The organism is Marinobacter salarius (assembly GCF_032922745.1).
GTDB lineage: Bacteria > Pseudomonadota > Gammaproteobacteria > Pseudomonadales > Oleiphilaceae > Marinobacter.
The window spans coordinates 3,155,058-3,270,400 of the sequence record NZ_CP136693.1; the positions used below are offsets into that span (position 1 = coordinate 3,155,058).

The 115,343-nt window shown below is 54.6% G+C and carries 102 protein-coding genes and 1 pseudogene (1 of these 103 only partly in view); 43 read left to right on the forward strand and 60 right to left on the reverse strand.

What is annotated here, in order from left to right:
• On the reverse strand, positions 1 to 439 hold the start of the coding sequence (locus tag R1T46_RS14575) for a class I poly(R)-hydroxyalkanoic acid synthase (protein ID WP_317305918.1). 1,460 nt of this gene lie to the left of the window's left edge; only the first 439 of its 1,899 coding nucleotides appear in the window; its start codon is at positions 437 to 439; its stop codon lies beyond the left edge, outside the window.
• A 16-nt stretch (positions 440 to 455) separates the two neighbouring features.
• Positions 456 to 1,673 (reverse strand): polyhydroxyalkanoate depolymerase, encoded by a 1,218-nt coding sequence (locus R1T46_RS14580; RefSeq protein ID WP_317305919.1) that lies wholly within the window; start codon positions 1,671 to 1,673, stop codon positions 456 to 458.
• A gap of 261 nt (positions 1,674 to 1,934) precedes the next feature.
• Here R1T46_RS14580 and fabG point away from each other — a divergent pair, with 261 nt between their 5' ends.
• Complete coding sequence (gene fabG / locus R1T46_RS14585; RefSeq protein ID WP_317305920.1) at positions 1,935 to 2,678, forward strand: 3-oxoacyl-[acyl-carrier-protein] reductase; 744 nt, start codon at positions 1,935 to 1,937, stop codon at positions 2,676 to 2,678.
• A gap of 39 nt (positions 2,679 to 2,717) precedes the next feature.
• Here fabG and R1T46_RS14590 read toward each other — a convergent pair whose 3' ends face one another.
• Entirely contained in the window at positions 2,718 to 3,623 is a 906-nt protein-coding gene (locus R1T46_RS14590) for a LysR family transcriptional regulator (RefSeq protein WP_317305921.1), read from the reverse strand.
• Between the two features lie 119 nt (positions 3,624 to 3,742).
• Between R1T46_RS14590 and R1T46_RS14595 the strand changes: the two genes are divergently transcribed.
• The 3 genes from R1T46_RS14595 to R1T46_RS14605 are packed head-to-tail and all read left to right on the forward strand — an operon-like array spanning position 3,743 to position 6,527.
• Positions 3,743 to 4,729, forward strand: a complete 987-nt coding sequence (locus tag R1T46_RS14595) for a zinc-dependent alcohol dehydrogenase family protein (RefSeq protein ID WP_317305922.1) — start codon at positions 3,743 to 3,745, stop codon at positions 4,727 to 4,729.
• Between the two features lie 2 nt (positions 4,730 to 4,731).
• The gene (locus R1T46_RS14600) at positions 4,732 to 5,703 is read left to right on the forward strand and encodes an LLM class oxidoreductase (RefSeq protein WP_317305923.1); all 972 of its coding nucleotides are present in this window, start codon (positions 4,732 to 4,734) and stop codon (positions 5,701 to 5,703) included.
• Between the two features lie 11 nt (positions 5,704 to 5,714).
• Positions 5,715 to 6,527: an SDR family NAD(P)-dependent oxidoreductase gene (locus R1T46_RS14605; RefSeq protein WP_317305924.1), complete on the forward strand. Its 813-nt coding sequence runs from the start codon at positions 5,715 to 5,717 to the stop codon at positions 6,525 to 6,527.
• Positions 6,528 to 6,577: 50 nt separating this feature from the next.
• On the opposite strand, the gene R1T46_RS14610 is transcribed toward R1T46_RS14605, so the two are convergent.
• Entirely contained in the window at positions 6,578 to 7,687 is a 1,110-nt protein-coding gene (locus R1T46_RS14610) for an alcohol dehydrogenase family protein (RefSeq protein WP_317305925.1), read from the reverse strand.
• Positions 7,688 to 7,846: 159 nt separating this feature from the next.
• Between R1T46_RS14610 and R1T46_RS14615 the strand changes: the two genes are divergently transcribed.
• Positions 7,847 to 8,728 carry a LysR family transcriptional regulator gene (locus R1T46_RS14615; protein ID WP_317305926.1) on the forward strand — a complete coding sequence of 294 codons (882 nt, stop codon included), beginning with the start codon at positions 7,847 to 7,849 and terminating at the stop codon, positions 8,726 to 8,728.
• Between the two features lie 29 nt (positions 8,729 to 8,757).
• Here R1T46_RS14615 and R1T46_RS14620 read toward each other — a convergent pair whose 3' ends face one another.
• Together R1T46_RS14620 and R1T46_RS14625 are read right to left on the reverse strand one after the other, a co-directional pair.
• Entirely contained in the window at positions 8,758 to 9,585 is an 828-nt protein-coding gene (locus R1T46_RS14620) for a DUF4437 domain-containing protein (RefSeq protein ID WP_317305927.1), read from the reverse strand.
• Positions 9,586 to 9,729: 144 nt separating this feature from the next.
• Positions 9,730 to 10,614 carry a LysR family transcriptional regulator gene (locus R1T46_RS14625; protein WP_317305928.1) on the reverse strand — a complete coding sequence of 295 codons (885 nt, stop codon included), beginning with the start codon at positions 10,612 to 10,614 and terminating at the stop codon, positions 9,730 to 9,732.
• Between the two features lie 107 nt (positions 10,615 to 10,721).
• Between R1T46_RS14625 and R1T46_RS14630 the strand changes: the two genes are divergently transcribed.
• Positions 10,722 to 11,894, forward strand: a complete 1,173-nt coding sequence (locus R1T46_RS14630; RefSeq protein ID WP_317305929.1) for an MFS transporter — start codon at positions 10,722 to 10,724, stop codon at positions 11,892 to 11,894.
• Positions 11,895 to 12,062: 168 nt separating this feature from the next.
• The gene (locus R1T46_RS14635) at positions 12,063 to 13,061 is read left to right on the forward strand and encodes a CmcJ/NvfI family oxidoreductase (protein ID WP_317305930.1); all 999 of its coding nucleotides are present in this window, start codon (positions 12,063 to 12,065) and stop codon (positions 13,059 to 13,061) included.
• A 64-nt stretch (positions 13,062 to 13,125) separates the two neighbouring features.
• Here R1T46_RS14635 and R1T46_RS14640 read toward each other — a convergent pair whose 3' ends face one another.
• The 3 genes from R1T46_RS14640 to R1T46_RS14650 form a co-directional block, all read right to left on the reverse strand.
• Positions 13,126 to 14,322, reverse strand: coding sequence for a YbfB/YjiJ family MFS transporter (locus tag R1T46_RS14640; RefSeq protein ID WP_317305931.1), 1,197 nt, complete (start codon positions 14,320 to 14,322; stop codon positions 13,126 to 13,128).
• Positions 14,323 to 14,329: 7 nt separating this feature from the next.
• Entirely contained in the window at positions 14,330 to 14,545 is a 216-nt protein-coding gene (locus R1T46_RS14645; RefSeq protein WP_407070125.1) for an SDR family NAD(P)-dependent oxidoreductase, read from the reverse strand.
• Positions 14,546 to 14,671: 126 nt separating this feature from the next.
• Positions 14,672 to 15,112, reverse strand: a complete 441-nt coding sequence (locus R1T46_RS14650; RefSeq protein WP_407070126.1) for a LysR substrate-binding domain-containing protein — start codon at positions 15,110 to 15,112, stop codon at positions 14,672 to 14,674.
• Positions 15,113 to 15,192: 80 nt separating this feature from the next.
• Between R1T46_RS14650 and R1T46_RS14655 the strand changes: the two genes are divergently transcribed.
• Entirely contained in the window at positions 15,193 to 15,660 is a 468-nt protein-coding gene (locus R1T46_RS14655; protein ID WP_317308316.1) for a lactoylglutathione lyase family protein, read from the forward strand.
• Between the two features lie 59 nt (positions 15,661 to 15,719).
• Here the strand turns inward: R1T46_RS14655 and R1T46_RS14660 are convergent, their stop codons facing one another.
• The 5 genes from R1T46_RS14660 to R1T46_RS14680 all read right to left on the reverse strand — a co-directional run bounded on the left by R1T46_RS14660 (position 15,720) and on the right by R1T46_RS14680 (position 21,366).
• Complete coding sequence (locus R1T46_RS14660) at positions 15,720 to 16,709, reverse strand: XdhC family protein (RefSeq protein ID WP_317308317.1); 990 nt, start codon at positions 16,707 to 16,709, stop codon at positions 15,720 to 15,722.
• Positions 16,710 to 16,711: 2 nt separating this feature from the next.
• Positions 16,712 to 19,045 carry a xanthine dehydrogenase family protein molybdopterin-binding subunit gene (locus R1T46_RS14665; protein ID WP_317305932.1) on the reverse strand — a complete coding sequence of 778 codons (2,334 nt, stop codon included), beginning with the start codon at positions 19,043 to 19,045 and terminating at the stop codon, positions 16,712 to 16,714.
• Positions 19,042 to 19,503, reverse strand: coding sequence for a (2Fe-2S)-binding protein (locus R1T46_RS14670; protein WP_317305933.1), 462 nt, complete (start codon positions 19,501 to 19,503; stop codon positions 19,042 to 19,044). Before R1T46_RS14670 ends, R1T46_RS14665 begins: the two co-directional genes overlap by 4 nt.
• 52 nt (positions 19,504 to 19,555) lie before the next feature.
• Positions 19,556 to 20,347, reverse strand: a complete 792-nt coding sequence (locus R1T46_RS14675) for a substrate-binding periplasmic protein (RefSeq protein WP_127401240.1) — start codon at positions 20,345 to 20,347, stop codon at positions 19,556 to 19,558.
• A gap of 107 nt (positions 20,348 to 20,454) precedes the next feature.
• Complete coding sequence (locus R1T46_RS14680) at positions 20,455 to 21,366, reverse strand: LysR family transcriptional regulator (RefSeq protein ID WP_127402383.1); 912 nt, start codon at positions 21,364 to 21,366, stop codon at positions 20,455 to 20,457.
• 139 nt (positions 21,367 to 21,505) lie between these two features.
• Between R1T46_RS14680 and R1T46_RS14685 the strand changes: the two genes are divergently transcribed.
• The 4 genes from R1T46_RS14685 to R1T46_RS14700 all read left to right on the forward strand — a co-directional run bounded on the left by R1T46_RS14685 (position 21,506) and on the right by R1T46_RS14700 (position 24,318).
• Positions 21,506 to 22,279 (forward strand): SDR family oxidoreductase, encoded by a 774-nt coding sequence (locus R1T46_RS14685; RefSeq protein ID WP_126812751.1) that lies wholly within the window; start codon positions 21,506 to 21,508, stop codon positions 22,277 to 22,279.
• 97 nt (positions 22,280 to 22,376) lie between these two features.
• Positions 22,377 to 22,628, forward strand: a complete 252-nt coding sequence (locus R1T46_RS14690) for a hypothetical protein (protein ID WP_126812753.1) — start codon at positions 22,377 to 22,379, stop codon at positions 22,626 to 22,628.
• A gap of 9 nt (positions 22,629 to 22,637) precedes the next feature.
• A complete protein-coding gene (locus R1T46_RS14695) occupies positions 22,638 to 22,868 on the forward strand; it encodes a hypothetical protein (protein WP_164732125.1) in 231 nt (76 codons plus the stop codon).
• Between the two features lie 142 nt (positions 22,869 to 23,010).
• On the forward strand, positions 23,011 to 24,318 hold the full coding sequence (locus R1T46_RS14700) for a carboxylate--amine ligase (protein ID WP_317305935.1): 1,308 nt from the start codon (positions 23,011 to 23,013) through the stop codon (positions 24,316 to 24,318).
• A gap of 83 nt (positions 24,319 to 24,401) precedes the next feature.
• Here the strand turns inward: R1T46_RS14700 and R1T46_RS14705 are convergent, their stop codons facing one another.
• Positions 24,402 to 25,850, reverse strand: coding sequence for a malate:quinone oxidoreductase (locus tag R1T46_RS14705; RefSeq protein WP_317305936.1), 1,449 nt, complete (start codon positions 25,848 to 25,850; stop codon positions 24,402 to 24,404).
• Positions 25,851 to 26,075: 225 nt separating this feature from the next.
• Here R1T46_RS14705 and R1T46_RS14710 point away from each other — a divergent pair, with 225 nt between their 5' ends.
• The 7 genes from R1T46_RS14710 (at position 26,076) to R1T46_RS14740 (ending at position 33,221) form a co-directional block, all read left to right on the forward strand.
• Positions 26,076 to 27,338, forward strand: coding sequence for an MFS transporter (locus tag R1T46_RS14710; protein ID WP_317305937.1), 1,263 nt, complete (start codon positions 26,076 to 26,078; stop codon positions 27,336 to 27,338).
• 291 nt (positions 27,339 to 27,629) lie between these two features.
• Entirely contained in the window at positions 27,630 to 28,595 is a 966-nt protein-coding gene (locus R1T46_RS14715) for an ABC transporter substrate-binding protein (protein ID WP_075194829.1), read from the forward strand.
• 83 nt (positions 28,596 to 28,678) lie between these two features.
• Positions 28,679 to 29,491 carry an MCP four helix bundle domain-containing protein gene (locus R1T46_RS14720; protein ID WP_317305939.1) on the forward strand — a complete coding sequence of 271 codons (813 nt, stop codon included), beginning with the start codon at positions 28,679 to 28,681 and terminating at the stop codon, positions 29,489 to 29,491.
• Between the two features lie 481 nt (positions 29,492 to 29,972).
• Positions 29,973 to 30,683: a methyl-accepting chemotaxis protein gene (locus R1T46_RS14725; RefSeq protein WP_265091752.1), complete on the forward strand. Its 711-nt coding sequence runs from the start codon at positions 29,973 to 29,975 to the stop codon at positions 30,681 to 30,683.
• A 110-nt stretch (positions 30,684 to 30,793) separates the two neighbouring features.
• Complete coding sequence (locus tag R1T46_RS14730) at positions 30,794 to 31,714, forward strand: peptidoglycan-binding domain-containing protein (protein WP_317305940.1); 921 nt, start codon at positions 30,794 to 30,796, stop codon at positions 31,712 to 31,714.
• 92 nt (positions 31,715 to 31,806) lie between these two features.
• The gene (locus R1T46_RS14735) at positions 31,807 to 33,021 is read left to right on the forward strand and encodes an MFS transporter (protein ID WP_317305941.1); all 1,215 of its coding nucleotides are present in this window, start codon (positions 31,807 to 31,809) and stop codon (positions 33,019 to 33,021) included.
• A gap of 32 nt (positions 33,022 to 33,053) precedes the next feature.
• Positions 33,054 to 33,221, forward strand: a complete 168-nt coding sequence (locus R1T46_RS14740; RefSeq protein WP_317305942.1) for a LysR substrate-binding domain-containing protein — start codon at positions 33,054 to 33,056, stop codon at positions 33,219 to 33,221.
• Between the two features lie 322 nt (positions 33,222 to 33,543).
• Here R1T46_RS14740 and R1T46_RS14745 read toward each other — a convergent pair whose 3' ends face one another.
• Positions 33,544 to 33,798 (reverse strand): YdcH family protein, encoded by a 255-nt coding sequence (locus tag R1T46_RS14745; RefSeq protein WP_036207155.1) that lies wholly within the window; start codon positions 33,796 to 33,798, stop codon positions 33,544 to 33,546.
• A 91-nt stretch (positions 33,799 to 33,889) separates the two neighbouring features.
• A complete protein-coding gene (locus R1T46_RS14750; RefSeq protein WP_317305943.1) occupies positions 33,890 to 34,672 on the reverse strand; it encodes a hypothetical protein in 783 nt (260 codons plus the stop codon).
• A gap of 186 nt (positions 34,673 to 34,858) precedes the next feature.
• Here R1T46_RS14750 and R1T46_RS14755 point away from each other — a divergent pair, with 186 nt between their 5' ends.
• The 4 genes from R1T46_RS14755 to R1T46_RS14770 all read left to right on the forward strand — a co-directional run bounded on the left by R1T46_RS14755 (position 34,859) and on the right by R1T46_RS14770 (position 39,157).
• Positions 34,859 to 35,827, forward strand: a complete 969-nt coding sequence (locus tag R1T46_RS14755) for a beta-ketoacyl-ACP synthase III (protein WP_317305944.1) — start codon at positions 34,859 to 34,861, stop codon at positions 35,825 to 35,827.
• Between the two features lie 78 nt (positions 35,828 to 35,905).
• Complete coding sequence (locus R1T46_RS14760) at positions 35,906 to 37,387, forward strand: NAD(P)/FAD-dependent oxidoreductase (protein WP_317305945.1); 1,482 nt, start codon at positions 35,906 to 35,908, stop codon at positions 37,385 to 37,387.
• Between the two features lie 88 nt (positions 37,388 to 37,475).
• Positions 37,476 to 38,156, forward strand: coding sequence for a FadR/GntR family transcriptional regulator (locus tag R1T46_RS14765; RefSeq protein ID WP_317305946.1), 681 nt, complete (start codon positions 37,476 to 37,478; stop codon positions 38,154 to 38,156).
• The gene (locus R1T46_RS14770) at positions 38,153 to 39,157 is read left to right on the forward strand and encodes a bile acid:sodium symporter family protein (RefSeq protein ID WP_317305947.1); all 1,005 of its coding nucleotides are present in this window, start codon (positions 38,153 to 38,155) and stop codon (positions 39,155 to 39,157) included. Before R1T46_RS14765 ends, R1T46_RS14770 begins: the two co-directional genes overlap by 4 nt.
• Here R1T46_RS14770 and R1T46_RS14775 read toward each other — a convergent pair.
• Positions 39,128 to 39,796: a J domain-containing protein gene (locus tag R1T46_RS14775; RefSeq protein ID WP_286749064.1), complete on the reverse strand. Its 669-nt coding sequence runs from the start codon at positions 39,794 to 39,796 to the stop codon at positions 39,128 to 39,130. The two genes, R1T46_RS14770 and R1T46_RS14775, sit on opposite strands and share 30 nt — an antisense overlap.
• A gap of 129 nt (positions 39,797 to 39,925) precedes the next feature.
• Between R1T46_RS14775 and R1T46_RS14780 the strand changes: the two genes are divergently transcribed.
• From R1T46_RS14780 to R1T46_RS14790, 3 genes are read left to right on the forward strand one after another with little or no spacing between them, the layout of a single operon-like run.
• The gene (locus R1T46_RS14780) at positions 39,926 to 42,121 is read left to right on the forward strand and encodes a TonB-dependent receptor plug domain-containing protein (RefSeq protein WP_317305948.1); all 2,196 of its coding nucleotides are present in this window, start codon (positions 39,926 to 39,928) and stop codon (positions 42,119 to 42,121) included.
• Positions 42,122 to 42,156: 35 nt separating this feature from the next.
• Positions 42,157 to 43,143 (forward strand): ABC transporter substrate-binding protein, encoded by a 987-nt coding sequence (locus tag R1T46_RS14785; protein WP_317305949.1) that lies wholly within the window; start codon positions 42,157 to 42,159, stop codon positions 43,141 to 43,143.
• Complete coding sequence (locus R1T46_RS14790; protein WP_317305950.1) at positions 43,136 to 45,079, forward strand: ATP-binding protein; 1,944 nt, start codon at positions 43,136 to 43,138, stop codon at positions 45,077 to 45,079. Before R1T46_RS14785 ends, R1T46_RS14790 begins: the two co-directional genes overlap by 8 nt.
• 27 nt (positions 45,080 to 45,106) lie before the next feature.
• On the opposite strand, the gene gorA is transcribed toward R1T46_RS14790, so the two are convergent.
• The 11 genes from gorA to gspE all read right to left on the reverse strand — a co-directional run bounded on the left by gorA (position 45,107) and on the right by gspE (position 55,023).
• A complete protein-coding gene (gene gorA / locus R1T46_RS14795) occupies positions 45,107 to 46,468 on the reverse strand; it encodes a glutathione-disulfide reductase (protein ID WP_317305951.1) in 1,362 nt (453 codons plus the stop codon).
• 33 nt (positions 46,469 to 46,501) lie between these two features.
• Positions 46,502 to 47,167, reverse strand: coding sequence for a GNAT family N-acetyltransferase (locus R1T46_RS14800; RefSeq protein WP_317305952.1), 666 nt, complete (start codon positions 47,165 to 47,167; stop codon positions 46,502 to 46,504).
• Positions 47,168 to 47,190: 23 nt separating this feature from the next.
• Positions 47,191 to 47,721 (reverse strand): type II secretion system protein M, encoded by a 531-nt coding sequence (locus R1T46_RS14805; RefSeq protein ID WP_317305953.1) that lies wholly within the window; start codon positions 47,719 to 47,721, stop codon positions 47,191 to 47,193.
• A gap of 4 nt (positions 47,722 to 47,725) precedes the next feature.
• Complete coding sequence (gene gspL / locus R1T46_RS14810; RefSeq protein WP_317305954.1) at positions 47,726 to 49,030, reverse strand: type II secretion system protein GspL; 1,305 nt, start codon at positions 49,028 to 49,030, stop codon at positions 47,726 to 47,728.
• A gap of 77 nt (positions 49,031 to 49,107) precedes the next feature.
• A complete protein-coding gene (gene gspK / locus R1T46_RS14815; RefSeq protein WP_317305955.1) occupies positions 49,108 to 50,121 on the reverse strand; it encodes a type II secretion system minor pseudopilin GspK in 1,014 nt (337 codons plus the stop codon).
• Positions 50,114 to 50,890 carry a type II secretion system minor pseudopilin GspJ gene (gspJ, locus tag R1T46_RS14820; RefSeq protein ID WP_317305956.1) on the reverse strand — a complete coding sequence of 259 codons (777 nt, stop codon included), beginning with the start codon at positions 50,888 to 50,890 and terminating at the stop codon, positions 50,114 to 50,116. The genes gspK and gspJ overlap by 8 nt, the downstream gene beginning before the upstream one ends.
• Positions 50,890 to 51,264, reverse strand: a complete 375-nt coding sequence (gspI, locus tag R1T46_RS14825; protein WP_317305957.1) for a type II secretion system minor pseudopilin GspI — start codon at positions 51,262 to 51,264, stop codon at positions 50,890 to 50,892. Before gspI ends, gspJ begins: the two co-directional genes overlap by 1 nt.
• Positions 51,261 to 51,815, reverse strand: coding sequence for a type II secretion system minor pseudopilin GspH (gene gspH, locus R1T46_RS14830; protein WP_317305958.1), 555 nt, complete (start codon positions 51,813 to 51,815; stop codon positions 51,261 to 51,263). The genes gspI and gspH overlap by 4 nt, the downstream gene beginning before the upstream one ends.
• Complete coding sequence (gene gspG / locus R1T46_RS14835; RefSeq protein ID WP_228301494.1) at positions 51,797 to 52,234, reverse strand: type II secretion system major pseudopilin GspG; 438 nt, start codon at positions 52,232 to 52,234, stop codon at positions 51,797 to 51,799. Before gspG ends, gspH begins: the two co-directional genes overlap by 19 nt.
• 64 nt (positions 52,235 to 52,298) lie before the next feature.
• Complete coding sequence (gene gspF, locus R1T46_RS14840) at positions 52,299 to 53,510, reverse strand: type II secretion system inner membrane protein GspF (RefSeq protein WP_213480095.1); 1,212 nt, start codon at positions 53,508 to 53,510, stop codon at positions 52,299 to 52,301.
• A 4-nt stretch (positions 53,511 to 53,514) separates the two neighbouring features.
• Positions 53,515 to 55,023, reverse strand: a complete 1,509-nt coding sequence (gene gspE / locus R1T46_RS14845; protein ID WP_213480096.1) for a type II secretion system ATPase GspE — start codon at positions 55,021 to 55,023, stop codon at positions 53,515 to 53,517.
• A gap of 194 nt (positions 55,024 to 55,217) precedes the next feature.
• Between gspE and R1T46_RS14850 the strand changes: the two genes are divergently transcribed.
• From R1T46_RS14850 to R1T46_RS14880, 7 genes are all read left to right on the forward strand, one after another.
• On the forward strand, positions 55,218 to 55,880 hold the full coding sequence (locus tag R1T46_RS14850; protein WP_317305959.1) for a type II secretion system protein N: 663 nt from the start codon (positions 55,218 to 55,220) through the stop codon (positions 55,878 to 55,880).
• 8 nt (positions 55,881 to 55,888) lie between these two features.
• A complete protein-coding gene (locus R1T46_RS14855; protein ID WP_213480098.1) occupies positions 55,889 to 56,551 on the forward strand; it encodes a transglutaminase-like cysteine peptidase in 663 nt (220 codons plus the stop codon).
• Positions 56,552 to 56,678: 127 nt separating this feature from the next.
• A complete protein-coding gene (locus R1T46_RS14860; protein WP_213480099.1) occupies positions 56,679 to 58,274 on the forward strand; it encodes an FAD-binding oxidoreductase in 1,596 nt (531 codons plus the stop codon).
• On the forward strand, positions 58,274 to 59,902 hold the full coding sequence (locus tag R1T46_RS14865; protein ID WP_317305960.1) for a glycerol-3-phosphate dehydrogenase/oxidase: 1,629 nt from the start codon (positions 58,274 to 58,276) through the stop codon (positions 59,900 to 59,902). Before R1T46_RS14860 ends, R1T46_RS14865 begins: the two co-directional genes overlap by 1 nt.
• Positions 59,899 to 61,461 (forward strand): FGGY-family carbohydrate kinase, encoded by a 1,563-nt coding sequence (locus tag R1T46_RS14870; RefSeq protein ID WP_317305962.1) that lies wholly within the window; start codon positions 59,899 to 59,901, stop codon positions 61,459 to 61,461. The genes R1T46_RS14865 and R1T46_RS14870 overlap by 4 nt, the downstream gene beginning before the upstream one ends.
• Before the next feature lie 106 nt (positions 61,462 to 61,567).
• Positions 61,568 to 62,410, forward strand: coding sequence for a cytochrome c oxidase assembly protein (locus R1T46_RS14875; RefSeq protein WP_075194809.1), 843 nt, complete (start codon positions 61,568 to 61,570; stop codon positions 62,408 to 62,410).
• Positions 62,407 to 63,024, forward strand: a complete 618-nt coding sequence (locus tag R1T46_RS14880; RefSeq protein ID WP_075194808.1) for an SCO family protein — start codon at positions 62,407 to 62,409, stop codon at positions 63,022 to 63,024. The genes R1T46_RS14875 and R1T46_RS14880 overlap by 4 nt, the downstream gene beginning before the upstream one ends.
• Positions 63,025 to 63,036: 12 nt before the next feature.
• Here R1T46_RS14880 and R1T46_RS14885 read toward each other — a convergent pair whose 3' ends face one another.
• The 14 genes from R1T46_RS14885 to R1T46_RS14950 all read right to left on the reverse strand — a co-directional run bounded on the left by R1T46_RS14885 (position 63,037) and on the right by R1T46_RS14950 (position 76,322).
• Entirely contained in the window at positions 63,037 to 64,260 is a 1,224-nt protein-coding gene (locus tag R1T46_RS14885; protein ID WP_286810123.1) for a CaiB/BaiF CoA transferase family protein, read from the reverse strand.
• Between the two features lie 23 nt (positions 64,261 to 64,283).
• Entirely contained in the window at positions 64,284 to 65,747 is a 1,464-nt protein-coding gene (locus R1T46_RS14890; RefSeq protein WP_317308318.1) for an NAD-dependent succinate-semialdehyde dehydrogenase, read from the reverse strand.
• Between the two features lie 28 nt (positions 65,748 to 65,775).
• Positions 65,776 to 66,468 carry a TetR/AcrR family transcriptional regulator gene (locus R1T46_RS14895; RefSeq protein ID WP_085680776.1) on the reverse strand — a complete coding sequence of 231 codons (693 nt, stop codon included), beginning with the start codon at positions 66,466 to 66,468 and terminating at the stop codon, positions 65,776 to 65,778.
• A 45-nt stretch (positions 66,469 to 66,513) separates the two neighbouring features.
• Positions 66,514 to 67,053, reverse strand: coding sequence for an ABC transporter ATP-binding protein (locus tag R1T46_RS14900; protein ID WP_317308319.1), 540 nt, complete (start codon positions 67,051 to 67,053; stop codon positions 66,514 to 66,516).
• A complete protein-coding gene (locus R1T46_RS14905; protein ID WP_317305964.1) occupies positions 67,034 to 67,219 on the reverse strand; it encodes an ATP-binding cassette domain-containing protein in 186 nt (61 codons plus the stop codon). The genes R1T46_RS14900 and R1T46_RS14905 overlap by 20 nt, the downstream gene beginning before the upstream one ends.
• The gene (locus R1T46_RS14910) at positions 67,216 to 67,998 is read right to left on the reverse strand and encodes an ABC transporter ATP-binding protein (protein WP_317305965.1); all 783 of its coding nucleotides are present in this window, start codon (positions 67,996 to 67,998) and stop codon (positions 67,216 to 67,218) included. Before R1T46_RS14910 ends, R1T46_RS14905 begins: the two co-directional genes overlap by 4 nt.
• Complete coding sequence (locus R1T46_RS14915) at positions 67,995 to 68,942, reverse strand: branched-chain amino acid ABC transporter permease (protein WP_127401180.1); 948 nt, start codon at positions 68,940 to 68,942, stop codon at positions 67,995 to 67,997. The genes R1T46_RS14910 and R1T46_RS14915 overlap by 4 nt, the downstream gene beginning before the upstream one ends.
• Positions 68,939 to 69,808 carry a branched-chain amino acid ABC transporter permease gene (locus R1T46_RS14920; protein ID WP_041334926.1) on the reverse strand — a complete coding sequence of 290 codons (870 nt, stop codon included), beginning with the start codon at positions 69,806 to 69,808 and terminating at the stop codon, positions 68,939 to 68,941. The genes R1T46_RS14915 and R1T46_RS14920 overlap by 4 nt, the downstream gene beginning before the upstream one ends.
• A 77-nt stretch (positions 69,809 to 69,885) precedes the next feature.
• The gene (locus R1T46_RS14925) at positions 69,886 to 71,109 is read right to left on the reverse strand and encodes an ABC transporter substrate-binding protein (protein WP_286810125.1); all 1,224 of its coding nucleotides are present in this window, start codon (positions 71,107 to 71,109) and stop codon (positions 69,886 to 69,888) included.
• A 133-nt stretch (positions 71,110 to 71,242) separates the two neighbouring features.
• Complete coding sequence (locus R1T46_RS14930) at positions 71,243 to 72,853, reverse strand: long-chain-fatty-acid--CoA ligase (protein ID WP_286810126.1); 1,611 nt, start codon at positions 72,851 to 72,853, stop codon at positions 71,243 to 71,245.
• 69 nt (positions 72,854 to 72,922) lie between these two features.
• Entirely contained in the window at positions 72,923 to 73,285 is a 363-nt protein-coding gene (locus tag R1T46_RS14935; RefSeq protein ID WP_317305966.1) for a DUF6285 domain-containing protein, read from the reverse strand.
• On the reverse strand, positions 73,269 to 74,306 hold the full coding sequence (locus R1T46_RS14940; RefSeq protein WP_317305967.1) for a phosphotransferase family protein: 1,038 nt from the start codon (positions 74,304 to 74,306) through the stop codon (positions 73,269 to 73,271). Before R1T46_RS14940 ends, R1T46_RS14935 begins: the two co-directional genes overlap by 17 nt.
• A complete protein-coding gene (locus R1T46_RS14945; RefSeq protein ID WP_317305968.1) occupies positions 74,306 to 75,511 on the reverse strand; it encodes an acyl-CoA dehydrogenase family protein in 1,206 nt (401 codons plus the stop codon). Before R1T46_RS14945 ends, R1T46_RS14940 begins: the two co-directional genes overlap by 1 nt.
• A gap of 10 nt (positions 75,512 to 75,521) precedes the next feature.
• The gene (locus R1T46_RS14950) at positions 75,522 to 76,322 is read right to left on the reverse strand and encodes an SDR family NAD(P)-dependent oxidoreductase (RefSeq protein ID WP_317305969.1); all 801 of its coding nucleotides are present in this window, start codon (positions 76,320 to 76,322) and stop codon (positions 75,522 to 75,524) included.
• A gap of 243 nt (positions 76,323 to 76,565) precedes the next feature.
• Between R1T46_RS14950 and R1T46_RS14955 the strand changes: the two genes are divergently transcribed.
• Positions 76,566 to 77,384: an SDR family NAD(P)-dependent oxidoreductase gene (locus R1T46_RS14955; protein ID WP_317305970.1), complete on the forward strand. Its 819-nt coding sequence runs from the start codon at positions 76,566 to 76,568 to the stop codon at positions 77,382 to 77,384.
• Positions 77,385 to 77,446: 62 nt separating this feature from the next.
• Here the strand turns inward: R1T46_RS14955 and R1T46_RS14960 are convergent, their stop codons facing one another.
• From R1T46_RS14960 to R1T46_RS14970, 3 genes are all read right to left on the reverse strand, one after another.
• Positions 77,447 to 81,295 carry a DUF3427 domain-containing protein gene (locus R1T46_RS14960; protein ID WP_317305971.1) on the reverse strand — a complete coding sequence of 1,283 codons (3,849 nt, stop codon included), beginning with the start codon at positions 81,293 to 81,295 and terminating at the stop codon, positions 77,447 to 77,449.
• A 140-nt stretch (positions 81,296 to 81,435) separates the two neighbouring features.
• Complete coding sequence (locus tag R1T46_RS14965) at positions 81,436 to 83,820, reverse strand: DNA/RNA helicase domain-containing protein (protein WP_317305973.1); 2,385 nt, start codon at positions 83,818 to 83,820, stop codon at positions 81,436 to 81,438.
• A gap of 9 nt (positions 83,821 to 83,829) precedes the next feature.
• Positions 83,830 to 84,177: a nucleotide pyrophosphohydrolase gene (locus R1T46_RS14970; protein ID WP_199480749.1), complete on the reverse strand. Its 348-nt coding sequence runs from the start codon at positions 84,175 to 84,177 to the stop codon at positions 83,830 to 83,832.
• A 293-nt stretch (positions 84,178 to 84,470) separates the two neighbouring features.
• Between R1T46_RS14970 and tnpA the strand changes: the two genes are divergently transcribed.
• The 3 genes from tnpA to tnpC are packed head-to-tail and all read left to right on the forward strand — an operon-like array spanning position 84,471 to position 86,806.
• Positions 84,471 to 84,779: an IS66 family insertion sequence element accessory protein TnpA gene (gene tnpA, locus R1T46_RS14975; RefSeq protein WP_317305974.1), complete on the forward strand. Its 309-nt coding sequence runs from the start codon at positions 84,471 to 84,473 to the stop codon at positions 84,777 to 84,779.
• Positions 84,779 to 85,147 (forward strand): IS66 family insertion sequence element accessory protein TnpB, encoded by a 369-nt coding sequence (gene tnpB / locus R1T46_RS14980; RefSeq protein ID WP_114435616.1) that lies wholly within the window; start codon positions 84,779 to 84,781, stop codon positions 85,145 to 85,147. Before tnpA ends, tnpB begins: the two co-directional genes overlap by 1 nt.
• Before the next feature lie 57 nt (positions 85,148 to 85,204).
• Complete coding sequence (gene tnpC / locus R1T46_RS14985) at positions 85,205 to 86,806, forward strand: IS66 family transposase (RefSeq protein ID WP_106762036.1); 1,602 nt, start codon at positions 85,205 to 85,207, stop codon at positions 86,804 to 86,806.
• Between the two features lie 27 nt (positions 86,807 to 86,833).
• On the opposite strand, the pseudogene R1T46_RS14990 reads toward tnpC, so the two are convergent.
• From R1T46_RS14990 to R1T46_RS15020, 7 genes and pseudogenes are all read right to left on the reverse strand, one after another.
• A pseudogene (locus R1T46_RS14990) lies at positions 86,834 to 86,974 on the reverse strand (transposase); the annotation flags it as partial.
• An 82-nt stretch (positions 86,975 to 87,056) separates the two neighbouring features.
• A complete protein-coding gene (locus R1T46_RS14995) occupies positions 87,057 to 87,806 on the reverse strand; it encodes a hypothetical protein (protein ID WP_317305975.1) in 750 nt (249 codons plus the stop codon).
• Entirely contained in the window at positions 87,806 to 89,797 is a 1,992-nt protein-coding gene (gene pglZ, locus R1T46_RS15000) for a BREX-3 system phosphatase PglZ (protein ID WP_317305976.1), read from the reverse strand. The genes R1T46_RS14995 and pglZ overlap by 1 nt, the downstream gene beginning before the upstream one ends.
• Positions 89,790 to 92,702, reverse strand: coding sequence for a DEAD/DEAH box helicase (locus R1T46_RS15005; protein ID WP_317305977.1), 2,913 nt, complete (start codon positions 92,700 to 92,702; stop codon positions 89,790 to 89,792). Before R1T46_RS15005 ends, pglZ begins: the two co-directional genes overlap by 8 nt.
• Positions 92,699 to 93,769: a hypothetical protein gene (locus R1T46_RS15010; protein ID WP_317305979.1), complete on the reverse strand. Its 1,071-nt coding sequence runs from the start codon at positions 93,767 to 93,769 to the stop codon at positions 92,699 to 92,701. The genes R1T46_RS15005 and R1T46_RS15010 overlap by 4 nt, the downstream gene beginning before the upstream one ends.
• A 1-nt stretch (position 93,770) precedes the next feature.
• Positions 93,771 to 95,672 carry a DUF3696 domain-containing protein gene (locus tag R1T46_RS15015; protein WP_317305980.1) on the reverse strand — a complete coding sequence of 634 codons (1,902 nt, stop codon included), beginning with the start codon at positions 95,670 to 95,672 and terminating at the stop codon, positions 93,771 to 93,773.
• A 3-nt stretch (positions 95,673 to 95,675) separates the two neighbouring features.
• Positions 95,676 to 97,394, reverse strand: coding sequence for a DNA methyltransferase (locus R1T46_RS15020; protein ID WP_317305981.1), 1,719 nt, complete (start codon positions 97,392 to 97,394; stop codon positions 95,676 to 95,678).
• Between R1T46_RS15020 and R1T46_RS15025 the strand changes: the two genes are divergently transcribed.
• Entirely contained in the window at positions 97,393 to 98,337 is a 945-nt protein-coding gene (locus tag R1T46_RS15025) for an IS5 family transposase (protein ID WP_041657592.1), read from the forward strand. The two genes, R1T46_RS15020 and R1T46_RS15025, sit on opposite strands and share 2 nt — an antisense overlap.
• Before the next feature lie 118 nt (positions 98,338 to 98,455).
• Here R1T46_RS15025 and R1T46_RS15030 read toward each other — a convergent pair whose 3' ends face one another.
• From R1T46_RS15030 to R1T46_RS15060, 7 genes are all read right to left on the reverse strand, one after another.
• Positions 98,456 to 99,592 (reverse strand): DNA methyltransferase, encoded by a 1,137-nt coding sequence (locus R1T46_RS15030; protein WP_317305982.1) that lies wholly within the window; start codon positions 99,590 to 99,592, stop codon positions 98,456 to 98,458.
• Between the two features lie 12 nt (positions 99,593 to 99,604).
• Positions 99,605 to 100,876 carry a hypothetical protein gene (locus R1T46_RS15035; RefSeq protein WP_317305983.1) on the reverse strand — a complete coding sequence of 424 codons (1,272 nt, stop codon included), beginning with the start codon at positions 100,874 to 100,876 and terminating at the stop codon, positions 99,605 to 99,607.
• A 70-nt stretch (positions 100,877 to 100,946) separates the two neighbouring features.
• Positions 100,947 to 102,109, reverse strand: a protein-coding gene (locus R1T46_RS15040; protein WP_156105448.1) for an IS3 family transposase whose coding sequence is annotated in 2 segments (ribosomal slippage) — positions 100,947 to 101,854 and positions 101,854 to 102,109 — 1,164 coding nt in all. Because the reading frame shifts where the segments join, the coding sequence is not laid out codon by codon here.
• 51 nt (positions 102,110 to 102,160) lie between these two features.
• Positions 102,161 to 102,736, reverse strand: a complete 576-nt coding sequence (locus tag R1T46_RS15045; RefSeq protein WP_317305985.1) for an ATP-binding protein — start codon at positions 102,734 to 102,736, stop codon at positions 102,161 to 102,163.
• A gap of 207 nt (positions 102,737 to 102,943) precedes the next feature.
• Positions 102,944 to 106,678, reverse strand: a complete 3,735-nt coding sequence (locus tag R1T46_RS15050) for a DUF6079 family protein (protein WP_317305986.1) — start codon at positions 106,676 to 106,678, stop codon at positions 102,944 to 102,946.
• Positions 106,675 to 107,190: a BREX-3 system P-loop-containing protein BrxF gene (brxF, locus tag R1T46_RS15055; RefSeq protein ID WP_317305987.1), complete on the reverse strand. Its 516-nt coding sequence runs from the start codon at positions 107,188 to 107,190 to the stop codon at positions 106,675 to 106,677. Before brxF ends, R1T46_RS15050 begins: the two co-directional genes overlap by 4 nt.
• A gap of 9 nt (positions 107,191 to 107,199) precedes the next feature.
• Positions 107,200 to 107,412, reverse strand: a complete 213-nt coding sequence (locus tag R1T46_RS15060; RefSeq protein ID WP_317305988.1) for a helix-turn-helix domain-containing protein — start codon at positions 107,410 to 107,412, stop codon at positions 107,200 to 107,202.
• 393 nt (positions 107,413 to 107,805) lie between these two features.
• Between R1T46_RS15060 and R1T46_RS15065 the strand changes: the two genes are divergently transcribed.
• The 5 genes from R1T46_RS15065 to istB all read left to right on the forward strand — a co-directional run bounded on the left by R1T46_RS15065 (position 107,806) and on the right by istB (position 114,922).
• Positions 107,806 to 109,248 carry a hypothetical protein gene (locus R1T46_RS15065; protein ID WP_317305989.1) on the forward strand — a complete coding sequence of 481 codons (1,443 nt, stop codon included), beginning with the start codon at positions 107,806 to 107,808 and terminating at the stop codon, positions 109,246 to 109,248.
• A 1,114-nt stretch (positions 109,249 to 110,362) separates the two neighbouring features.
• A complete protein-coding gene (locus R1T46_RS15070) occupies positions 110,363 to 111,442 on the forward strand; it encodes a hypothetical protein (RefSeq protein ID WP_317305990.1) in 1,080 nt (359 codons plus the stop codon).
• 79 nt (positions 111,443 to 111,521) lie between these two features.
• Positions 111,522 to 112,457: a hypothetical protein gene (locus R1T46_RS15075; RefSeq protein ID WP_317305991.1), complete on the forward strand. Its 936-nt coding sequence runs from the start codon at positions 111,522 to 111,524 to the stop codon at positions 112,455 to 112,457.
• Positions 112,458 to 112,612: 155 nt separating this feature from the next.
• Entirely contained in the window at positions 112,613 to 114,154 is a 1,542-nt protein-coding gene (istA, locus tag R1T46_RS15080; protein WP_317305993.1) for an IS21 family transposase, read from the forward strand.
• 12 nt (positions 114,155 to 114,166) lie between these two features.
• Entirely contained in the window at positions 114,167 to 114,922 is a 756-nt protein-coding gene (istB, locus tag R1T46_RS15085) for an IS21-like element ISSpu5 family helper ATPase IstB (protein WP_317305994.1), read from the forward strand.
• The last annotated feature ends 421 nt before the right edge of the window (positions 114,923 to 115,343 follow it).

Genomic DNA, 115,343 nt, shown 5'->3' on the forward strand with positions numbered 1-115,343 from the left:
CCCGGACATCGTCAATGGTATCCATGATCCATTGCTCGGAAATCAGGTATGCCTGTTGGAGATAGCTGAAGTAAATGCGGTCGCTCCAGGCAATATCCTTGAAGCGGCCGTCCCCTCTTTCAGGTGCTGTCACCCGCATGGGCTCGCGGCTGATCAGGCTCATCAATCCACCACCACTCAGAATGGCGGCGTTCTGTATCAGACGCATCTGGGCGCTAATGAAGGTATCCGGCTGGGTAACAAACTTTCCGGTGAAGCGAAAAAAAGGTTTCGCAATGCTTTTGAGGCTGGCCGGATTGGGTCGGCCGCCTTTCAACCGCCTTAGCACCGAACGTTTAATCAGGCGTGTGCCATGCCTGCCTGCACTGACCAGCGATTCACGTACAATGTTCGTCTCTTTGTCGTCACCGGCTACTGAACTGACAGGCTTTCCAGACATGTTTCTTCTCCCTCATTCAGGCACTGCGGATGAACTTCTGCAGCTTCGGAGCGATTTCCTCGCGCCAACGGCGACCGTTAAAGGTGCCGTAGTGGCCAACTCCGGGTTGTAGATGGTGCAACCGACGGTTGTCCGGAATATTGGTGCAGAGTTTGTGAGCGGCGCGTGTCTGGCCCGGGCTGGAGATGTCGTCTTTCTCGCCCTCAATGGTCATCAACGCCGTTTTTACGATAGCGCCGGGGTCTACTAGACGGCCACGATGCCTGAAGCAGCCCCGTGCCAGATGAAACTCCTGGAACACCTTTTCAATCGTGTCCAGGTAGTAGGCATCAGGCAGGTCCATCACCGCCAGATATTCGTCGTAAAACTCTCTGTGGCGGGTGACTTTTTCTGATTCATCATCACGGATGGACCTGAACAGTCCCCGGTAGGCATCCAGGTGGCGATCGAAGTTCATATTGATGAACCCCGTCAATTGCAGGAAGCCGGGGTAAACCTTGCGCATGGCACCCGGCTGGGGTGCAGGTACCCGATGAATCAGGTGGCGTTTAAACCAGGAGAGCTTATGTTTCTTGGCGAGATTGCAGGGCTCTGTTGGATCAACGCGTCCGTCCACGGGACCGCTCATAAGGGCCAGAGAACGCGGCACCGACGGATGATCATCCTGGGCCATCAGAGCGGTGGCTGCCAGCACCGGCACGACCGGCTGGCAGACCGCCAGAACGTGTGTGTTCGGGCCGATATGATTGATGAAATCAACCACGTAGTCGATGTAATCGTCCAGCCCGAAGTTGCCTTCTGAAATCGGCACCATGCTGGCATCGCGCCAATCTGTAATGTAAACATCGTGGCCCGGCAGCATGGTTTCTACGGTGCCCTTCAGAAGCGATGCAAAGTGGCCTGACAGTGGCGCTACGATAAGCAACTTGGGGTCATCCGGACGATGAGCATTACGTTGGAAATGCTTCAACTGACAAAAGGGCTTGCGCTTGACGATGGTTTCGTTGACCAGAACCGTCTCGCCGTCACAAACGGTTGTATCCAGGTTGAAGGACGGCTTGGGGTAACGCCTGGTAAGATCGTCAAACACCTTGAGGGCCGAGGCAATGCTGCGGGTCCCTGGAAGCCTGGACCAAGGGTTCAGGTGGTGACGCAGGATATTGCTTTGACTGCCAGCCAGCCTGCCTAGCGGGGTCAGCGCGAGCCGCCCGATTTCGTGAGTGTAATACATCATGATGCGGTTCAGCCTGGGTAAGTTCGGTTGGTCTGTCTCTCTTCCGGCTCAATCTTACGCTTATTTATTGATCAGCGCGATTCATCCTATCAACCCACTCTGCAACTTCGCAAGCTCAAAAGCGAGCCATGTGTAAAGGAAGCAGTTCACATCCACGGCTTATTTCTTGTCGCCTTAAAAAAGCCCTGCTAGCTTAAATTCAGCGTCTGTAAAAAATTGTCACACCGTAAGTCCTGCAACAAAAACCACAGGGACAGAACCATGCAAGATCTTAAAGGAAAGGTGGCCATTGTCACTGGAGCCTCTCGAGGCATCGGCCGTCACATCGCACTTCAGTTGGCCCAGCGCGGTGCCGACGTCGCTATTAACTACCGCTCACGTCGCTCTGACGCAGATGAAGTGGTCAAGGAAATGGAAACGGCCGGCGTGCGGGCGCTGGCCATACAAGCTGATCTCTCCGGCATGCCAGCGGCACGAAGCCTTATACAGCAGGTTTACGAGCAATGGGGGCGTATTGACATTCTGGTAAACAACGCAGGTATCACCCGTGACAAATCCATGAAAAAACTCACCGACGACGACTGGAACGACGTCCTCGACACCAACCTCGGAAGTGTCTACGCAACCTGCTCTGAGGTGCTGAAGATCATGATGGACCAAAAATTCGGTCGTATTGTGAATATTACTTCGTTCGTCGGCCAGGCCGGCAACTTCGGGCAGGCCAACTATGCGGCCAGTAAGGGCGGGATCATTGCATTCACCAAAACACTGGCTCTGGAAATGGCCAAGTACAACATTACGGTGAATTCCATTGCCCCCGGCTTCACCGAGACCGAAATGCTGGCCCAAGTGCCCGAAAATATTCGCGAGCAGATCATTGCACGTGTGCCGATGGGTCGCTTTGGGCAGCCCGAGGAAATCGCCCGTGCAGTGGTGTTCCTTGCTGCGGAAGGAGACTACATCACCGGCCAGCAGATCAATGTAAACGGTGGGGTTTACATGTAGCACCGACACCCGCTACCAGATCGATAAGTTGAATAGGGCTCACTCAAGCCATGGCGGCCTCTGCCCTATTCTCTCTACCAGAAAATCAATGAACACCCGGACCTTTGCGGTTAAGACATTGGATTTCGGGTACACCAGCCAAAGCGCCGGCTCAGCGTCCATCCGGTAGTCTTGAAGAACCTGCACCAATGTCCCTGCTGAAAGTTCCTGGTGGACGCTCCATAGCGCATGCAAAGCAACCCCTGCTCCTTGCTTGGTCGCAATCTTGTAACTCAAGCCGTCGTCAATGATCAGTCTGTTTTGCGAGCTGCGAAGGTTCAACTGTTCGTTTTCTCCTTCGGGACCGGTCAATGCAATCGCGCTCTGGGATTTAAAGGCGACCAACTGATGAGAATGTAGATCGTCCGGGTGTTTCGGCGTTCCCCATTTCGCGAGGTACTCGGGTGAGGCGCAGAATATGCGTCGATCATCAGCAAGTTTCCGCGCTTTCAGATTGCTGTCCGGCAACACGGCATCCCTCAGCGCCAGGTCGAAACTGCCCTGAATGAGGTCCAGCTCCATATCGGACAATCGCAAGTCCAGATTGATACCCGGATACATCTCCAGAAACGCTGGCACCAAAGGCACGATGTACTGTTGGGCGAAGGTGCTGGATGCGGTGAATCGCAGAGTGCCAGACACATGCTCATTGCCAAACCCCATCGCGGCCATCGCAGCGTTCTCTTGTGCCAGAATTTCCCTGGCAAAAGGCAGGAACTCCGCGCCCTCAGTGGACAGCGCCACCTTACGGGTTGAGCGGCGCAGCAAGTCTGCTCCAACGGCCCTCTCAAGCTTGGCCAACCTGGAACTGGCAACAGCTGGCGGCATCCCCAGTTCCCGTCCGGCGGCACTGATGTTGAGTTTTTCAGCAGCCAGAACAAACAGCTTTATTCCTTCGGTGTCCACGATTTTATATCCATTTTACGAATTCTGAAAACCATTATTGGTCATTTATTCGGTTTTCGCGAACCTTTAATCTGTTCTTAGTCGCTTGGACAAATCACCTGCAAAACTGGAGTCACACAATGAAAGCAATGGTTCTTAATCAATACGGCCCTGAGGCAGCGTTTGAGCAGGCCGACATGCCTGCACCTTCGGCACTATCGGGCCAGGTGATCGTCCGCGTTGCAGCAACAAGCATCAACACCGTCGACACCATGATTCGCCAGATGGGCAAGGATCTCCCGCTGTCCCCCGACCTGCCAGCAGTGCTCGGTATGGACTTCGCCGGAACTATTGAAGCCGTGGGTGAAGGCGTCACCGGTTTTGCGCCTGGTGACGAAGTTTACGGATGTGCTGGCGGCCTTGCCGATCTTCAAGGTGCACTTGCTGAGTTGATGCCGGCCGACGCACGGCTGATTGCCCATAAGCCCAAGAGCCTGTCGATGCGCGAAGCAGCCGCACTGCCGCTGGTTGGTATCACTGCATTAGAGGGCCTGCAGAGAGCCAGCGTGAAGGTCGGTCAAAAAGTGTTGGTTCACGGCGGAACCGGCGGCGTTGGCCATGTTGCTGTTCAGCTGGCAAAGCACTTTGGTGCCTCCGTTTATTCAACGGCCTCCGGTGAACAGGCTTTCCGCATCATCAAAGGCTACGGCGCTACCCCGATTGACTACAAGACTGAAACCGTCGCCGACTATGTTGAGGCCCATACAGCCGGTGCCGGGTTCGATGTGGTTTTCGATACGGTTGGCGGCGAAAATATGACCAACAGCTTTGAAGCGGCTGCCCTGAATGGCCAAGTGAGTACCACTGTCGCCATGGTTGAACTGGATCTGACCACCGCTCACTTCAAAGGGCTGTCGATTCACGTGGTGTTTATGCTGATTCCCATGCTGCACAACCATCATCGGGAAGCGCACGGCAACATTCTCGCGCAATTGGCGCAGATCGTGGATCAGGGTGGCGTCAAACCGCTTCTGGATGAGCAGAGCTTCAACCTTTCTGAGGTTGGCCAGGCCCATGACCGTCTGACCAGTGGCCAGGCTATTGGTAAGGTTGTCGTGGAGGTCTAACAATGCCCGCACTGAACGAGAGCACAAAGACATTTGCCCCTATCAATCGTGGCTACAATCAGGCGTTTCAGCCGAATCGGTTGAGTGTTGGCGTCATTGTGCCCCTGGAGAATTATGCCAGCGGGCCCGTGCCCACTATGGAACATCATCTTGAACGTGTTCGGTTGGCCGAAAACGCCGGTTTTTCTGCAGTCTGGTTGCGAGATGTCCCGTTTAATGTGCCCTCGTTCGGCGATGCCGGACAAGTCTATGATCCGTTTGTTTACCTCGGTTTTCTAGCGGGGCAAACCGAACGTATCGCCCTGGGTGTCGCCAGTCTGATCTTACCGCTTCGGCACCCTGCTCACGTTGCAAAAGCCGCAGCAAGCGTCGATCAATTGTCGGGTGGTCGTTTGATACTCGGAATCGCATCCGGTGATCGACCCGATGAATACCCCGCCCTCAACGAAAACTACGAAAACCGGGGCGAGCGGTTTCGGGACAGTTTCGAATATATCCGTAGTATGGCCTCAGATGCGCCTGCATTTGAAAACCGTTATGGTCAAACAAACGGTGAGATGGACCTGCTACCGAAGCCAAAAGCAGGAAAGATTCCGATGCTGATTACCGGAGGCAGCCAACAGGCCCCTCATTGGGGCGCTCGCCATAGTGATGGGTTGATTACTTATCCGAGGAACATCGACGATCAGGCAAACACTGTCAGGTCCTGGCGCAACGGCATTCCTGGTGAAACAGGGTATTCAAAGCCCGTGATGCAATCCCTTTATATCGACCTTCTGGCAGAGCCCAATGCACCGCCGCAGCCGATTCATCTGGGCTTCAGTTCGGGCATCAGGTTTCTGAAGAGTTACCTGAAATCGTTGGAAGAGATCGGTGTAAACCATGTCGCGTTGAATCTGCGATTTAATCAGACAGATATTGAAGAGGCGCTCCTGTACCTCGCAGAAGATCTGCTCCCTGAATTCCCGGCATAAGGACACAAAATATGACCAAGAAAATTCTGATCACCGGCGCCACTGATGGCATCGGGCTGGAAACCGCGAAGCGCCTCTATTCCGAGGGTCACACATTGCTGTTGCATGGAAGGAACGCAGAGAAGCTGGCGGCGACAGAGCAAATGTTGGCAAACGGTACGGGCGCTGGACGGATCTACACCTATAAAGCGGATCTGTCGCGTCTGGCTGAAGCTGATTCATTGGCAGACGAGATCACCAGAGAACATGACCAGTTGGACGTCATCATCAATAACGCTGGTGTCATGCGCGTACCTGAAACCATCACCCAGGACGGGCTGGATGTCCGGTTTGCCGTGAATACGGTTGCCCCCTATTTGCTGACAAAGCGCCTTTTGCCACTCCTGGGGACTGCCTCACGGGTGGTTAACCTGTCTTCAGCCGCACAGGCCCCAGTGGAACTCAACGCCCTTCGGGGTAAGAAACGCCTTCTGGAAGATATGTCGGCTTATGCCCAAAGCAAGCTGGCACTGACCATGTGGAATAATGCGATGGCAAGCTCTCGCACTGACGAGGGCGTGGTTTTCGTCTCAGTAAATCCTGGTTCCCTGTTGGCATCAAAGATGGTTAAAGAGGGCTTCGGGATTGCAGGAAAAAGTTTGTCCATCGGCGCCGATGTGCTTGTCCGTGCGGCGCTCTCAGAAGAATTTACCAACGCTTCAGGCCAATACTTCGATAACGACAAAGGCGGGTTTGGCCCCCCTCATTCGGACGCCTTGAATGACCAGAAATGCAAAGCGATCGTGATGGTTATCGAAGAACTTGTTGCCAAGAAAATGGCGTAACGGAAACATACCGGCAACGCCACCCGGTTGCCGGACTAACTACCGCGCGGTCAACGGATCTGGCTACCAATTGCAATGGTTAATTTGCCCGAAAAACGCTTGCCCATAAAGTCCTCTTGGGCCTGGACCAGGTCCCGCAATTGGTAGGTTTTAGCCACCACAGGCCGGATTTCGTTTCGTTCGATGTATCCGATGAGATTCTCAAATACCTGCTTAGGCTGCCAGGTAGAGCCGTAGAAGCTTAGGTCTTTCAAGTACAGAGTTCGTACGTCCAGTTCCACAATGGGACCTGCAATGGCGCCTGACGCCACGTAACGACCGCCACGGCTCAGCACCTCCAGCAACTCCGGCCACTGAGGGCCCGCCACCAAGTCCGCTACGATGTGGACGCTGTCTTTTTCCAGCACTTCAAGCAGGGACTGACCCCTGGCAATGACCTGATCAGCGCCAAGCTGACGCACCTCGTCGAACTTGGATTCACCACACACCGCGATTACTTCGGCGCCCCGGCGCTTGGCAAGTTGAATCGCCGCTGATCCAACGCCACCAGAAGCGCCGGTGATCAAAATCCGTTCCCCGGCCCCCAGGCATACCCTGTCCAACATGCCTTCGGCGGTTGAATAGGCGCAGGGAAATGAAGCCAGTTCAGCGTCGCTCAGGGTACTGTTGATTGCGAACACTTCGCTTGAACGCGCTACGGCGTACTCGGCGTAGCCACCGTTGATCTCGGATCCGAACGTGATGAGGTTGTAAGAAGACGGGTCGCCAGGCGCCTGTTGCATAGGGCGAACCAACACGCGTTCCCCCATCCGCGCGGGGTCAACGCCCTCACCCACCGCTATGATGTTTCCACACACATCAGCACCCTGAATACGTGGAAAACTGAGGGGTGTACCTGACCAGCCACCATCTTCGTCGTTTGCCGTCTCAAACCCTGCAGCGGCGCCCTGATCCGTACCCGTTGTTACGCCTTTGGAATACCAGCCTGTCCGGGTGTTGATGTCGGTATTGTTGATCGCACTCGCTCCGACATGAATCAGTACCTCACCAGCGAGGGGCTGAGGCACTTCCAGATTTTCCCGGTACTCAAGTTTGTCCAGGCCACCGTGCCCGGTCAGAACAACGCCTGCCATTGTCTTGGGGATATGGATGTGACTCATAGTGTCTCCTCTGCTTCAGTGCTAGCCGACTGATTCGATCAATTTAACGTCAACCTCGACGCCTATGGTGAAATCATAGGTCTCCGGAATGATTCACTCAAACGAATATTATTGATACGATAATTCAGATTTGTTGATAAACGCCCAAAGGCCGCCCAAATGAAGCCTATTCTGGATCTGGAGTTGTTGAATACCTTTGCAGTGGTGGTGGAGGCAGGCGGTTTTAAAGAGGCGTCGAGCCGCCTGTACCGCTCCCAGGCCGCTGTCAGTATGCAGATTAAACGATTGGAAGAGCAGATCGGCCATCGGCTTCTTGAGCGCAGTAATCAGGGTATCAAGCTCACGGAACCCGGGAAGAAGTTGCTGGGCTACATCGACAGGCTGCTACGCCTCAATAACGAAACGCTCAGCGCGCTTAGCCTGGAGCCGCTCCGGGGTCCTGTACATTTCGGGATACCCACGGATTATGCCCAGACATTCTTGCAGAAGTTTATCCCGCGCATTCGGGACGCCTTTCCCGAGCTGGAGCCCCGAATTACCTGCGGTCGAAGCCGCAGGTTGCGGGAGTTGGTCACCGCTGGTGATCTCGACGTGGCTATCGTTACCGGGGAATCCCAGTTCGCACCGGAGAAAAGTCTGTGGTCGGAAGCGCTTTGCTGGTATGCCTCGGTTGGGCTACCCATCAATACAGAGGAGGCATTGCCCGTCGCATTGCTGGAAAGTGATTGCGCGCTACGTGATTTCGCCGCCACGGATTTGAGGCAGTCCGGTCTGGACTACCATACGTTGATGACCAGTACCGACATGGCCAATCTTTATTCGGCGGTTGAATCGGGATTGGCCATCGCGCTGTTACCAGAGTCGTCGGTTATATCGTCCAGAGTGCGCCCGGTCCAACTGGACCAGCTACCCGGGCAACGGGTTCTGACGATGAATATCATCAATGCTGGCACTTTGAACCCCGGTTTTCTGGAGCCGTTGCAAGGATGCCTGCTTGGCGCCGCCCGAGCCACTCACGATCAGTCAAACGCCAGAGCGTGACGATGTAACCCACGATCACGGTAATTTCTCTACTTTACGGTGTACCGGCTGTTCGTGCGGATATAAAGGGTCGCTGCCCTATCGCTGTCGTTTGCTATTCGGTGCGTGAAGCGCCCTGTCGATTCGATATAGCTTCCAGCCTCGAGGTGCTTTTCAGTATCCAGACCCTTTGCCTGGTAGGTAACCTCGCCACCGATCACAACCGCGCGAAATTCGCTGGCATTCGTACTGATGTCTCCCTCAAAGCCGGACGCAATCTTGATCATTGAGCCGCCCACATCGGCATCACTATCCCATACGAACGTGGCTTCCACGTTGTCCGCTTCAATATTGTGTAGCTCACTGTTATTGAGCCAGACAATATTGGTTTCATGCAGGTTGAGCGGGCGTTCGCCGTTATCAAATTTCTCGTCGGAAGGCTTAACCAGATAGGGACCGGAGTCTATCTCCAGGTAAATCAGATTGGTGTCGCCATTTGCCGCGGTTGTATGATCTTCGCCGGCTGGCTGTGTCCAGAAAGACCCGGGCGGCATCCACATTTTTTGTGCATCTGGGTCGTCGTTATGCATCAGCCCTTCGATGACAACGCCGCGATACGTAATATTGTGAATATGGGGAGGAGACTCAAAACCCTGCTTGAACCGAACAAGCATTCCGGTGGCGCTGTCGGTCGTGCGATCTCCCCATAGGTCTGCCGCACCAGGGCTCAGTACGCCGCGAAGAGGATTAAGATACCCCCACTCAACGTCATCAGCCGGCACAACTTTCACGAGAGAACCGCTGTTTTCGGTGTCGGCATTCGCCACCGTCGCGGTACCGGCAACCATCAGTGCACAAAACAGCCTGCTGGAAAACATTTGATAGCTCCACTTTAAATATGATGAGAGCTACAAGCCTAGTCGCCGCGATATCGGATAAAAACGGGCAGTTTCCGATTTTAGTTTTCGTAAAAACGAAGTAATTCCCAGGGAACTTTCGTCATTAAGGGGAGCGTAACGTCGTTACAGGCTTTTCCAACGTGCACTGAAGAAGTCCAGAAACACCTGAATGCGCGCAGACAGTGTTGTGTTCCTGTAGTACACGGCGTTGACCAACTCCCTTGGATTGGGGCGCACCAGTTGATCCCCCATCAGTTCCACCAAGTCGCCTCGTTCAAGGTCCTTGTCGATCATGAACCGTGAAAGATACGCCAGACCGTTTCCGCCAAGGCAGAGTTGGCGTACGGCTTCCCCACTGCTGGCTCGTACCGTCGGTCTGATTCGTATCCCTTCGCCAAAATGCCAGACATTCAAAGCTTCCGGTGCGGTGAAGCCGATGGTGTCGTGGCCCGCGAGAGATTCCGGCGAGTCGCAGCCACCACGCCGATTCAGGTAGTCCGGCGAAGCCACCACTGACAGCGGAGACCGACCCAATGCCTTGGCATGGAGCGTCGAGTCTTCCAGGCTTCCGATTCGGATAGCCACATCAATCCGTCGTTCCAGCAGGTCGACAATCTGATCACTTGCCGTCAATTCCAGTTCAATGTGCGGATAGGCGGCTCGAAACTCCCGGACATGAGGCACGATCTGATGCAACAGGAATGGGTTTGCGGCGTCCACCCGTAGGCGGCCCGCCGGCCTTTGTTTACGTATGGCCAATTGCTCTTCGGCCTCTTCCAGCGAAGCCAGGCCATCTCTCACCTTCGCTACAAACAGTCGCCCTTCCTCGGTCAGCCCCACTTTGCGGGTGGTTCGGTTCAGCAGCGTTGTGTTCAAGCTCTGTTCGAGGCGTGAGACCGCTCGCGACACCCGGGTCACGGATACGTCAAGTTGTTCTGCCGCGCTACTAAAGCTTCCGCTGTCCACCACTGACAGCAGGAAGTGAAGATCGTCCGATCGACTTTTCATTTCATTTTCCGCAAAAGTATTTTTTAAAAACCACTGTTTATCGCAAAAGTATGCGGCCGCAAACTAGGCATCGTCAATTCATTCCCGCTCACTGCTAAGGAGCCGCTATGCCCGTTGCACTTTTCGCACTCACTTTGAGTGCCTTTGCGATTGGGACCACCGAGTTTGTCATTGTCGGACTGGTTCCCACCATTGCCCAGGATCTGGGCGTTACCCTCCCGTCTGCTGGCCTTCTGGTCAGTTTGTACGCGCTAGGTGTTGCTATAGGTGCACCGGTACTCACCGCCCTGACCGGCCGTTGGAATCGTAAGTTGGTGCTGCTTTCGCTGATGGGGCTGTTCATCATCGGTAACATCCTGGCCTGGATGGCGCCGAATTACAGCTCACTGATTACCGCCCGAATTCTCACCGGCCTTGCACACGGCGTGTTCTTCTCAATCGGTTCGACCATCGCCACCAGCCTGGTACCGAAAGAAAAAGAGGCCAGTGCAATTGCCATCATGTTCACCGGGCTTACCGTTGCCCTGGTAACGGGCGTTCCCCTGGGAACCTTTATCGGACAGACGTTCGGGTGGCGAGCCACCTTCCTGACCGTCGCCGTACTGGGGGCCATCGCGTTGATCGGCAGTGCCTTTTTGGTGCCCAGGAACCTGGAGCAGTCAAAGCCGGCAACCCTGCGTCAGCAGCTTGAGGTCATCACTCACCCGAGACTGCTGCTGGTGTACGCGATGACCGCTATTGGGTACGGCGGTACGTTCACGGCATTCACCTACCTGACCCCGATCCTCGAAGACGTCACCGGTTTTGCCTCCGGCATGGTCAGCCTTCTGCTGCTCGTCTACGGTGTGTCTGTGGCCGCTGGCAATATCTGGGGTGGTAAATTGGCCGATCGTTTCGGGCCAACCTCAGCGCTGTACATCGTTTTTGGCGGCCTGGCGGCCATCCTGTTCGTTCTGACCTTCAGCGCTTACAATCCGGTTGCAGCCGTGATCACCCTTCTGGTTTGGGGTGCGTTTGCCTTCGGCAATGTGCCAGGCTTGCAGGTGTATGTGGTCCAACTGGCTGAACGTTACACTCCGCATTCCGTGGATGTCGCTTCCGGCCTGAACATCGCGGCCTTCAACATTGGGATTGCCGTCGGCGCCTGGCTCGGAGGCCATGTGGTGGCCGACATGGGGCTGATGAACACGCCCTGGATTGGCGGCGTGATTGTTCTCAGTGCGCTGCTTCTGACCCGCATTTCCGCCACCCTGGATAACCACGAAACGGCTACCGCCTGATCTCTGAATGGCCTCCCGACAGGGAGGCCCAATATCCACTTTCAGTCTACGATGTCATTATCACGTATATGAATAGCAGGCATATGGTTTCAGAGTTTCAATTCTGGCTTTGCCCCGTGCAAGATGTTTCCGCAGACACTCGTTATTTAGTTGAGAGAGGCACCATCGATGAGCACACCGAAAGCGAATACGCATAACCGCGACCACAGCCTGGGCTTTTTCAATTATCTGGATAAATCCACCGAGTCATCACTCTACCGAAATGGCAAGGTGTTGATACGCAGGGATACGGGCGGAAACGACAGCGAAATGCAGGGAGTCGTGCACGACAAGCAAGAAAAGAAGGTTCACAACGGTCGCGTTTTTTCAGGCAATCAGCGTCTTAGCCTTGCCACCAACGGATTCGAGTTGCTGCCCCGGCCACTCGCACAACCTGGTCTGGATTTTCTGGATCAGCAACAGGTCGTCCAATACTACTACCCGGAATGCGCAAAAATCATAGAGGAAGCGACCGGTGGCCGTGCATTTGCCTTCGACCACAATGTCCGCTCGGTGCTCGGAAAACAAAGCGGAAAACAGATATCAGGCGGACAGCAAGTGCAGGAGCCTTTGCACCTGGTGCATGGCGATTATACGCTAACCAGTGCCCCCCAGCGCTTGCGCGACCTGGCGAACCCTCCCGGCAGCAATGACACTCTGCGCAGTGTTCTTGACGACAGCGAGTCATTGATCTCCAATGAAACGGTCGAGCGTGCGCTCGCAGAAGTTGGCCGTTTTGCGATTATCAACTTGTGGCGAAATATATCCAGTGAGCCGGTGGCCACACATCCCCTGGCACTGTGCGATAGCCAGACAGTCAACCCGGAAGACCTGGTCGTGTTTGAAATTCACTACCAGGACCGTCTCGGGGAAAACTATTTTGCAAAACACGCCGAGCGCCATCACTGGTACTACTTCCCGGAAATGACGGGGGACGAAGCGCTACTGATTAAACAATGGGATTCGGCGGGACCGCTGGCGAGATCTGCCGGCGAGCAGGCTGATGCGAGTGATCCGCGATCGCCCTCCACGTTCAGCTTCCATAGCGCGTTCGAAGATCCTGCCACACCTTACGGTGCGCCGGATCGCCAAAGCATCGAAGTGCGCTGCATCGTCATCTACGACTAAATTACCAATGAAACGGGGCAGATAATGACATTGCCATTTGCGCATCTACCACTTGGGCAAGATCTCATTGGTTGACGAATCCGGGGGTCGGCTTTTCGCTAACCTCCCTCGTCTTGGCTATTAGCATTAGTGCGCTACCCACTATCATCGCGGCCGCCGCCGCGTAGAGTCCAACCGAGTAATCTCCGTTATATTCCCGGAGCAGACCGGTAATCATTGGAGCTACAATCTGGGCAATTCCATAAGCGATCGTCATTTTTCCCATGAATCTGGCAGGCTGGGAGGGGTAGAAGCGACCGGCCATGGTCAGCACAAGACAGACAATGCCGACAAAGGTACCTCCGAAAAGAATCGCACCTAACATCGTTAACAGGATGCTGGGTTCAATGACTGGCAACAAAATACCCACAGCCTGGAGCAGGCTTGCAGTAATCAAAGCATTCAGATTCCCAATTCTTCGCGCAATCAGGTCCCAGAGAATGGCACTGGGCGCTGCCGCAAGCCCCATTACCATGAACGCCCAGACACCCTTCCCCTCCAGCCCGGGCAACTCATCTACAATCGCTACAATAAACGTGGCACTCACAACAAAGCCGACACCGGCACAAAAATATGCAGCGGTAAGAAGCCCCATGAACGCTTTACCCGGCGGGGAGTCCTTCATGGATCTACCACTGGTGTTGACTGTCGCCGATTCGGGCCGTGGTAACCATGCCCAGGCCGGAACAAGCATCGCACCTCCGATCACGGTAAGCACCAGCCATTGCTGGCGCCAATCAAGCCAAGTGTTCATCAACTCAACTGCAACCGCACACACAACCATTCCCAGCCCAACGCCACTGAACTGAATGCCCAACTCGCTACGGTGGTTGTGACGGATCAGCCAGTTCAGTACCAACCCGGAACCAATCAACATGCCGGCGGCACAACTCAGCCCCGCCAGAAAGCGCAGGATTGACCAGAGCCACAGGTTCTCAGTCAGTCCCATACCGGCTGTCGTTATGACCGCAACCACCAACCCAATGCGATAGAGGCGGTCCTTTAATTCCAGATCACTGATCACAGACGCAACGACCGCACCCACGAGGTATCCGAGATAGTTAATCGCTGCAAGCCAACCTCCGTCCGCCGCTCCCAAGTCGGTATGTTCCTGCATGGCCGGCAGCAAAGGCGTATACGCAAAACGGGCGATGCCCATGACCAAAATCAGGTTGAGCACCCCTGCGGTTAAAACCTTGCAGCGTTGAATGGGGTCGTTCATAGATACCTCAGGAGTGGCGTTTGTAATTGATACGGGCGTCGGAATGAATTGCCGTTGCCGTGGACCCGATGTCGCTGATTTCACGACCGAGCTTTTCCAGATCTCCCCGGCGACGGGTCACCACGAGATGGAATCCTTCCCTGGCGAATCGGCGTGCGATCGCCGACCCTAAATGATCACCAGCCCCAACCACCAACGCGATGGGTTTGTCGGTCGTGCCCATGTTCCGTCCCCTTATTCCGTTGTGATGCTGGTAAAAGCGTATCCCACCTAATAGCGTAGTTAAAATCGATTATATGTATGCCAATCACAACCAATGGTTACGTCTTTTGGCTTTCTTGGTTGTCTGTCACCGATCTCCCAATTGTTGCTTCAGATATTCCATGGCATAGCGAGCGCGTGCAGACAGGGGCCATTCCGCCCGGGAAATCATCCAGAGCGAATCCACCACGTCCCTTTCAAGCGTCATAACCTTGATTTCGCTGTGTTGGGCAAAGGCCTGTCTCGCGTATTGCGGTAGTACGGTAAAGCCCATGCCCCTGGCTACGGGCTCGAGAATTAAGCCTACCTGATTGACAAAACCGCGCACCGGAATATTTCGGATTCCAGGCTCCCCCGGAAAGCAGCGGCTCAACAGGCGCGTTGCCATGGCCCGGCCATCAGGGTGGTCGAGACTGAGCTCACCTTTTGTTTTATCGCCTTCCGACATTCGCAGGCGTAAGCGCATATCGGCCTGTTCCATCTCATCACAATACGCCAGGAGTGCGTGGCCGGCCGGTGTTAACTCCATCCGTCGAGGTTGCCGTATCAGCAGGGTCCCCAACTGTTTTTCAAGATGTCTTACATGCTGACCCACGCAGTTTTTCCCATATCGGGATTTCGGTGACCGACCTTGATGCCGCTGTGAAGTTCTATACAGAAGTAATGGGTTGGTATCTGATCATGCCGCAAACCACTATCGAGGAAGATGACAGCCCTATTGGGGTCATGTGTACTGATGTTTTTGGTGCAGGCTGGAGCTTTTTCCGGATTGCTCACCTTTCCACTGGCGACCGAATCGGTGTGGAAATCTTTGAATTCAACAACGCAGAAAAGCCGGAAGACAACTTCGAGTACTGGAAAACCGGCGTCTTTCACTTTTGTGTCCAGGACCCGGACGTGGAAGGCCTTGCGGAGAAAATCGTTGCGGCAGGCGGTAAACAGCGCATGCCAGTTCGTGAATACTTCCCCGGCGAAAAACCATACCGCATGGTTTACATGGAAGATCCGTTCGGAAACATTCTCGAGATCTACAGCCACAGTTACGAGCTGACCTACTCCGCAGGTGCTTACGAGTAATCCGGTATTCGGTGGGCAATGACCCACCGACCTTTCAACCTAGTTGAGAGAAGGGGCGTTCACAGTTCAACACGTGGCCGCCCTCGCCTCACACGCACCATGTCCGCAACGATGGCCAGTGCAATTTCAGAAGGGGTTTTACTGCCGAGGTTGAGTCCGATGGGCATGTGGATCCGCTCAACGTCTTCCTTTGACAGGCCACCAGTCCGACGAAGTCGTTCGGATCGGGCCTGGGAAGTACGAACAGAGCCCATCACACCAATGTAGCTTGCCGAGGTTTTGACAGCAGCCATCATGGCCAGATCATCAATGCGGGGGTCATGGGTTGCGGCGACGATCGCCGTGGAGGGCGTGCAAGCACCAGGCGAAGCGATATACAGCGACGGCAGTTGGGGCACAAACTCAACACCCGGCGGCAGGCTCATGCCATTGGTGACTTCCTCCCGTGGGTCACACAGCACCACCTCATAACCAAGGCTTAAGGCGAACTGTGCACAGGCCTCTGATACCGTTGAATAGCCGGCAAGAATCAACTTGGCGACGGGGCCAATACGAACCGTCACCGTCTCTTCGGTTTCATTTTGCAACACCCGCGGCCCCGTGGGTTCAGCGTCGGACAGCCACCACACTGCATCCGTCAATCTGATATGTCGTGCGATTTCATTTTGGCCGGACAGGGCCTGCTGAATCCGCTCAAGGTAATCCCGGGTCTTTGTGGTGGCAACCATACGTTCTACCAGGACGTCGAGAATGCCCCCGCACGGCAAGCGAATACGGGGGCTCTCCGGGCTGTTGCCCGGGTCGCCATAACGGACAATAACGGCTGGTTGCTCGTACTCTCCGGCGGCAACGCGCTCGAGGAAGTCTTCCTCGACGCAACCACCCGAGAGCGAGCCCACATGATGTCCATCCGAAGTGGCAACCATCAGTGAGCCCGGCTCCCTGGGCGATGATCCGAAGGTGGACAACACCGTGCACAACCAGATCGTCCGGCCACTCCCCAGCCATTCGATCGCCTGCTCCACTACCCGAGCATCCAGACTTTGCATGGTCATGCACTCAACTGATCACCAACAGGAAGACGCCGGATGCGTTTCCCCGTGGCTGCGTAGATGGCGTTGCACAGTGCCGGCGCGACCGGCGGCAATCCCGGCTCGCCAACACCGCCCATGGCGTCATCGGGATTATCAATCAGGTGCACCCGGACCACTTTCGGCGCGTTTGGCATTCGCGGCAACAGGTATCTGTCGAAGTTACTTTGTTGAGCGACACCATCCTGGAACGTCACCTCATTTTGCAGGGCAATGCCGATTCCCATCACGCAGGAACCCTCCATCTGTGACCGGATACGCTCCGGGTTGGCCTGCGGCCCGCAATCAAAGGCAATGTCGGCGCGGTGAATGGTCACTTGCCCGCCGTCATCCACTTCCACGTCAAAGACGACGGCGGTGTAGGAAACAAAGCTGTGGTGGAAGGCAAGCCCAAGGCCACGCCCCTTTGCTCTTTCCTTTCCCCAGCCCGCTTCTTCGGTGGCACGCTCAATAACCCGGCGCATGCGGCCCACATCAATTGGGTACATCTCAGGATCTTCACCGTAGTTCCAGCCGTCGCCCACCGTGAGATTGTGAACCTCACGCCCTGGCCCCAACAGGTCCAGCACGTAATCGCGATGATCCTTGCCGGCCGCTACTGACATTTCGTGGGCAAAGCTCTGGATGGCCCACGCATGCGGTAGGTTGTACACCGAGCGGAACCACCCAATGCGGACATGGGCCGGTGCCGGCGGGTTCTCCAAACGAATAGCGGGAATGCTGAATGGCATGGTGTTAAACCCCATGCCCAGCTCGAAGCTCCCCTTGTGTTTTGGATCCGGGGCGAACAGCGATGCAATGCTGGGAGACAGGGTACGGTGGCGCCAACTGGTCGCTCTGCCATCGGCATCGAGGCCCGCTTCCAGGTGGTCCACAGAAACCGCGTGGAAGTAGGCATGCTGAATGTCGTCCTCACGGGACCACTGCAACTTGATGGGCTGCCCTTCAAATGCCTTGGCCACTTGAGCGGCCTCAATCACGAAGTCGGGCTTCGATTTACGGCCAAAACCGCCACCCAGCAAGGTTTGATGAACGGTCACCTTTTCCAGGTCCAGCTCCAGAACCCCGGCTATACCTTCTCGTGTCGCCCTGGGGTGCTGCACTGGCGCCCAGGCCTCGGCTTTGTCCGCGTTTACTCGAACCACGGCTACGGGGGGCTCCATGGGAGCCTGAGCCATATGGGGCATGTAATAGGTGGCTGACACCCGCTTATCGGCCTCTTTCAAAGCGGCCTCAACATCACCGGACTGGCGTACCACCTTCCCTGGTGACTGTGCTGCTTTTTCCAGAGCTTCCCGGTAAACATCCGATGTGTAACCGGCGTTGTCACCGGCCGGGGTATTGTCCCACTCAATCTTCAGGGCTCTGCGGCCTTCCATCGCGGCCCAGGTGTTGGTGGCTACTACCGCAACACCTCCGAGCGGGTTAAATGCCGCGGGCTGGCCAGTGCCATCAATGCGTACAGTTTTCTTTACCCCTGCGACCTTTAGGGTCTCGCTATCATCGACGCTCTTCACTGTCGCGCCGTAGACCGGTGGCCTGGCCACCACCGCATAGAGGGTGTTTTCCAGATCCACATCAGCGCCAAAAATCGCCTTGCCGGTGACAATGTCTTCACCATCGATTGCCTTTGGATACGCGGATTTCAGCTCGCCATTAATCAGGCCGGATTCCTTCCCAATGAAACGCAGTTCGCGATCGGATTTAAGAACCAATCCGTCGCGGCCAGGAACGTCCAGCTCCCGTGCGGCTTCTGCAAGCTGGCCAAAGCCAAGTTCCCGTCCAGTGGAAGGATGAACAACCTTGTGAATATCCGCCCTTACTTCGTCAACCGATACACCCCATTGATTGGCCGCAGCCTGCTCGAGCATCAGCCTGGCAGCAGCGGCCGCACGGCGCATGGGGGTGTACCAGTGACGCATGCTGCGGGAACCATCGGTGTTCTGGTTGCCGAATTTATCCTGATCGCCGTCTGCCTGTTCCGCTCGAACCTGATTCCAGTCAGCGCCCAGTTCGTCGGCGGCTACCATGACCAGGCTGGTGCGAATCCCCTGCCCCATTTCGGCACGGTTGTTGATAATCGTAACCAGACCGTCCGCGTTAATGTGTATGAATACATTCGGGTTGTCGACCCAACCGCCCGGCATGGCGCCGGCACCGAACTGCGCCTGTTCATTGGCAAATCCCATGTCCCATCGGGCGGCCAGCAGGAGCGCTGAGCCCCCAACCAATCCCTTTAACAGACCGCGGCGGCTGACATTGGCAAGCAGCAGTGTATCGTCTGATTGACTCATGAGCTGGCCTCCTTGTCCGCGGCCCGTTCAATCGCCGCAAGGATACGATTGTAGGTTCCACACCGGCAAAGGTTACCCGCCATAGCGTCGACGATTTCCTGGGTTTCCGGTTGCGGTGTTTTTTTCAACAGAGCTGTGGCATTCATGATCTGGCCGCCCTGGCAGTAGCCACACTGGGCTACACCCAGGTCCAGCCAGGCCTGCTGGACTTTTTGGCCAACCGCGTCATCAGACATGGCCTCGATCGTTGTGATTTCACCTTTGGCGGCAGAAACAGGCATTACACAGGACCGGGTCGCTACCCCATCAAGATGAACGGTGCAGGCACCGCACTGCGCGATACCGCATCCAAACTTGGTGCCTTTCATTCCCACAACGTCACGAAGTGCCCACAGCAGGGGCATATTATCCGGAACGTCCAGCTCGTGCTCTTGTCCGTTTATCCTCAGGTTGACCATTGGTCTCTCCCATCACCATGTTGTTAGGTTTGCTTTATCGGGAAGCTTGAGTTTACTGACCGGAGAAAAACGACTCGGTATAACCGGTGTACTTCGTAAACAGCTCATCCCTGAAAGACTGTCCTCGTGTCTCCAGGATACGGTCAATGTCATCGCGCAGACCTGTAAGTTCCTTGCGATAACCGGCAACACTGACAGCGGAACCCAGTGCGGGTTCCAGAACGCGAAGCGACAGATCGTGATCTTGAATCAGATTGGCGCTCCAGAAATTGTCCTCAATGAATACGTCGGCCCGCCCGAATTCGAGCATGCGGAAAGGCACCGTCCCTTCGCCATCAGCGGAATAGGTTATGTCTGTAATATCCGGATGGGTTTCTGCCCAGCGTGCAATATTTTCCGGGTATACATAGCCGCTGATAATAAGCACGCTAACGTCGTTCAGCTTCTCCAGAGTTACCGGCTCTTCAATGGATAGACTCTCAGGTACGATCGCAGCCAACGTCCAGTGAGCGAACACCGTCCGTGAGTGCAGTAGATAGCTCCGCCCTTCCGTTACTGGCATGGCAACGTCCGATGCGCCTGACTGGACCTCGGATACGCAGCGTTTGAACGGTAGTTCCTCGTAAGTGGCTTCCAACTCCAGATCACTAAGGGCTGTATTCATCAGTTCCACGGCAATGCCGCGCATCTCTCCCTCGTGATCCTTAAAGATGTAGGGAGCCCAGGACTCATAACAGATTTTTACCGTTGACGTTGGTGCAGCCGCGTGGCTAATAGCTCCAAAGGACACCAGCAACACCGCGACAACTCCATAATGTATGGCAACTGATACTGCACGCTGCATGAAAGGCGCCCCACTACGCTTTTGGTTCGGAAACGGCAGTCATCGCCGTTCTTATAGTCTGATAAGTATAGACAATTGTGACGAACACTAACCGAAGCTGGACGTCATTAACCGTCCCTCCACAAACCATATTTTGATAACAATTCCGTTACCCAGCTCTGGAACACACGTAATCTCAACGGCAGATTTCGACGGCTCGGATACAACAACGATATAGGTAAGGAGGGTGCTTTATAGGCTTCGAGAATCTGTACCAGGTCCCCGCTTTCAAGATCATCCTGAACGTCAAATTTTGGAACCTGAATAATGCCAATACCTGCCTTTGCACTGGCGATATAGGCCTCTGCGTTATCCACGGTAATCGCACTCTGCATTTTCATTACCCGTTGCCGACCGTCCTCCACGTATTCCCATTCTGCCGCTAACGCTGGCAGATTGACCGCGTAGTTGACAAGAATGTGGCCACCCATGTCGTCTAGAGACATCGGCGTACCATGCTGCGCTAGATAAATCGGACTGGCACAGTTTATGACTTCGATATCACCCAATTTTCTGCATACCAGCTCGGAGTCTGGGAGGTGTCCGACCCTGACCACACAATCCACGCCCTCCGTCAGCATGTTGATGATTCGGTCGTTCATACTGAATTCCAGTTTTACCCTTGGATTCTGCTTCAGAAACTCAGGCAATGCCGGAATAACGATACGACGCCCGATACGGCTCGGGATATCTACGTGCAAGCGCCCTTCTGCCTGTTGGGGGCTTTGACGAAATATCGATTCTGCCGCCTCAAAAGCCTCTACAAGCGTTTGTGCAGCCTCGAAAAACTGCAACCCATCGTGAGTGGGCACAACTTGCCGGGTCGTACGCTGCAATAGTTGGGCTTCCAGCCGATCCTCCAAGGCCTGGATAGTCGTAGATACGGTCGAGCGGGGAATGCTCAGTGCTTCAGCCGCGCGCGTGAAATTCCCGCTTTCCATAACCTGGATAAAAACCTGTACTTGCCGAATCCTGTCCATACCATCCAATTGTTCGTGTTTTTCGACAACTGCTGTTCTAAATGCATTATTTATTCAGGATAACCTACAGCCTAACCTGATTGTGAACCTGGCGGGAAGCATCCGCCAATCGAAAAACACACAGCAAGGGATAAAGACAATGTCTCGAAACAGCATTGAAGGCAAAGTAGTGCTCATAGCCGGTGGCGCCAAGAACCTGGGCGGGCTCCTGGCAGAGGACCTTGCCGCCCATAAAGCGAAAGCCATCGTTATTCATTACAACAGTGATTCAACAAAGGCAGCGGCCGAAGAAACGGCCTCTAAGGTTCGTGCCGCAGGGGCTGAAGCTGCGATCTTTCAACAGGATTTGACCAAGGCTGACAATGTCGAAAAGCTATTTGCAGACACCGAGGCGACTTTCGGCAAGCCGGATATTGCGATCAATACCGTAGGCATGGTGTTGAAGAAGCCCATGGTAGAAATCAGCGAGCAAGAATACGACGCCATGAGTGCGATTAACTCGAAGTCCGCATTCTTTTTCCTGAAAGAGGCGGGGAAATACCTCAATGACAATGGAAAGATCTGCACGTTAGTGACCTCTCTGTTGGGCGCCTACACACCTTTCTATGCGGCATATGCGGGTATGAAAGCGCCAGTGGAACACTTTACCCGGGCCGCCTCCAAAGAATTTGGGGAACGCGGCATTTCAGTGACCGCCATTGGTCCCGGCCCAATGGATACACCTTTTTTCTACCCAGCAGAAAGCGACGATGCTGTAGCGTTTCACAAAACGGCAGCCGCCCTTTCGTCGTTCTCCAAGTCTGGGCTAACAGAAATCGAGGATATCGTCCCCTATGTGCGATTCATGGTATCCGAAGGATGGTGGATGACGGGGCAAACCATTTTAGTGAACGGTGGCTATACTACCAAGTAATCGGACAACCAAGAGGAGGCGGTGTTACCGCCTCCTTAACCTACTGTCGACCTCATTCTCTTCACTCGCCATATACCAGTACTAGAGGACTCAATTAATGCATACCTTAATGATTATTCTGGGTGGTTTCGCTCTTCTGGCTGTTGCGATCATTGTCACCCGGACTACGGGCCGGACGTTCAAATCTGTTTTGCCCCTCTACATTGTTGCCTGGTTCCTGTGCGCAGCGGTAAACATGGGGGTTGGGATCCTTCATGCCGGATACTCCTTTATGGCGGAACTGCCTATCTTCTTGTTCGTTTTCGGCGTGCCGGCACTGACCGCAGTCATCTTTGCGAGAAAGCTATAAGGCGCCTGCATGAGTCACCGCGTGCGCACGACAGGCGCTGGCAAAGGTCAGTATGTCTTCAAGTTGCTCCGGGTCTTCGCCCAACGCTTCAAGACCGGCAGCGGTTATATCCAGGTCCGACAACCGATAGAGCAACCCACCAACGAACGTATCGCCGGCATCCGGTTACTGGGTGAAATTGCCAAAAATGCGTATCCAGTACTTCATAGTGGCGCTGTGTTTCGCGCTGACAGCGATTAGCGGCATAAACACCATCTTCTTTTCATTTTGGGTTGATAGCGACTATGTTGGTAGAGAGGATGTATTAACTCACGACACTTGCCCCGCAATAATTTCAACTACTTACATGCTCCTATCGGGCAAGGTGCAAGGAGAACGACACATGTCGACAACACAAGAAGCGCCCTTATCAAATGATGTGGCTGCCTGGCTTGATCCTGACATGGACTCTGTTAAGGGAACCGAGACCCCAAAGGATCCGAACAAAGGCTATATCGCCCTGCTTGGCTGGAGCGTCAATGCCATCAAGGCCGCGCAGAAGTTCGACCGCCGCTACATCGTTGTTGCTCCGGACTGGGCTACGGATTTCTGTACCGCAAACAAGATTCCCTTTATTCCCTGGGACTTTATCCGTTTGAATGATCGGTCCCTGGAGATTGCTCAAAGGCTGAAAGAGGAAGGCGTTGATGTTGCGATACCGCTGTTCGAAGAGACCGTTGAGTGGTCTGGGGCGATCAACTCAGTGCTCCTGGACAGCCCTCGCATGTACGGGCAGTCGATTCTGTTCCGTGACAAGGCTTTGATGAAGCGCCGTGCCCAGCTTGGCGGCATTCGGGTCGGGATCTTCGAGGAGGCCCACGAGAAAGACGACATCGTCCGTTTCATGAAGCGTGTCAACCAGACCCTGTTGAAACTGGATGGCGACCCGGACGACCCCATTCACGTCAAGGCGTTTGACAAGGCTGGTTGCCTCGGCCATCGAATGATCCGTACGCTTGAGGAAATTGACAACATTCCAGCGGAAGAATATCCGTTGCTCATGGAAAGCCATCTGAGCGGCTGGGAGTTTGCCGTTGAGGCATGGATTCACGACGGCAAGATCAAATTTCTCAATATCTCTGAGTACGTAACGCTGGGCTATTCCGTTTTCGTTCCGGCGACCGAGCAACTCGAAAGCTGGCGTAATGCCATCACCAAGCAGATCGAGTTGCTGATCAAAACGTTCGATATTAAGTTTGGCTTGATTCACCCTGAGTACTTCGTTACTGCTGATGGTGAAATGTACTTTGGTGAGGTTGCTTACCGCCCACCCGGCTTCAAGGCGTTTGAGCTGATTGAACGTGCGTATGGGTTTAACGCGTACCAGGCGTCAATGCTGGTATTTGACCCCAAGAGCACCAAAGAGGAAGTGGAAAAATTCTTCCCACGCGAAGTGGTCGATGCCAAGGGCTATGCCGGTTGCTTCGGTGTTTATCCGCGCCGCCGCGTGGTCAGCAAGCTGGAAATGCCTCCGGAATGTGTTGATCACCCCTATTTCGAGTCACATGAACTCGTTGCACCGACGGAAGAAACGGTTCCTGACCGGTCCGCCTTCGGTACTCACTGGGGCCTGGTCTTCTTCTATGGTGATGACCCCATCAAGATGCGGGACCTGTTGAAAGCTCAGGAGGACCTGGACTTTTATGTCTAGGTAGTCACCGCCCATTCAGGTGCTATTCGGATAGCGTTCCATGATTCTGACCTGCAACTCCGGAATCATGGAACGCCCCTACTTCAAACTATTCCCAACTGCTTATTAACGGCATCACGAATTTCCCGATAACGATCAGGATTCGTGGCCAGGGTATCCAGATCATCTTCAGGAAAAATCTCTTTCTTCGCTTTCCTGGTTTCCTCTTTGGTAAAAATGGCCGGTAGCAGCTGTTCCAGGCACCTCAGCATTACCTCCGGCGAAACCGATGCCCCTGGCGATGCTCCCAACAAGGTTCCGTAGGTTTTGTCCTTGGACACGAGGATTTCCGTACCCATCTGCAGATCGCCGTCCTTGATAATCTGGACCCGTTGGCCGGCGTGAACCGGTTTCCAGTCAAATTTTTTGCTCAGGCCGGGCGCAAAGCTTTCAAGCTCCTCGAACATGCTTTTCTCGCCCTTGAAGGTTTCTGAAACCAGGTATTTCACCAATGGGAAGTGCTCCAGGGTGACGTTCAGCAATCCTGGGATATCATGCAGGCGCATTGCCCGGAGGTAGTCAAAGAATCCACGTCCTTTCTCCAGAACGGGCTTGAAAGAGGCAAACGGGCCGAACAACAGGTAGTGCTGGCCATCCGCCACTCGCAAATCCAGATGCGGTACCGACATGGGGGGCGCGCCTACTTTTGCTTTGCCATAGGTTTTAGCCCGGTAATGATCGGCCTGCTCTGCGCTGATCGGGGCCTGCAGGAACCGCCCGCCGACGGGAAAGCCTGTAAACCGTTTCGCAAACGGCAGGTGGCTTTTCTTCAGGATCGGGAATGCCCCCCCACCCGCACCAACAAACAGTACATCAGCCTTGTAACGAGCGTGGGCTCCATGGCGTTCGGTTTCTATAAGCCAACTCCCCGCGGGGCTCTTGTGTACGCGTTTAACATGGGTGCCGTACTCAATCTTCACACCCAGGTCTTGAGCAACGTGTTCAGCCATTTGTTGGGTCAGAGCACCGAAATTCACGTCCGTGCCTGTTTCTATGACGGTCGCCGCCATCTTTTCATGGCGAGGACGCCCTTCCATCAAATAGGGGATCCAGCTCTTGATTTCGTCGAAATCCTCTGAGAAACGCATGCTCTCAAAAAAATGATGAGCAGACATTTCCTTGAACCGCAGTCGCAATTCGTCGATTGAGGATTCAGAGACGATGGTGCAGTGCTTGGTCTGATTGATGAACGTCTTGGGGTCCTTGATCGCGCCTTTTTTGATCAGGTGCGCCCAGAACTGCTTGGCCACGTTGAATTGCGCATGGATCTTCAAGGCCTTTTCGACCGAGATAACCTCTTCGTCCACCGGCGTGTAATTCAGCTCGCAGTTCGCCTCATGTCCCGTGCCGGCGTTGTTGAACACCCACGAGTTACCCTCTCCAGCGCTCTCCAATCTCTCCAGGATGGTGATATTCAACTCAGGAGCCAGCTCTTTTGCCAACGTGGCAAACGTGGTTCCCATAATCCCCGCGCCGATGATCATTACGTCCATAGAGTCTATCCACCCGCTTTAGTTTTCTGATATCCAACGATAAAGTCTGCTTGCCCGAAGGTACCACGCTTCCAGCGAACACTGAAAACCTGCCACATTCCTGTTTTTCCATCTGGGCACTTCATCTGGCGTCCAGTTTCTACGCCAAATGCCGAATGGTGCATCAGTATACTGTGCCAGCCGGTCAGTCTACACTGATGGCCGCGACGGATATGGAGCGCATTTATGACGTCTGGACAATTTGAGGGGGCTACCCCCATCCCTTCAAGGTTTTTGCGCAGGCTTGGCCCCGTTGCGACAATCGCCCTCGCCCAACTGTTCGGAACATCGCTGTGGTTCAGCGCCAATAGTGCTACGGATACCCTGATGACCAGTTGGCAAATCAGTGCTGCTGATATTGGCTGGCTGACCAACGCAGTTCAGGGCGGCTTTATCCTGGGCACAATGATCATGGCTTTGGGAGGCCTGGCAGAGCGGTATCGTGCCAGTCTTATTTTTGTGGTGAGTGCGGCTTGCGGTGCTTTGTTCAATGCCTGCTTCGCCTGGTTTTCGGAGGGTCTGGCCAGTGGCATTGTGTTCCGCTTCCTGGTTGGCCTGAGTTTGGCGGGCATCTACCCCGTGGGCATGAAGTTGATCGTCAGCTGGGCTCCCGAGCGGACCGGGCAGGCCCTCGCCCAGCTTGTCGCCATGCTGACGCTCGGCACCGCACTGCCCCATGCATTGCGAGAAGCCGGTGCGGACCTGCCATGGCAGTACGTCATCCTGGCATCATCGCTACTTGCGCTATTTGGCGCCGTTCTTATCCATCTGCTTGGAGATGGCCCTCATTTACCAGGTGCAGGCCAGAAAAAACAATCATCGGGCACCGGCTCCGAGCGACCGCTGACGGTCTTTGACGCCTTCAAGGTCAATCGATTTCGTGCTGCAGCCCTGGGCTATTTCGGGCATATGTGGGAGCTTTACGCGTTCTGGACAGTCGTACCACTGCTTGTGGCCAATACGGCACTCATCAGTGAATACTCGGCCGTCGGATTATCGGGTATGGCGTTCAGTATCATTGGCATCGGCGCTTTGGGGTGTCTTGTTGGGGGATTCCTGTCACGTCGTATTGGGAGTGCAAAAGTTGCGGTCGGTGCACTGGTCTCCTCTTGTGTTTGCGCAGTGGTGTTTGCTCTCTTCTGGCGTGACTTGCCTGCCATGTGGCTGGGAATACTCCTACTCGCCTGGGGCGCGACCGTGATTGCGGATTCTCCCCAGTTCTCCGCCCTGTCCGCGCAAGCTTGCCCAAAGGAAGTAGTTGGTGCCGCGCTGGCGATTCAAAATTCCATCGGCTTTGCGATTACCGTGGTATCGATCGCTGCAACCACCGCGCTGTTCGATCGTATCGGTCTGGACGCGGCCTGGCTGCTGGTTCCCGGCCCAATTGTCGGATTACTGGGGTTCGCCTGGGCATCCTGCCGAGCCTCGACGTTCGAAACAGACGCCTGAGCCACGGAGACCGTCCCAACTTACCCTACCGAAGTCCGGATATCAGGACAGCACTGTCCGATAAATCAGACAGCTTTATCCCCATTCTGAACATTGTGTCGCTAAAACCAGACACTCAGAGCCGATGTTCCCAATCCCAACGCCTACCCATTCGCAAATGCTTCTATAAAACAATAACTTAGAAAGCTGGCACGGTTCCTGTTTGGTTCAACGGAATAACGATAAAAACAAGCGCTTTCAACAAGAAAGAACGGGTGCAGACTTCACTCGGACAATAATAAGGAACACCCAATGCGTACGCTCCTCCTGGCTCTTCTGCTAGTAAGCCCCCTGTGTTTCAGCAAAACTGTGGTGATTATCGAGAGCTATCATCAAGGCTATAAATGGGACGCTGATTATATCGCCGCCGTCCAATCAGTGCTGGGCGACGACCACGACATTCACGTGCTTGCCCTCGACACTAAAAGATTGCCGAAATCAGAATGGCCCCAAAAAGTAGCCAGCCTCCAGCAATCCATTACCGAGATCCAGCCTGACATTGCCATTCTGGGAGACGACAACGCATTCTCCCTCATGGCCAACCACTTGGTTGAGCGGAAGATTCCGGTTGTATTCCTGGGTGTCAACGGCGGTCCCGCGCAGCACCCTACCCTGGAACACGATTTGGTCGCCGGTTTGCTGGAACGGCCATTTTTTGAGGAGAGCATCCGTCATCTTCAGAAAGTATTGAAAGTGGATAAACACTTTCTTGTATTAATGGACGACTCACCCACCATGCGAAACGCAGTCAATGAATACTTCGGCGACAAGAGAAGTGCCGAAATATATGGCTCCAAACTGGACATCGTCCTTACCAACGACAAAGACACCTGGTTGCAGTCGGTTGTTCGGGCTCACGAACTGTACGATGCAATCATCGTTGGCACCCACCACACCATCCGGGATGCAGAGGGCACCTACATCGCACCGGACGAACTCATTACCAGAGCGTTCAATCAAAGCCGGGTTCCCATCTTTTCCTTTTGGGATATCAACATTGGTAAGCAGCAAGCCATTGGCGGCTTCACCATTTCAGCTCACCAGGAGGGCATTACTGCCGCTCGCTTGGCATCCCTCATCCTTAATGGTGTCAAGCCCGCCCGGATTCCGAAAATGAATTCCCTGAGCGGGCACTACATCTATAGCCGAAGCGGCATGGCTCATTGGAACCTGGAGCTTTCCCCCATGATTGCGACCCAAGCAAACTTCGTTGAATAAATTGGTTGGGCGGCTCCAGATTATGCCGGAACAGCCGTTAACCAAGAGATCTCGCACGCATACACGCATAGAGGGGCAGACCAGTGGCTGTAGAAAAACTAGAATTCATTGAACGCCGGCTTGGTGTAAGCGGAAAACTCCTGATAGCACCTGTTTTCATTCTGCTTTTGTTCGCCCTCGTCACCTTTTACAGCATCCGGGAATTTCAGAGCCTTGATGCGCGAATGGATACGGTGGCAAGGGATCTGGCACCGGAAACCGCCGTTGCGACCGGTGTGCTTATCAACCTTTACACCATGAGACTGAGAGTCTTCGACTACTACGCCACCGGTAACGAAGACATCCTGGCCCGCTTCGAGCAGTTGGAGACAGATTTCTTCAGGGAGTTGTCGGCAGCGCAACAGACGATCAAAAGTGCCGACCGTGTGCAACTGGTTGCAGAGATCGAAGAGGCGACTTTGCAGTACGCGAATGTCTTCAAAAGCGAACTGGTGCCCGCCAAGCAGCAAGTAAAAAATATCATTGCCGACGAACTGGACCAATACGGCCCCACAGCATCAGAGGCACTGCGCAGGGCCATTGATGGCGTTACCAACAGAGAACCGGACAGCCGGTTGCGCGTCGTTCTGGAACAGCTGATCCACGATACCCTTATGATGCGAATGGCCTCACAGCGCTTCTTTGCCGATGGCGACGAATCCTCGGAAACTGCAATTGGGTTATGCCATGGAGGATATTTCCGATGCGCTCGAGTTTCTGGACATGGATTCGGTCCCCGACTACGTCAGGCAGTATTTCGATACCGCGATAGCGGCACTCGAGAAATACCAGGCTTCGGTCAACGAGCTGCTGGTTCAGCAAAAGGCGATGATCCGAACAAAGGAAGACAGGCTTGACGTACTCGGCCCCCAAATCACTGACATGGCGAGGAATCTTGAGAAAGAGGTTTTTGCCTCCCTCGAAACCGTGGCCGACGAAGCGGAAGCAGAGACCGAGACGGCACTCAACCTGACACTCGCCGCATTCGTTGCGTCTGTCGTTCTGGGCCTGGTGGTCGCCCTGCTGATGAGCCGTATGATGGGCAACAGCGTCAAGCGTGCCCGGTCAGAAATTCTGGGTTACCTGGAAAACATTGGAAATAACGAAGGCGACGTTTCTACCCGGCTGACCAAGGGCCGCCCTGACGAGATTGGCGATTTTATCTCAGCGGTCAATGCCTTCCTGGAAACCCTGGAAGACATCATTTCCCGGATTGTCGAGTCGTCCCGGCGTCTCAGTACGGAATCCGAGTCGTTGTCTGGCATTACAAACAGCACCACAGCCAATGCCGAACAACAACGGGACCAGGTGACTCAAGTTTCGGCGGCGATGCAGGAAATGGTCTCCACCTCCGACGAAATCGCGTCCAACACCAGTGACACGGATGAATCCGCACGCCAGGCCGCCGAGCTGGCAGGAACCGGCCAGGAAACGGTGTCGACCGCGGTTAAATCCGTTTCCCGACTCGCAGAACAGGTCGAGGCAGGGTCAAAGCGCATCCAACGGCTTGAGCAGGAATCCGGTGAGATCGGTAACGTACTGGACGTTATTCAGGCTATCGCAGAACAAACCAACCTCCTCGCCCTCAATGCCGCCATCGAAGCAGCACGTGCGGGAGACGCAGGCCGTGGGTTTTCGGTGGTTGCTGATGAGGTCCGGGGGCTTGCCAAGCGGGTTCAGGATTCAACGGTCGATATCGAGCGAATCGTCTCGAATCTGCAAAGCGGTGCCGCCGGCGCGGTGGTTGATATGAGCAAGGCCAAACAGATGGCCTCTGAAGCCAGTGAAGAAGCCGGCAAGTCTGGCGCTGCTCTGTCAGAAATTATGGCGGCCGTAAACCGGATTGTGGATATGACAACGCAGGTTGCAAGTGCCACTGAGCAACAGCGGGCGACCGCTGCTGAGATGACTCAGAACGTGGAGGCCAGTAGTAGTGCCATCGACAAGCTCACCGACGATATTGCCCACGTTAACCAATCCAGCAATTCCCTGGCGGAGATGGCGGAAGACCTTAACGGCCTGGTGCGTCGCTTTAAAACGTCAAACTAGGACCCTTTTTCGCTTGTGTTAACTGCGTCATGGGCGACATGTTCAATTACTGATACTTTCAATACTCAAACAATAGCTATAAATACAGCGTATCAGGGAGAGATTCACCCATGAGCCATTCACGTTTTACCAGGATGCCCGGCTTTCTCGCGGCGCTGACGGTGTCCTTTTGTGCAGTCGCTCAGGCCGATCCTGCCGACACCATCTTTGCTGCTGAAAATGCCCTCTACGGTGCTGGCTATGATATTGGCAAGGCCGATGGGTGGATGGACGACACCCTGCGCTCGGCCATCCGGAAGTATCAATCCGGTCGAGAGGGGTTGCAGGCCACTGGCGATCTGGACCCACAAACGTTGTCTGCCCTGGGAATCGCCGTTAAGGATGGCGATGCCGTGACTGGCAACAGCGCGCGAAGCCGTGAGGGGGCAATGGCTGACGCGGGAATCAGCAAGCAGCGTTTCGGGTCACCCAGTGCAAAACAACCCATTGCGGCTGCGCCTGAACCGGAGGTTAAGCCGGAGCCAGTGCCAGTATCGACTGAAGCGCCAACCTTGGAAGAAGAATCAGCACCTGCTCCGGAGACCATCGTAGCAACAAACGATAAGCCGGTGATTCAGCCCGAAACGGAATTAGCTCAAGATTCAAAGCCTAAACCTCAAATCGCAGAGGAACCTGAAACCGAACCCGTTGCAGTTGCGGCTGTTGAAGAGCCCTCAGCCATGGAGAAGCCCCAAACCATTGACGAGCCCTCAATTGTTGAAGAGACATCAACGGTCGAAGAGCTCTCAACCGTTGATGCAGAACCTTCCGTGGCTCTCAATGTGCCTTCCGAGGCGACCGAAGAGACATCAACGGATGTTGACTACCAGTTGCCAGAAGAACCGACGGCTTCTGGCAATCCGGAGATTTCGGAGTCATCGCAGGCAACGAGTTCGACCTCAGACAACACTTCGGAATCCACCACTGTCGCGAAAAGCAGTGGCGGTTTTTTCAGCTCGTTATTCGACTTCCTCTTCGGCTGGCTGATCTGAGGACATACGCGTATTCCGAAATGCGTTGGATTAGCTCACACTGGGCGGCCTTGTTTCAAATTTACTGACTTGCAGCCAAGGCCAACCACCCCATGCCCTCTCAATTGCAGGAAGCTCCCTACTCTCCCGCCAGGATTACACTGATCATATTCTCACTCGCCATGGGCGGGTTTGGGATAGGTACGGGAGAGTTTGCCATCATGGGGCTGATGCCCGGCGTTGCCGCGGATCTGGGGGTTACGGAACCACAGGTCGGCCACTTGATCAGTGCGTACGCGCTGGGCGTTGTCGTGGGAGCGCCGCTCCTGGCCATTGGCGGTGCCAGGCTTTATCGGCGGCACCTGCTGATCCTGTTGATGTCGTTCTACGCGCTGGGAAATATTGCCAGTGCCCTGGCGCCGGGGTACGGATCACTTCTGGTGTTCCGGTTCATCGCCGGCCTCCCCCATGGCGCCTATTTCGGTGTTGCCGCCCTGGTTGCCGCCTCACTCGTACCTTTTAACAAACGCGCCAAGGTCGTGAGCCTGGTCATGATGGGGCTTACCCTCGCGCTGTTGATCGGAAACCCACTGGCAACCATTCTTGGGCAACATCTGGATTGGCGGTATGCCTTTGGGTTTGTGGGTGCTATCGCAGCCCTTACCGGATTGATGATTGTTCTTTTCCTGCCCCTCAATCGACAAGAGGAACGGCAAAGCCCATTCTCGGAGATCCGGGCGTTCAATCGCCCGGAAATCTGGTATCCGCTCGCCATCGGCTCCATCGGGTTTGCCGGCATGTTTTGTGTATTCAGCTATATGGCTCCAACATTGTTGGAAGTCACCGGGGTCAATCCCTTCTGGATTCCGATCGCACTCGCGGTCTTCGGGCTCGGAGGATTCGTTGGCAACATCCTCGGAGGTTGGCTGTTTGATCGCCTCCAGTTCCGCAGCGTTGGCTGGATGTTGTTGTGGAGCATCAGCATGCTGCTTCTGTATCCCTACGCCACAGAAACCATCTGGACCATGCTGGTGATGTGCTTCCTGGTCGCCTTGATGGTTGGCCTTGGGCCCGCGCTGCAAACCCACCTGATGGACGTGGCGCACGGTGCCCAGACACTGGCCGCCGCCTCTCACCACGCAGCGTTCAACGTGGCCAATGCTCTTGGACCCTGGCTGGGCGGGATGGCTATCAGTGCCGGCCTTGGATGGCAGTCCACAGGGTATGTTGGTGCCACAACCGCCGTTGCCGGGCTCGCGATATTTCTGTTGGCATGGCGTCAGCAGTCCGGCCCAGAGCGTGCGGACAACAACGTTCCGTTATATTAATCGGGGTCGTAAAAGAGGGGCTGGGCATCGCAATGGTGCCTCGCGACTATGTGGCAGCGGAACTTGGAGCCGGCACGCTTCAGCATTTAAAGCTTGGCGCGGAGCCGGTACCCCGCTCGATCTACGCAATGTATTCGGATCGGCGGTACCTGCCAAGGCGTGCCAGGGAGTTCATCCAGTTTCTAAGGATGTCTCTGTAGTCATCTGTTTTATAACAGATCAGAACTTCCAGAACGGTGTATCCAGGCGCTGTGCAACAAGCTCAGGTGGGTAACCAACGTCCTTCAGAAGACGGGGTTCCATGGTCAGGACCAGGTGGAGGAAGTTACGCTTCATTCTCCACCCTTTGTACAGTGATGCGGCTCTTTTCATTTCAATCATCCATCTATCGATAACAACAAAGGGTTAAACCGTAATCGGTTTTAAGTAGTTACCTATTTTATGGATGATTCCTGTCCGGCCCCATACTTGGAAACCACTACGAGGCCTTGTTTTGGGGCCTTTGAGCCTAGCAACTTGTACCTATGCCGCCCCGTTCGACTTCTTTACAAGCGTCTTATACAGATCATCTTTCAGTTGCAGTCGCTGTTGTTTCATCTGGTGCAACTGATCGTCTCCGATCGGGGCATCCCTGCGTTCCAGGCCTTCGATTTCCTGGTCCAGCTCTGCGTACTGCCGAAAATGGTGCTGGAACGTCGGGTCGTTCTTTCTCAGTTCGTCGATCAATTCGCCAAACTGGGGGAATTCGTTATGAAGTTCGTGGTTGGAAATGCCCATTACCTCGTCTCCTTCTTTTCGCAGAGTGGTCAGTCAGGATGCCATTCATCATCGGGAGTTGTGAACCGTTAAAACGTTATAAAGCAGCTCCCTATAAATCCGAATCCAGCCGTTCCAATCCGAGAGAAGCTTTAAACTCACGATACTCATCACGGTAGACAATGGCACCGAGAGCCATCGCGGCCTTGGTGGCCATGCGATCGAAGCTCTCCCGGATCAGCCGGGGTATCCTGGCTTTCGGTCTAACGCTGGCCGTTTCAATCAGCACGGCGCCCATAACGAGCAACGCATCAATTCGACGGTTATCACGGTCGCCATCCATTATGTGGCGGGCGACCGATTGCGCGTCATTGAGTATCACCTTCTCGTCGTCGTTCAGTGTGGCGCCGTCGAACGCCATAAAGCTATGATAGCGACGCGCCCGTTTCATCATGAAGGCCTCGCGCACTGCCGGGTCCGATTCGCCGGAGTCCGGCCTGGTGTTGAGAAGTCCGTGAAGCCGGAAATCTACTTCCCCTGCTTCTCGTTTTTTTTCGAAGACGTGCCTGATATCAGCTCGGGCGATATCGGATGTGGTTTCCATAGCCTCGGCGATCACGGCATCAAACGTGGTTTTCTCGACCACGTCCAGGACACGCCGAATGGTATGGATAGACTTCATCAGCTCCGGCCACAGGCGCGGGTCCGCCTGGCCCGGTTCGTCCGGCATTTTGGTTTCGAGGGCCCGGGCACAGAAAAACGCCTTTTCAACGTCACGAATCGCAACGCCCGGTTCGTTCGCGATCCATTTGACGCCATAGTCATTGAGGTCTTCAATCAGGCTTGAGGTGAGAATAAGCAGGTAGTACTTCATACCGAGGGGAAGGTCTGTCATCAGCAGCACTCCTTCACAACAAGAGTTCCTGTCTACAGGTATAGCTGATTACAGGCTGAGTACCAGCTTTTCCGGGGTATCTCCCGCTCATCTTTGACAAAATGCTAATAGCTGGGAGCGATCAATAGGGTATAGGATGATTGAAAGAATCTGAGTATTGATCCGTTCACCTGAGGAAACTAGCACATGACGTACGCGCGAATTGTCGGCACGGGCTCCTATCTGCCCGAAAATGTCATGACAAACGAAGACATGGAGAAAATCGTCGACACCAGCGACCAGTGGATTCGTGAGCGTACCGGCATTGAACAGCGACACATCGCCGTAGAAGGCGAAACCACTGTCGATCTTGCTGAAAAAGCATCCCGCCAGGCCATTGAAGCCGCCGGTCTTCAGCCTGCAGACATCGACCTTATTGTGTTCGCCACGTCCACCCCTGACAAGATTTTTCCCAGCTCAGCGTGCATTCTACAGGCGCGACTCGATATCCATGGCTGCCCGGCTTTCGATATCCAGGCGGTTTGCAGCGGGTTTGTCTATGCATTATCGGTGGCTGACAAGTTCATCAAAACCGGCAGCAGCAAAAAGGTTCTGGTGGTTGGCGCGGAACTGTTCTCCCGCATTCTGGACTGGGAAGACCGAGGCACCTGTGTGCTGTTCGGTGACGGTGCCGGCGCCGTGGTGCTGGAAGCCAGCGAGGAAACCGGCATTCTGTCGACCCACATCCATGCTGACGGCAAATACGAAGACCTGCTCCACGTTCCCTTTGGTATTGGCGATGGTTTCGACCAGGTTCGGGCCGGCAAAGGCCATGTTCACATGAAGGGCAATGAAGTCTTCAAGATTGCCGTGAACACCCTGGGTAGAATTGTGGACGAAACCCTGGAAGCCAACCAGATGAAGAAGTCCGATGTGGACTGGCTAGTGCCGCATCAGGCGAACTTACGAATTATAGCGGCCACGGCTCGCAAGCTGAACATGTCCATGGACCAGGTAGTGGTCACCGTCAACAAACATGGCAACACCTCCGCCGCGTCGATTCCGCTAGCGCTGGACGTTGCCGTTCGCGACGGACGCATCAAGAAAAATGAGGTGCTGCTACTGGAAGCCTTCGGCGGTGGGTTTACATGGGGTTCTGCGTTAATTCGATTCTAACCATCTACCGCCATTCACGTTAGACGTATACTCTACTCGGTATCCGAATTCCCATAATAACGTCAAAGGGAAGATTCCGTGAACGAGAGTGCCCGCAGTACAACGCCGTCTGTCATCATTATTGGCACCGGCTTTGGCGGTCTGTGTATGGCCATACAACTCCAGAACGCCGGGATAGAGAGCTTTACCCTCTTGGAAAAGGCCTCTGGGGTCGGGGGCACATGGCGAGACAATACCTACCCCGGCGCTGCCTGTGACGTCCAGTCTCACCTGTACTCCTTCTCCTTTGAACCCAAACACGATTGGTCACGTAAGTTCGGGTTGCAGCCTGAAATTCTCGGCTATATGCGAAACTGCGTTGAGAAGTATGGCTTGGCGAAGCATATTCAGGTCAACAAGGAAGTCGACAGCGCAGTTTTCAACGAAGCCAACAACACCTGGACAGTTACCACCACCGACGGCGACTCCCTGACTGCCGATATTATCATCACCGCTACCGGCCAGCTGAATCAGCCAGCCTGGCCGAACATCCCCGGCCTGGATACCTTTGCGGGCAAGACGTTTCATTCCGCCCGTTGGGACCATAGCCACGACCTGAATGGCAAGAACGTTGGCGTGATTGGCACCGGTGCCAGCGCCATTCAGTTTGTGCCAGAAGTCGTGCCACAGGTAAACGCTCTCAGCCTTTTCCAGCGTTCTGCTGCCTGGGTGCTGCCGAAGCCCGACCGGCCGTTCTATAAATGGGAACAGACACTGTTCCAGAAAGTTCCAGCCTGGGACCGCATCTATCGTTTCCTGATCTATTGGAAGAACGAAAGTCGCGCCCTGGCTTTCACCCGTTTTAACAGCTTGCTCGAAATCTTTGCCAGGCAGGCGAAGCGTTTTGCCAAACACCAGGTTAGCGATCCCGAGAAGTTCAGGCATCTGATTCCGGACTACAAGATCGGCTGCAAACGGATACTGATTTCCAACGACTGGTATTCAGCCGTTGATCAGTCTCACGTCGAGCTTGTCAGCACTGGTATTGAGCGCGTCGTTGAGGAAGGCGTTATTACCACCGACGGTGCTCTGCATAAGCTGGACACGATTATCATGGGAACCGGGTTTGCAGCCTCGGAATTCCTGGCGCCGATAAACATCACCGGCCGCAATGGCGTGTCGCTTAACCAAGCTTGGACCAATGGATCTGAGGCCTATAAGGGCATTACAGTTTCCGGGTTCCCCAACCTTTTCATGCTCTACGGGCCCAACACAAACCTCGCCCACAACAGCATTGTGTATATGCTGGAGTCTCAGGTCCGGTATGTGCTCGGTTGCATCAACACATTGAGCGCAACACCCGGCATGGCTATGGATATAAAACCAGATCGGCTTCGAGCTTTCTCTGAGGACGTTCAGGCAAAGCTTAAAAACAGCGTTTGGGATTCCGGTTGCCACTCCTGGTATCTGGACAGTGATGGTAAGAACACGGTGAACTGGCCCGGCTTCACCTTCACCTACCGCAAGGCCACGCGAGAGGTGAACCCGGATGACTACGAGTTCCTGCACCCTTCAGCTTAGTCTTTATTTTCTCTATCCACGCTCGTCAATTTGACAGTTCGGATGTATTCATAGGATGATTGGGTCATCATTTATCAGGATCTTAAACATGCAGCTCGCCAGAATCTCCAAGGGTTCTCTCGTCGAAACCGCCATAGAAAGCCTGCGCCAAGCCATTGAAAAAAATCACTGGGCGATTGGCGAACGACTGCCCGTTGAAGCGCAACTGTCGGAATCCCTCGGCGTGAGCCGTAACACCGTTCGTGAAGCGGTCAGGGTCCTGGTGCATGTCGGCATGCTGGAGACACGTCAGGGGGATGGCACCTACGTTCGAGCCACGAAGGACGCTGGAGAAACCCTGCGAAGGATCAACCGCGCTCAGTTAAGAGACAAGCTCGAAGTACGGATTATGCTGGAGACCGAAGCTGCAAAGCTCGCAGCGGAACGTCGGGACGCAAAGGACCTGGAGAAAATGACGCTCGCTCTGGATGAGCGGGCGAAAGCCGGTGACGATGTTGAAAGCCGAATCCGTCACGATCATGCGTTTCATACAGCCCTGGTCGCAGCGTCACACAACCCTGCCCTGTCGGAGCTGTACGACTATTTTGCCCATGCGGTGACACAAACCATTGAACTGACCGAGCTCGATTCAGAACTTCCTGAACCTTCCCAGGAGGATCATGAACTGCTACTCGCCGCGATTCGACGACAGGACTCCGTTAAGGCGGAAACCCTGTCGAGGGCTTTGCTCCAGCCGAGCCTTAAAGCCTTGGGGAAGAAGCATCCATGAAATTCAGGCTCGATACCTTCACGCTATTGCTGTTGGGTGCGATTGTCCTTGCCACGTTCCTGCCGGTGCGTGGTGATGCCGCCAACGCCCTGGCAACCGCTGGCACCGTGGCTGTGGCACTCCTTTTCTTCCTTCATGGCGCGGCGCTTTCACGTGAACAGATCGTGGCCGGTGCCACCCATTGGCGGCTGCACATTATCATTACCGCTTTCACCTTCGTTTTTTTCCCCCTGGTGGCATTACCCATCAACGAAATCAGCCGCTTTGCGCCTCAGTGGATGCCGGCGGATCTGGGGTTGGGGTTCCTGTATCTGGGCGTGCTGCCGTCGGCCGTCTCTTCCTCGATTGCTTATACGGCCATGGCGAAGGGCAACGTGCCCGCCGCCATCTGCAGCGCCGCCGCTTCCAATGTGTTTGGCATGATGTTGACACCGTTCCTGCTGTTGCTGCTGGTGAGCACGTCGGGCGACGGCGGGTTTTCGGTCGCTGAGGCGCTCAAAGACATCGTGCTACAACTGCTTCTGCCGTTTGCGGTTGGCCACGGCCTGCGTCCTCTGCTGGGTGGTTTCCTGGCTCGGCACGGAACGCTCACCTCCCGCTATGACCAGTGTGTGATCTGGCTGATCGTGTATTCCGCCTTTTCCCATTCGGTCGCGAGTGGCCTGTGGCAAAACCTGCCTTTGAAGGCGATTCTGCTGGCCATTGGGTTGTGCTTCGCGCTGCTGGGATTCTTTATGGTACTGGCGATGTTTGTGGTTCGCCGGTTTGGATTCAGCCTGGAGGATGAGGCTGCCGTGGTGTTCTGCGGCTCAAAGAAGAGTCTGGCGTCCGGCCTTCCCATGGCCAAGGTGCTGTTCTCCGGACACCCCGGGTTTGGCATGATCGTGCTGCCGATCATGTGCTACAACCAGATACAGGTCATTGTGGGAGCCATGCTGGCTCAGGCGTATCGCCGCAGGATTGAGGCTGCGTCAGCCGCCGCCCCCCATTCCACTGAATAAGGTTGCTAATACGGCCAAGCCGACAATCCAGCCTATCACCGCGGGCCAGAAGTTAACCATCTGCGGCGGCAGTTCTTCCTGTGGCTGCTGATCACCCGTTGGCGTTTCCGCCTCCATGTCCTCCTCGGCGTCATGCTCCTGCGCGTCCCGCAGGCTATACCAGTCGAACCACCCCGCCAGAAACTGCACAACCGGCGCCGGGAAACTGCCGTTTTCCGCCATCGGCCGAACCTGAGGCTCCAGCGCGTCGGCAATTTCCTTGCGAACATGAGGCTGATCTGCAGGAGGCTCCCCGAGAATGGCTTTCCAGATCTGTGCGTCCTTGCTGCGGCTGGAATCGTTCAGCAGGGCTCGGACCTGAATCACCACCTCTCGCACCACTTGTCGTTCCGAGGCATCCAGCTCCTGATCCTCCTGCCTCACTGCCACAGGGGTATCAGCAACCTGAGGCTGTTCTTCATTACCGGCATCGGATGGTTCGTTGTCCGTTTGCGGCTCGCCGCCCGTTGCTTCCTTGAAAGCCTGCCGCAACCGTTCAAGCTCCTCCCCAGAGGCGAACTTTTCTTGTTGCTCATAAGCCGCCCTGATACGGGCATGATCACCGGTGGGCTCGATACCCAATACTTCCCAACAATTCATAGAGTTATAACTCATTCATCAGACTTTCATTAAATTTTAGAGAGACAAATGTAATCTGGTCACATAGGATATAAAAAAAGCGTTCACCATAAAAAAATCCCACACTCGGCAAAGTATAAAACGACACTCATGCCCGTTACGACCTATCTCATTAAAATTCCGGGGCTTGTTCGCCCTAATGCGTATCGCAGTCGCCTGATCTCGGTGTTTGCGGGCACGTTCATCGCCGTTGTTCCGGTGGTAGCGGCGGTAGCGGAGGAAAGCAACGAGCAAACTTTCGAGCTGGCAGCGCTTGGCGATTCACCGGAAGCCTTTGAAATGGATTCCAGAATTCCAGAGGTACTGACCACAACCCGTCTCAGGCAACCGAAGTCACGTGTGCCCGGCACGACCACCATCATCACCGGCGAAATGATCCGGGATCTCGGCATCATGAACCTGGTTGAAGTATTTCGCCTGGTCCCTGGCATGACGGTAGCCGAGGTTGGGAGCAACAGTCCGGTAACGAGCTACCACGGTACTGTACATTACGAGCAGCGCCGACTGCAGGTTCAGGTCGATGGCCGTACGTCGTACCGCCCTAACCTGTCCGACATGGACTGGAATACCATGCCGGTTCCCCTGGAGCTGATAGAACGAATCGAGGTCAGCCGTGGCCCAAACAGCGCCGCGTATGGCATCAATGCCTTCCTCGGGACCATCAATATCATCACCCGTGCGCCCGAGGATACGGCCGGCATCGAAGCCCGCGCCATTACCGGCTCCAGAGGCTATAAAAGAGTGTTTGGTTCCGCCGGCAACGCCTCTGGCGACTACAACTGGCGCCTGGCCTACGAGAAGCGAAAATCGGACGGCTTTGATGAGCAGGTAGACGATGACATCTACTACCCCTTCCATGATGGCTATGACATCAACACCTTTACGTACGACAGCAGTTTGTTCTTGAACAGCCAGTACAGTCTGGACTTGCGCGGCGGTGTGGTGGATGGCGTTGACGAGGAGGACCAGATCAAGAACGGGAAGCTCGGCGCCAATGACCACCCTGACATCATCGTCGATGACTACTATCTACAAACCCGCCTGAACGTAACGACCTCCGAAAGCCATTTCTATCATGTTCAGGCCAGCTTCCAAAACTATGATCGACGGCAGCGCTGGAGCATCTGCATTCCCGGGGATACCTTTAACAATATTCTTCAGGGAAACAGCCCTGATCTCGTCCCCTGCGCCGCGAACGAAGTAGACCCTTTCAGGGCAAACTTGAATGAAGACATCGAGGAATCCCGCCTGGAGTTCGAAATCCAGGATACCCTGTTGTTCAACCCGGACCTCAAACTGGTATCAGGTCTTGGTTATCGTAAGGACACTTATCGATCGGAAACCTATTTCAATGGCCGCGGTAACAATTACCAGTCGCAGGTTTTTGCGAACCTTGAGTATTCCCCTTTACGTTGGCTTACCCTGAACGCTGGCGGCAATTGGGAAAAAACCACCACCACGGATGAAGGCTACTTTTCACCCAGGGTGGCTGCCAACTTCATCCTGGCGAATAACCACACGCTTCGATTTGTCTACTCCGAGGCAGTCCGGACGCCGGATGCGTTCGAGCAGAATCCGGACTGGTCCTATCGCCCCAGGAATGTCCAGCCGCCTTACGCTTTCCTTGAAGGGCAACGGTTCCTGGTGGCTAATCTGGTCGACCCCGCCACGTCGACGTATGGCAAAACACTTGAAGAAGAGCGCATAATTTCCCGGGAAATAAGCTATTTTGGTCAGTATTACCTGGACAGATCTACCTTGTCACTGGAAGTTCGATATTTCAACGACAAACTCCGCGACATGATCAGTGGCATTATCAACGAAGAAGACTGGACCATTGACAACAATGTCGCACTCGATCAAAAAGGCTTTGAAGTCGAAGCGTCACTGGACTTTCCCGGTACGAAGCTGAGGATGAGCTATGCTTATCTGGATCAGGACGGTCGCTATACCGGCGCCAATGATCGTGATGCCGGTGACAAACGATACGCCATTGACTTGCTCGGGCGGTTGTCGGTCAGGCATTCAGGAAGTTTTGCGTGGATACAGGACCTGCCTTTCAATCTGACCTCGTCCGCAGCGTACTATTTTGCGGATGAGTTCCGACGTTCACAGTTTGAACGTCTGGACCTAAGACTGGCAAGGCGCATTTTCGAAACCGGCTACAGCTATGAGTTTGCCGTTACCATGCAACACTATCTGGACCAGGACACGACGGATCTGAGCCCCGATAACATTATCAGGGATCATAACCAATTCTTCGCTGAAGTCGGCGTAAGATTCTAAAAGCACCACACGGACGATAACCGACCCTGGACGGTATGAAACCAACGCACAACACTAAAATAGGGAGAGATACAAGCGGCGATGCCAGTCGGCGCGCACTGGTCAGCGCCGTACTGTTCCTGCTTGTCGTGTTGTCCTTGTCTTTTCAGCCTGTTCGCGCGCAATCCACGTCCGATTCCCAGGTGTATCTGGCCGGTTCCGAGAACTCGGCTTTAAACCGCCGCATGCGCTCCCTTCTTCAGGAGGCGCTGGGAAGTACCGCCACCATTCGCTCCCTCAGTAGCGGCCAGACGTCTCAGGACAATACCACACCAGTCATCACGCTCGGACCAAAAGCCTTTACACGGGTCAGGCAGGAAAATCGTCATGTGCCTATCCTGGCGTTGCTTGTGGATCAATCGTTTATTGACGGATACGCTGAGCGCTCCGCGGGTTCGGTTTCCGGCATACTGTACAACCCCCCATTGATCAGACAGGCCGTCGCTGGGCAAGAGATCCTGCCTCATGCGACCCGAGTGGCGATGCTTGCCCGTCCCGAAACCATTGAGCTTTACGAGCCTGTGGTCGACAAATTGCCAACCTACGGCCTCGAGGCGCGGGTATTTGTCGTTAGCTCCGACGACAACCTGATACCAACGCTCATTCATGCGCTGAACTATGGTGACTTTATTCTGGCCGCGCCGGACAGTGGTATATACAACCCCAGGACTATCAAACACATCCTGCTGACCGCCTACCGTCGTAACCGCATTGTTATCGGCCCCAGTCAGGCCTATGTTAAAGCGGGATCGCTGGCGTCGACCTATACACCTTTAACCGAGATTGCCAAACTGGCGGCTGAATACATAGAACAATACCGCCTCGACGGCCAGTTCCCCCCGCCCGCCTATCCCAACGTTTTCAGAATCGAGCTTAACGGCCAGGTTGCGCGTTCACTGAACATTCCGCTGCCCGACCGTGAGGAAATTATCGAGTCTGTCAGCGAGCGGCTTGCCGGTTCCAAGGAGGCGTCTGATGATTAAGCGTATGGGCAGGCCAATCTCCCTCACGCGGAAGCTGTTGCTACTGGGTGCCGCACCGGCGACTGTCATGTTCATCGTGCTGATGGTGTTCTTTACGTCTGCACGGCTTGACGACGCTCGCAAGGACCTTTCGGACAGTAGTCAAATGCTTGCTGACAGCCTCGCTCCAGCGGTTGAGTACGCCGTCGTTTCAGGGAACGCGGCCTCCCTTGAACAGATACTGTCGCAATCATTGCGGCGTAGTCGGGCCCAATGGATCCGCGTCTCTAACGTGGTAAATGACGAGGTTGGATTTGTCTCCACAGACGACCCTGGCAATATCAGTGCTGAGGACACCTTCGACGTCTTTGAATCAGAGATACTCCAACAGCCGCTAGACCTAGGTGAAGAGCGCCAGAACGAATGGTTCGAACCAAACTACGGGTTCGGGTCGGGAGCGCTTCGTGTGGGTACGGTTCAGGTCGGTGTCAACAAAGCCCAACTCGCTGCACGCCAGCAAGACATCCTTTGGACATCATTAGCGGTTGGTTTTTCGCTGCTGTTGTTTACGCTATTAATCGTCAATCATTCGCTGAATAGCATTGTCTCACCTATCCACGGCTTATCCCGTCGGGTTGCAAAACTGACCAATCGCGAATACGAAGAAGTTGAGGTCGGCCTTACAGGTACCACCCGGGAAACCCAGGAACTGGAGGAGAGCCTGAACGCCCTCTCCAGGCATCTTCGAAATCTCAAAGCATCCAGGGATGAAACTCTGGCTTCCTCTGAAAAAGCCCGTGAACGCTCGGAAATGGCGAATCGAGCCAAATCCGAGTTTCTTGCCACCATGAGCCATGAGTTACGAACACCGCTCAATGGTGTTCTGGGGATGATCGAACTTGTGACCGATGAAGCCCTGAGCGCTCGACAGAAAGACTATCTCCAGACAGCGCGGCAGTCCACCGAGGATTTGCTGACGGTTATTAATGACATCCTGGACTACTCCCATATTGACCGCGGTACGCTGGAACTGGATAGCCGCGAATTTGACCTGAAAGAACTCATCACCAACTGCACCGCCAGCTACCGTCATGTAGCGGAGCAGCAGGGTTTGGTCCTGTCAACCCTATTCACGGGAGATTGGCCAGACCATCTGGTTGTACTGGGTGACGCTCCGCGCCTGCGTCAGATCCTGGCGGGCCTTATCGATAATGCCATCAAATTCACAGGCGACGGTTTCATCAAAGTTCAGGCTGGCTTTTTCGCCGTTGAAGAGAACTGTCTGGTGCTCAACTGCACTGTCAGCGACTCGGGCTGTGGCATTCCGGTCGAGCGGATTCAAGACATCTTTAACTCCTTTGAGCAACTCGATACCGGTGATTCACGTCGTTATGGCGGCACCGGAATGGGGCTCTCGCTGGTCCAGAGACTGGTGGAACTGATGGGAGGCCACGTTAAAGTTCAAACGGACATTGGGAAAGGGTCACAGTTCCGCTTTGAACTACCCTTTGAACTGGCAACCCAGGGAGATCACTTTGAGCAGGCAGAAAAGGCCCCCATCGAAGCCGGCAGTGAGCAAGCCCGCGCTTTGGTCGTAGAGGACAACATTGTGAACCAGAGGGTCGCCACCGCTTTGCTTAAACGGTTAGGCTTTGACACAGATACTGCTGCCAATGGTGAGGAGGCGCTGCAACTTGTCCAGACCAACCACTCAGGCTACGACGTTATCCTGATGGACTGCCAGATGCCTGTAATGGACGGCTATGAAACAACCCGCTGTATCCGGGAATGGGAAAAGAGTAACGGCCAGGGCGGAACACCCATTATCGCGCTGACAGCCGACGTCCTCCCGGGAACCGAATCCAGTTGTCGAGAAGCGGGCATGAACGATTACCTGGCCAAGCCAGTAAGAAAAGAAAATCTGAGAGTGGTACTCAGCCGCTGGATACGGGTGTAACCAGCGGCCCTTCGTAAGACGGAAAGGTTACGCGACGGGCTCACGCATGGTGACGAACTCTTCGGCGGAGGTCGGATGGATACCGATGGTGCTGTCGAATTGCTCTTTGGTCGCGCCAGCTTTCAGGGCAACCGCTATCCCCTGGGTAATTTCCCCCGCATCGGGCCCAACCATATGAGCACCCAGCACCCGGTCTGTGTCAGCGTCCACCACCAGTTTCATCAGTGACCGCTCATCCCGCCCACTCAAGGCATGTTTCATCGGTTTGAACTCCGACCGGTAGATACGGAGCTTATGCCCGGCCTCCCTTGCCTCAGCTTCCGTCAGGCCGACCGTTCCGATATTGGGCTGGCAGAATACCGCCGTCGGAATGCTTGTATAGTCCATCTCGCCCTGGCCGTCTCCGAACAGTCGGCGAGAAAGCACCATACCCTGTGCCAGCGCCACCGGCGTCAGTTGCGGTGTGCCGATAACATCTCCGAGGGCTGTAATGGAGGGCACGGCCGTCTGAAAGTGATCGTCCACAACCACATGGCCGGAGGCACTGAGCTGAACCCCAAGTGCCTCAAGCCCCAGGCCATCCACCAATGCACGGCGCCCGGTAGCCGCCATCACAAGACCAGTGTTCATACGGGAGCCATCGGTCAGGTCGAGGTTGTAGTGGGTGTCCTCGCTCTCGATGGATTCGATATTGACGCCAAAGCGCAGGTCCACGCCCTTCTTGCGTATTTCCGCAGCGGTAAACTCTCGGATGTCCTCATCGAAGCCGCGAAGAAACAGGTCCCCCCGATAAAGAAGTGTCGTCTTAACGCCAAGCCCGGCAAGAATACCGGCAAATTCAACCGCTATGTAACCACCGCCCCAGACCACAGCCTGCCTCGGCAGTTGCGGCAGGTAAAACATCTCGTTCGAGGTAAGAACACACTCCTTGCCGGGCACATCCGGGACCACTGGCCAGCTGCCGGTGGCAATGGTGATATGCTTCGCCGTATAGGACCGTTCTCCCACCACAATGGTGTGAGCGTCGGTCAGCGACGCGGTGCCTTCAATCACCGTAACGCCGGCATTGGCCAGCATACGCCCATAGATCCCGTTAAGACGTTCGATTTCTGCGTTCTTGTTGGCAACCAGTCTGGTCCAGTCAAAACTCACCTGGTCGCCGGGCACGTTCCATCCATACCCCGCAGCGTCCTCAATGTCTTCTCCGGCGTGGGAACCATAGACAAACAACTTCTTGGGTACGCAACCCACATTGACGCAGGTCCCGCCCAGGTAGCGCGATTCCACCACGGCCACTCGAGCTCCCTTGGCCGCCGACATGCGCGCCAGTCTGACACCGCCGGAGCCGGCTCCCACAACAATAAGATCAAAATCCTGTCTGTCAGACACAGTATCTCCTGTCGTTTTCGACAATCTGTTGGTTCAACCGGATGCCGCCGCCTGTTCGTCGGGGCGGACCTCGCGGAATAGTATATGATCCTCAAAGCTCCCCAGCCGAATAGTGCCAAGGCTTCGGAACCCTTCTGACTCGTAGAAGGGAAGGTATCGGCTGTTGCCCGTATCCAGGACAAGCCCACTCCCCCGGGGATTTTCCCCGCAGAGCCGCTCAACCGTGGATAACAGCAATCGCCCATATCCTTTGTTCTGATAGTTCGGATTCACCCCCATCAACGGCAACTGGTGAGCCAGGGGCTGGGGGAGCATTTCCCGTATCCTCTCATGGTAATCCAGGTAGCGACGGGTGCAGGCGAACCCTGTTGTCAAAACCATACGAATGCGCCAACTAAACTGCTCCGCGAGATTCAGCCGGAGTTCAGGCTCGCCAATAAAAGCAACGGCCACAAGTGTATCGTTCACCAATACGCCAACAGCGTCCTGGTTCAGATCAAAATAGAGGTCGATCAGTTCCCGAACGGTGGCGCGGACACGTTGCTGGTAACCGGGGCGACCGTGGTCAAAAAGGTACTGGAACGTGGGCTCGTCACGGTAGGCATGAACCAGTATGGAAATCGCCTCATTTCGGGCGCTCCTGTCAAGGCGGACAATGACCGGCTGCGGATTGTTCTTGTTTTCTGTACCGTCGTTCATCAGATGCTCTCCAGTTGCCTGTCTCAGATCGTCAGTGTCAGACGTACGGCTACAATTCCCGGGTCGTTCTGCCGGTCCATGGATGCCTGATCTATCCGGACACCGTGGCCGGTGTTCAACCGTTCCAGCCAACTTGCCACTTCGGTAAATGGTACGCCCTCGAGCCAGACGCGAATGGCGTCCTCCCCGCTGGGCTCAAAGCGCTGCAGGGAAAGGCCTGCCTCGCTGGCGCTACGCGTCACCAGTGCCATCAGCGCACGGCCGTCTGCGGGCGTATCAGCACCTGCAGCGCCTTGAGACGTTCCAGTACTGGACAGACGTTCCAATGACTGATGATTGGCCTCAAGCCACGCCAGCAACTCGGTGGCGCGATCCCTCTCGCCCACGGCTTGGCTATGGAACTCCGTGGCGGGGCGCCAAACTCCGAAGTAGAGAATGCCCAGGAGAACGGCCATCGCAAGAACCGACAGAGCCTGCTGGTCCCTGCGAGGCAATTGGTCATACTGGGCGATGAGTTTTCCGACGGCTGGCTGTTCCTTGATCCTGTTTAACATGCCATTATCCTCCCGAAACCGTCAGGCGACCGCGGGCGCCATCGGATTCATTAACCACCGAGCCGATCTTCGCTTCCAATCCCCGACTGGTCAGGCCATTTCTCAGGGTACTGAGCTTGTCATAGCTGTCCGCCCGCACATCTACCACAAGTTCCCCTCGATTCCGGCTGTAGTTAACCGAATTGAAATTGACAGCGCGTGAATCGGGAATCTTCGAATACTGTTCACCCGTGTACTTCATCAACGTGATAAAACCGGCGTCCGGCCCCTCCGCCTGAAGTTGACGCATTTGGCCTTCAACAACCCGGCGTACGTTTCCTGAATGGGTCCTGGTATCTCCCGGGAAGGCTTCACGATAAACCGCCATCGCCTGTCCGCGGATCTCGTCGGCTTGCTGCTGGTGATAGAACCCCATACCTACTTCCACGCCAATCTGGATCACAAACCATACGCAGGCCACGGCAACAAGTGGTTTCCACGCGCCCAACACACTCGATTTACCCGTGCGGATGCTATAGGCCCCCTGGCACAGGTTGATCGGTTGGCAAAGGTGATGATGGTGGGAATGTGCCAGCAGTTCCAGAGGCATCAATTCAAGCGTTTCCTCGCGGACCGTCAAGCGCCCAGATGATTTCAACTCGCTCAAGTCAGACTGCTGACGCTCATATTCCTGCTGAGTGCCGTAGACCGTGACCGGCACCTCGGCAACCACTTCATCAGAAGGCGGAAGCGCGAGCGTCTGAGCGAACATCGCCAGGTTCCGCGCATGCACGCTGAGCCATTCCCCTTGGTCACTGGACAGCATGGCGGAATCGCCATCCAAACATACCGACCAACCACCTTCAGTGACGGGCAGCAAGCTGGAATCCGGGTAGATCGCATCCAGCTTAAGGTGATTCCACCCACTGAACATCGCCACCCATTCCGCCATTTGCCCATGGTCTATAGCGGCCACCCGAAAACCCTTCTCCGTGCGGTTGCCAAGGGCCAGATGAACGTTCTCGATATCCTGGGCAACCTGTTCCTCAACCGCATAGGGAAGCGCCTGATGCACAAATCGCGTTTGTTTAGCGGGAATGTCAGCTACGCAAAACAACGCTTCGTCGCCGGGGATGAGGCCGACCAACAGCACGTTCTCAAGGTCATTCTGGGTCAGGGTCTGTTCAATGACATCTTGTGAATCCGCTGTTCCCCGGGCCTGGGCATCTCCACTGGCATCCACCAGCACCCAATTGTACAACTGGGCTTCCGGGTTGGCGTCGAGGTCCGCGAACGGTGGCCGCGGCCTGACGTAGAGGCGATATGACATTCTGAACAGTTTCCTTTTTCGAAACCCTCTCGGGGTTATCGGTTCTTTTTGTAACGATTTTGCGGCACCGGACTTCCCTATTCCTCGGAGACGCTGAACGGTTCTTTGGTAATGCGATTCTTTTGCCCGATGTCACGAGAAACGGTCTGCATCTCACCTTCCGGGCTGCGATAAACCGTGCTGACCAGGTTGGCAACCCGATTATCGTAAGTAATACGCGACACCACTTCAAAAAAACGAGTCTGCAGGCCCAGGCCGGTTGACTTGAGGCCAAGGCCGGCGAACTCCGGTAACGCCAGGAAGTCCTGTACGTTCTCGAAGCGCTCCTCCAAACGCCTCTCAAGAATAGCGTCTGCCTGCGCCTGTGTCAGTTCCTCGTGAAGGGACCTGAGTACCGGTGCCGTCGCGGTATTCACATTGATGCCCAAGCCGGTCACAGGTAACGCCGATACGTGAGGCCTTAGTGCCCGGTAGGCTTCCTTGGTCATACCATCGATCATGCGGAGTTCGGAGACATCGACAAAGGGCTGGTTGCCGGCCCGGTAAGCCGGATCCTCAGACAGGTACCGCCCGTCCTCTGCTCCATCGGCGCTGATGGTCTGGTCGTTCGGATCGATCCAGTCGACCAGCGCATCGACTTTGACCCTGGTGATTTCAAGAACCAGGAGCAAACGGGCTATACGATCACGAACAACAGGGTCGACCTGTCCGTTGGCACTCACCAGATCATTAAGGTTGATCCGGCCGCCGAGATCATCAACTTGAATTTCAACCACGCCATTATCATCGAGAGGGAGGATTGCGGCATTCTTGGCCCAGAACTCATCCAGGCTGTCCACCATAAGGTTGTTTTCCTTATCGTCCTCAAAGTCCCGTACCAGAATCTGGCGGGCGAAAGCTTCCGCCCCCAGGGCGACGCTGTGCCCCTGCTGTTGGGCAAGGTAGTGACTGGCGCGGAACACCCGCACGCTTTGCTGCTGCGTCATGCCTGTGGCCAACATGACCACCAGTGCCATGGCGAGGAGTACCATGATCAGCGCCACTCCGCCCTGGGAATTAGCCGGTCTTCCGTTGAATGGACGTTTAGCCACCAACTGCTCCTGTTTCGGAAGAGTTCTGGTTCTGGTCCTGTTGCTGGTCATCGTCCTGATCATCCGCGGCGTCGTTGGCGCTGTTCACCACACCCTGGGCAACGTCATTATCAAAATCAGGAAGCGTAAAGGTCCTTACCAGCTCACCAAAGCGTTCGTGCTCTATGGTGACCTCAATACCCAACGGTAAGGGAATGTCGGGGCGCGTACCCGGCGTCGTGTTGGCCATACTCTCTTCGTCAGGCCATTCATCCCGCCAGTTTCGCTGGTCATCCAGAAAGCGGACGGAGAAGTCGGTCACGTTAGTGAGCAGAAGTAGGTCCTGGCTGTTGTCTTCCTGCCCCCTGTCGACGGTTACCCAGTACCGCCGGCGCAATTCGTCCCCGGTGTATTCCCAGCCCACCCGTTGCAGACTGCTGCGTCGGGTTCCAAGCGGATTGCGCCACCCCTGACGGGTGAGAATCAACGAAAATTCCTCCTCACGGCTGGTCAGTGCGGGACGAAAATCGCCGTATATGTCACGGGCGGACCGGTTCACCACCTGGGTAATATCCCGGTCCAGCAAGAGCATGGTGCGTTGAATGTCATCAAACTGTTCCGCCACTTCGTTGACCCGATCCCTGGACGAGACCACATTGCCCAGCACCTGCCATACCCCGAGGCCGATAACAGCGGTGATGGTTACCGCGATCAGCACCTCCATCAGGGTAAAGCCCGCTTGAGCGGAAGGATGCGACCGGTGTTGGGAAACGATCATGGGGGCCGACATCAGTTCTCACCAATAAATGCAGACAACGTGTGAATCGGGGCGGGCTCCGTTCTGTTGCCGCGGTATTGCGCCACCGATACCTCAACCCTAAGAATGGACGGGTCCTCTGTGGCAAGGACAGCGGTCGTTACCTGCCATCGATAGGCCCCATATTCGATGTCGTCCGAGTTCTCTGAAATAGAGGGAAGGTTTTCCTGAAGCCGGATTTCGTTGATGCGATTGTCTGCCACCCAGCCAGCCAGGGTTTTGTCGCGAATTCGCTCATAACTGGAAATATACTGACTGCCAACCTCAGCGGCCGCGGTCGCAATCAGGCCAAACACCAGCAAAGCCACCAGGACCTCGATCAGTGTAAAACCGCGTTGCCCCTTCATTCTTCCTCGCCCTCCTCACTCCCGGGATGGCGCCATTCCAGGGGAGAAATGCCATCAGACGCGATGGTGTGCATCCGGGAATCGTCTCGGCCAACAAGGAACTCAATCTCAAAGGTCGTGGTTTCACCGCTGGAGAAAAACACCACATCTGGCCTTAGTTCATCTTCGTCTGATGCAAGGCGTGGGGTATCGCTTTCGATGTATTCAGTCACCGTGATCCATTCCGGAAAGCTTCGTGTCCGGAACATCCGCTCGGCTGGCTGCTTCCATTCGCCACTCAACTCTTCCCAGGCGACAAAACGATAGCTGTCATCCTCGAGGATCAGGCCCAACTCAGTATTGTTCAGTATCGACTGCTCTGAGGCAGTCTGCATCAGCAGGTAAAGCTCGCGTACTTCATTTTCCATCTCGCGATCACGCGAGCTACCACCCATCGACATAACGGCAAGCGCCGCGAGCAGTCCAACCACCACCAGGACAACGAGTATTTCGATCAGTGTAAAGCCCGACTGTCGCGTCCTGGAGAGCACGATCAGTCCCTGACCTTCCATACACTGATGTCGGCGTTGTCGCCGTCACCGCCTTCCCGGCCGTCCGCACCATAGGAATACAGGTCATAGGGGCCTTCCCTGCCTGGATTAACATACTGGTATGGCGCGCCCCAGGGGTCCTCAGGAACGCTGTTCAGGTACCCTTCCGGATTCCAGTTCCTCGGCTCGGGGCTGCCGCTGGGTTTGGACACCAGTGCCTCAAGGCCCTGTTGGGTTGACGGGTAATGACTGTTATCGAGGCGGTAGAGATCCAGCGCGTTTGCGATGTTGCTCATCTGTGTTTCGGCAACCGTCACACGGGCCTGGTCACTTCGCCCCATGATATTGGGCGCCACAATGGCTACCAGCAAGCCCAGAATAACCATGACCACCATGATTTCGATCAGGGTGAAACCCCGTTGTGCCACTTGATATTTCATTGTTTCGCTCTTCATCTGTCCCTATCTCTGGGTTTGGAAATGGGGTTGGCCCGCCGGTCCTGGCCTAGCCAACCAGGTTGCTCATATTCAGGATTGGAAGCATGATTGCCAGCACGATAATCAACACAACCACGCCCATCAACAGCAGCATCATCGGCTCAAACAGGCCCACGATGGCGGCAATCTTGGATTGCAGAGTGTTCTCCTGCATCGTCGCTGTCCGCTCCAGCATACTGTCCAGTTCGCCGCTGGCTTCACCGCTGGCGATCATGTGCAGCATCATCGGTGGGAAGTAACCCGTCTGGTCCAGCGAGCGATGCAGGGAACCGCCTTCACTCACCTTTCTTGCTGCATCCCGCAATTCCTCGCGCAGGTGGTCATTCGAGAGCACCTCACCGGCAATACGCATGGCTTCTACCAACGGCACGCCGCTGGTGGTCAGAATGCTCAGTGTACTGGCATAGCGCGCGGTATTGACGCCACGAACCATGCCTGAAAACAGCGGCATGTTGAGCAGGCTTTTATGAAAGCGGAGCCGGAACGAAGGTTTCTTTAATGACCACCGGAAAGCAACCAGTGCAATAATGATCAATATCAGCAGATAGATACCGTAGTTGCCGAGGAAATCAGAGACCGCCAGCATGGCTGCCGTCAGCGCCGGAAGCTCCTGCCCCTGCTTCACAAACACCTCGATGATGTCCGGCACGACATAGGTCAACAGGAACACCACAATGGCGATCGCCACAACGCTGAGAATGATTGGGTAAATGGCCGCCAACTGGATTTTTTGACGGGCCTCCTGCCGGGCCTCGGTATAGTCCGCCAGCCGGTTGAGAACTAAATCCAGGTGCCCGGCGTGTTCACCCGCCGCCACAGTGGAACGGTAGAGCCGTGGAAACGCCCGGGGGAACTCACCGAGGCTATCCGCCAGGCTGTAACCCTCCATCACTTTCGCGCGTATGGCGATCAGCATGCTGCGAATACGCGGTTTCGAAGACTGCTGGGCGGCCGCCGAAAGCGCCTGTTCAATGGGGATGCCGGACTGGATAAGCGTCGCCAACTGACGGGTCACCAGGGCCAGATCCGCCGTGGCCAGGCTGCCCCGGCTGCTCAATGGGTTGCTCCGGGCCTGTTTCTCCGAGGCCGGCTCCACCGCCAGGGGCGTCAGGCCCCGTTCACGCAATTGTTGGCGAACCGCCCTTGGTGCATCGGCCTCAACAACGCCCTGTTTCTGTTTTCCGCGACTGTCGAGCGCCTTGTAATCAAATGCTGGCATGCAGTTATCTGCTCCGGTGGGTCACGCGAAGGACCTCTTCGACCGTGGTCACCCCATCCAGGATTTTCTGGACGCCATCGGCATGGATGCTGGGGCCATGGAGCCTGGCCTCGTGTTCGAGATCCAGCTCCCCTGCCCGTTTATGGATCAATGAGCTGATTTCCTCGTTGACCTCGACCACTTCGTATATGCCTATACGGCCCCGATACCCCAAATGGTTGCAATGTTCGCAACCCTTGGCGCGATGAATCGTCGGCGGATTGGCCGGGTCCTGCTGCAGGAATTCGCAATGCTCTTCGCTCGGCGTGTAGGGTTCACAACAGTCCTTGCAGAGTACCCGAACCAATCTCTGGGCCACGATGCCCACCAGACTGGAAGAAATCAGGAACGGCTCAATGCCCATGTCCATCAGGCGGGTAATCGCACCCACTGCTGTGTTGGTGTGGAGAGTCGACAACACCAGGTGACCGGTCAAACTGGCCTGGACGGCGATTTCCGCCGTTTCCAGATCACGGATTTCACCAATCATGACCACATCCGGGTCCTGACGCAGAATGGCCCGGAGCCCACGCGCGAACGTCATGTCCACCTTGGTGTTGACCTGGGTCTGGCCAATACCTGGCAGGTTGTACTCGATCGGGTCTTCAACGGTCAGTATGTTCCGACTGCGATCATTGATTTCCTGCAGCGACGCATACAACGTTGTCGATTTACCAGAACCGGTGGGACCGGTTACCAGCAGGATGCCATAGGGCCGATAGATCAGCCGGCGCAGTGTTTTCAGATCGCCGCCTGCCATACCCAGGGATTCCAGGCGAATGCTCCCGGCCTGCTTGTCCAGAAGACGCAATACCACCCGTTCACCGCTGGATGACGGCATGGTGGACACACGAATGTCTACTTCACGTCCGGCAACTCGCAGAGCGATACGACCATCCTGTGGCACCCGTTTTTCTGCGATGTCCAGCTTGGCCATAACCTTGATCCGCGACACCAGCAAGGGCGCCAACGCACGCTTGGGCTGCACCACTTCCCGAAGTACACCGTCCACCCGGAAGCGCACCACAAGCCGTGTTTCGTAGGTTTCGATATGGACATCAGAGGCGCTGGTTTTGACCGCCTCGGTAAGAATGGCGTTGATGAGCCGGATGATCGGGGCGTCGTCTTCCTGCTCCAGCAGATCTTCGGTTTCCGGTACCGAATCCGCCAGCGACGCCAGGTCCATATCATCGCCAATACCTTCCACCATCTGCATGGCTTCGGCGGAATCATTCTGATAGGCCGCATTCAGCGCCGCGTCGAACCGGGCCGGATCAATGGGAGAGAACCTGGCGCGCCCACCACTGATGCGATTGGCTTCCGCCAGCGCCGAATGACCCGCCCCGGGCCTTACCAGGATTACAGGATCGCCGTCGTCGTCACGGGTCAGGATCACACCGTTGCGTTTGGCGAACGTGAAAGGTAAACGGCCGAGCGGAGCATCCTGCGGCTGAAGTTCTGTGTCTGTGTCCACGATCGTCCTCGTTTTGTTGCCGGGGCGGAAAGAAAAATGTTCCAGAATCCCTTTTTATTCAATTAATTCAGGAAGGCTACCATAGGATATGGAACCGCTGAATAACTCTATACACTATACTGCCAATAAATCGTTGCAGTCTGATAACCTGTGGGCCTTTTGCCGGCCCACACCTGCTCTTTTCGGGACATTCAATGCTTTTTACCAGTTCAAGGTTACCACTGATACTCACCATCGTCGCAGGCATCGCCATGATCACTGTGACAGCGTGGCAGGGCGTTCGTTTCTGGCAGGCTGAAACCAGTGCTGGCGACACCACTTCCGCTACAGGCATGGCAATAGCGGAAACCGGCACCCGGAAGGTACCAGAGGTAAACCTGGCCTCTTTTGCCCTGTTTGGAGAACCTGGCAAAGAGGTCCCCCAATCGGAACCCGACACCGAGAACCTGCCGGAAACCAATCTGCGTCTGTTTCTCCGCGGTGTATTGGCTGCATCCGGCGACTTTCCCGGCAGCGCCCTGGTTGAAGACGACAAACGAAACACCGAAGCCTATCTTGTCGGTGATCAGCTGCCCGGCAACGCCACACTTCGATCAGTACGTGCCAATCGAATCATTATTGAGCGTGGCGGCAAGCTGGAAAATCTCTACTTTCCAGAAGACGAGGACAGATCCGGTATCTCGATGGCCTCCACGCAAACCTCCGAGGACCAGGAAGAGCCCCGTGGCACACAGATACGTCCATCAGGCGTAGATAAACGCGCCTCCTCCGCCAACACAGACACCAGCGACCAACGCCGGGAGGAAATTCGGCAGCGCCTGGAACAACTTCGTGAACGCCTGAGAGCCAACAACTGAGGGCCGCCATGGAGACGGCCGCATCGAATCCTCGCCGCCGCGGTTCCCTGCTTTCCATGCTACTCATGGTCATCACGCTATCGGTGGCCGCCTTCGAACTCAGCGAACGACTCATGTCCTACGTGCGTTCGGAGTTCGGCGAGGAGGCCCACGGCCGGCTGGAAACCTGGCAGAGCCTCTACGATATGGCGTCCCGGGCAGCCATCGACCGACAGCTCCGGCTCGTGAATTCCTTTTTTAACCGGGTCCGGTTTGTCAGCGACATTGCCCACTGGGGAGAAGAAGACTACTGGGCGACGCCCGTTGAATTGCTGACCACCAACGGCGGAGATTGCGAGGACTTCTCCATCGCAAAATACCTCACCCTTAAATCCATGGGCGTTCCCGACGAGCAACTACGCATTGTCTACGTCAAGGCGCTGGAGCTGAACCAGGCGCATATGGTGTTGGCGTGGTATCCCGAGCCCGACGCCGATCCATTGATCCTCGACAACCTTATTAATGAGATCAAACCCGCGTCCCAGAGACGGGACCTGGAACCGGTCTACAGTTTTAACGGTGACGGCCTTTGGCTGAACCGCTCCGGTGGTGACTCCGAACGAATCGGGGAAGCGAGAAAACTGGAGCACTGGCAAAGCCTCAATGATCGCATGGTGGACAGCCTTCGCTAGACTCACCGCTGTCGGCATAAGACACAAGACTTGTCGTCACACGACACTGCGTTAACAGTACCCGGCGGTACAATCTGCCCCACGAGTAATCAGACGCACACACATTTACCAATAAGGAACGGCCAACATGCGACGCTGGAACGGCTGGGGAGATGACCAGTTCAATCTTGAGTTACCCAAAGAGGGGCAGCGGTTTCTGGACGAGCGCGTAGGGAGTGCCGTTCCACTCGCGGATGTATCTCTGGAACAGGTTTGCACTCAGGTGCCAGATAGTAGGCTGCCCCCGAATCCGGCCTGTATCGACGCGGCCGAAGATCGGGTGCGTCACGCCCGCGGGCAAAGCCTCGCAGACTGGCTCGCCATGCGCAGCGGCGACTTTGGCGTATTTCCCGATGGTGTTGCCTATCCGGAGTCGTCCCTGGATGTCCAGGCTCTGCTTCAGTATGCCGACGAGAACGGTATTGCTCTCATCCCCTATGGCGGCGGCACCAGCGTGGCGGGCCACATCAACCCCGTGGCCGGCGACCAGCCAGTGCTGACCGTTGATATGGGGCGGATGAATCGCCTGATAGACCTGGACAGGGAAAGCCAGATCGCCACTTTTGGGGCTGGCACCCCGGGACCGTTGGTGGAGTCACAGTTACGGGCTCTGGGTTATACCCTGGGGCACTTTCCGCAGTCTTTCGAACTGTCCACCATTGGCGGTTGGGTCGCCAGCCGGTCCAGCGGGCAGCAATCACTCCGCTATGGTCGTATCGAGCAGCTGTTTGCCGGGGGCCGCATCGAAACCCTGAAAGGCACGCTGGACATCCCCACGATTCCCGCCTCCAGTGCCGGCCCGGACATCCGCGAGATGATCCTGGGCTCCGAGGGTAGAATCGGCCTGATCACTGAAGTGAAAGTGCGTGTCACGCCCTTGCCGGCCCATGAAAGCTTTCATGTCATGTTCTTCCCTTCGTGGGACAAGGCTCGAACAGCGTGTCGCAAGCTGGTGCAGAACCGCACCCAGCTCTCGATGCTGCGCCTGAGCAACGCCACCGAGACCGAAACCCAGCTTGCCCTGGCGGGCCACCCCGGGATGATTGGCCTGCTTGAGTCCTATCTGGGCCTGCGGGGCGCCAAAGACGGCAAATGCATGATGACGTTTGGCGTCACAGGCAGCAAACGCCAATGCCGGAATGCCCTAAAGGAAACTCGCGAACTCTGCCGCGAGTTTGGTGGAATCTACACCGGTAAACAGCTGGGCGATAAATGGGCCGCCAAACGCTTCACCATGCCGTACCTGCGAGAAGCCCTCTGGGAACTCGGGTACGCCGTTGATACCCTGGAAACCGCCACCGACTGGGACAACGTCGACAAACTCTTAAACCAGATTGAAGAAAACCTCCGTAACCAGCTGAATGAAAAGAAAGAGCTGGTTCACGTTTTCACTCATCTTTCGCATTTCTATACCCAGGGCTGCAGCCTCTACACCACCTATGTGTTCCGGGTGGCCGACAGTTACGAGGAAACCCTGGCCCGCTGGAAAACCCTGAAAACCAGCACCTCTGAGATTATCGTTAACAACCGGGGCACCATTAGCCATCAGCATGGCGTTGGCAAGGATCACGCGCCCTTCCTGCCGGTCGAAAAAGGCGAGCTGGGCATGCTGGCCATCGGATCTCTTTGCCAGACATTCGATCCGGCCGGCTTGATGAACCCACAAACACTGGTTCAGAAGTAATGCCACTAACGCGCGAACAAAAACTTGACCAGCTGGCCCGTGGCGACGCCACCTTCGATGTGGTGGTGATCGGCGGGGGCATCACCGGAGCGGGCATCGCTCGCGAAGCCGCCGGCAGCGGCTTGAGCACCTTACTGGTAGAGCAACGAGACTTCTCCTGGGGGACCTCCAGCCGTTCTTCGAAGATGATCCACGGTGGCCTGCGCTACCTCGGCAGCGGGCACTTTCGCCTGACACGGGACGCGGTGCGGGAACGTGAGCGCCTGCTGGCAGAAGCGCCTGGGCTAATCGATCCCCTGCGCTTCATAATGCCTCACTACCAGAAACAGTTCCCCGGTCCCAAGCTGTTCCAGCTGCTGCTGCGTCTGTACGACCGACTTTCAGGACAGCCATCCAGGCAGCGACTCAGCCCGGCAGACACATCGCAGTGGGTGCCGGGCCTGTCCACCAACCACCTGACTGGTGCCAGCGGCTTCACCGATGCCGTTACCGACGATGCGCGTCTGGTGCAACGCGTACTCGAAGAAGCCGAGGCCGACGGTGCTGTCTGCCTGAATTACATGAAGGCGCAGGCAGTTCTCCGCAACAGTGAAACCAACGCCGTCACAGGCGTTCACCTTCTGGACACCAGCACAGAAGCCCAAACGCTGGAAAGGATCGTCAACACCCCACTGGTTATTAACGCCACGGGTGCCTGGGCGGGCCAGTTGAAGCAGACCGATAGTAGTGACACCCGAATACGTCCCCTGAGGGGAAGCCACCTGGTTATTCCTTATTCGCGTCTTCCGGTGTCCTGTTCGGTGTCGCTGTTTCATCCGGAGGACCGTCGGCCGGTATTCGCCTTCCCATGGCAAGGCACGACGGTGCTGGGGACCACGGACCTCGACCACACAGAATCGTTGTCCCATGAGCCCGCCATCAACCGGGAGGAGCTCGACTACCTGCTGAAGATCTCCTCAAGCCTGTTCCCCAGCAGTGCCATCACCGAGCGTGACGTGATCGCAACCTGGGCGGGAGTGCGCCCTGTTGTCACCCAATCACCCACGCTTAATCAATCAAAGGGAACGCGAAAACCCTCAAAGGAAAATCGGGAGCATGTGATTTGGTCCGACAATGGCCTGATCAGCGTCGCCGGTGGCAAGTTAACCACCTTCCGGTTGATCGCCCGGGAAGTACTCGAACGGGGGCAAATGCCGGGCTTTCATCTCAGAAGCGATGCGCTGCCGGTATTTGCATCGCCCCCCGACCTCCAACGTCCTGACGCCATCAGCCACCAGAACTGGCATCGCTTGCAGGGCTTCTACGGCCCTGCTCTGGCAGAGGTCCTGCGTGCCGGAACTCATGAAACCGTTGGCGGCACCGACACCCTGTGGGCGGAGTTGGCCTGGGCGGCCGCCAATACCGGAGTGATCCACCTGGATGACCTGATGTTGCGCCGCACCCGGCTCGGGCTGGTGCTTCCAAAAGGCGGTAAAGGCCTGCTCCCGGACATACGTTGCCTGTGCAAACCCATCCTGGGCTGGGACGACACCACCTGGGAACGGGAAGAGGCACGTTATCTGGAGCTCTGGCGATCTTGCTACTCGCTTCCGGCCACATTTCCGGCCAAACCGGGGGCCACTGGATGAACACGATCAAACCGCTCATCCTGGCTATCGACAACGGCACCCAGAGCGTGCGGGCCCTGCTATTCGACACTCAGGGCAATCTCGTTGGCAAGGGCAAACAGGAGATTGAACCCTACTTCTCCGAGCAGCCGGGCTGGGCGGAACAACATCCGGAGTATTTTTGGGAAAACCTCGGTAAGGCGTGCCAATTGCTCTGGAAAAACACCGATGCCTTGCCGACTCAAGTGGCCGGGGTAACGCTGACCACCCAGCGTGGCACCGTTGTAAATCTGGACGAACATGGCAAGCCACTCCGGCCAGCCATCATCTGGCTCGACCAACGTCACGCCCGGGTTGAAGGGCCTGTGCCCGGTTTATGGGGCTGGCTGTTCAAGCTGATTCGTCTGGAACCCACCGTTGACCGCATCCGAGAGAAAACCCAGGCCAACTGGATTGCCCAGAACCAGCCCGAAATCTGGGCGGCCACCCGGCATTACCTGCTGCTGTCGGGCTACTTGAACTACCGCCTGACAGGCCAGTTCAGAGACTCCGTGGGCAGCCAGGTGGGGTATATCCCGTTCGACTACAAACGCCACCAGTGGGCCGGCCCACGTGATTTCAAGTGGCTTACCATGCCCGTTCGCCGTGAGATGTTGCCGGAACTGGTTAAGCCCGGCGACAAGATCGGCGATCTCACCGGAGACGCGGCCCGGCACCTTGGCCTGCCGGGGCCACTCCCGGTGATTGCAGCGGCGTCGGACAAGGCCTGTGAAATCCTCGGCTCCGGCGGCCTGACACCAGAGGTGGGCTGCATGAGCTACGGCACCACGGCCACCATCAACACCACCAGCAAGCGTTACCTGGAACCGGTACGCATGATGCCGCCCTATCCCTCCGCCCTGCCCGGTCACTATTCCACCGAGGTGATGATCTACCGTGGCTTCTGGATGGTGAGTTGGTTCAAGCGCGAATTCGGTCTACGGGAACAGAAACTGGCTGAGCAGAAAGGCGTGGAGCCGGAAGTCCTGTTTGATGAACTGGTTCGGGCCGTTCCCGCCGGTTCGATGGGGTTGATGCTGCAACCCTACTGGTCACCCGGGGTTCGCCAGCCGGGGCCGGAAGCCAAGGGCTCCATCATCGGGTTTGGCGACGTCCACACCCGCTCCCACATCTACCGAGCCATACTGGAAGGCTTGGCCTACGCCCTGCGCGAAGGCAAGGAACGGATCGAGAAACGCAGTGGCGTCCCCATCCGCAGGCTGAGAGTCGCCGGGGGCGGTTCCCAGAGCGATGCCGCCATGCAACTGACCGCCGATGTTTTCGGACTGCCCGCAGAACGGCCTCATACCTACGAAACGTCCGGTCTTGGCGCCGCCATCGACGCTGCCGTTGGCCTGGGGCTTCATCCGAATTTCGAGACGGCGGTGAACGCGATGACCCGAGTGGGTGATGTCTTCCATCCGCAGGCCGACACCCAGAAACTCTACGAGCGCCTGTATCGAGAGGTGTACCTGAAGATGTATCCCCAGCTTCAGCCGCTGTACCGTAAAATTCGGGATATTACGGGGTATCCCGATTAACACAGCAAACCCAACAATCTCTTGAATTTAGCCGTCACTCCGGTAAAACTCTGGATCAGCAACAACAATCACCCGGTTCCACCCCCAGAGCACAAAGGCAAGCCCGATGTCGGCCTTAGACTACCTTGTACCCTATGACTTCTCGCCGCTCACCATATTGAGTTTCGTGCTCGTTCTGGCGTTCTACGGGTTCGGCCTGGTCAGGATGCCTGCTGACGATCGCCCCGGAAGTGGCCGGGTGCTGGTATTTGTGGTGGGCGTCATGCTTTGTTACGGCGTGATGCAAACCCGTTTCGATTACTACTCCCAGTACATGTTCTTCGTTCACCGGGGCCAGCATCTGATACTGCACCACCTGGGGCCGATCCTGATTGCCCTGTCCAACCCCCTCCCGGTGATGCGTTTCCTCTACAGCCTGATCAATCCCGGCGTACGGCGGGCGCTAATACCGCTGGGGTGGATTTACCGTTTTCTCCAGCACCCGGCGATTGCCTCATTCCTGTTTGTAGGTCTGATCTACTTCTGGCTCTGGCCGCCAATCCACTTCGACGCCATGCTCAGCCGGGATCTGTATTGGGTGATGAACTGGAGCATGCTACTGGACGGTATGCTGTTCTGGTGGTTGATCTTTGATCCACGTTCACCCGTCATCAGCGACGCTCTGGGCTACGGCAAACGCATCCTTCTTCTAGCCCTGGTTGCCATCCCCCAGATGGTTCTGGGCGCCACCATCGTGTTCTCACGGGGTATGGTGTACGACGTGTACGAAGTCTGCGGTCGCGCCTGGCCAATGCCGCCAGAAACGGACCAGTTGCTGGGCGGATTGCTGACCTGGATTCCCCCGGCCATGATGAGCATCCTCGGCATACTGATTATCCTTCGACGTGCCATGCGTGAAGATGGCAAGGTGTCGCCCTATAACGAAAAGCTGAAGGCCAGCCATTCATGAAAAACCGGTTCCTACCCTGCAGTCATAAAGCGATCTCTGCCATGGTACTTTTGGCGTCTCTAGTGGTGCTCGGTGGGTGCTTTGGCGACGATGAAAACTGGAATGGCAAAGACATCAGCGGCCTGATGCCGGAACTTGCCTTCGAGCTGACTGGCACCTCCGGCGACACGGTGACGGCCGAGCAAACCGACGGCAATATCCGGCTGCTGTTCTTCGGCTTCACCTCCTGCCCTGATATCTGCCCCGCCACACTCCAGAAACTGTCCAGGGCGGTGAAGGATTTGCCCGCGAAAATGCGAGCAGACACGCAGATTGTCTTTGTCAGCGTGGACCCGCAACGGGACACCCCAGAACGCATCGACAGCTACGTGAGCTTTTTCAGCGACCGGGCCATCGGCCTGACCGGCGAGGAACCAGCGCTCAGGGAACTCAGTAAGCGTTACCGCACGACCTTTGGTTACGACGAGCCAGATGCGGAAGGTAACTACAACGTCTCACACAGCGGCGCCGTGTATGTGTTCGACCGCGAAGGAAAGGCCCGTCTGTTGATCCGGCCGGAGCTGAGTGTGGAGGATATCCGTATGGATCTGGTTGCGTTGGCTGAGGAAAGCTAACGCAACACCAGATCACGAGACTATGCCGCGCTCCCTTAGGCTCTCTATTTCGCCAGAAGAGAGGCCAACAATCTTCTCAAGGACCTGTTTCGATTGCTCCCCCAACAGCGGAGGCGCCGTCCTGTAACTTACCGGTGTCAGCTTCAGCCTGATCGGATTGCCAACCGTCGGGACATCGCCCAGCGATGGATGCTGAACAGACTGTTTCATTCCCCGCGCAAGAACCTGTGGGTCTTCAAATACCTGATCCAGGGTGTTAACCGGCCCGCAGGGCACCCCTGAACGCTCCAGAATTTGCACCCATTCCTGTGTTGACCGCATCACCGTGGCCTGCCGCAGCCTGGGAATCAATTCCTTTCGATTCGCTACGCGAGCCCGATTTGTCGCAAAACGCTCATCGCTCGCCCACTCCGGATGCTCAAGAACATCGCACAACCGGGTGAACTGCTCATCGTTACCGACGGTTAGCACCATGTTGCCATCTGCGGTAGGAAAATCCTGGTAAGGCACGATATTCGGATGGGCGTTCCCCATCCTCCCCGGCGCCTGGCCCGTGGTCAGGTAATTCATGGCCTGATTCGCCAGACAGGCTACCTGCACATCCAACAGCGCCGCCTCGACATACTGCCCCTCTCCCGTACGGTCACGGTGACTGAGCGCAGCGAGCACACCAATGGTGGCATACAGCCCGGTCATGATGTCTGTCAGTGCTACACCGACCTTCATTGGCCCGGCGCCGGGCTCGCCGTCAGGTTGCCCGGTGATGCTCATAAGCCCGCCCATGGCCTGGATCAGGAAATCATATCCGGGCCGGTTCGCGTAAGGGCCATCCTGGCCAAATCCGGTGATCGAGCAGTAGATGAGTTTGGGGTTGATTTGCTTCAGGCTGTCATAATCCAGGCCATAACGTTTGAGGCCCCCGACCTTGAAGTTTTCAAGGATGACATCCGACTCTGCGACCAGTTTTCGGATCAGTTCCTGCCCTTCGGGATGGGCGATATCGACCGCAAGGGACTGCTTATTTCGATTGGCGGTCAGGAAGTAGGCAGAGAGATCTGCATTACCATCAGCCCCCTGCAGATAAGGTGGCCCCCAGGAGCGCGTGTCGTCCCCGGATTTTGGGCGTTCAATTTTGATAACCTCTGCGCCGAGATCCCCAAGGATCTGCCCTGCCCAGGGACCAGCCAACACTCTGGAAAGATCCAGGACACGCAAATGAGATAGGGAGCCAGACATTCAATTCTCCTTGAAAAAGGGACTCAGCGCATTCCACCGAGGCAGAGGTATTTGAGTTCCATGAACTCGTCCAGGCCATGCCGTGACCCTTCACGACCCAAGCCGCTTTCCTTGACCCCGCCGAAGGGAGCGGCCTCGGTTGAAATGATGCCATCGTTGATGCCAATCATGCCGGTTTCCAGGGCCTCGGCCACGTGCCAGATGCGCCGGATGTCATTACTGTAGAAGTATGCTGCCAGACCAAATTCCGAATCGTTGGCCATGGTGATGGCCTGTTCCTCGGTCTCAAACCGGAACAGCGGTGCCACCGGGCCAAAGGTCTCCTCGCTGGCCACCAGCATGTCCTGGGTGACGTCCGTGAGAATGGTGGGCTCGAAGAAGGTGCCACCAAGAGCGTGCGCCTGGCCTCCCATCACCACTTTTGCGCCCCGTTCTGTCGCATCGGCGATGTGCCGCCTGACTTTATCGAGCGCAGCCTGGTTGATCAGCGGACCCTGATGGGTCTCGCCTTCCAGGCCTGCCCCGACGACCAACTTGCCAACCGCAGCCTTAAGCTTCTCAACAAACTCGTCATACACGCCAGATTGCACATAAATGCGGTTGGCGCATACACACGTTTGCCCGGTATTTCGGTACTTGGAGGCCATTAATCCCGTTACCGCAGCATCGAGATCGGCGTCGTCAAACACGATAAACGGTGCATTGCCGCCCAATTCCAGGCTCACTTTCTTGACCGTGCCACTGGCCTGGCTCATGAGGAGTTTGCCCACGGGCGTGGACCCCGTAAACGACACCTTGCGAACCACCGGGCTGGTGGTCAGTTCCTCACCCACCTGCGGCGCCCGGTCTTTCGAGCAGGTAACGATGTTGAGGATCCCCGGTGGAACTCCGGCGTCCTCGGCCAACACCGCAAGCGCGAGCGCGCACAACGGCGTGTCTTCAGCAGGTTTGACCACCACTGGGCAACCGGCAGCCAGTGCCGGGGCAACCTTACGGGTGATCATGGCCACCGGGAAATTCCAGGGCGTGATTGCCGCCACTACCCCAATCGGCTGTTTGATAACCACAATCCTCTTGTCACGGCCGTGGCCAGGAATGACGTCACCATAGGCCCGCTTGGCTTCCTCGGCAAACCACTCGATGAAACTGGCGCCGTACGCAACCTCACCGCGAGCCTCGGCCAACGGCTTGCCCTGCTCTGCCGTCATCAAACAGGCCAGGTCCTCCTGATGTTGCATCACCAGATCGAACCACCGACGCAGAACACCCGCTCGCTCCTTGGCCGGACGGGCACGCCATTCCGGCCACGCTGCCTCGGCCGCCCGAATGGCCTGCCGGGTATCTTCGGCGTCCATATCCGGCACATAAGCGAGATGCTCTCCATTGGCTGGATTGGTTATCGCGAGCCGATTACCCGAACGGGCCTGGACCCATTCGCCGTTGATATGGGCGCTTTCGCGCAATAGTGCCGGGTTTGTCAGTCTGATAGTCATCACATTCCTCACAGAAGGAGAGTCAACGCTCTCCGAGCAGATAGCTTTCAATCACATCCCTGACAAACGCGGCATAGTCGTCAACCGCAACACTCTGGTCACGGTATTTCCGGCGTTTCAGGTACCAGTCCTGCAATAAGGCTTTGATCATGGAGGCGACAAGGCGGGCATTTCTCGAGCGGTAAACCTTGGCCTCTATGCCATCCTCAATAAGCCGCAGAAAGATCTCCTCGATCTCCAGCTCAATGGCGACAGCGTCGCGTTTTTCCTCGGCCGGCAGGCTCTTCGCTTCCATGTAGGAAAAGTAGAACCAGGCCCGCATCAGCTCGCTCAGATACAGGTGTGCCTTAATTGCAGAGAACATTCTGTCCCGGACATCCTCTACGTCTTCCGTGTAATGGATCAGAGTCCGACGCGTGATAATGAATCCGTGGCTCTGGATCAGGTGGATCAGGTCATCCTTGTTGCGGATATACGCATAGAGCCCACCCATGCTCATGCCGGAATCTCCGCACAGGTCCCTCAGCGTCATCGCATGAAACCCCTTGGAGTTGGCCAGCCGCAGGGTCGAGTCGATGATTCGGGTCAGATTCTTGACCGCTGTCGCCTCCTTTTTAATACTGATGCGTTCCTTGTTCTGGCGGTACACATCGCGGATCACATCCTCCTTGGACATGCGGAGTTCACCGCGGAATGCTTCGTAATTTTCGATCATAACTGCCACGTCCGTTTGCCTCTGCGGCGGGGATTATAAGCCACGCTATGCCACGGACAAGAATCGGTCCTGGGTAGCCTGGTCCGCCTTCAGGTCCTGACTGCTCGCCTCGTGCACAACCTGGCCCTTTTCCAGAATGTAGGCTCTTTGAGCATGCTTTAGTGCGAATCGCACGCTTTGGTCGGTAAACAGGATGGTGGTGGTCTGGCTGAGATCGTCAATCAGCTCACCGATCTGCTGCACGATAACCGGGGCCAGTCCCTCGTTGGGCTCATCCAGTAACAACAGTCGTGGCTGAATCATCAGGGACCTTGCCACCGCCAGCATCTGTTGCTGACCACCGGACAGGGTCGCGCCGTCCTGGTCCGCCCGTTCGCCCAGCATCTCGTATTTCTTGAGGATGCCATCCACCGTCCAACGCGCGGCACTGCCCTTGCGTTGATAGGAGGCCACATCCAGGTTATCCCGCACCGTCAGACCAGGAAATATCCGGCGGTCTTCCGGTACGTACCCGATGCCAGCGCGGGCGATGCGGTGTGCCGGCCAGCCCTGGACTGGCTTGCCTTCATAGAACGACCTCGCCAGATCTCGGAGGCGTCAGCCCCATGATGCTTTTCAGGGTGGTGCTCTTTCCCGCCCCGTTCCGGCCGAGGATGCAAACCGTCTCACCGGCTTCGAGCTGAAGGGTAACACCCTGGAGCGCCTGACTCTCGCCGTAGAACGTTTGAATGTTGCGAACATCAAGAATCATGGGTTGGCCTCCTCGACCGCTTCGTCGTCTTCTTCGCCCAGGTAGGCAACACGCACCTCCGGGTGGTTCTTGACTTCCTCGGGTGTGCCGGCAAAAAGCTTCTCGCCACGGTGCATGACCAGAATCCGGTCCGCCAGATTGAAGACCACATCCATATCGTGCTCGGTGATCATGAAGGTGTAGTCACCGCTACCGGCAAGTTGTTTGATCAGTTGGGTGGTGCGCCGGGTTTCATCCGGAGTCATCCCGGCAGTTGGCTCGTCCAGAAGCACCAGCTTAGGTTGCGTTGCCAGCACCATGGCGATCTCCAGTAATCGCTTGTCGCCGTAGCTGATCACTTCTGCACGCTGTGCTTTCAGGCTGTCGATGCCCAGACGCTTCAGAAACTCAACCGCCTCGTTCTGGATTTCGGTATTGCGGGACGCGATATTGAATAGCTTGCGGCTGTGGCCATGGTAGGCCGATAGCACCACTTCCACGTTCTCCTGCACCGTCATCTCCGGGAAGATATTATTGATCTGGAACGATCGCGATACGCCCAGCCGGCTGATCTTGTGGGGAGGCAGGCCGGTGATATCCTTGCCGTCCAGCATGATCGTGCCTTCCGTTGGCTGCATCCGGCCGGACACCATGTTGTAGAAGGTGGTCTTGCCGGCACCGTTGGGGCCGATAATCGCGATGGTTTCCTTGGGCATGACGTCCAGGTTGATATCAGAGACCGCCGTGACGCCGCCAAAACGCTTGGTCAGGTTAGCAATGGTAAGGACCGGGTTAGTCATTTTTTCACCTCCATCCACCAGTCAATGGCAGTGCCCAACAGTCCCTTGCGGAAGAAGATCACCATCAGCGCCAGGATGATACCCAGAACCAGCATCCAGGATTCCGTGTAAGTGGTGATCCAGGTTTCCAGCAATACGAACGCCGCAGAGCCGATGAACGGTCCCAGGAAAAACCCGGTACCCCCCAGGATGGCCATCAATATCGGTTCGGCGGACATGGACCAGTGCAGAAGCTCGGGGCTCGCCACACGCAGGAATGGAGCGATCAGACCACCGGCCAGGCCCGCAAAGGTTCCGGCGATGACGAAAGCCACAAGCCGATACGTCCGCACGTTCAGCCCGGCGAAGGATACCCGCTCGGGATTCTGACGGATTGCCTTGAGGATCATGCCAAACGAACTGCGGCAGATCAGGTAAAGCACTATCGCGGCGATGGCCACAATACCCAGCACCACATGGTAATAGACCGAGGGATTCGCCAGAGTGAGGTCAAGCCCCAGCCCGAAGGAGCCCAGGGTAAACCCGGCGAGGCCGTCACTGCCGTTGGTCACCGAGCGCCACTGGTAGGCGATGGCAAAGACCATCATGCCAAAAGCCAGGGTCAGCATGGCAAAGTACACCTCATTGAGGCGGACGCTCAGGAAGCCGATCATCAAAGCCAGTAGTGCGGACGCCCCCATGGAAACCATCAGACAGACCAGGAACGGCCACTCCAGGTGAATCAGCACCAGGGCCGTGGCGTAAGCGCCAATACCGAAGAACGCCGCATGCCCGAAGCTCAGCATGCCGGTATAACCGAAAATCAGGTTGAAGCTGGCCGCGAACAGACCCAGGATCAGGATTTCGGTAAAAATAAACACATAGAAATAGGAAGCAATCCAGGGCACCGCAATCAGCCCGGCAATCACCACAGCCAGAATGGCCATCAGAACCTTGGTTTTCATGCATTTGCCCCTTTGCCCATAATGCCGTGTGGTTTGAACAACAGAACCAGCGCCATGCCGACGAACGGCAACAGCAGGTTCACTTCCGGCAGGTAGCGGCCACCGAAGCCATGAATCAGGCCCAGGATGATGGCTCCAAGCAAGGCGCCCGGAAAGCTGCCCAGCCCTCCGATCACCACCACAATGAACGACTCGATAATGATCTTGTCCCCCATGCCTGGATCCAGCGCACGCATGGGTGCCGCCATGACGCCACCGACGGCGGCCAGCCAGGCGCCAAAGGCAAACACGCCGGTCACCACCAGCCGGGTGTTGATGCACAGCGCTTCGGCCATATCGCGATCCAGTGCCGCGGCTCGCATGATGCGGCCGACACGAGTGCGGTTGAACAGGTACCAGAGACCAGCTAGCAATAGTAGGCCGATGACGATCACGAACAGGCTGTAGGTGGCAACGGAACTGCCTAACAGCCGCACCGAACCTGACAGCAGATCCGGCGGCTGGACCACATGGATGCCACTCCCCCAGATCATCCTCACACTCTCGTTAATGATCAGCAGGATAGCGAATGTCAGAAGCAGGCTGTCTGCTACGTCACGGGAATAGATAAAGCGCAACAGCAACCGGTCGATGATGACGGCCAGGATAGCGACGCCAATGGGCGCCAGGATCAGGGCTGCCCAGAAAGGCATGCCCGCGATATTGATCAGTGTGAAGGCCAGATAGGCCCCCAGCATGTAAAGTGCCCCGTGGGCAAAGTTGATGATGTTCAGCACACCGAACACGATATTGAGGCCCACTGCGATAATGAACAGCAGCAACCCTATATCGAGACTATTCAGCAACGCCGCTCCGATGCCAGACATGTATTACCTCATTACGTTAGGGCCGGATTCGTGGCGCCCCTGAGGGCGCCACGGCAAGCAAAAGAACAATCGTCAGATCAAAGCTTGCAACCGGTCTCTTCTACGGTGCGGGCTACTTTTTCGCCGTCAAAAATCTGCAGGTTGTTCAGCGTGCGAATGCCATGCTCTGGATGCATGGAGCCGGAAACACCCCAGTTCGGGCTGACCATGGCCTGGTTATCGCCTTTGCGGAACGTCACCGTACCGTTCGGGGCGTCCATGCTCATGCCACTGAGCGCCTTGGCCACAGCCGGCCCCTCGGTGCTGCCGGCCGCTTCCATCGCCTGCTTATAGGCGTAGATGGCAGCGTACGCACCCTCAGCGTTATAGCTGGGAGGGTTGCCATAGGCGTCAAGGTAGGCTTTCACGAAGCGGTCGTTAATGTCGTTGTCGTAGGCCTCGTACCAGTACCGAGTAGACAGATGCACTCCCTCGGGCATTTCCTCGCCCAGTGCGGTCAGTACTTCGGTCGCGGCGCCAACGGTAAACATCACCTCCAGGTCCTCTTCGAAGAACCCACGGGTGTTTGCCTGGCGGACAAAGTTGACCAGGTCACCGCCCCAGACAGAGATCAGAACGCCCTCGGCGTCAGAGTCCATGACCCTGTCAATGAACGGGGTGAAGTCCTCGGCGCCGAAGCGCGGGAAGTTGGTCTCCGACATCAGGTTGACGTCCGGATTGATCTCTTTGAGGTAGTTTCCGAAGAATTCCCAGGACTGATGGCCGAAGGCATAGTCCGGACCGATGGTGGTCCAGTTGGTGGCATCGGTTTCCGCAGCCACCAGCGCGGCGGCTTTCATATTCTGGGCCACGTTGACACTGATACGGTAGGTGAACGAATTACACAACTTGCCGGTGACATCGGGCGTGGCAGCGTGGGTAATGATCAGGGGTTTCTGTAACTCCGGCATGGTTGGAACCATACCCTGGGCCACACCAGAGCTGTCCAGGCCCACAAGGGCGTCCACACCCTCCGAGTAGACCAGTTTGCGAGCGGCCTGGATGGCTACTGAAGCCTTCCCCTGGGTGTCCTCATAGACCATTTCGACCTGACGACCCAGAATGCCGCCGGAGCTGTTGATTTCATCCACTGCCAGGTTGATGCCCTTCTGGGCAAACTCACCATAGGTGGCAGCACTGCCAGAGAGGATGTAGAGGCCCCCGAGCCGGATGGGCTCCTCAGCATAACTGGTACCGGCGGTACCCAACGTAGCGGTTGCGGTCATCGCAACCAGCAGTTTCTTGATGCTTGATGTTTTCATGGTAATGCTCCTGTGTTCTTGTCTTTTTTGTCACTGGAACTTTCTGGCCTGTTAAATCAAGCCACGATTTCATTGTCATAAGTTCGTCGTTCGCGTTATCGCAACCTCCTGCTGACCATGGCCAGCGTAGTCATCAGGACAACGTGTCCCTTAGAATGTTTTTGCGGATCTTGCCCGTGGCAGTCTTGGGCAACTCACCCAACACCACCTTCCGCGGCGCCTTGAAGTGCGCCATTTGCTCCCGACAAAAGGCTATAATTTCCTCGGGCGTGAGTTCCTCACCATCATCGATCGGATTAATAAAGGCGCATGGAACCTCGCCCCATTTTTCGTCGGCCATGGCCACCACTGCCGCCTCAGACACTTTCGGGTGCCGGTATAGCACTTCCTCCACTTCCAGGCTGGAGATGTTTTCGCCGCCGGAGATAATCACATCCTTGGCCCGGTCCCGGATTTCGACATAATGATCCGGATGCATGACGGCCAGGTCACCGGTGTGGAACCAGCCGTCGCTGAAGGCCTTTTCGGTGGCTTCCTCATTTTTCAGGTAGCCCTTCATCACCGTGTTGCCACGAATACAGATCTCGCCCATGGCTTTTCCGTCTGCAGGCACCGCCTCCCCGCTGACCATATCCAGCACCGCAACTTCATCCAGCCCGTGCGTGGAAACACCCTGGCGGGACATTTTTAACGCCCGTTCTTCCAGCGGCAATTGCTGCCATTCCGGCTGGGGCACACAGAGCGTCGAGGGGCCAAACGTTTCGGTCAGGCCATACAGGTGGGTGATCTGGAAGCCGATTTCTTCTGCCTTGCGAATCACACTACTGGGAGGCGCTGCGCCGCCCAGGGCAAATTGGGCCGGCCGGGAAAGTGTCAGGCTCGCGCGCCCCAGGTCCTGTATCAGCAGGTTCATCACCACCGGCGCTCCGCACATGTGGGTGACACCGTAGTCTTCGATTCGGCGGTAGATCTCCTGACTGTCCACCTCCCGAAGACACACATGAGTGCCGCCAACGGCGGTGATTGCCCAGGTATAAGCCCAGCCATTGCAGTGGAACATTGGCAGGGTCCACAGGTAGACGGTCTCGGCCGTCATGTCGAAAGCCATGGCGTTGGTCATGGCCGCCAGGTAGGCGCCGCGATGGTGGTAAACCACGCCTTTGGGATTGCCGGTGGTTCCAGAGGTGTAATTCAGGGAAATGGCATCCCACTCGTCTGCGGCATGCTGCCAGCCAGCTTCCGCATCGCCTTCCTGCAGCAAGGTTTCGTAATCAACATCCGCCAGACCCTGGCTCTTCCCTGCCTTGCTATCGATGCCAACCAACAAGGGATTAACCTCAAGCTCGGCTACGGCGGCCCGGATCTGCTCTTCCCACTGGGTGTCGTAGAACAGAACCCGTGCCTCACCATGGGCCAGGATAAAAGACAGGGCTCCAGCATCGAGGCGGATGTTGATGGCGTTCAGTACCGCACCCGACATAGGCACGGAGTAATGGGCCTCAAGCATTTCGTGGGAGTTCGGACACAGGATTGCTACCGTGTCGCCTGTCTCGATACCGCGTCGACTCAGGGCACTGGCCATCTGGCGGCAGCGGGCGTAAAGCTCCCGGTAGGACAGGTTCATGTCATCATCAATCACCGCCAGCTTGTCCGGGTACACCCGAGCGGACCGCTGCAGCAGCGTGAGCGGGGTAAGTGGCGAATAGTTTGCGGTGGTCTTGTTCAGGTTCTTGTACTTGTTCATGTCGCACCTATGTCACACCCAGGTCACACCCAGGTCACACCCAAATCACACCATCCGGGATTGTTCGGGTTATTTCAGGTAGCCCGGATTGTTTACTTTTAGTCGAGTCTCCGCCATTGCGCGGAGGACCGCCCGCAACTCACGGTCGCTGCCGTCGACAACGCGTTCACGAAGCGCCCTGGCCAGGGTCTGTTCACCCTGCCCCGATTCCTCCGGCAGCGCGTGCCCGGCCAGAAAACGGGAGAGCATGACGTCGGTTGATTCGGGCTCTCCCGCCTCTCGCTGTTCCTGTTCCCGGATGGCCATGCCCATGGCATTGGCGATCATCAATGCCTCGTATTTGCGCTCTCCCTCAAGTTCGGGGACCAGCGAATCGAGCAACACCTGGCGAGCCTCGGCCAGCAGGTCGCGGGTCTCAGGTCGATTGATCATTGCCATCCTCCAGTTCCTGAATCTGGTTCAGCAGGTCATATTCCATCTGAGCGACCATGCGGCCGGTTAACGCCAGCTCGAGCGAGCGCTGCTCACCCGACATGTGACGACGCGCCTGTTGCAAGGCAATGGCGGCCCAGCGCACCAGCGCCATGACCTCCCAGTAGTTGACCCTTGCCGGACTAATGCTGGCTCCGGTTACCTCCCGGTAGCCGTCCAGAAGATCCTGTTTATCTCCAATTCCGCCCACTTCCCGTTCATCAGCACCGAAACGCCAACTGCGACTACAGAGCCACCCCAGATCCTCGCAAGGGTCGCTCCAGGCGGCGAATTCCCAGTCCAGGATCGCCGTCAGTCTGTCGCGGCTTATCATGTAATTGCCGGTTCGGAAATCGCAGTGGCATAGAACGGTGGGACCTGGTTCCGGCGCGTTATCCTCGAGCCAGTTCAGTGCCCACTCCAGCACCGGGTGTGGCTCACCAATCTCTTCCAGATAGCGGCGGTAAAGGGCGACCCGGCTAAGAGCCGGATTGTCCGGGTTGGGCATCGCCAGAAAGTCCAGCGAATCGTCCGGCGGCCTGACGCTGTGAAGTCTCGCAAGCTCTGCGCCAAACGTTCGAACAAGAGCGCGGCGCTGCTTGTCAGTAAACTCCGACTTGACCAGCTTGCGTGGCGACGCACTCCCGGCAGCCCGAGCCATGACATAGAACACCTGCCCGGTGACCGCAGTATCCTCGCACAGCCAGAGAGGTTCAGGCGCCGTTACCCCGGCACCGAAGGCCGCCTGCAACACCCGAAATTCCTGCGGCCTGGTCAAGCTCTCGGCCACTCCGGACGGTGCGTCCTGTCGCACCACAAATTCGTGCCGCCCGGGACGGTTACCACCTACCAAATCCAGCGTGAGCCCGAAGTTATCCTGGATCGCCCCTCCGGAAAGCTTGTCGAAAGAGACGACCGTTGCGTCGGAGGCTCCAGTCTGCCGCACTATAAAAGTGGCAAAGGTATCCTCAAGTGCAGACATCAGGCTTCGACTCCCCAGTGCCAGAAGTCTGTACGCTCAGCCAGGAGTGTTCTCGAGAACACCATTTTGTGCACTTCCGATGCGCCATCTACCAGCCTTGCCTGGCGGGCATAGCGATAGATCCACTCCAGCGGGGTATCCTTGGAGTACCCCCTGGCGCCGCAGAGCTGGATTGCCGTGTCTACCGCCTTGTGCAAGGTATCGGCCACCGACACTTTGGCCATGGAAACCTCCTTTCGGGCAAAGTCACCCTGGTCCAGTTTCCAAGCAGCGTGCATCGTCAGTAATCGGCCGATCTGAATCTCCATTGCTGCCTCACCAAGCAGCCATTGCACACCTTCGCGTTGCGCCAGGGGCTGCCCAAAGGATTCCCGGTTATCCACGTAGTCAGTGGCAATCTCCAGGGAGCGTCTCGCCAGGCCCAGCCAGCGCATGCAGTGGGTAAGACGGGCCGTGCCCAGGCGAATCTGGGTCACCTTGAGGCCGTCTCCCACCTCCATCAGTCGATTTTCGTCCGGGATTTCCAGACCATCAAAGCGCAGCTCGCAGTGGCCGCCGTGCTCTTCCGGCCCCATGATTGGAATACGCCGGATGATCTCCCAGCCCGGATCATCCTTATGAAACAGGAACGCACTCAGGCCTTTGCGAGTATCTTCGGAGGTGCGCGCAATCAGAATGAAATGGGAGGCTTCTGCTGCTCCGGTGATGAAGTGCTTGTGGCCATGAATCACCCAACGATCGCCCTTGCGCGTCGCGGTAGTCTGCATCATGCCGGGGTCCGAGCCACAACCGGGAGGTGGCTCGGTCATGACGAAAGACGAACGCACCCTGCCCTCAACGATGGGTTTGAGCCAGCGCTCCTGTTGGGCCTCTGTACCGACTTTCGCCAGCACGGTCATGTTGCCATCGTCCGGTGCCGCGGAATTGAACACCACCGGCCCGAAAATCGAACGGTTCATTTCCTCGTAACAGGCAGCCATACCCGAGATATCGAGCCCCTGACCGCCCAGGCGCTCGGGAATCTGCAAGCACCACAGGCCTTGCTGCTTTGCCTTTGCACGCATCTGCTCAAGATAGTCCGTCGCAATGTTCTCGTGCTCATCGTAGGCTTCCGGGTTCTGCTCCAGCGGCAACAGCTCCTGTTCGACAAACTCACGGATGCGTTTTCGGTACGACTCGTTCCTGGGGTCCAAATTGAAATCCACAGCCCACTCCTTACAACGAGGATTGAAGATGCCCGCCATCCACCACAAGGGTGCTGCCGGTCATATAGTCGGAAAGTCCGGAAGCCAGCAGCAACAACGGACCACTCAAGTCATCAGCCTGCCCCAATCGACGCTGAGGAATACGGCGGATCATTTTCTGGCCGGGTTCACTGTTAAAGAAATCGCGGTTCAGATCGGTTTCGATGTAACCCGGGGCCAGTGCGTTAACGCGGATTCCATATCGGGCCCACTCCAGTGCAAGAGCACGAGTCAGTTGTTCGACACCAGCCTTGGCGGCGGCATAAGGCGCTACGTTACCGGCCACGCGATGACCAAGGATGGAAGAAATCATAATGATGCTCCCGCCCCGATTAATTGCTGATAGACGACGGGCGGCTTCGTTGCCAACCAGCCAGCATCCCTTGAGATTTGTGTCGATAACCCGGTCCCAATCCTGACCGTTAAGGTCCAGAGCCTTCTTGCTCGTTGCCACACCGGCATTGGAAACGACGACGTCCGGAATGGCGATCTCATCAGCCATGGTATTGAAGGCGTCAGCGACACTGGACTCGTTGGTGACATCCATAGTGACTACGTGGATACGATCAGCATGTTCCGGAAATTCGGCCTTGAGGGACTCAAGTGCCTCTCGGCGACGGCCACTAACAATGACGCTGGCACCAGCTTCAACAAGACAACGAGTAAAACTCTGACCCAAGCCGCCAGCAGCACCCGTTACCAGAGCAGTCTTGCCGTTTAGCCGCAGAGACCCATTTGCGTTGTCTGAATTCGTTTGATTGGAATTATTCATATCGCGACCTCCGCCAACAAAAATAGAACGAGCGCTCGTTTTATTCAACCCTTAAATTGAATTGTTAATAAACTGGAGGCGGAAGTGCGTCGCAAAGACAAGGCTCTGACTGAGACCATCTTGCTTCTGGCGTGAAAAAAACTGGATCAACAACGCCGGTAGATTCAGGCGACAATGTACTATAGGCGTCACTGCCACCCTCCCTTTTTGGGAGGTCTGGCATCAAACCAAAGGACATCCATTATGACGAAACTCGCCCTGGTAACCGGTGCCAGCGCCGGAATTGGCCGCGAGGCCTGCGCCCTCTTTGCCCGGAACGGCTACAGGGTGATCGCGCTTTCCCGACAGCCAACCGGCGTCGAGTCAGCCGATCGGGAGCTAACGCTGGATCTTGAATCCTTCGAACAGATTGAAGGGCTTGCGGGCGCTCTGGACACCGAAATCGCGGGCGCCGAGCGGGTTATTCTGGTCAACAACTCCGGTTACGGCCAATTCGGTGCGCTTCGCGATCTGTCCGAATCCATGTGGCTAAAGCAATTCAGCACCCACGTATTCGGCCCCATCAAGCTGGCCGCCGTCTGCCTGAGGCTCTGCGAGCAACATGAAGTACCGTTACGGGTCATCGCGGTGAGCTCTGTCTTATCCATCGCACCCCAGAAAATGAAAGGCGCCTACTGTGCCGCCAAATCCGCGATGAACGCGGCTCACGACAGCTTCTGGTTTGATGAGCAGGACAGCAAAAGCCTGGAAAGTGTTTCGCTTGTGCTTCCCGGGCCCGTGGCTACCCGGTTCAGGGAGCATGCGCTGGCCGCTTTACAGCCCGTGATTGACCGGGCAAGCGCTGTGCACCAGGAAAGGTATGAAGCACTGGAATCAGCACTGGCGCCAGGGGCCAGAATCAAGCCCTTTACAGCCAGTGCGTTGGATGTCGCCGAAAAGATTTACCGGGCGGCAGAAGCGGTGCGTCCCAAGCCTCGATATTTGGTTACGCCGCAGACTTACATTGCCGCATTAATCACTCGGTTTATGCCGCACTCTGTCCAGCGGAGAATATTGAGGTAGTTGTGTATCTTGGGGTTCCTTTTTGCGACCGCTCCTGTAATAACCTCCGAGTCAGTTTGAACTCAATCCGTGGAACTAAGCCTGAACGTCACGCTCATTGGACTGCTCCCCTCATAGCTCTGATACTCAACGGTGCCGAAATAAGTGAAGGGAGAAGCTTTGCCGTTACGCAGCTTATTTTCACGAACAAATAAGTGTACTGAGAGCCCGAGCATTTTGTGGTTGATCAACTCCCGCCCCCGCTTACTTTGGGGCGTAGCCGAATTCTGACTCTGCCAGTGGAATGTGTGCTCATCAATCCAGTGATCAACGTAGCGGTGTTGAACCCCTTTGCCCTGCTTGTTTAACGTCACCAACAAAATATGCGCATTGGCATCTTTCAGAAAGACGTGACCACTTTGCCAATTGCCAGGATTAAAATTGGCACCGAATAACTCCGGAATCTCCTCTCTCGGGATTTCCTGTCCGAGAGCCATTTCCAATGGATCGATAACCTCACAAAAGCGTGCGAACGTTCGAAACTGTTCTAGAAGCTCTGGAGTGACAAGAATGTCTTCATAGTCTGGATTGGCAGCCTCGAGCCGATATTCACCTACGGGAGATTTACGAACCGTCCGAAGAAGGTATTGTGTGTCACCTGCTTCATCCATCCGTTCAATCGCGAGCATTTTCCCAGTGATCGATCCAGCTTGATTCGGGTTGATCTGTTCAAGCAACAGATAATCACCGTCCTTAATCGGCTGCTTCCCGCCGTTCATTGAGCTACCGGATGCTCTGGCAATGAAATGACGATTTGGCTCGATTCGCCCGTGTCCCAATCCGATGGACCTGTACTCCGGCTCTTCAGCGTGACTACTTCTGAAGTGACCACAAGCGATCTTCAACGATGGGAAGTAAGGCAACTCCGTTCCAGAACGCGTGAGCGGGACGATATTTTCAGACGACCACTGCTCTTGCTGGGCAGACTGCCGTGCTTCATAAGAGGCCAGGCGATAATCGATTAGCTCCTGAACCATTTCCTCGAAGGGCGGTATCTGACCATCTTCCAGCTCAACAACTGGCTTGAATTGATCGTTCTCAATCTCAAAAACTGCTGGCGACTTGTTGGTCCAATGATCGACAGGGTTTTTCTTCCAGTATTGCTGCCATTGCGCCGAGGAGCCATCAACGCCCCTCACTGAAGCCGCAATTTCTTGATATAACTTCGGGCGGCGTTTCAGTGTCTCCCAAGATTCTTGAGCAAGTTTCGAGAGCTTAGGCGGGCTACGCCATCCGCCTAACTGCTGGAAAACGTCGAGCAATATCATTTTGAATGATTTGCTCATGGCCGTCGTTTCAACTTCCAGCAAAAACGTTTCGTAGCGGGACAAGAGCTCCGTCTCAAGCTCGCTGAGATCTTCCATATCCCGAACCAATCCAAACCAACTTCCGTGTAACTTGCGAGTCTTAGCGATACTGGCACCGAAACGATAGTACTCGGTGAGTGTTGGACGACGACCAAACGTATCCTTCAGTACCTGATAGTCTTTTTCAGCGCCCTGGTGATCAAGACCTTTCAGGAAGTCGATTATCTGCAGATCGTAATTGATAAAGCATCCGTCTGGCAGTTCCAACTGATTCTTTTCAGCTTTCCTGGCAAACTCGGCTAACTGCCGGTGATTCATCGCCTGGCCAATCAGCGCCTGAGGTTTGTGTAGGAAGCTTTGGTGGTTACCCACGAAATCCAGAATCACAAGATTGTCTTTTCCAGTGGCGACGCTTTTACGAAGGCCCCGGCCAATTTGCTGAAGGAATAGGATCTTGGACTCCGTTGGACGCAACAGCAGAACAGTATCAATGGCGGGCAAATCGACACCCTCGTTGAACAGGTCGACAGAAAAAATCACGTCGAGCTGACCATTTTCCAACTTCTCCAAGGCCTCGCCACGAGACATCTCAGATTCACCGTGAACGGCTGCCGCCTTGATCCCTTTTTTTACAAACTGGCTCGCCATAAAATCGGCATGGATCCGTGAAACGCAAAAGGCCAAGGTCCGGCTTTGCTTCTCTTCACTCCATACCTTGAGCACATGTTTGGCACGTCCATAGGTAGCAAGCTTATTGGCAAGCAGGTTGGGATCGAACTTTCCGTTGCGCCAGGGAATCTCAGTGTAATCGACCGTCTCGTCATAGATGCCGTAGTAATGAAACGGCACCAGGAATTGGCCCCTGACGCCCTCAAACAACGGGTATTCGAAAACCAAGTTGTCGTCACACAACGACAGGATATCCGAGCGGTCTGTCCGGTCTGGGGTTGCCGTTAATCCCAGGAGAAACTGCGGCGCAAAGTAACTCAGAAGCCGATGATAGACGGGCGCTGCCGCATGATGGAATTCATCGACAACAATATAATCAAAATGCCGGGGGTCAAATCGATCGAGATGCGTTTCTTTGCCGAGCGTTTGCACCGATGCACAAAGGATGTCCACTGTTCGATCGCGCTGCTTCCCCATGTAAAAGCCAACGCGGCTATTTGGCTTGATCCGCAGATAGGTCTCGGCCGCTTGATAAAGAATTTCTTCGCGGTGGGCGACAAAAAGAATCCGACGGGCGCCCATTTGAACCGCATCAAAGGCAGATAGCCAGGTTTTACCTAAACCTGTTGCTAACACGACCAACCCCCTTCTGTAGCCTTCTACGCGGGTTAGATCCAGGGCCTCTAACGCTTCCTGTTGCACTTCATTAGGTGCTGGAACTTCCAGCTTCTCATCACTGCCCGGTTCCAGTGACTGTTCTGGTGGTTTCCTCCGTTTCTCGTACACATCGATCCAGTTGTCAGTGAGAGGCACAACATTGGGGTGCTGAAACAGTTCATCGAACCTGCTGACAGCTTCGAGGTACCCAGAATCGGGCGGGAAATCCACCTGATAGTTCCATTCCAACCCGTCCTGCAGCGCTTGTCGGCTGATATTGCTAGAGCCGATGAACGCCCTGCCCCACATTTGCTGATTCTCACCATGGCCAGCGAAAAGGTAAGCTTTCAAATGAAAGCTACTCCCTTTGCTCTGATAGACACGCACCTGAGCGCCATGGTCATGCAACAGGACAAGCTTTCGAAGGGCTTCTGTGTCAGTAATGTCCAAATAATCACTGGTGAGAATGCGGATGCGAGCCGGATCAGGAGTTCGTTGCAGCGCGCTCACCAAATCCGGGAACAAGAGATTTAAACCGGTGGTTTTAACAAAAGCTACCGCCATATCTACCTGATCAGCAGATTTAATTGCTTGGCAAAGCTTGGGTAGGAAATGATGTTCTTTCCCGCCCGTCGTCAGCTTTTTGTGGGAAGCCGGCGCCTTGGTCAGAAGAATGTTCAACCACTGCTCATCCCTATCAGGACGCTGATCATCAGTGCGCCACATCTGGCAAGCTTCATAGTCTGTCAGGTCCTGAATCCACTGCTCGGCAATCGACTCGTCAGCATCAGTAAAGTGCCGGCCATTGTGGTCACGTTCCCCCTGGCCAACCTTGAAACTCATGTAGAAAACGCCATCCGGTTTGAGGGCATTCCATAACCGTTCAATAGCTCTGGGTACTTCAACGCGAGGCAAATGCAAAAGGCTGGCACAAGCCCAGATGCCGTCATACGTAATGGATTCCTGAACGTCTGAAAAAGACCTGTGCTGAATTGGCAGGCCGGTCTTTTGGCGGGCAAGAGAGGTGATGGCTTTTGAGCCATCGAAAGCAGAAACGCGGTAGCCATTCTGTTTGAAATACAAAGCATCTCGACCAGAACCACAGCCCGCATCCAGAATGTGTCCACCTTCGGGAACTTGTGGCAAGAACTCTCGGTAAAGGTCTTCCATGCTGACCTCAAACGTAGACTCCACAAAGTCATCGGCATTGCTGTCGTAATAGCTCAGCGTATCCTGCATTGAATAGTTCCCTTGCGACTAATTAGCCTGAAGTCGATCTAGACCAGGCTACCAGGCGGACAGGTCGTCGCCAACAAACTCGGGAGATCTACTCCGGAACTTCCCTTCAAGATGCAGGAGTGTTTTTTGAATCACTGGTTTCAGGCCAACACCGCAACAAACTCTCCAACGACTCTCAAGTCGTGAAGATCATCGTCTTCAATCACGATATCTCGATAACCATGAGCGCTAGTGACCGGCATCAAGATGACTTTTTCGTTAACGAGTTCATCGCCGGACATCGTTTTTTCACTGCGATACAGTTTAATGGTGAGGCAACTGCCGTTATCAGGGTCTTCAATAGCCCGATGTTGCACTAGGACTATCTTGCCATTTCGCGTTCCTCCAGGATTGGCACTAAAGAGGCACCATGCGCCGTTAGGAATCCGCTTGTTCATGGACTCACCAACAACCTGAGCGACAAACTGGCCCGGTCTTGTAGCAAAATGTTCGGGTAATTTCACCCACTCAAAATCTTCAACGGGAGACTGGAATTCACTGAATTCGCCGGCTACCGCCTGTAGGTCGTAGAGGGGCACAAAGCCTTCATAAGGAAGTGCAGATTCGTAATCAACTACCTCATACGGGACTTGCATAGCGGAAACATCATTCCTTTGTTCCGTTATCTGGGGCTCTGAAAAGCTACGAAAGTGTTCTCTGGTTTCTGCATCTGCAGAGTAGATGTAACACCCTTTCATACCCCGCGTCATCAACGTCCGATAAGTGTTCTTGATGATCATGTCAGCATCCGCGAGGGCGCTCTCCCGATCCTCTTTCAGCCTCTTCTTGTAGCCACGCACAGAACGATCAGATTTTGAGCGAGCGCCGGCGTTTGTGACAGCAATTCCATCTCGGATTACGAAATCATCTCCGATAATCACGCCTACATAGTCGAGCTCTAAGCCTTGGCATGTATGGATACAGCCAATCTCACTGATAGAGTCCTCGGCAATCAGCCATTTTGAACCGTGCTTGTCGAGATTCCACCTTGCTCTGAAATCATGCTCAGGGAGCTCAATATCAAACCTGGCTGGATCCTTCTTGCTGTTCCAGTCCCAGCAATACCCTGCCACCAACCGCGCCTTATTGGCCCGGCGATTTTTCTGTTCAATAACATTCCGCAGCTCGTTAGGGTCGTCAAAGACCCGAAAATCATAGTCGATGCCATCCAGACTTATATTGGCTGTTTCCCTGATCTGCAGGACATGATCAATCCATGCCAGATAGCCGTCAGAGCCGTTGCAACGAAATTGTGAGCTCAGCTCCAAGACAGTGACTTCTGAACCCAATTGCCTGGCAAAATGCCGAATCTCTTCCACCGTGCCGATATCCGACAGAGTGACGCGCTGGTCTTCATCAATAAAAAAAACAGAGGTTCGGGCGCTATTGATCAGTTCTTTTATCTGGTTCTCACCCAGGTTCCCGTATAGGCCAGACTTCTCGTTTAGCCTGTGGGCCTCATCAACGACCAATAAATCAAAAAAGTTGTTCTCAGTTTCGGTATAACCACCAGAACCGCGAAACAGGTTATCGATGTGGGTTTTGCGCATAGTACCTGTCAGGCGGGCTTTGAAGACTTCCCGCGGCGCAGCATTCTTGCTGACAAACTGGGTCAGCATCTCTCTATTGGTTGCTTCAACGATAAGGTTAATTGCGACGACCGATTTCCCCGTGCCCGGTCCACCCTTCACAATGAAAGTCTGTTTTGGATTTTTGCGCCCTTTTTCCGCTAGATCCAGCGCGGTTTCGTAAACCAGTTTCTGCTCATCTAGCAAAATGAATTCCCTGTTACCGCGAAGCATCGAAGCAAGGCTGTCAGCGAGTCCTTTTGAAGGTTTGATTACACCATGTTCAATTCGGTACATGATGTTGTCGCTGTCGCCATAGCGGATATTTCGCCTGAGGAAATCCGACAACTTTTTCGCATCGCTCGAAATAAACACCGGCGCCCTGTCGGTATGCTCTTGATAACGGGAGTCATTGATAGCCACTCCGCTGTCCATGTTGTGCAGATAGGCGCATGGTTGAAGGCCAATCCGTTCTTCCCGGACCGTTTCGTTATAGTCTTCAATTAATGCTGAGTATGACCAGGCTTGATAGGAAGGATGGTTAACTTCACGGATGGACCCGTTCAGAAATGTTCGAACGATTGCGTCTTTATCCGTAACTTCTGCTTCGGACCACTGCTTCAGTTCAACGATGATTGCGGTGTCATTGCGCGCTGCATCTTTGCCCGTCAGGATAAAATCCACTCTGCGACTGGTCAGCGGAATCGTATATTCAATGGCAACACCGGCCGACGGGGGTATGGCATGATCCAGTAGCGCGTTAAACATGTATTGAAGCGAATTTTTCCAGGACGTAATTTCAGATTTTGGGGTTCTTCGTTTGAGCTTCCTCCAGACCTCTTCCTCGATAACCTTCTCAATCTGATTGAACTTCACATGTTCAACAAATTCCGCCTTGGAAGCCGAATAGACGATCACGAATAACCCCTACAATTCGTTATATTTATTGGACTTGCCTTTAGCTTTGGCAACAGGATATTTGAGGGCATTTGCCTCTATTTTTCGGGCGGATTCTTCAGCAATATCGACGCCCAAAGAATCGGCCAGGAGAACAAGGTACAGCTGGATGTCTGCAATTTCGTCTTTCACTGCTGCCAAACGTTTGTCACTGAGGTTTTTCGAGTCGTCTTCGCTAAGCCACTGGAACTGCTCCGACAACTCACCCGCCTCACCACAGAGGGCCATGGTCAGGTTTTTCGGTGAGTGGAACTGGCGCCAATCTCGTTCTTCAGCAAATTGCTTCAATTTCAGGCGCAACTCTTCGAGCGAATCCATTTTGGCTAAACTCCCCTTTGTCGTGACAAAACCATTTGCTTTCGATCTATTTGCACATTAACCAAACTCAAGTGCACCGGTCCACATAATCCATAATGAACATACCAACTAAGCGCTTAGCTCCTTCGATGCCTGAATATCCATAGGCGACACTCCCAGTTCCTACGACTTCTTCCGATGACAGGTAAACGGCAGTATCTGATGTCGACTGTAAGCGCCAATAAATCCGCACCTGTAGCTGACGCCCGAGTTTCGCCACACTGATTCCTGCTTTCACATTAAAGAGGAATCCGATGACTACCCCTGATTTACACCAGTTCTGGCAAGAGACGCTGTCGGACTGGCAGGCCTCGGGCCTGTCCGGTGCAGCCTACTGCAAACAAGAGTCGCTTGTTTATCATCGGTTTGTCTACTGGCGGCAGAAGCTGACCGGCCGTGTCGAATCCAGCGAACCGGTTCAAGCTCGATCCGGATTCGCTCGTGTGGCTCCGATTCCGGATACAGGAGTCGGTTTGACCGTGTCACTGCCCGGCGGCGTATCGATCACCGGTCTGCATGCCGGTAATATCGATTTGCTGGGTGCCGTCTTGAGACAGCTGTGATGCGTCACCGCTATCTGCGCCCTTCCTGGGATCTGCCGGAGATCTATCTGTACCGAAAGCCCATCGACTTCCGCAAGCAGGCCAACGGCCTGGCCCTGCTGGTGGAACAGGAACTGGGGCACAGCCCATTCTCCGGTGCACTTTACGCCTTCACCAACCGGCAGCGGAACAAGATCAAATGCCTGATGTGGGAAGACAACGGCTTTGTGCTCTATTACAAAGCCCTGGCCGAGGAGAAATTCAAGTGGCCAGGGCCTGCGGATGAACTGATGCCGCTGACCGGTGAACAGATCAACTGGTTGTTGGACGGCTACGACATCAGTCTGTTGCGGGGCCATAAAACCCTGCACTATGAGAGTGTCGGATAGCCCTTTTTGCATTACGTTTTAGGTGTGCCAGGGCATTGTTTTTGCTATAATTCCGCCATGAAATCAACGCCTGATAACGCCCTCAAAACCCCGGATCTCAACGGTTTATCGACCGCTGAGATGGTGGCGGTTATCAGCGGCCTTCAGCAGCAACTCGCCTCCAAAGAAGACGCCATCCAGCGACGAGACGCTCGCATCGAGATCCTCGAAGAACTGCTGCGCCATAAGAAGATCCAGCAGTTCGCCGCCAGCAGTGAAAAGCTGCCCAATCAGATCCTGCTGTTCGATGAGGTCGAGCTGGAAGTCGAGATTGATGAACTGCGCGATGAGCTGCCGGACGATGTCGAAGAGGAAGAGACGCCCCGCCGTTCCCGCAAGCGCCGCCAACGTGGCTTCTCCGATACGCTGCTGCGTGAGCGTATTGAATTAACCCTCAGCGACGAAGAGAAAGCCGGTGCCAGCAAGACCTTCTTCACCAAGGTGAAGGAAGAGCTGGAGTACATTCCCGCTCAACTGAAAGTGCTGGAGTACTGGCAGGAAAAGGCGGTGTTCGAGCAGGACGGCGAAGAGCGCATTGTTGCGGCTGCCCGTCCGGCGCGCCCGCTGGGCAAGTGCATCGCCACCCCGTCACTGCTGGCTTACCTCATTACCTCCAAGTATGCCGACGGTCTGCCGTTGTACCGTCAGGAACAAATGTTCCAGCGCCTGGGGCATGAAGTGAGTCGCACCAGCATGGCTCACTGGATCATCCGGCTGAATGACGTCTTCCAGCCGCTGATCAACCTGATGCGGGAAACCCAGAATAGCGGTGATTACCTGCAAGCCGATGAAACCCGGATCCAGGTGCTCAAGGAAGACGGTAAGACCGCCCAATCCGACAAATGGATGTGGGTCACCCGGGGTGGTCCACCGGGAAAACCTTCGGTTCTGTTCGAGTATGATCCATCACGAGGTGGCAAGGTACCGGTGCGTCTGCTGGATGACTTCCAGGGCATTCTGCAAGCCGATGGCTATTCCGGCTATGGGCAGGTCTGTGCCACGAACAAGCTGACGCGGATCGGATGTTGGGATCACGCGAGACGTAAGTACGTGGAGGCGTCCCGGGCGGCACCGGCCAAAGGCAAAAAAGGCCAACCCTCAAAGGCGGATGTAGCCCTGAGCCACATCCGCAAACTGTACGCCATTGAAAAGGCCGCCCGGGATCTGAGCGACGCGGAGCGATATCGGGTTCGCCAGGAAAAGAGTCTGCCGTTGTTGAACGCCTTTAAAGCCTGGCTGGAGAAAAATGCCCCCAAGGTGATGAAAGGCCTGCTTACCCGTCAGGCCATGGATTACACCCTGAACCAATGGGACTACCTGGTCGGCTACTGTGAGCGCGGTGACCTGAAGATCAGCAATGCCGGAGCCGAGAACGCCATCCGCCCGTTTGCCCTCGGCAGAAAAGCCTGGCTCTTCGCCGATACCTCACAAGGGGCGAAAGCCAGCGCCACCTGCTATTCGCTCATCGAAACCGCCAAGGCCAATGGCCTGGAGCCTTCAGCTTATATCCACCATGTGTTGGAACGCATTGCTGAGTCCGACACGCTGGAGAAGCTCGAAGCGTTGCTGCCCTGGAATGCCGAGTTGCCGGCTTCGAAAAAAGTGGCTCAATACGATTAGGGCAAGCGGGTCGATTTAACGGCGCTTACGTTTTACCCATCGCCTGAGGGCGTTCTCGCCGACATCTAAAGAGCGACTGGCTTCGGCAACACTGTAGCCCTGGTCAAGCACCAAACAGGCAGCTTCCTGCTTGAACTCTGGTGTAAAAGATCGTCGTTTTCTGGTCATCAGACACCTCGCTTATGGTGGCGATATTACCACCTACGTTGGTGTCCGGAATCATTGAACCACTACAGATTGATTTCGCTCTTTACAATTTCAACAGCTCGTCGTCCAGCCCATATCGAAGGACCTCTATCCGCTCGCTATGCCGAGAAACAAAATCACCCGTCATAATCGGGATCTGAAAAGGGAAGAACGCAGGACTGTTCAGGAGAGAGTTGAGCGCCGCCTTACCGCCGGGATTAGCGTGGAGGGCCGCCTCTAGCATCAAAATGGCCAATTCCTGATCAAGAGTAATATCTGGTTCACCTCGCTCATAGCAACCCTTTGCGCCGGAATCCTTCAGTACGTTCCAGGCAACGAAAGAGCGGATGACTCGCCTGGAGCTCCTTTCAATTGTGGACCTTTCGCCCATAGCTTCGAAGCAGCGAGAACGTATCTGGCTTTGGGTTATTGAACTCTGGAGATTTAATAATCTGCCTACCTGCTCGGCGACTCGAAACCAGAATGGATACGCTGCAGTGGTAACAGTCCAGTGGAGACCGAGTCTCGTACCCTTCTCACGACTCTTTGCGTAGTCCAAAGCGCGATCACGAAATTCTACAAGCTCGCGCACCGGGGATACCCAGCATTTCATGATCTGGGCGACCGCTTTTGTATAGGTTTGCTCACCCCGCTCGCCATAACCCCCTGTCTGTAGACGCTCAGAAATATAGTTGTCCAGCTCTGAACGAATCTCATCGGCGGAACGGCCGTCCAGCAGCATCTCTAGCGCGTAGTCGTACCATTCCAGGCGGACGACTTGTTTGATACCAACAGAGTCATGCCTTTTACTCATTATCTTTCACGCCTCTCAAACTTCACCAAAGGCACAATTACCTCCTCAATAGCTACTCCACCATGACCCACAATAGAGTCTCCCGGGTTTACAAAAGCGTCGTGTCCGCTTGTGACGAGGGGGAAGTAGTGGTCTGGCAAACCGACCGGTTTCCATTCATGGCCAAACGGAAAGGACGACGCTATTTGAGAACGGAGCTCCGGTGTGGGATACACGCGCACTCTCTCGCCACGAGTCTCAGCAATGGCGCCTTCAGATGGACGGCCCTTACCATCGCATTCAATGTTTCCGTGGTCCGCAGTCAGCCAGACATCATATTCGTGATGAAGCAGGTAGTTGATCAGTGCAAGCAGGTATCCACCGTGACACCACTGTTTGACCTGATTATGCATGCCCGCCGAGCCGAGCTGCATGCCATGCATGATCTTATCGACTTTGTCGACCACCAGGCCTACAACCCTGGTTTTACCGGGGTGAATGAGGGTATCCAGGACGCTACCCGCATCCCCGTCTCCCAGCCCTCGTCGGTAAGCCACATCGAGGCGAGACAGCCCCTGCCCTTCCCAGAATTGCTTCCAAAGCTTCCCTTCGCTATTGCTGGAGTTGATGGTTGAGGGGAAATAAAACGGTGATTTACCTGCAAAGATCGCCTGCCTAGAAACCGAGGTAATGGTGGGAATCCAGGCGAAGGTCGCGGATTCTCGCATTACGAGGTTTGAATCCTGGTGCTGCAGAAATTGACGGATGGTTACCCACTGATCCAAAGAAAGGCCGTCCATCACGATCAACGCGGAACGATGGTTTTCGGAGTCTTCAATGTCCCTAGCCATGCGACGAGGCACGTGGTGTAACATCGCCGGGATTGCGGGCGGCAAGTTGATGAGGCTGGCGTAATGGTCTTTGAGCCAGGCCGCGAAGATCGCGTTGAGAGAATCTCCAACCTGCCGAAGCCGAGCTAGGTGCTCGGCGTTATTCCCGCAATGGACTAAAGAGGAGATTTCCGCCCATTTCAGAGCAAACGCTGTCCAATCCGAAAAGCGAGATTCCGCTGTGGGCCGCTCATTTTCGACAAGCTCAAAAAGCCGAGAGATTCGATGTTCGTCATCACCAACCGATACAACGATACCGCTTCGAATCCAGGAATCGGCCGCCACCTCAACATGCCGGTCATCTACCGGAGTGAGTCTCCCCTCCAGGAACAAGTTGTCGATGTAGACCCTTATGTCCTGATGATCGAAAGGTAACTGGCCCGGGCCTGGATACTTAAAGTGATAATTCGGACAAAACTCCCGAGCATGTCTTCCACTGCCCAGCTGAGACAGAAAGACTGGCCACCGCTCTTGCAAAAACGCAAAGAACGCGTCGTCGTCCGGTATGATCTCCGATAGTGGCCAAGCTTTTAACGCCTCATGACTCTCGAGAACCTGGCTCAGCCGCTCAGCCAGCAACTGCGGTATTTGAATCTTTCCATAATGGAGGCGAAGCAAAGCCCGAAGCAACTCCACCTCGTTAGTAATCAACTCAGCGGCAATACCGAACACGTGTCGAAGGATAAAATCCTTGGTGGCATTGTCACCCATTCGATCTGGCGGAGACTTGGATTGCGCTTCAAAGAGCGCATCCAGCAGGCTTCGGTCAAGCTTCTCGATGACTGGGTAACTCAGGTTCGGAAAGAGCTCACCCAAGTTAAACGAAAGTTTGCGACCTGCCTGGAGCAAGTCATAGGGTAAGAACTCAAGCTCGGCATCCTGGAACCGGAGAATCACCACCAGGTCGGTTTGTCCACCGCGGTCCCACATAGATCGATACCTGGATTCATAGGCGTATCTAAACTCCACAGGATCATTGAACTCAATCAAATCGAACCCTCGGTCGCGAAGCGCCAGCGCCAGTTTTTCTTCGGTTAACAAACAGTCTGGATCACGAACCAGGGTTAGCTTGCTGACGTTAGGGACAAAGTCATCCAGTATAGCGTCTCGCCAACTACTCATTAGTCACCGGCCCTTTCTCCGGTTGGTTGATAATACGCAGCATTAACAAGGGTCGGATTTCCGGTACAATCTGCCGGGCAACCAGCAGCTCATGCCGCCATTCAGATTCGTCTTCGGCACAACGGGACAGCCGGAATTGCCGCACCTCGGGTAGGCCTACCCTCTCAATAGCCTTTCGCCTAGAAGCAAATGCCACTCTACCGCGCTCTTTTTCATGCTCTAAGGAGTCAACATGTGCTTGTTGCAGGGCATCAAACAGCTCCCGGCCGGCCTTTTCTGCCGCACATTGCAGTCGTTCGTGGGAAGCAACGGATTCATCTTCTCCAAGCGTATCGTGCACAACAGGTTCCGAGGTCTGCAATGCATCCCAGATATGCCGGGCGGTGGGCAAAAAAAGTTTGCCTTCATCGCTCAAAAACACACTGATATAGCCGCGCCGAACCATGGGGATGCGCAGGAGCCCAACCTTCTGGTACATGCCCGCCTGGAGGCGAACCTCAAACAGTCCCCAGAAACCGGTGATGGCAGCCGGCAGGTCGTCAACGCTGACACAGGGCAATGACTGGCCCGCAACGAGCTGCGGCAGGTTCAGCGCTAGCCCACGGATTCTGGCGTCTTCAAGATTGAGCAATGTAGCGCCGGTCAGATGATCCGCTTCTCGAACATTGAACACCGCCTTGGGGTGCTCCTGCCCGTCCGGCCAATGCAAATCCCACCATGAGAGTTTGCGAATCGCTGCTCCACCGTGGGACTTGAGGTAGCTGACCGTCATTTGCTCAACCCAATGAGGTAACGGATGAGACCGCAATCGCTCAGCGGTTTGCAAATCCGGCTCCTCAGAAATGCCATAAACAGCCGACGAGTCCCGCACCTGCTCGATCTCCGCACGAATTTCCGCCACGGTGTGATCGACCGATGCCTCGATATCATCAGGATTCAGGCTCGCTTCGATAAACATGTGCTCAAACATCTCCCCTGCCTGGGCCGAATCGAGCACATCACCAGTTTTGTCGATACCAAACTGGTCGAAAATCACTGAAAGCTTCTGCTCAAGCACTTCGCGAACGCGGAATTCGACCGAGTCTTCAAACACGAAATTTATTGCCCGTACTGTCTTCGACTGTCCGATACGGTCCACGCGGCCAATCCGCTGCTCCAGCCGCATTGGATTCCAAGGGATGTCATAGTTGACGACGACATGGGCGAACTGCAGGTTCAAACCTTCGCCGCCCGCGTCTGTGGAGACCAGTACACGGTGTGTGTTGCGAAACGCATCCTGGGCCAACTTCCGCTGCTCCATATCCATGGAGCCATTCAGGGTCGCCACTGAAATACCTCGGGCTTCCAGAAACTCCTTGAGCATCTCCTGCGTCGGCACGAATTCCGTGAAGACGAGTATTTTCAGATCCGGATCGTCCTCTTCGGATTGCAGCTGATAGACTCGTTCGATCAGCACCTCGGCTTTGGCATCCGGGCCCGCCTGTTCACAGCGGCGAGCCGCTTCCAACAAGGCTTCCACATGGCTGCCTTCACTCTGCAAGGCGGATACATGGGACTTCAGCAGATCATCGAGCAGTTCTTGGCCGTCCATGTCATACAGCTCGTCGACACTGTCAAATTCGTTCCCGCCATTTGAGAACTCCGCCAGGTGCAGACTGGCTTCTTGCTCTCCATCCTGCAATGCGGTAAGCCGACGCTCCAGGGTGGTGCGGATCGCCCGGGTACTGGACACGACCAGACGCTGCATCAGAATCATCAAAAAACCGATGTGACGCTTCTTCTCCCGTAGTGCCTGGTTGTACCCCTCACGGACGTAGTCGGTGACCGACTCATAGAGGAGTTGCTGCAGATGATGCCGATTTTCCCACGCCACCGGGATCATCTGCGTGCGGCGCGGCTTGAAAAGAGGTTTGCCATCGGCATCAAGTGCCTTGCGTTTTTCAGTGCGGATGACATACGGCGCCACCCGGTCGCGGGAGACACTCTCCTCGTCTGGAAAAGCTTCATCATCCAAAAGGTTCATCAGGCGATGAAAAGCGTTGGTTTTGCCCTGGTGTGGCGTTGCCGAAAGCAGCAATACATAGGGCGCGGCCTCCGCCAGGCCCTTGCCAAGCTTGTATCGGGCGACCTGGTCGGTACTGCCGCCCAGACGATGGGCTTCGTCCACCACAACTAAGTCCCAACCAGAAGTCACCAGATCCTCGAAGCGGCTCTGGTTATAGGCGGCGACACGCTCGGCAGACCAGCCACGCCGCTTGTCCATGGGCTTGACCGAATCGAGCGACACGATGACCTGATCGAACACCGCCCAAGCCGAGCTTTGAAGGCCGGTTTGCTTTCCAGACCCGGGAGCCAGACGCTGCAGTGTGCCGATATCGTCGCCCAAAACAAGCTGGAATTGCTCATTGAAATGGGTCTGCATCTCAGCCACCCACTGGGTAGCAATGCCTTTTGGAGCAACGATGAGGGTCCGGCGGACCAACCCGCGCAACTTGAGCTCGCGCATAACCAGTCCGGCCTCAATGGTTTTACCAAGGCCCACCTCGTCGGCCAGCAGGTAGCGCACGCGATCACCTGAAATGGCTCGTGACAAAGCATGGATCTGATGTGGCAGAGGCGTGACATTGGACTCCATGGGCGCCAGCAATACATGGCCGTCAGACAAACTGGCAGTGCCTTCAAGCACTTCCGCCACTTTTGCGGCAGCGGCGATATAGCCAATTCCCGCCGCGTCGATTTCAGAGTCCAGAACAGCATTCAGGGGGCGTAATGCAGAGCGAGGCACGCGCACCACTGTATCTTGGTCCGGCAACCAAACCCGGCATACGGTTTGCCCCCACAGGGTATGTTCTTCGATGACCTTGCAGGTTTGGCTGTGAATGGTGCTGAACTCCCACGGGCTCATGAGATCTCCAACTCACCTTTGCCGCCGATATTGGCAAACTCGATGGTTCCATCTGTATGCCTCCAAAACATTAACCTGAGGCCCACCCCTTTCTTCGTCAAGTGCGTCCTAAAAGCCAAAGCCCCATCCTTCCGGACACGTTGCTTTGCATTCACATGCTCGCTCTCTCGAAATTCTTTGATAGGGTTTTTAGGGATACCCAGAACAATGCGAGCACATGACTCAATAGTGACCATCGCAAAATCAAGCCGAGAATCAGCGCCCCATGCATGGAGTGATTTGACAAAACCGTTTCCAATCGAGAAATCACTCACTACCTCCGGCTGTGCTCCCGATGAGATAATGTTTTTAATGCTTGCTTCGACGCTCAAGCGAACCGCTTCATCGCTGGAAGCCCCATCCCAAATTGCCCCTAAATCGAGTGATTCGATCAATTGCTCGTGACTAAACGCGATAGTAACGCTTTGGGAAAGCAAGAAAGGGAGATTTGTATGTAGGGTGAAATCCGTTGATACTAATTCAATTTCGTGGATATCCGCTTTGACAGAGATCGCCGAAGGAATCGGATCTTCAGTGCAGCTTCCGGAAGCAATCATAATGCAGGCTTCCGACTCCCCAGCAACGCGCTCATCGACCTTTATGCCAGCGATCAGCAAATCATCCTTAAATGCCGATCTGCAGTTAGGTTTCAGTCGACCAAGAAGTCCGGCTGGAGCGACCTCAAACGAGTCTTCCTCAATAAGGATGGCATCTATCCCGAAATGTTCCTCGAGTGTAGGTGTTCTCTCCAAAATAGAATTGGCAACTCTTGAAATCGTGTTTGCATCGGCAAAGGTGCACTCAAATTTTTCAATAAGTTCTACCAATCTGTGCCGATGTGGGAATTCACCATCATCGTTCAACGCCACCCTTGCTGAATCAGATAAAAGAGCACAGGTATCCGGCCTATCAAGAAATCCGCGCCATCCAACTATTGCGGAAATGAAATCTTCTAGTTGGTCTAGAGAATTACATGGATTCGGCAAACACAACAAAAATGGATCAATGACAACATCTTGAGGCAGCATATCAATCCTTATTCTTCTTTGCCCGTTTCTTGGCCAATGCTGCAGTCAAAATCGCTTCGGCCTGCTGCTGGGACTGATCAAAGAACCCTTGCGGCCAGTCTGAAATAGCTCCAAATTCATTGATGACCACCTCTCGAAAGGATGATTCCTGAGATGGTTTTTCCACAAAGTAAATCTTCGCCTGCTCGTTTAACCTCTGCTCCGATGGCGAAGAAGCAATTCGAAATCGGAGTCGATCAATCAAATACTCACTATGAGTCTCAATGATGCATTGTTTATTGCACATCGACATCGAAAGAAAAAAGTCACCCAGTAATGTTTGAACTTTTGGATGTAAATGCAGCTCTGGCTGTTCGAATACGAGAGTTGAGTCAGTATCTGCTAGCAGGCACATAACAAGAATAGGCAGCACCTGGCTCACGCCGACACCAACGTGTGTCAAGTCGTGAGTATCTTTAGAACTTGCCAATCCTACCTTTAGCTCATGTCCCAATTTTCCCTTATCTTGACTATTGATCGAATCCGCAACGCCTAAGTACTGAAGCCAGTCCGTTACTGCTGTTTCAAGAGTCCTGGTAACAGGAGCCATTTTTTTCGAAGGCTCCGAAAAACCGTCAGATGGGAGATATCTAATCTGTTTGTTCTTGTGAAGATCTAACACAGCTGCGGTATGCTCTCCGCGTAATCCCACATCATAGGGATCCGCAGCAGGAGCTAGAGGGTATAGCGGTTTAGGTGCGTCTCTCAACGGCCCGAGGTACTTTATCGAATTCGCCCAGAATGATTCCATGTAGCGCGAAGCTTGAACAAACTGACTCGGTGGGGGCGCCTGTACGATCCTTAATGTATCCGCTGACTCAGAAGTCTCTGGTTTCATCGCCTGCAAAATACGCTCATAAAGGTCGTCGCATTCACCTAACGTCTGCTCGATCTTAAGCCGATCTGATCTTGAAACTGACCTGACCCTTTCATCCCACTCTTCTAGAGTCAGTGAAACTCCAAAGTCATCAAAAAGTGACTCTTGGCGATCGATACCACTCACAAAGCTATCAAAATCTATGGCGCTGGAAAGAATTTTTCTCAACACATCAAGCACTTCAGGCGATAGTCGGATTTGGCGTTTATTCCGCCGCACACTAAACGGACGCTCTCTATAATCCGCTTGAAGTGCGGCCGCAATTTCATTGGCCCCTTCCTCAACTGTATTGACGGAATAAACAATCCTTTCAGGTAAAAAGTGCCTAAGGATTGCGCCAATCGGCTTTGCAGAAACATAGCGAGAAGATATCTCGGATAAGGAAGCTTCATCCCCCTCTACCTGGAAACATAGGCTGTTGCGTATCCGTTCATCAATATCGTCCTCGATGCCTAAAGGCTCCTGCTCGTTTAGCGATTTTTGCCTTATAGAGAATTCTCCGTACTGATCGATTCCATCTTCATCAGCTGAAATGCAGGACATCTGACTGGCAAACAATCTAGGCTGAATCTGAAGAAACTCCCTTTCAGAGACGGTGCTATCTGCATCAAAAGAAATTTCGCAGCTAATCTCCTTCAATGTAGTTGACCTAAGTCCAAGGAAAGATCGTCTCCCTTCGCCAATACCCGCATGAATGCCATCCTGCCTTTGTTGCGGACATGTGGTCCACTTGATTGAGATCTGGTTAGAATCACTACCACTTGATTTGAGGTCGTCAAACTGACCAAGGCTAGTTAGGGCACCATTAAGAACGACAGATCTTGAACTAACTTTATTCGACAGCGTCTGGGCGACTAGCAATATTGACTGGATGAAGGTGCTTTTGCCGCTACTGTTCGCCCCAGCGAAGATTGTCAGCGGAGCCAGGTCCAGTTCGGTTTCTTCCCGAATCGACTTAAAATTGAAGACCTTCCACTTGGTAATCATGCGCTATTCGCCTCCCATTCGCGTTACTGCCTGGTCGTACCACATCAGCAGCTTAGGATCTTCTTCCAACACCTTCTTTGCGATCTTATCCGCAACTTTGGTGATTGTTTCATAGTCACGGTCTTGCCACGCTTTTTTGAATCCTGCGCGGACTGCTTCCAAACGAAAAACCTTTAATTTGCTCTTAGTAGATTTGTATTCTTCGAATTCTTTGAGGAGAGCTTTCTCTCGCAGCTTTTCAAGATCACCCGCTTTGCTGGGATCAGGTACGTACCATTTATCCTTCGCCTTAGCTATGAGACCCGGAGCGTCCTTGCTGAGATTGCGAAGCTCTCTCCAATTGCTGGAAAGGTAGGCGTGAATCTGTTCGGGGACAGCGCCACTTCCGTCGTAGCGAAGAAAATTTTGTTCTAGTAGAGTAGAAAGCTCTAGCGACATTTCATTCTTATGCCACCCACCAAGCTCTTTTAAAAATTGGGGATGCAGCTCTTGGAAAGACTGTGGTTTCCTATTTATCTGCTGTTTCAACCATTGGATAGCGGATGCTTCATCTGAAACAAAAAACTCTAGCTGAAGAGCACCACTTGTAGTTAAGCGCTTCTTATCATATTCGGCTACTTGTTCGGCCAAAAAATACATGCTGTCCCTAACAGGGAAGCGCTGCTCAAGGCCGCTATAAAATTCAGACGCAGAAATGGGTATGGTCACTCCACGCTGTACGTGAAATGCAACCATTCGGTCAAAGAGTAAAAAGCTCTGTCTTTCCGCAACAATCTCTACCTTCTCATTTTTTTCGACGAATACCGGCAATTGGTTTAGATGAGTACGAATAAAATCCCAGACCCCATCTTCTGTACCAGCGATTAATTTGAAGCGATCCTCGAGTCCGTCATTTGGTTTGTAAGCAGAAATGACAAGATCTTGTTTCACGGATCCAGAAGTATAGTACTCTTGATTTATCGTCCCTTTCTTCTTATCAAGGGTTCTTACGTCAGCCACTACAAAACCTGCTTGGCTGATCGCTTCCTGAATTGCCGTCCATATAGAATTCTGTGAGTTATGAAATTCAACAGTCATCCAGCGTCCGGGTTTAAGTATTTCGTAGCATTTTCTAAAGCAGGATTTCATCAATGCGGTGTAATCAAATACATCCTTTTCTTGCGCCTCGCTCACCAGAGCTTCTTTAATGCTATTACTTTTAACACGAAGCCACGCTTCGGTAAGCCCATTCAATTCTGAGTACATAATATTGTGACCAAAGGGAGGGTCAATAAAAATGTAATCAATTGAATTTGGTGGTATATTTACAGAAGATAAATCTTGATTGGAGACGATAGCAGATCTTTTCTTAGATCTAAGAGCAGAAATGACATCTTTACTCTTATAAGCCAAAGCTTCGAGTGGGTTCTGCTCGACGGACAGGCCAGGAACATAAAGGGTATTCGCTAGTGGCCCGTTTATTCTACCTCTTGGGTTGTGGCTATTGACTACGAACCGATTTCTAATGGTTAGGTTTCTGTCAACCATTGAAGTGACTATAAAACGCAGTGCATTTCGAAGCCTATCTGATACCGATGCTAATTCGATTTCATTCCAAATAAATGCTAGTACGTTAAGTGTGCGTGGAAAGTAAAATCTGTGATACTTAGGGAGACTCTGAATAAGTCTCAAAATCAGCGATAATATGGCCATCGCCAACCGCATAGGATTCGTTGCCACCATGGATCAGATCACTTTCTCCGAAGCTGAGTACCAGACCAAGAAGCGCAAGACGCGTCGCGAGATCTTTCTGGAACGGATGGACAAGCTGATTCCGTGGAAGCAGTTGGAGAAGAAGGTAGCCCGTTATTACCCCAAGGGTCAGAACGGTCGGCCTCCGTATCCGCTGCCTGCCATGCTTCGAGTTCACTGCATGCAGTTGTTCTATAACCTGAGCGACCCGGCGATGGAAGACGCTCTTTACGAGATCGAATCCATGCGCCACTTCGCTGGCCTGAAGCTGGACCGCTTGCCGGACGAGACCACCATTCTCAACTTCCGGCATTTCCTGGAGCAGCACGGTCTTGGCAAGGCGCTGTTTAAAGAGGTGAATAAACACTTGGAGAAGAACGGCCTGATGCTGCGTGAAGGCAGCATCGTAGATGCCACCATTATTTCTGCTCCAAGCTCCACCAAGAACAGCACTGGCAAGCGCGATCCTGAAATGCACCAGACCAGAAAGGGCAACGAATGGCACTTCGGCATGAAGATGCACATTGGTGTCGACGATACGCTTGGCCTGATTCATAGCATCGATACCACCGCTGCCAACGTGCACGACATCGTGCCCACCGACAAGCTGCTGCACGGTGAAGAGCAACGGGTCTTCGGCGATGCCGGGTACCTTGGCATTCAGAAGCGGGATGAGCATAAGCACCGTGAAAACGTCTCCTGGTTCATTGCCAAACGGCCTGGCACCCGGAAGAAGCTGGATGCTGACAAGCTGAAAGCCGAGAAAATCAAAGCCAGTGTTCGTGCCAAAGTGGAGCATCCCTTCCGGTACATTAAACAGGTCTTCGGTTATAGCAAGGTCCGCTATCGCGGTCTAGCCAAGAACAACAACCGGCTGCATTTGCTGGCCGCGTTCAGCAACCTGCTGATTGGTGAAAAATACATGCTGGCGTAGGGCCAGTGCGCCTGTTTTTCGCCAAAATGGCGGGAATCGGGCAAGAAACACACAACTAACGGGAAAATAGTGTCTGAATCTTCGATTTTTTGCCGGTTAAACCCAAGATCGGCAAATATCAGCAGTTATTCAGACCTTCCTTAGTAAGAGACACAAGGTGCAGGCCATCTTTATAAAACCGGTCTGCTTTCGGCAATTCGCTGGTCGGAACCCAGCATTCACTCTTACCACTTTCCAACTGATAAGCTTTTTTCCTGTCTTCTTGCGTGGCGCTTTTATTGAATCGACGACCGGCGTACTCGTAATTCAAATAAACCAGCTCCCTTCTTGGCTTTTTATATATTTCGCCTGTCTCGGGATCGCTAACGGTCGTGAATGCGCGATTCAGAGTCCGCTTTTTCAGTGACGTCCCACAATGAGGACAAGGAAACGGATTTTTCTGCTCCCCTTTATTGAGATCTACAGCACCATCCCAGTAATTAAATTCCTTAGAGCAGTTCGAGCAAATAAAAACATCGCTCCACACACAGTACTGAATCACTCCCTCCTGCCCATCTTCATTCACAGTTGTGAAATATTTCTTGAATTTTTCCGTAGCTAGTTCAAGAAGTCTCGCAAACTGCCTCTCAACATCTCTACCATGTAGCTCTGCATTAACATTAGACGCGATAAAGCCTGGTAATACCGAAAGATCTAACAGAATACTATGTCGCATACCTATATTCGATTCTATTTCATTGTTAGACAATCGGACGCCGCATTCTCTCGCTGCAATCCCTGTCATGCCAGTACCACAGAATCCATCAAATACAATGTCACCTGGCTCGGTGTAATGCAGGATATATTGCCTGATAGCCTTTGGTGGGACCTTGGTGTGGTAGGAGTGCGCGTTGTAAATTGGGTCGTTTTTCCCCTCGCTCACATCGGCTGCAAAGGGCTCACGATGGTAATGATAATCTTTTGACCGCTCAGGTTTCTGCTTCTCCCACTCGGCGATGAAATCTGGGATCCACGGATTAGGGCATGCTGTGTAGTATGGCGGATCACTAAGATTCAAAATGTCTTCATCATTGCCAATGGGAAAGCCTTCGATCTTACGGAACTCTGGGTCTTGAAGCTTTTTTCTCAGTTCACCAGAAAAGTGGGCTTGGCGAGCCTCATCGCCTTCAAAAGTAATGCCAAGACAAGTCACTAGACCAGACGAATTTTGCTCAACCGACTGCTCTTGCTCAGAAAATAAGTCGTCCATATTCATAACTTGCCCCAATTATTTGCTAGCTGCGGAATCGCGTGCATTTTGCTCCTGAGCGTACTTCTTCATACCGTCCCGTAAAATTTCAAGGAAGGTGTGATTTCTACTTTCCGCGTCCGCCACGATAGCGTCAAAAGACACTACAAACGTAGGCGTTGGAACGATTCGCCCATCAGGATGTGGAGTGTCGTATTCTTGATAAAAGACACTGCCTTTGGAAAAGAGAGGAGCCCATTTTAATTGTCGCAAGCGAAGAGCCATCGTGTCATTCACCTGCATGACTGCGTAGTACCAAATTCTCTGGATATTAGGACAGTGCTCCACCAATTTTACAGCTCGATCAAGCAATTGATTGATCGCGTATATATTATCCTTCTCGTCATCGGTCTTTTTCTTGATCTCGACAACAACTACATCCACCGCCTTTGCGTCAGCTGGATCTGCAGAGAAAATCATTGCGATATCCGGTCTTCCATCCTCTGCCGTATACTCTCCACCGAGTCGTACTGCGTTGATAACAGAATCCATCCTTTTCTCGCTTAGAATCGTTTGAAAAACCATGAACTTGTCATCCAATAGCCAGGCGTTGTTCTGGTATAGCTCGGACGCGATTGATTCCTGACCAAATTCCTTATAGCGAGGGACAATTAGATTATGTATATCCGCTTCGGCGTTTTGATCCGACATTTCCTTCATGCGGCCTATAATTTTCTCTCGGTAAAGCACATATTCGGTCAGCGTTCGAGAGGACAATTCGAGTGATTTTTCGTAAGCAGCATCGCTAAGCGTTTCACATTGAAGAACTTCTTTCTGAACACGGAAAAATTTTTGCTGAGCAACGGTCAACGCGTCATCTTGGTCTATAAGCCCAACTGTATCTTGTTCAAAGTATCCCAATAAATGTGGAAACGTTTTTTCAAACTGAGCTTTGGTTTTTTCATTTCTTTCGTTAATGATCGGAATCTTTTCCGCCAGTACCCTGCCGAGCTCACGCGTCAAAAATCTATACAGACGAGCTTCCGGTATGCCTTCAGGAAGAACTAGTTTTTGACGTGAGGTATCTGAACTCGACTGAAAGATCTCAGACTCAAACAAGAACACGCATAGGTACCCGGCTGGAAACGATGAGGCTGGGAGAAGGTTGGCAGGTATAGTTCGCCCATCAATACTGAAAGCAGTGAGGCTGCTCCCCTTCCCTGTCACTTTCTCGATGTGATAAAGCATGTCTATAGATGTGATTGCGTCTAATGTGTCATCTTGAATTGTTACTTTGGCCATCGATGGCAAGTCGTCTTCCGTGACGGTTGTTTTATGAGGGAAGAACTCTTTTTGGGAATTACTCTCCCGGGTGTAGTGGTCAACTAATCCCGGACAGTATTTTAAGTTTTTCTTCCGCGACTACAGGTGGCATGCCGTCATTGAATGTATGGGGACGCTGCCGGTTGTAGTAGTCCATCAGGTAGTCACCAATATCCTTTCTTGCATCAGGAATCGAGCGGTATCCAAGTGATGGGATCCATTCGCTCTTCAGGCTCCGGAAGACCCGTTCCATAGGGGAATTATCCCAGCAATTTCCCCGACGACTCATGCTTTGCTCCATGCGGTAACGCCAGAGCCTCTGACGGAATAATCGGCTTGCGTACTGACTGCCCTGGTCAGAGTGGAACAGAACCCCTGTCGGTTTTCCCCGTTGTTCATACGCGTGATCCAGTGCCTTTACGACCAACTCTGCATCAGGCCGGTCTGATAGCGCCCAGCCGACCACACGGCGGGCATAGAGATCCAGAACAACCGCAAGATAGCTCCATCGCTGACCAGCCCACACATAGGTGATGTCACCGCACCACGCCTGGTCTGGGTGGCTGACGCTGAACTCACGATTCAGCCGGTTTGGAATGTCGGGCCTTTCCACAGTGGCCTGTTTGTATGCGTGTGGGCCAGGTTGCTTGCAGATCAGTCCCAGCTCACTCATGAGGCGGCGAACCTTGAAGCGTCCGATCACAACGCCTTCCTCATTAAGCATGGCGGTGATCATACGGCTTCCCGCTGAGCTTCGGCTCTTGCGAAAGATCCGGTTCACATCGGCTCGCAGAGCCACTCGCGTGGCATCCACTACGGACCGCCTCCGGCGATAGTCGTAATAACTGGATCTCGACACTTCAAACGCTTTACAGACCATCTCAACCGGCTCCTGCTCACTCAACTGGTCTATCAGCGCGTACGATTCATCTCGTCCGACATCAAGAGAGCGGTAGCCTTTTTTAGTATCGATTTCTCCCGTTCCAGCCTCTCACAACGGGCTTCCAATTCCTGGATTCGCTGCTGTTCCGGGGTCATGGCTTTGGACTTGGGTGTAACACCGCCACGTTCTTCGGAAAGCTGTTTTACCCATCGCCTGAGGGCGTTCTCGCCGACATCTAAAGAGCGACTGGCTTCGGCAACACTGTAGCCCTGGTCAAGCACCAAACAGGCAGCTTCCTGCTTGAACTCTGGTGTAAAAGATCGTCGTTTTCTGGTCATCAGACACCTCGCTTATGGTGGCGATATTACCACCTACGTTGGTGTCCGGAATCATTGAACCACTACACGGGTTGATAGGTCGATTTCTATCCGAAACGGCTTCCCCTCTCTTTTGCGAGCGGCAAACGTTGGAAGAAATTGCTCTATAATCCTAGACTTAAGTGCGTCGGGCTTCAGGTCTTCATAAGATTTAACCTTCTCCTTAACGAAGCCGGAAAACGTCAACGATGTCCTGCGGCCCTTCTTCTCCTCGACGGTCTCAATAGGGGCATTACCGTCAAAACCTTTTCTGAACGTGAAATGTCGATAGTTTGTTCCCCAAATACTGGATATTTCAACTCGCTCAAAATAGTTTAAAAACACAAGGCGGCCCAGGCCTTTATGAAATTTGTCCCTTGGTTTCAAAAGCATTTTGAATCGTTCAAAGTTCTCATCGGTAAAGCCGTCGCCGTTGTCCGTAATGGTTATCGTCAGGGTATCGGGCTTGTCGTACGCTTGCAGGTCGATCTCCATTACAATTTCAGTCGCACCAGCGTCCAGCGAATTCGCCAACGCCTCGAAATAGACCAGTGTCAACGAAGGATTGGGAAAAAACAGCCTTATCGCGCTAGATGCTTCAATTTCCATGAGATTTCTCGCCGGAGTCGTAACGGTCTAAAATGTTAAATTTCTTAGCTCGGGGCCGCCGCAGCATATTGTAGTTTTGCCAGTTGAGCCTGGCTCATAACTTGACGCTGCCGCACACAGCAAATGCCCCTGTGTTTGCCCTTCAATAAGGTTTTCAGGGCCGAGTGACGCCTTAAGTTTATGTTCCTGGATGGTCAAAGCGCGCAGTTACTCCAAAACCAGCCGAACCTTAGCTGGGTCCTTCCCTTTGGTGAGCTGATCAATGTATTCCTCGAAGCGCTTTTTCATTTCTGCCGGCGTGCCTGGGCCGTCTGTGACCTGCAGGGCCTGTTGTAGCTCCTGCGCATGGATAGTGACTTTGACCAGCCCAGATAAAACCTCCTTTAAGGCGTGGACGATATTACTGTCCAAGGGCACTGGCAGCTCCTTTGTCTTCATGAAGGCTTCCAGGGGCTCGCGGTCGTCGACTTTCAACAGATCCATATTGGCCTGGGTGATCGGGTCTTCCAGGTTACTGAGAATTGTCGAGGTCCAGGCTGCCACCATGGCATCGAGCTGGGTTTCCATCTGGTCGATCATCTGGGAGCCTGCCGCTGTATCGGTTTCCACCGAAGGCCGAAAATTGCAGTGCGGGCAGACAGGTGATGACTCAAGGTTTTGCTCGGTTAGTGCAAAACAGCTCTTTAATCCCGCCAACCGGTTCTGATAGTCGGTGAGTTGTTGCCTGGGCATCAGGTCGATACCGGCCAATTTGAGCAGAGTCTGCAACCGCTGGTCATTCAGCAGACCTGCCTTACGCTTGTCGTCGTTTACCCCCAGCCGAGCCTTGGTGTGAAGCCCAATATAGGCGACGATGTAGTTTTTTTTGAGGCTAGAGAGCTTGGCACCGATGTCCTGTGATTGGGCCGACAGCTTGGTCAGGTCCGCTTGTCTGAGCTCATCCAGCACATCCTGCCGGCTGGTCTTCATGCGATCCACCCAGTCATGGTCAGCCGGCAGCACCGTCTCGGCGCTGGAAAGCCAGAACGCCGTCTGACCATGTTCCATGACGAATTCGCGCAGGGCGTCCAGTTCGTCCAGAATCGTGGCGGCTTTTTCGTGGCTGACAACTTCTGACGCGCTGTAACGAAAGTTTTTCAGCTTGCCCGGTGAGGAGTAGGCCTGAAGCGATTCAAAGAAGGTCTTCGCCTCATCCAGTGCGCTAGCCTGACTGGCCAGATCAGTGCCCGAGAGTAGGTCCAGGCCCCAAAAAGAGAGCCCATCGCGCATCGTCTGCTGAGCCATAACAATGCGCTTGACGATCTGGTCCACGGCGTGTTGCAGATTTTGCACCGGTTCATCTTTGCCCTGAGTCACGAGTTGAGCCATGCCCGGTGTCATTCCGAGCAGCTCAAACAACGCCTTAAGCGCAGGCAGGTTCCATTCCTTGGGCTGCTCCAGGTGCTTGAACCGGACCAGTTCATCCATGCTCGCTGCGGCAAGCTGTTGCAGCCCGGTCGCGTCGAATTTCTTGCCCGGTATGGCTAGCACGATGTCACCGGAGTAAACCAATGCCGCCATGAGTACAACTGCCCACTCCGGCTCCAGGCGCGCGCCGCCCGGATTCATGTATTCAAGCCCGTGATCATCCTGAATGATCTCGCTGCGGTTCACCACCTGGCCATGGCCCTTGGCCTTGATAGCCTCAAGGATCAACTTAGTGTATTTCGATTTGTAAGGCTCAACCTTCTCCCCGTCCAGTAGTTCCAAGGCGTCTAGCACAGCGGTTGCCTGCCTGGTTCGGTTCTGCCCGGCAATGGCCCTTAAGGCGTCCTGAGCGGCCTGGGTGCGGTTACTACCCGTAATCAGCACCGAAAAAACCGGGTACTCCGGTGCCTGGTTCTCAAAGTTGGGGGCCAGGCAGAGGCCTGCAATGGTATTGACAAGGTCGCGGAAATTGATGGTTTCATGGGGCGAAAGGCCAGATAGGTCGCGAACAGATTTGCCCTTGGCCCATTCGGCAATCGATTTGGTGCGGCCCTGATAGGCGACTTCGAAGGCACTGGTCATGTGCTTTTGCAGCCACCGGACCAGTTCTTTCAAAAAGCCATTGGCTTTTGATTCATAGGTGGCCTTGGCATGGCCGGACGATGTGGCCGCAAGGTCGAGGGCAGCTGCATAGCTTTTCAGTGCAGTCTGAAATACCTCGTCCGTGCCTTTCAGTCGGAAGAAAACCTCGTCATTGGCTTTATCGTCTTTGAAGCGAGGTGGGTCGTTGGGCTGGATAAAATAGAGATAAAAGTCCCTTTGCGGCACGGCCGTGGACCGTTCGTTGGGAGCTCCAAAAAAGAGATAGCCGGTACGGGCAGCTTTGCGTTCCTGCCAGACCAACTCATGCTGCCAGATTTTATAACCGGTAACGTGTGTTGGCGTATCCTGACACTCCATCACCCGTTTAAGCGCTTCGTAATAGAAACGATCGAGCTGGTTTTGCCCGAGCGCTTCAGCGCGTTTGTCAATCAGCGCGTCGAAATCATCGGTCTTTTTCAGGTCCAAATAGAACTGGTGGTTATCCTTGTTCTCTGAAATAAACTGGCCACTGACTGCGCTGTGAATTTTGCGCAAAACGGTTTCTACATGGGTTTGCAAATCCTTATCAGGCTCGTCGCTACCCATTTCCGCAATCAGTGGTTCAAACAGACAGAGGCGATCACGCAGTTCTGCGGCCGACGCCCCGATGGGAGAATATATATCGCCGGTTGTGAGACGGTGTACCGATAGCGCATGAATCAAACGCAGTGCCATGGGTTGATAGCTTTTTGGTGTAAGCGCATTTTCGATGCGAGACTCCAAGACCTGACTGCACTCAATGACGGCCCGAATTTCGGGGATAGCGCGGAATGATGCATTCTGCTTGAGTGTGTTCCAGTAGCTGTCAAAGGCAATCAGGCCAGGTTCATCTGCTGGAACCTTTTTGTCCAGAACTCCCTTCATCCCCATGGATAGTGTTTTGAGCACTTCGCGTTTTTCCACGACAGTAACCCGCTCGAAGGTATCGATGTAATCCGGGTGTACCGGGAATAGACGGACGAATTCGTCCATGCGCTCGTTAAGGCCATCGTAGTATTTGGCAAAGGGCGTAAGATACTCGCGGATCTTGGCTTGCTGCTCGACGGTCTTTTTAAGCAGGCGTTCGGCCACTACGAATTTGACGTCATTGCGTGCGATAAGGATCTGCTCGAAGCGATCCTTAACCCTGCGGATACTGTCAGAAACAAAGGCAAAACGTGGGCTATCGAAGATAGCTTCCTGGACACCTGCCAGGAAGCGGAACCGCAGATCTTTACAGACCTCGCCCACTTCACGGAGGAAGTTCAGGTCGAGGATCAGCTCTTGATCCTTACGTGTGCGCAGGTAGTCGAGGAGCTCATCGACGACCAGAAGCAAACCATGCTCGGGGTAGACATCACCGAACTTGGTCATCATATCTTCAAAAGCGCGTTTGTGGCTGGTAATGGTGTCTGCTTCGGGGAAAACGTACTCGACACCGAGTTTTTCCAGGTTTTCCTCCAGCTCTGCCACCAGAATGTCCCGGAGGGACATAGTCGTGGCGCCGATCTCCGTGCGGACGACTTTGAAGCGGCCAGCGATCTGCGTTGCGGCGGCACGAACTTCTTCGTTTTTCAACCCGTCAACCAGAGAAGCGTCGGCTGCCAGACTGGAGACCACTGACATCAAATGCGATTTACCGGTGCCGTAGTTACCCACGACCAGTAATCCTTTGTTATCCACCGGGTGCTCAAACTGCATCTGTGGAATGACAAGCTGCGTGAGCCGTTCAGCCATCTCTTCTGAAATAACATAAGTATTCACCAGCTGAAGTGCGGCAGTTGATTTACCTGCGTCACGCAGCTGAACGACCGACTCAATGGGGTCGAACTGAATAAGTTCCCCGTACTTCATGCTTGCCCTGCCTCTGTATTGTTTCTTGTTTCATCGATTGTGGCCGCTCCATCCATGCCCACTATAAGAGCATCAACCGAATCATAGCTGCGATATTCAGGGTGATCCGGCTCAGCGTACGAAAGTCGTCCTGATGTGACCGCTCCATTCCATGACGCCACCACCGTATGGTTCCTCGCTATACTCTGGAGCAAACGCAAAGGATCTTGCTTGAGCTCCTTGTCAAACAAGATCTCGAGGTTATCTAAAACCACGGGGGCATTAGCCTGGTCCGCAATCTCATCAAGGATGCCAGGCAATCGCAAAGCTCGCTGCTTTGTCGTCAGTTCAAGCAGTTCGCTTGAGAGCGCCAAATTCACGTTAATGACAGAGGTTCCGAGCTCCTCCGCGACATCCCTAAGCACACTGGTCTTACCGGAGCCTGTCTCGCCGACCAACAGCACCAGGTGATGGTATAAGCCTTCGGCCGCTTGGAGTGATCGATTTATTTTGCTGCTTATTCGTTCGGCCATAATTATCTTTTACTGGTCGGATTCTGGCTTGGAGGGGTGCTCTGCGGCTCCGCCCGCCTTCACCCACTCATCTACTTCCACTTTTTTAAACTTCCAAAAGCGCCCCATGCGGTGGGCGGGCATTGAGTGTTTCTCTATCCAGCGGTACACAGTGTCGTTGCTGACACCCAGATGCTTACCGATTTCCTCTACGGATAACCAGCGGTCGTCCATCTCGGCCATATTTTCGCTTCCTATGGGCGATGGGTTGCCACCTCACCAGAGGCGACGCGGTCTCTTGGGCGGAGCAGCCCAAGACAAGTTGACCCTTCAATATATATGGGCGCCACTATGCTTACAACCGATTTGACCCGTATAGACCTGCAAAGACGGGCAAGTATAGACGCACGAGATTACCGCTTTTAGCGACACCGTTCCGAGAACAAATCGCGAGATAATGGAATCTCAGGCCTCTCTGACCCATTAAGAAGCTTTTCAAATCATCTAGAAGGCATCTACTGATTCGCAAAATGAAACCAAGATTTTGGCCGAGATCCGAATGCAGTTAGTGGATCCACCTCTCGCACAAGAGAAAATTGCTAAAATCTCCACAGGAGTGGCAAGGGATTTGGTGCAATGCAGTCAGAATCGGACGATAGCAGGCTCGAGAGAGACCGGGAGGAGCTGTTCCACCTTGTTTGGTCCATGCCCAGTGAGCAAGTCGCTGCAAAGCTGGGGATTTCAGGTCCTGCACTCACGAAACGATGCACCAAGCTTGGCATTCCCAAGCCACCTCGTGGCTACTGGGCGAGATTCAAGGGTAATCCAGATCGCCCTATTCCACCGATGACTGCGTATATGGACGTGGTGAGGGCTCAACTAAAGCAAAAAACTATCCCCCCTGGACTTCATTTATCAGAGCGGAAAAAGGAACTGTTCGAAAGGGCTGCCGAGACCATCCTGAATCAGAATCCCCAGTTGGGGCGATTCGAGTTCAAAGGGTCAATGCTTACACAAATTGAGCCCTCGCTGGCCTCATCAGTGTTAACCAGCGCGGTCAAACACTTTGAAGAGTTCCTCCCAAAAACACCATTTGTTTCTGCACGACAAGTTGCTGCCGGTTTAATGGATGCCCTTTTGCCACTGGTCGCCAAGCATGTATTAGTATTCCCGAAATCTGAAAAATACAGCCATCGGACCGAGAACGAATTCGTTGTGGTCCGCGTTTCCGAGGAACTACTACGGCACCTTGCCAATGCCAAGCGATTAGTTGATGAGCTGCAGCTGGCCTTCTCAGCAATCCCCCTGAATAGCTCAGAGTATTGCCAGAGCGTTCGGTATATCTTTTCGCCGAAATCGCATTGGATCGCCAAAGCCGATCTTTGCGTGTCGGGAACACATGCTTGGCTCCGGATTGAGCAACAATCACCCGCCGAGGTCTATGAGACGGATCAGGTTCCAATTGATCACCTGGGACCGCTATCTTTTTTACCTGAACGGCAGCGCATTACTCACATCGACCCAGAGGTTCGAATATACCGAGAAGACTGGAATCTACTACAGACACTACTGGAGGCTGAAGATATGCATACACTCAGCTCCTCTGTCGTGTATGACCTTCTGGATTCCGATTTACACCTGAAGCTGGCGCGTGCTATGAAAGTCTGGTGGCCCAACGAACAGTTCCAGGCGCTTCAGGTACTGCAAGATGGGTTGGCCTCTGCCGAACAAAAAATCGAGCAATGGGAATCAGAACTTGAAGTTGCCAAACAGCGAGTTTGTGAAAAGATCCTTGGTGTTCGCCGCGGGGATATTTTGCAGGTTATGCAGCAAGGAAAACCCGGGCGTATCCAAGTCGAAAGACTGGATGTGTTCAAGTATGAACACAACGTGACCTTTATGGCTCATGGCAAGCTGTTCAGAAAAGACGGGGTGGTCGGAAAGCGAAATGAAACATTGTATTTGTCGGTGCCAACGTCCATCGCTCGTCAACTGACCGGCTATAAAGAGCCACCTCCCTCATCTCCGCAACAAGCCCCACGAACCTACCCATACTCGAAATGGAATTGGGGACGCTGAGGGTGTACCGCCAGTGAACCCATGGGTACACCCCGCCCGATATCCAAACCCAGCATCTGCCACACCGGTGTACCTGTAGGTTCACTGGGGGTACACCGCTTCCTTCCAACTCAAATTCTGTTCTGAAGTTGATGTACCTGCAGGTTCACCAGCGGTGCACTATCTCTGAATTGGCCGAACTCGCAGAAATTACGGCTGTACCCACAGGTGCACCAGCGGTTCACTCTTTTACCTAACATATCGCGCCATCTGCCCTTCAATGACGCCCAAGACATGCTAACTAACCCTGCCTCTCAGATGTTTATAAAACAGGTTTGGGAGCACAACGCGGATTCCAAATCAGATTCGCCAGGCAAGCATGGCTCCCAAATCTCAGAGTGATTAAACAAATTCGAGATTTGGGAATTGGGTGAAGTATCCAAATCAGATACGCGGGCCGTGGCACCTATCCAAATCAGGCGACATGGTCACATGATGGAATCTGCCTGATTTGGATTTGAATGAAATTCCCAAAACGGCAGAAAGGTTGGAATTTATGGTTTCAATCGAGTGGTAAAAATAGCTCTACGTAAGCCCACCGAATATCAATCCGGAAAAAACCAGATTTTTCCTCCAACTGCGCTGCCGACGATTTATCTCCGCGTCTGTAAATTTCAAAGGGTCCCGATGGGACGATTCAAACAACCAATGAACGGAGATATGAAATGAGCAAGAAACCTTCAAGCAAGCCCATGACCGCCGCAGATGTGGCTAGGATCCAGAGCGCCACCGCCAAGCAATCTGGCGGTGGAGTTAGTAAGGATTCGTTTGTCGCCAGGGCTCAGAGGACTGTTGCAAAAAAGGATTCTAAATAGGCATTACAAGAGGGCGGGCCTTGTGCCCGCTCTCTTGTTGCGGGAGAGTACGATGAAACGAGTAAGCAGCGATAAGGATATAAATCAATTGATTAAATAGCTACTTCAGAACGGCTGGCGATATCAGTCTGGCAAAAAGCACGGGAAAATCGAACTACCTGGAGTAGGCAAAGTGGTTATTCCGACGAGCCCCAGCGACCGACGGACCCTACAGAATCTCATTCGAGATATTCGTCAACTTGAGCGCAGGGAGGCGACTCTTGCATAGCACTCCTGCCTATCCGAACCACCTCGAGATCATCAGGTCACTTGCACGAGCATTTGACACAAAGGGATCTGATAAGTGGATTGATGACCATGCCGGTAAATGGGATTTTGATTATAGAGCCATTCCCGTCGCAACCGACAAGGTAGTCTATGAACCGCTATCACGATACATCGGAGAGGATTTTGGGCGAGATGTGGCCGCCAAGTTAACCGCCTTCTGCAAAGCATACAGCTTGTTTGTTTCGAACCTGAGCCTAGAGGGAATTTCTCGCACAGAAGCTTTGAGAATTCTCTCGAGTCACCTATTCAGCTCGTTTGGAGCTGAAGCTTTGAGAAGCGCCAGCAATAACCTCGACGGTCCATCCCCAGAACAGTTTATGACGCCTGGAAAGCAAGCCATTGCAACTTTGTTCGAATGGTTCGAGTTATCGGTACCTGGCTGGGACGATTTCTATGGCCAACTCAGCAAAGAAGTGAAAGACCGCATGCGACGGTGGCAAACGGGCACACAGCTTCCTGCTCTGAGTTCGCTCGGCGCCCTCTTTTCTAAACAAGATGCTGGCAAATTCTTCGATGAAATACAGAGAACTCGATTGCGAGCGCTGCTCGTTACAGCGCGAGCCGTTGATTATTACCGAGCTCTGACTTTTGGAGAGGTTGCAATCGAACGGACACAGGGCCGCTCTCCTGCAAACCCTCAAGATATCCACTCTCGAATTGTTGATGAGTGCTTGTTAAAAGCTCCCCAATTCAAGCAGATCGCGAAGCTGAATACGATGCTCGCAACGCTACTGAATCCTGGTCGTAAAAAGGCATCCACGGATCAAGCTTTCACCCAACAGCTACTCACGCATTTTAAGATCTTTTTGCAAAAGGTTGCCCCCTCAGGCTCGCTCTCCTACTGTCAAAGCTGGCATGAAGCGCGCTGGCTCACCCTCTCAGGAAAATTGGATCGTGCCGCTGAGGCTTACCAGAGAGCGTTTGAGCAGTCTTATTTTCATGCAGGGCCAAATCAGGGCCTAATTATCCAAGAGGCCCTGGCCGTAGCGGCAATACTCCCATCCCCCCCCTAAGACATTTCTCAGGCAACTTCGAAATGCGCAGGTAGTGCTAGGGCTCGAAGTACCCCTGGATCTCGGAGACAGAACCGCTGTGTCGTCACGATACGACAAACATCTTGAAAACTGGTTCATCCCTCAGTATCGCGGACATTTTCCAAGGATATTTCCTTTTGATGGTGCGTTCCCCGGAACAGAGTACCCGCAGCAGGAGCCAGACTTCCTTGGATCGATTCTTGTAACTGATGAGGACCTCGCCAAGAAACCCTCCACCAAGGATCCAAATCGGAAGATAAAAATCGGCCAGCTTCGCCAGAAACGAATGCCCCAACTTACCTATTTCGTATGGAGGGAAAACGCAGACGCTGTAGAAAAACTTCTGGACGCTGGCGCCAACGTGAATCAATTGTCCGATGCGGGCGACTCAGCATTATTGCAGGCTGTGCAGTTGCTGGATGTCACTACCCCGAACCAAAAGCCAGGTGATGATTCGTTTTTCACTTTGCTGAGTGAAAAGCCACACGAGCCAGAAGTTTTGAATGCGACTACGCAGAAGAAGCGCCTATCCCTGCTAACAGCCGCTATCAATACCAACAGGCTCGATGTGCTGCGAAAATTACTTGATATGGGTTGCGCGCCAGATTCCAGAGCCGGCATCGAGCTGAGCACACCCCTGTACTACTGCATTCAAAAAATTGGATTGGTAAAGGGCAAGAGTGAGGTCTTAAAACAGATAACACAGGTTCCCCAAGATCAGGTGCTACTTGAAAGCATCCGGCGATATACCTCAGGGAGTCTTGGTATGACCCTCGAAGCCCAGCGGCAGTATCTGGAACGAGTCGCCTCCAACCCTAGGTATAACAGCATCCACCAAGCGGCCGGAAAAATTCTGGTTGAAACAGAGCGAAAGTCGTTTGACCTGGATGTTTTACGGGCTATGGCCGGACTGCTCATCGAGCAGGGAGCAAACACCAACGCAGAACAGAATTACCCCATTCCAGTGCGTATTCCAGACCAAGGTTGCCACTGATTCCAGACGAAGTCTGCCACCCATTCCACGCGAAAGCTGCCACTAATTCCACGGCAAAGCTGCCACCCCAGCAGACTGCCTGAAGCTCCATCAAAATCGTCCGGCGCGGGATTACTTAACGGTACTCTGACCCTTTTCATCCGGAGATGGGCCAGATGCCAGCGAAGAGGTTATCCATGCGTAAAATCAAAGAAGTCCTTCGCCTCAAGTGGGAGCGAGGGCTGAGCAACCGCCAGATTGCGGCGGCCTGTGGCGTTAGCCGCCCCACCGTAAGCGACTACCTGCGCCGCACGGTTGAGGCCGGTCTGAGCTGGCCGTTGCCAGCGGATATGGATGAGGCCCACCTGGAGCGGTTGCTGTTCCCGCCGCCACCGGACCTGCCGGCACAGGCCAGAGGTATACCCGACTGGCAACACATCCGTGACGAACTCACGGGCAAGAACGTCACCCTGTTCCTGCTCTGGCAGGAGTACCGGCAAGCCAACCCGGACGGTTATCAGTACAGCTGGTTCTGCGAGCACTACCGGGCCTGGCGGGGCAAGCTGGACCTGGTGATGCGCCAGGACCATCGGGCCGGTGAGAAGCTGTTTGTGGACTACGCTGGCCAGACCGTGCCCGTCATTGACCGCACCACCGGAGAGATCCACGAGGCACAAGTCTTTGTCGCGGTGATGGGTGCATCCAATTACACCTACGCCGAAGCCACCTGGAGCCAGACATTGCCGGACTGGGTCGGCTCCCACATCCGGACCTTCGAGTTCCTGGGCGGAGTGCCGGAACTGGTGGTTCCGGACAACCTCCGCTCCGGCGTCAGCAAGGCCCATCGCTACGAGCCGGATCTCAACCCAACCTATCAGGACATGGCCGCCCATTATGGCGTGGCCGTTGTCCCGACAAGAGTTCGTAAGCCCCGTGACAAAGCCAAGGTGGAAGGCGGTGTATTGATCGTCGAGCGCTGGATCCTGGCAGCCCTGCGCCACCGTCAGCACTTCTCCCTAGGTCAACTCAACGCCACCATCCGTGAGCTACTGGAGAAGCTCAACAGCCGCCCCTTCCGCAAGTTGCCCGGCTGTCGGCGTGACCACTTCGAACAGCTGGATCAACCGGTTCTACAGCCGTTGCCGGCAGAGCCGTATGTCTACGCAGAGTGGAAGAAGGCTCGGGTGCATATCGACTACCACGTGGCCATCGACGGTCACTACTACTCAGTGCCCTACACACTGATCAAGAAAGAGGTGGAGGTTCGCATCACCCACAACACCATCGAATGCTTTTACCGGGGCAACCGTGTCGCCAGTCACCGGCGTTCCGATCAGAAAGGGCGACACACCACGATTGCTACCCATATGCCCGAGTCCCATCGCCAGGCGGGCGAGTGGTCGCCGGAACGGCTCATCGCCTGGGCGGCCAAAACCGGACCGGCGACGGAGAAGCTTATCCGCACCGCTCTGGGTGCCCGCAAACACCCTCAGCAGGCGTACCGCTCCTGTCTGGGCATTCTCCGGTTGGGGCAGAGCTACGGCGAGTCGCGGCTGGAGGCCGCCTGCCAGCGAGCCCTGATGCTGGGAAGCTGCCGCTACAAGAGCATTGAATCCATCCTCAAACACCGTCTGGATCAGCAGCCCCTGGAAGAGCAACAGGAACTGGCCTTGCCCGACACCCACGACAACATCCGTGGCCCCGCCTACTACCACTGAAGGATCTCTGACATGCTAAAACATCCCACACTGGACAAGCTCCACGCCCTCAAACTGACCGGCATGGCCGCCGCCCTGGCGGATCAGTCGGCCACCCCCGACATCACCGATCTGAGCTTCGAGGAACGCCTCGGGCTGCTGGTCGACCGGGAAATGACCGAGCGAGATAACCGGCGCATGACCAGCCGGTTGCGCCGGGCTAGGCTGCGACACACGGCCATCCTTGAAGACATCGATTACCGGAACTCACGGGGCCTGGATAAAGGGCTGGTGCAATCACTGGCCGGCTGCCAATGGGTAAAAGAGCACCTGAACGTGCTCATCACCGGTCCCACCGGGGTTGGCAAAACCTGGCTGGCCTGTGCACTGGCACACAAGGCCTGCCGGGAAGGCTACACCGCCCAGTACGTCCGCCTGACCCGACTGCTACGGGAGCTGACCATTGCCAAGGGCGATGGCCAGTACGCCAAACTCCTGACCAACCTCGCCAAAGTCGACGTCCTGATCCTAGACGACTGGGGGCTGATGAAACTGAGCGCGGAGAACCGGAGAGACTTGCTGGAGGTGCTGGAAGACCGACATGGCCGGCGTTCCACCATGGCCACTAGCCAATTACCTATCGAGGAATGGCATGGCGTAATCGGTGACGCCACTCTGGCAGACGCCATTCTGGACCGGCTCGTTCACAACGCCTACAAGATCAACCTGCGGGGCGAGTCCATGCGAAAACAAAAGGCAAAGTTGACGGCCACCGAGACTTCGGAGTAAGAAGAGAAACCCCGCGTCGCTACGCTCCGATGGGTGGCAGCCTTGCTCCGATCCGGGTGGCAGGCTTCACGTGGAATGGGTGGCAACCTTCAGCGGTTTACGCAATTCCAGGCTATACCCCCCTTATGCTTGCAATTGAAAGTGATGAACTAGACCTAGTAAACAGAATGGTCAGCGCCGGTGGAATCCTTGAGAAGACGTACCTTGATCAAAATTCAGGAAAATGGGTGACGCCTTTGCAAATCGCCACTGAGTTCCAAGCCCACTCAGTACTCAAGGAGGTGTTCGGCAAAGGATAGGCCTCGCAGCTAACGATTTGGCTCATCGCCAAAATCCATGCCCTGACACAACAAACCGCTATTACTTGTGCAAAACGAAGGCAATTTTCCGCGGTCGTTTTGCACTTGCTCCTCCCAAAAAA

What these genes read in the sequence shown, in the direction of transcription:
- R1T46_RS14580 (WP_317305919.1), bottom strand. Translation starts at nt 1,673, where the DNA reads ATGATGTATTACACTCACGAAATCGGGCGGCTCGCGCTGACCCCGCTA.
- fabG (WP_317305920.1), top strand. Translation starts at nt 1,935, where the DNA reads ATGCAAGATCTTAAAGGAAAGGTGGCCATTGTCACTGGAGCCTCTCGA.
- R1T46_RS14595 (WP_317305922.1), top strand. Translation starts at nt 3,743, where the DNA reads ATGAAAGCAATGGTTCTTAATCAATACGGCCCTGAGGCAGCGTTTGAG.
- R1T46_RS14600 (WP_317305923.1), top strand. Translation starts at nt 4,732, where the DNA reads ATGCCCGCACTGAACGAGAGCACAAAGACATTTGCCCCTATCAATCGT.
- R1T46_RS14605 (WP_317305924.1), top strand. Translation starts at nt 5,715, where the DNA reads ATGACCAAGAAAATTCTGATCACCGGCGCCACTGATGGCATCGGGCTG.
- R1T46_RS14610 (WP_317305925.1), bottom strand. Translation starts at nt 7,687, where the DNA reads ATGAGTCACATCCATATCCCCAAGACAATGGCAGGCGTTGTTCTGACC.
- R1T46_RS14615 (WP_317305926.1), top strand. Translation starts at nt 7,847, where the DNA reads ATGAAGCCTATTCTGGATCTGGAGTTGTTGAATACCTTTGCAGTGGTG.
- R1T46_RS14620 (WP_317305927.1), bottom strand. Translation starts at nt 9,585, where the DNA reads ATGTTTTCCAGCAGGCTGTTTTGTGCACTGATGGTTGCCGGTACCGCG.
- R1T46_RS14625 (WP_317305928.1), bottom strand. Translation starts at nt 10,614, where the DNA reads ATGAAAAGTCGATCGGACGATCTTCACTTCCTGCTGTCAGTGGTGGAC.
- R1T46_RS14630 (WP_317305929.1), top strand. Translation starts at nt 10,722, where the DNA reads ATGCCCGTTGCACTTTTCGCACTCACTTTGAGTGCCTTTGCGATTGGG.
- R1T46_RS14635 (WP_317305930.1), top strand. Translation starts at nt 12,063, where the DNA reads ATGAGCACACCGAAAGCGAATACGCATAACCGCGACCACAGCCTGGGC.
- R1T46_RS14640 (WP_317305931.1), bottom strand. Translation starts at nt 14,322, where the DNA reads ATGAACGACCCCATTCAACGCTGCAAGGTTTTAACCGCAGGGGTGCTC.
- R1T46_RS14645 (WP_407070125.1), bottom strand. Translation starts at nt 14,545, where the DNA reads ATGGGCACGACCGACAAACCCATCGCGTTGGTGGTTGGGGCTGGTGAT.
- R1T46_RS14650 (WP_407070126.1), bottom strand. Translation starts at nt 15,112, where the DNA reads ATGGAGTTAACACCGGCCGGCCACGCACTCCTGGCGTATTGTGATGAG.
- R1T46_RS14660 (WP_317308317.1), bottom strand. Translation starts at nt 16,709, where the DNA reads ATGCAAAGTCTGGATGCTCGGGTAGTGGAGCAGGCGATCGAATGGCTG.
- R1T46_RS14665 (WP_317305932.1), bottom strand. Translation starts at nt 19,045, where the DNA reads ATGAGTCAATCAGACGATACACTGCTGCTTGCCAATGTCAGCCGCCGC.
- R1T46_RS14670 (WP_317305933.1), bottom strand. Translation starts at nt 19,503, where the DNA reads ATGGTCAACCTGAGGATAAACGGACAAGAGCACGAGCTGGACGTTCCG.
- R1T46_RS14675 (WP_127401240.1), bottom strand. Translation starts at nt 20,347, where the DNA reads ATGCAGCGTGCAGTATCAGTTGCCATACATTATGGAGTTGTCGCGGTG.
- R1T46_RS14680 (WP_127402383.1), bottom strand. Translation starts at nt 21,366, where the DNA reads ATGGACAGGATTCGGCAAGTACAGGTTTTTATCCAGGTTATGGAAAGC.
- R1T46_RS14685 (WP_126812751.1), top strand. Translation starts at nt 21,506, where the DNA reads ATGTCTCGAAACAGCATTGAAGGCAAAGTAGTGCTCATAGCCGGTGGC.
- R1T46_RS14690 (WP_126812753.1), top strand. Translation starts at nt 22,377, where the DNA reads ATGCATACCTTAATGATTATTCTGGGTGGTTTCGCTCTTCTGGCTGTT.
- R1T46_RS14695 (WP_164732125.1), top strand. Translation starts at nt 22,638, where the DNA reads ATGAGTCACCGCGTGCGCACGACAGGCGCTGGCAAAGGTCAGTATGTC.
- R1T46_RS14700 (WP_317305935.1), top strand. Translation starts at nt 23,011, where the DNA reads ATGTCGACAACACAAGAAGCGCCCTTATCAAATGATGTGGCTGCCTGG.
- R1T46_RS14705 (WP_317305936.1), bottom strand. Translation starts at nt 25,850, where the DNA reads ATGGACGTAATGATCATCGGCGCGGGGATTATGGGAACCACGTTTGCC.
- R1T46_RS14710 (WP_317305937.1), top strand. Translation starts at nt 26,076, where the DNA reads ATGACGTCTGGACAATTTGAGGGGGCTACCCCCATCCCTTCAAGGTTT.
- R1T46_RS14715 (WP_075194829.1), top strand. Translation starts at nt 27,630, where the DNA reads ATGCGTACGCTCCTCCTGGCTCTTCTGCTAGTAAGCCCCCTGTGTTTC.
- R1T46_RS14725 (WP_265091752.1), top strand. Translation starts at nt 29,973, where the DNA reads ATGGTCTCCACCTCCGACGAAATCGCGTCCAACACCAGTGACACGGAT.
- R1T46_RS14730 (WP_317305940.1), top strand. Translation starts at nt 30,794, where the DNA reads ATGAGCCATTCACGTTTTACCAGGATGCCCGGCTTTCTCGCGGCGCTG.
- R1T46_RS14735 (WP_317305941.1), top strand. Translation starts at nt 31,807, where the DNA reads ATGCCCTCTCAATTGCAGGAAGCTCCCTACTCTCCCGCCAGGATTACA.
- R1T46_RS14740 (WP_317305942.1), top strand. Translation starts at nt 33,054, where the DNA reads ATGGTGCCTCGCGACTATGTGGCAGCGGAACTTGGAGCCGGCACGCTT.
- R1T46_RS14745 (WP_036207155.1), bottom strand. Translation starts at nt 33,798, where the DNA reads ATGGGCATTTCCAACCACGAACTTCATAACGAATTCCCCCAGTTTGGC.
- R1T46_RS14750 (WP_317305943.1), bottom strand. Translation starts at nt 34,672, where the DNA reads ATGACAGACCTTCCCCTCGGTATGAAGTACTACCTGCTTATTCTCACC.
- R1T46_RS14755 (WP_317305944.1), top strand. Translation starts at nt 34,859, where the DNA reads ATGACGTACGCGCGAATTGTCGGCACGGGCTCCTATCTGCCCGAAAAT.
- R1T46_RS14765 (WP_317305946.1), top strand. Translation starts at nt 37,476, where the DNA reads ATGCAGCTCGCCAGAATCTCCAAGGGTTCTCTCGTCGAAACCGCCATA.
- R1T46_RS14770 (WP_317305947.1), top strand. Translation starts at nt 38,153, where the DNA reads ATGAAATTCAGGCTCGATACCTTCACGCTATTGCTGTTGGGTGCGATT.
- R1T46_RS14775 (WP_286749064.1), bottom strand. Translation starts at nt 39,796, where the DNA reads ATGAATTGTTGGGAAGTATTGGGTATCGAGCCCACCGGTGATCATGCC.
- R1T46_RS14780 (WP_317305948.1), top strand. Translation starts at nt 39,926, where the DNA reads ATGCCCGTTACGACCTATCTCATTAAAATTCCGGGGCTTGTTCGCCCT.
- R1T46_RS14785 (WP_317305949.1), top strand. Translation starts at nt 42,157, where the DNA reads ATGAAACCAACGCACAACACTAAAATAGGGAGAGATACAAGCGGCGAT.
- R1T46_RS14790 (WP_317305950.1), top strand. Translation starts at nt 43,136, where the DNA reads ATGATTAAGCGTATGGGCAGGCCAATCTCCCTCACGCGGAAGCTGTTG.
- R1T46_RS14800 (WP_317305952.1), bottom strand. Translation starts at nt 47,167, where the DNA reads ATGAACGACGGTACAGAAAACAAGAACAATCCGCAGCCGGTCATTGTC.
- R1T46_RS14805 (WP_317305953.1), bottom strand. Translation starts at nt 47,721, where the DNA reads ATGTTAAACAGGATCAAGGAACAGCCAGCCGTCGGAAAACTCATCGCC.
- gspL (WP_317305954.1), bottom strand. Translation starts at nt 49,030, where the DNA reads ATGTCATATCGCCTCTACGTCAGGCCGCGGCCACCGTTCGCGGACCTC.
- gspJ (WP_317305956.1), bottom strand. Translation starts at nt 50,890, where the DNA reads ATGTCGGCCCCCATGATCGTTTCCCAACACCGGTCGCATCCTTCCGCT.
- gspI (WP_317305957.1), bottom strand. Translation starts at nt 51,264, where the DNA reads ATGAAGGGGCAACGCGGTTTTACACTGATCGAGGTCCTGGTGGCTTTG.
- gspH (WP_317305958.1), bottom strand. Translation starts at nt 51,815, where the DNA reads ATGGAAGGTCAGGGACTGATCGTGCTCTCCAGGACGCGACAGTCGGGC.
- gspG (WP_228301494.1), bottom strand. Translation starts at nt 52,234, where the DNA reads ATGAAATATCAAGTGGCACAACGGGGTTTCACCCTGATCGAAATCATG.
- gspF (WP_213480095.1), bottom strand. Translation starts at nt 53,510, where the DNA reads ATGCCAGCATTTGATTACAAGGCGCTCGACAGTCGCGGAAAACAGAAA.
- R1T46_RS14850 (WP_317305959.1), top strand. Translation starts at nt 55,218, where the DNA reads ATGCTTTTTACCAGTTCAAGGTTACCACTGATACTCACCATCGTCGCA.
- R1T46_RS14855 (WP_213480098.1), top strand. Translation starts at nt 55,889, where the DNA reads ATGGAGACGGCCGCATCGAATCCTCGCCGCCGCGGTTCCCTGCTTTCC.
- R1T46_RS14860 (WP_213480099.1), top strand. Translation starts at nt 56,679, where the DNA reads ATGCGACGCTGGAACGGCTGGGGAGATGACCAGTTCAATCTTGAGTTA.
- R1T46_RS14865 (WP_317305960.1), top strand. Translation starts at nt 58,274, where the DNA reads ATGCCACTAACGCGCGAACAAAAACTTGACCAGCTGGCCCGTGGCGAC.
- R1T46_RS14870 (WP_317305962.1), top strand. Translation starts at nt 59,899, where the DNA reads ATGAACACGATCAAACCGCTCATCCTGGCTATCGACAACGGCACCCAG.
- R1T46_RS14875 (WP_075194809.1), top strand. Translation starts at nt 61,568, where the DNA reads ATGTCGGCCTTAGACTACCTTGTACCCTATGACTTCTCGCCGCTCACC.
- R1T46_RS14880 (WP_075194808.1), top strand. Translation starts at nt 62,407, where the DNA reads ATGAAAAACCGGTTCCTACCCTGCAGTCATAAAGCGATCTCTGCCATG.
- R1T46_RS14885 (WP_286810123.1), bottom strand. Translation starts at nt 64,260, where the DNA reads ATGTCTGGCTCCCTATCTCATTTGCGTGTCCTGGATCTTTCCAGAGTG.
- R1T46_RS14895 (WP_085680776.1), bottom strand. Translation starts at nt 66,468, where the DNA reads ATGATCGAAAATTACGAAGCATTCCGCGGTGAACTCCGCATGTCCAAG.
- R1T46_RS14905 (WP_317305964.1), bottom strand. Translation starts at nt 67,219, where the DNA reads ATGATTCTTGATGTTCGCAACATTCAAACGTTCTACGGCGAGAGTCAG.
- R1T46_RS14910 (WP_317305965.1), bottom strand. Translation starts at nt 67,998, where the DNA reads ATGACTAACCCGGTCCTTACCATTGCTAACCTGACCAAGCGTTTTGGC.
- R1T46_RS14915 (WP_127401180.1), bottom strand. Translation starts at nt 68,942, where the DNA reads ATGAAAACCAAGGTTCTGATGGCCATTCTGGCTGTGGTGATTGCCGGG.
- R1T46_RS14920 (WP_041334926.1), bottom strand. Translation starts at nt 69,808, where the DNA reads ATGTCTGGCATCGGAGCGGCGTTGCTGAATAGTCTCGATATAGGGTTG.
- R1T46_RS14925 (WP_286810125.1), bottom strand. Translation starts at nt 71,109, where the DNA reads ATGAAAACATCAAGCATCAAGAAACTGCTGGTTGCGATGACCGCAACC.
- R1T46_RS14930 (WP_286810126.1), bottom strand. Translation starts at nt 72,853, where the DNA reads ATGAACAAGTACAAGAACCTGAACAAGACCACCGCAAACTATTCGCCA.
- R1T46_RS14935 (WP_317305966.1), bottom strand. Translation starts at nt 73,285, where the DNA reads ATGATCAATCGACCTGAGACCCGCGACCTGCTGGCCGAGGCTCGCCAG.
- R1T46_RS14940 (WP_317305967.1), bottom strand. Translation starts at nt 74,306, where the DNA reads ATGTCTGCACTTGAGGATACCTTTGCCACTTTTATAGTGCGGCAGACT.
- R1T46_RS14950 (WP_317305969.1), bottom strand. Translation starts at nt 76,322, where the DNA reads ATGAATAATTCCAATCAAACGAATTCAGACAACGCAAATGGGTCTCTG.
- R1T46_RS14955 (WP_317305970.1), top strand. Translation starts at nt 76,566, where the DNA reads ATGACGAAACTCGCCCTGGTAACCGGTGCCAGCGCCGGAATTGGCCGC.
- R1T46_RS14960 (WP_317305971.1), bottom strand. Translation starts at nt 81,295, where the DNA reads ATGCAGGATACGCTGAGCTATTACGACAGCAATGCCGATGACTTTGTG.
- R1T46_RS14970 (WP_199480749.1), bottom strand. Translation starts at nt 84,177, where the DNA reads ATGGATTCGCTCGAAGAGTTGCGCCTGAAATTGAAGCAATTTGCTGAA.
- tnpA (WP_317305974.1), top strand. Translation starts at nt 84,471, where the DNA reads ATGACTACCCCTGATTTACACCAGTTCTGGCAAGAGACGCTGTCGGAC.
- tnpB (WP_114435616.1), top strand. Translation starts at nt 84,779, where the DNA reads ATGCGTCACCGCTATCTGCGCCCTTCCTGGGATCTGCCGGAGATCTAT.
- tnpC (WP_106762036.1), top strand. Translation starts at nt 85,205, where the DNA reads ATGAAATCAACGCCTGATAACGCCCTCAAAACCCCGGATCTCAACGGT.
- R1T46_RS14995 (WP_317305975.1), bottom strand. Translation starts at nt 87,806, where the DNA reads ATGAGTAAAAGGCATGACTCTGTTGGTATCAAACAAGTCGTCCGCCTG.
- pglZ (WP_317305976.1), bottom strand. Translation starts at nt 89,797, where the DNA reads ATGAGTAGTTGGCGAGACGCTATACTGGATGACTTTGTCCCTAACGTC.
- R1T46_RS15005 (WP_317305977.1), bottom strand. Translation starts at nt 92,702, where the DNA reads ATGAGCCCGTGGGAGTTCAGCACCATTCACAGCCAAACCTGCAAGGTC.
- R1T46_RS15010 (WP_317305979.1), bottom strand. Translation starts at nt 93,769, where the DNA reads ATGCTGCCTCAAGATGTTGTCATTGATCCATTTTTGTTGTGTTTGCCG.
- R1T46_RS15015 (WP_317305980.1), bottom strand. Translation starts at nt 95,672, where the DNA reads ATGATTACCAAGTGGAAGGTCTTCAATTTTAAGTCGATTCGGGAAGAA.
- R1T46_RS15025 (WP_041657592.1), top strand. Translation starts at nt 97,393, where the DNA reads ATGGATCAGATCACTTTCTCCGAAGCTGAGTACCAGACCAAGAAGCGC.
- R1T46_RS15020 (WP_317305981.1), bottom strand. Translation starts at nt 97,394, where the DNA reads ATGGTGGCAACGAATCCTATGCGGTTGGCGATGGCCATATTATCGCTG.
- R1T46_RS15030 (WP_317305982.1), bottom strand. Translation starts at nt 99,592, where the DNA reads ATGAATATGGACGACTTATTTTCTGAGCAAGAGCAGTCGGTTGAGCAA.
- R1T46_RS15045 (WP_317305985.1), bottom strand. Translation starts at nt 102,736, where the DNA reads ATGGAAATTGAAGCATCTAGCGCGATAAGGCTGTTTTTTCCCAATCCT.
- R1T46_RS15050 (WP_317305986.1), bottom strand. Translation starts at nt 106,678, where the DNA reads ATGAAGTACGGGGAACTTATTCAGTTCGACCCCATTGAGTCGGTCGTT.
- brxF (WP_317305987.1), bottom strand. Translation starts at nt 107,190, where the DNA reads ATGGCCGAACGAATAAGCAGCAAAATAAATCGATCACTCCAAGCGGCC.
- R1T46_RS15060 (WP_317305988.1), bottom strand. Translation starts at nt 107,412, where the DNA reads ATGGCCGAGATGGACGACCGCTGGTTATCCGTAGAGGAAATCGGTAAG.
- R1T46_RS15065 (WP_317305989.1), top strand. Translation starts at nt 107,806, where the DNA reads ATGCAGTCAGAATCGGACGATAGCAGGCTCGAGAGAGACCGGGAGGAG.
- istA (WP_317305993.1), top strand. Translation starts at nt 112,613, where the DNA reads ATGCCAGCGAAGAGGTTATCCATGCGTAAAATCAAAGAAGTCCTTCGC.
- istB (WP_317305994.1), top strand. Translation starts at nt 114,167, where the DNA reads ATGCTAAAACATCCCACACTGGACAAGCTCCACGCCCTCAAACTGACC.